Annotated in this window: 116 protein-coding genes, 4 tRNA genes, 4 rRNA genes and 1 riboswitch (1 of these 125 running past the window's edge); of the genes, 35 read left to right on the top strand and 89 right to left on the bottom strand. The window is 51.4% G+C overall.

Annotation, left to right across the window (positions count from 1 at the left end):
- The first annotated feature begins 24 nt into the window (after nt 1-24).
- The 3 genes from galU (at nt 25) to N8M53_RS01445 (ending at nt 5,521) form a co-directional block, all read left to right on the top strand.
- On the top strand, nt 25-888 hold the full coding sequence (gene galU, locus N8M53_RS01455; protein WP_269579217.1) for a UTP--glucose-1-phosphate uridylyltransferase GalU: 864 nt from the start codon (nt 25-27) through the stop codon (nt 886-888).
- Between the two features lie 137 nt (nt 889-1,025).
- Nucleotides 1,026-3,851: an excinuclease ABC subunit UvrA gene (gene uvrA, locus N8M53_RS01450; RefSeq protein ID WP_269579216.1), complete on the top strand. Its 2,826-nt coding sequence runs from the start codon at nt 1,026-1,028 to the stop codon at nt 3,849-3,851.
- Nucleotides 3,851-5,521, top strand: a complete 1,671-nt coding sequence (locus N8M53_RS01445; RefSeq protein ID WP_269579215.1) for a Wzy polymerase domain-containing protein — start codon at nt 3,851-3,853, stop codon at nt 5,519-5,521. Before uvrA ends, N8M53_RS01445 begins: the two co-directional genes overlap by 1 nt.
- Here N8M53_RS01445 and N8M53_RS01440 read toward each other — a convergent pair.
- A complete protein-coding gene (locus tag N8M53_RS01440; protein WP_269579214.1) occupies nt 5,518-6,651 on the bottom strand; it encodes a pyridoxal-phosphate-dependent aminotransferase family protein in 1,134 nt (377 codons plus the stop codon). The two genes, N8M53_RS01445 and N8M53_RS01440, sit on opposite strands and share 4 nt — an antisense overlap.
- A 264-nt stretch (nt 6,652-6,915) precedes the next feature.
- Nucleotides 6,916-7,103: riboswitch (Lysine riboswitch) on the top strand.
- Nucleotides 7,104-7,290: 187 nt separating this feature from the next.
- Between N8M53_RS01440 and lysC the strand changes: the two genes are divergently transcribed.
- Entirely contained in the window at nt 7,291-8,583 is a 1,293-nt protein-coding gene (lysC, locus tag N8M53_RS01435; RefSeq protein ID WP_269579958.1) for a lysine-sensitive aspartokinase 3, read from the top strand.
- Nucleotides 8,584-8,621: 38 nt separating this feature from the next.
- On the opposite strand, the gene metH is transcribed toward lysC, so the two are convergent.
- Nucleotides 8,622-12,281, bottom strand: a complete 3,660-nt coding sequence (gene metH, locus N8M53_RS01430) for a methionine synthase (RefSeq protein WP_269579213.1) — start codon at nt 12,279-12,281, stop codon at nt 8,622-8,624.
- A gap of 183 nt (nt 12,282-12,464) precedes the next feature.
- Here metH and N8M53_RS01425 point away from each other — a divergent pair, with 183 nt between their 5' ends.
- The gene (locus tag N8M53_RS01425) at nt 12,465-13,757 is read left to right on the top strand and encodes a cation:proton antiporter (RefSeq protein WP_269579212.1); all 1,293 of its coding nucleotides are present in this window, start codon (nt 12,465-12,467) and stop codon (nt 13,755-13,757) included.
- 44 nt (nt 13,758-13,801) lie between these two features.
- Here N8M53_RS01425 and metA read toward each other — a convergent pair whose 3' ends face one another.
- The 48 genes from metA to fkpA form a co-directional block, all read right to left on the bottom strand.
- Nucleotides 13,802-14,749: a homoserine O-acetyltransferase MetA gene (gene metA / locus N8M53_RS01420; RefSeq protein ID WP_269579211.1), complete on the bottom strand. Its 948-nt coding sequence runs from the start codon at nt 14,747-14,749 to the stop codon at nt 13,802-13,804.
- Between the two features lie 180 nt (nt 14,750-14,929).
- Nucleotides 14,930-15,045: ribosomal RNA gene (rrf, locus tag N8M53_RS01415) — 5S ribosomal RNA — on the bottom strand.
- Nucleotides 15,046-15,052: 7 nt separating this feature from the next.
- Nucleotides 15,053-15,128: transfer RNA gene (locus tag N8M53_RS01410), tRNA-Thr, on the bottom strand.
- 240 nt (nt 15,129-15,368) lie between these two features.
- Nucleotides 15,369-15,484 (bottom strand): 5S ribosomal RNA (gene rrf, locus N8M53_RS01405).
- A gap of 164 nt (nt 15,485-15,648) precedes the next feature.
- A 23S ribosomal RNA gene (locus N8M53_RS01400) occupies nt 15,649-18,535 on the bottom strand.
- A gap of 394 nt (nt 18,536-18,929) precedes the next feature.
- Nucleotides 18,930-19,005, bottom strand: a tRNA-Val gene (locus N8M53_RS01395).
- Nucleotides 19,006-19,014: 9 nt separating this feature from the next.
- A tRNA-Lys gene (locus tag N8M53_RS01390) sits at nt 19,015-19,090 on the bottom strand.
- 2 nt (nt 19,091-19,092) lie between these two features.
- Nucleotides 19,093-19,168: transfer RNA gene (locus N8M53_RS01385), tRNA-Glu, on the bottom strand.
- A gap of 81 nt (nt 19,169-19,249) precedes the next feature.
- Nucleotides 19,250-20,804: ribosomal RNA gene (locus N8M53_RS01380) — 16S ribosomal RNA — on the bottom strand.
- Together the 16S, 23S and 5S rRNA genes with 4 tRNA genes alongside form the textbook arrangement of a ribosomal RNA operon.
- A 698-nt stretch (nt 20,805-21,502) precedes the next feature.
- On the bottom strand, nt 21,503-21,889 hold the full coding sequence (rplQ, locus tag N8M53_RS01375; RefSeq protein ID WP_046074810.1) for a 50S ribosomal protein L17: 387 nt from the start codon (nt 21,887-21,889) through the stop codon (nt 21,503-21,505).
- Between the two features lie 35 nt (nt 21,890-21,924).
- The gene (locus N8M53_RS01370) at nt 21,925-22,914 is read right to left on the bottom strand and encodes a DNA-directed RNA polymerase subunit alpha (RefSeq protein WP_046074809.1); all 990 of its coding nucleotides are present in this window, start codon (nt 22,912-22,914) and stop codon (nt 21,925-21,927) included.
- Nucleotides 22,915-22,937: 23 nt separating this feature from the next.
- Nucleotides 22,938-23,558, bottom strand: a complete 621-nt coding sequence (gene rpsD, locus N8M53_RS01365) for a 30S ribosomal protein S4 (RefSeq protein ID WP_074213658.1) — start codon at nt 23,556-23,558, stop codon at nt 22,938-22,940.
- A 40-nt stretch (nt 23,559-23,598) separates the two neighbouring features.
- Nucleotides 23,599-23,988 carry a 30S ribosomal protein S11 gene (gene rpsK, locus N8M53_RS01360; RefSeq protein WP_021024486.1) on the bottom strand — a complete coding sequence of 130 codons (390 nt, stop codon included), beginning with the start codon at nt 23,986-23,988 and terminating at the stop codon, nt 23,599-23,601.
- 18 nt (nt 23,989-24,006) lie between these two features.
- Nucleotides 24,007-24,363 carry a 30S ribosomal protein S13 gene (gene rpsM / locus N8M53_RS01355; RefSeq protein WP_046074807.1) on the bottom strand — a complete coding sequence of 119 codons (357 nt, stop codon included), beginning with the start codon at nt 24,361-24,363 and terminating at the stop codon, nt 24,007-24,009.
- Between the two features lie 146 nt (nt 24,364-24,509).
- Complete coding sequence (rpmJ, locus tag N8M53_RS01350; RefSeq protein WP_021024484.1) at nt 24,510-24,623, bottom strand: 50S ribosomal protein L36; 114 nt, start codon at nt 24,621-24,623, stop codon at nt 24,510-24,512.
- A 27-nt stretch (nt 24,624-24,650) separates the two neighbouring features.
- Nucleotides 24,651-25,976 (bottom strand): preprotein translocase subunit SecY, encoded by a 1,326-nt coding sequence (secY, locus tag N8M53_RS01345; RefSeq protein ID WP_046074806.1) that lies wholly within the window; start codon nt 25,974-25,976, stop codon nt 24,651-24,653.
- 23 nt (nt 25,977-25,999) lie between these two features.
- Nucleotides 26,000-26,434: a 50S ribosomal protein L15 gene (rplO, locus tag N8M53_RS01340; RefSeq protein WP_077641631.1), complete on the bottom strand. Its 435-nt coding sequence runs from the start codon at nt 26,432-26,434 to the stop codon at nt 26,000-26,002.
- Nucleotides 26,435-26,438: 4 nt separating this feature from the next.
- Complete coding sequence (gene rpmD, locus N8M53_RS01335) at nt 26,439-26,618, bottom strand: 50S ribosomal protein L30 (RefSeq protein WP_046074804.1); 180 nt, start codon at nt 26,616-26,618, stop codon at nt 26,439-26,441.
- Nucleotides 26,619-26,624: 6 nt separating this feature from the next.
- Complete coding sequence (gene rpsE / locus N8M53_RS01330) at nt 26,625-27,122, bottom strand: 30S ribosomal protein S5 (RefSeq protein WP_046074803.1); 498 nt, start codon at nt 27,120-27,122, stop codon at nt 26,625-26,627.
- 12 nt (nt 27,123-27,134) lie between these two features.
- Complete coding sequence (rplR, locus tag N8M53_RS01325) at nt 27,135-27,488, bottom strand: 50S ribosomal protein L18 (RefSeq protein ID WP_021024479.1); 354 nt, start codon at nt 27,486-27,488, stop codon at nt 27,135-27,137.
- Between the two features lie 9 nt (nt 27,489-27,497).
- Nucleotides 27,498-28,031 (bottom strand): 50S ribosomal protein L6, encoded by a 534-nt coding sequence (gene rplF / locus N8M53_RS01320; RefSeq protein ID WP_046074801.1) that lies wholly within the window; start codon nt 28,029-28,031, stop codon nt 27,498-27,500.
- 13 nt (nt 28,032-28,044) lie between these two features.
- The gene (gene rpsH / locus N8M53_RS01315; RefSeq protein WP_046074800.1) at nt 28,045-28,437 is read right to left on the bottom strand and encodes a 30S ribosomal protein S8; all 393 of its coding nucleotides are present in this window, start codon (nt 28,435-28,437) and stop codon (nt 28,045-28,047) included.
- Between the two features lie 23 nt (nt 28,438-28,460).
- Nucleotides 28,461-28,766 carry a 30S ribosomal protein S14 gene (gene rpsN, locus N8M53_RS01310; RefSeq protein WP_046074799.1) on the bottom strand — a complete coding sequence of 102 codons (306 nt, stop codon included), beginning with the start codon at nt 28,764-28,766 and terminating at the stop codon, nt 28,461-28,463.
- A 17-nt stretch (nt 28,767-28,783) separates the two neighbouring features.
- The gene (gene rplE, locus N8M53_RS01305) at nt 28,784-29,323 is read right to left on the bottom strand and encodes a 50S ribosomal protein L5 (RefSeq protein WP_021024475.1); all 540 of its coding nucleotides are present in this window, start codon (nt 29,321-29,323) and stop codon (nt 28,784-28,786) included.
- Nucleotides 29,324-29,338: 15 nt separating this feature from the next.
- A complete protein-coding gene (gene rplX / locus N8M53_RS01300) occupies nt 29,339-29,653 on the bottom strand; it encodes a 50S ribosomal protein L24 (protein WP_021024474.1) in 315 nt (104 codons plus the stop codon).
- 11 nt (nt 29,654-29,664) lie between these two features.
- Nucleotides 29,665-30,036 carry a 50S ribosomal protein L14 gene (gene rplN, locus N8M53_RS01295; protein WP_046074798.1) on the bottom strand — a complete coding sequence of 124 codons (372 nt, stop codon included), beginning with the start codon at nt 30,034-30,036 and terminating at the stop codon, nt 29,665-29,667.
- A 160-nt stretch (nt 30,037-30,196) separates the two neighbouring features.
- A complete protein-coding gene (gene rpsQ, locus N8M53_RS01290; protein ID WP_046074797.1) occupies nt 30,197-30,451 on the bottom strand; it encodes a 30S ribosomal protein S17 in 255 nt (84 codons plus the stop codon).
- Nucleotides 30,451-30,642 carry a 50S ribosomal protein L29 gene (gene rpmC, locus N8M53_RS01285; RefSeq protein WP_046074796.1) on the bottom strand — a complete coding sequence of 64 codons (192 nt, stop codon included), beginning with the start codon at nt 30,640-30,642 and terminating at the stop codon, nt 30,451-30,453. The genes rpsQ and rpmC overlap by 1 nt, the downstream gene beginning before the upstream one ends.
- Nucleotides 30,642-31,052, bottom strand: a complete 411-nt coding sequence (gene rplP / locus N8M53_RS01280; protein ID WP_021024470.1) for a 50S ribosomal protein L16 — start codon at nt 31,050-31,052, stop codon at nt 30,642-30,644. Before rplP ends, rpmC begins: the two co-directional genes overlap by 1 nt.
- Nucleotides 31,053-31,063: 11 nt before the next feature.
- Complete coding sequence (rpsC, locus tag N8M53_RS01275; RefSeq protein ID WP_046074795.1) at nt 31,064-31,753, bottom strand: 30S ribosomal protein S3; 690 nt, start codon at nt 31,751-31,753, stop codon at nt 31,064-31,066.
- Between the two features lie 19 nt (nt 31,754-31,772).
- Nucleotides 31,773-32,105 carry a 50S ribosomal protein L22 gene (rplV, locus tag N8M53_RS01270; protein ID WP_046074794.1) on the bottom strand — a complete coding sequence of 111 codons (333 nt, stop codon included), beginning with the start codon at nt 32,103-32,105 and terminating at the stop codon, nt 31,773-31,775.
- 10 nt (nt 32,106-32,115) lie between these two features.
- Complete coding sequence (rpsS, locus tag N8M53_RS01265) at nt 32,116-32,394, bottom strand: 30S ribosomal protein S19 (protein ID WP_021024467.1); 279 nt, start codon at nt 32,392-32,394, stop codon at nt 32,116-32,118.
- 20 nt (nt 32,395-32,414) lie between these two features.
- Entirely contained in the window at nt 32,415-33,239 is an 825-nt protein-coding gene (gene rplB, locus N8M53_RS01260; protein WP_046074793.1) for a 50S ribosomal protein L2, read from the bottom strand.
- Nucleotides 33,240-33,258: 19 nt separating this feature from the next.
- Entirely contained in the window at nt 33,259-33,561 is a 303-nt protein-coding gene (gene rplW / locus N8M53_RS01255; protein ID WP_021024465.1) for a 50S ribosomal protein L23, read from the bottom strand.
- Nucleotides 33,558-34,160, bottom strand: coding sequence for a 50S ribosomal protein L4 (rplD, locus tag N8M53_RS01250; RefSeq protein ID WP_046074792.1), 603 nt, complete (start codon nt 34,158-34,160; stop codon nt 33,558-33,560). The genes rplW and rplD overlap by 4 nt, the downstream gene beginning before the upstream one ends.
- A 16-nt stretch (nt 34,161-34,176) precedes the next feature.
- Nucleotides 34,177-34,806 (bottom strand): 50S ribosomal protein L3, encoded by a 630-nt coding sequence (gene rplC, locus N8M53_RS01245; RefSeq protein WP_077578274.1) that lies wholly within the window; start codon nt 34,804-34,806, stop codon nt 34,177-34,179.
- Nucleotides 34,807-34,819: 13 nt separating this feature from the next.
- Complete coding sequence (gene rpsJ, locus N8M53_RS01240; protein ID WP_002541412.1) at nt 34,820-35,131, bottom strand: 30S ribosomal protein S10; 312 nt, start codon at nt 35,129-35,131, stop codon at nt 34,820-34,822.
- 354 nt (nt 35,132-35,485) lie between these two features.
- Nucleotides 35,486-35,974 (bottom strand): bacterioferritin, encoded by a 489-nt coding sequence (gene bfr, locus N8M53_RS01235; protein WP_269579210.1) that lies wholly within the window; start codon nt 35,972-35,974, stop codon nt 35,486-35,488.
- Between the two features lie 74 nt (nt 35,975-36,048).
- Nucleotides 36,049-36,240 carry a bacterioferritin-associated ferredoxin gene (gene bfd / locus N8M53_RS01230; protein WP_269579209.1) on the bottom strand — a complete coding sequence of 64 codons (192 nt, stop codon included), beginning with the start codon at nt 36,238-36,240 and terminating at the stop codon, nt 36,049-36,051.
- Nucleotides 36,241-36,426: 186 nt separating this feature from the next.
- Nucleotides 36,427-37,611, bottom strand: coding sequence for an elongation factor Tu (tuf, locus tag N8M53_RS01225; protein ID WP_269579208.1), 1,185 nt, complete (start codon nt 37,609-37,611; stop codon nt 36,427-36,429).
- A gap of 100 nt (nt 37,612-37,711) precedes the next feature.
- Nucleotides 37,712-39,808, bottom strand: a complete 2,097-nt coding sequence (gene fusA, locus N8M53_RS01220; protein WP_269579207.1) for an elongation factor G — start codon at nt 39,806-39,808, stop codon at nt 37,712-37,714.
- Nucleotides 39,809-39,883: 75 nt separating this feature from the next.
- The gene (gene rpsG, locus N8M53_RS01215; protein WP_025673237.1) at nt 39,884-40,354 is read right to left on the bottom strand and encodes a 30S ribosomal protein S7; all 471 of its coding nucleotides are present in this window, start codon (nt 40,352-40,354) and stop codon (nt 39,884-39,886) included.
- Nucleotides 40,355-40,451: 97 nt separating this feature from the next.
- The gene (rpsL, locus tag N8M53_RS01210) at nt 40,452-40,826 is read right to left on the bottom strand and encodes a 30S ribosomal protein S12 (RefSeq protein WP_025673238.1); all 375 of its coding nucleotides are present in this window, start codon (nt 40,824-40,826) and stop codon (nt 40,452-40,454) included.
- 177 nt (nt 40,827-41,003) lie between these two features.
- Entirely contained in the window at nt 41,004-41,294 is a 291-nt protein-coding gene (gene tusB / locus N8M53_RS01205; protein ID WP_269579206.1) for a sulfurtransferase complex subunit TusB, read from the bottom strand.
- 10 nt (nt 41,295-41,304) lie between these two features.
- On the bottom strand, nt 41,305-41,661 hold the full coding sequence (tusC, locus tag N8M53_RS01200; RefSeq protein ID WP_269579205.1) for a sulfurtransferase complex subunit TusC: 357 nt from the start codon (nt 41,659-41,661) through the stop codon (nt 41,305-41,307).
- A gap of 7 nt (nt 41,662-41,668) precedes the next feature.
- Nucleotides 41,669-42,061 carry a sulfurtransferase complex subunit TusD gene (gene tusD, locus N8M53_RS01195; RefSeq protein WP_269579204.1) on the bottom strand — a complete coding sequence of 131 codons (393 nt, stop codon included), beginning with the start codon at nt 42,059-42,061 and terminating at the stop codon, nt 41,669-41,671.
- Entirely contained in the window at nt 42,058-42,747 is a 690-nt protein-coding gene (locus tag N8M53_RS01190) for a helix-turn-helix transcriptional regulator (RefSeq protein ID WP_198532142.1), read from the bottom strand. Before N8M53_RS01190 ends, tusD begins: the two co-directional genes overlap by 4 nt.
- A 159-nt stretch (nt 42,748-42,906) precedes the next feature.
- The gene (gene fkpA / locus N8M53_RS01185) at nt 42,907-43,689 is read right to left on the bottom strand and encodes an FKBP-type peptidyl-prolyl cis-trans isomerase (RefSeq protein ID WP_077606864.1); all 783 of its coding nucleotides are present in this window, start codon (nt 43,687-43,689) and stop codon (nt 42,907-42,909) included.
- Between the two features lie 126 nt (nt 43,690-43,815).
- Between fkpA and N8M53_RS01180 the strand changes: the two genes are divergently transcribed.
- On the top strand, nt 43,816-44,799 hold the full coding sequence (locus N8M53_RS01180) for a WD40 repeat domain-containing protein (protein ID WP_420066601.1): 984 nt from the start codon (nt 43,816-43,818) through the stop codon (nt 44,797-44,799).
- A gap of 12 nt (nt 44,800-44,811) precedes the next feature.
- On the top strand, nt 44,812-45,033 hold the full coding sequence (locus tag N8M53_RS01175) for a SlyX family protein (RefSeq protein WP_077606863.1): 222 nt from the start codon (nt 44,812-44,814) through the stop codon (nt 45,031-45,033).
- Nucleotides 45,034-45,085: 52 nt separating this feature from the next.
- On the opposite strand, the gene slyD is transcribed toward N8M53_RS01175, so the two are convergent.
- Genes slyD through kefG form a run of 4 tightly spaced genes read right to left on the bottom strand, consistent with a single transcriptional unit; the run spans nt 45,086 to nt 48,214 of the window.
- The gene (slyD, locus tag N8M53_RS01170; RefSeq protein ID WP_077606862.1) at nt 45,086-45,577 is read right to left on the bottom strand and encodes a peptidylprolyl isomerase; all 492 of its coding nucleotides are present in this window, start codon (nt 45,575-45,577) and stop codon (nt 45,086-45,088) included.
- A gap of 50 nt (nt 45,578-45,627) precedes the next feature.
- Nucleotides 45,628-45,831, bottom strand: a complete 204-nt coding sequence (locus tag N8M53_RS01165) for a YheV family putative zinc ribbon protein (protein WP_046074780.1) — start codon at nt 45,829-45,831, stop codon at nt 45,628-45,630.
- Nucleotides 45,832-45,840: 9 nt separating this feature from the next.
- The gene (kefB, locus tag N8M53_RS01160) at nt 45,841-47,640 is read right to left on the bottom strand and encodes a glutathione-regulated potassium-efflux system protein KefB (protein ID WP_077606861.1); all 1,800 of its coding nucleotides are present in this window, start codon (nt 47,638-47,640) and stop codon (nt 45,841-45,843) included.
- Nucleotides 47,633-48,214 (bottom strand): glutathione-regulated potassium-efflux system ancillary protein KefG, encoded by a 582-nt coding sequence (kefG, locus tag N8M53_RS01155; RefSeq protein ID WP_269579202.1) that lies wholly within the window; start codon nt 48,212-48,214, stop codon nt 47,633-47,635. Before kefG ends, kefB begins: the two co-directional genes overlap by 8 nt.
- A 198-nt stretch (nt 48,215-48,412) precedes the next feature.
- On the opposite strand from kefG, the gene N8M53_RS01150 reads away from it, so the two are divergent.
- The 7 genes from N8M53_RS01150 (at nt 48,413) to N8M53_RS01120 (ending at nt 54,951) form a co-directional block, all read left to right on the top strand.
- Complete coding sequence (locus tag N8M53_RS01150) at nt 48,413-50,341, top strand: ABC transporter ATP-binding protein (protein ID WP_077606859.1); 1,929 nt, start codon at nt 48,413-48,415, stop codon at nt 50,339-50,341.
- An 8-nt stretch (nt 50,342-50,349) separates the two neighbouring features.
- Nucleotides 50,350-50,826 carry a TIGR02444 family protein gene (locus N8M53_RS01145; protein WP_108743725.1) on the top strand — a complete coding sequence of 159 codons (477 nt, stop codon included), beginning with the start codon at nt 50,350-50,352 and terminating at the stop codon, nt 50,824-50,826.
- On the top strand, nt 50,810-51,799 hold the full coding sequence (locus tag N8M53_RS01140) for a hydrolase (protein WP_077606857.1): 990 nt from the start codon (nt 50,810-50,812) through the stop codon (nt 51,797-51,799). The genes N8M53_RS01145 and N8M53_RS01140 overlap by 17 nt, the downstream gene beginning before the upstream one ends.
- Before the next feature lie 128 nt (nt 51,800-51,927).
- A complete protein-coding gene (locus N8M53_RS01135) occupies nt 51,928-52,146 on the top strand; it encodes a YheU family protein (RefSeq protein WP_077606856.1) in 219 nt (72 codons plus the stop codon).
- Nucleotides 52,147-52,202: 56 nt separating this feature from the next.
- Nucleotides 52,203-53,072 (top strand): phosphoribulokinase, encoded by an 870-nt coding sequence (locus N8M53_RS01130; protein ID WP_046074773.1) that lies wholly within the window; start codon nt 52,203-52,205, stop codon nt 53,070-53,072.
- Nucleotides 53,073-53,321: 249 nt separating this feature from the next.
- Complete coding sequence (gene crp, locus N8M53_RS01125) at nt 53,322-53,954, top strand: cAMP-activated global transcriptional regulator CRP (protein ID WP_002535199.1); 633 nt, start codon at nt 53,322-53,324, stop codon at nt 53,952-53,954.
- Nucleotides 53,955-54,084: 130 nt separating this feature from the next.
- Nucleotides 54,085-54,951: a hypothetical protein gene (locus N8M53_RS01120; RefSeq protein WP_269579201.1), complete on the top strand. Its 867-nt coding sequence runs from the start codon at nt 54,085-54,087 to the stop codon at nt 54,949-54,951.
- A gap of 73 nt (nt 54,952-55,024) precedes the next feature.
- Here N8M53_RS01120 and N8M53_RS01115 read toward each other — a convergent pair whose 3' ends face one another.
- The 9 genes from N8M53_RS01115 to rpe all read right to left on the bottom strand — a co-directional run bounded on the left by N8M53_RS01115 (nt 55,025) and on the right by rpe (nt 65,601).
- Nucleotides 55,025-55,816, bottom strand: a complete 792-nt coding sequence (locus N8M53_RS01115; protein ID WP_269579200.1) for a DUF1338 domain-containing protein — start codon at nt 55,814-55,816, stop codon at nt 55,025-55,027.
- 10 nt (nt 55,817-55,826) lie between these two features.
- Entirely contained in the window at nt 55,827-57,308 is a 1,482-nt protein-coding gene (gene astD / locus N8M53_RS01110; protein WP_269579199.1) for a succinylglutamate-semialdehyde dehydrogenase, read from the bottom strand.
- 1 nt (nt 57,309) lies between these two features.
- On the bottom strand, nt 57,310-58,332 hold the full coding sequence (astA, locus tag N8M53_RS01105; protein WP_046074770.1) for an arginine N-succinyltransferase: 1,023 nt from the start codon (nt 58,330-58,332) through the stop codon (nt 57,310-57,312).
- Between the two features lie 29 nt (nt 58,333-58,361).
- Nucleotides 58,362-59,579 (bottom strand): aspartate aminotransferase family protein, encoded by a 1,218-nt coding sequence (locus tag N8M53_RS01100; protein WP_269579198.1) that lies wholly within the window; start codon nt 59,577-59,579, stop codon nt 58,362-58,364.
- A gap of 369 nt (nt 59,580-59,948) precedes the next feature.
- Nucleotides 59,949-60,524, bottom strand: coding sequence for an anthranilate synthase component II (locus N8M53_RS01095; RefSeq protein WP_269579197.1), 576 nt, complete (start codon nt 60,522-60,524; stop codon nt 59,949-59,951).
- Nucleotides 60,525-60,618: 94 nt separating this feature from the next.
- Nucleotides 60,619-62,961 carry an ExeM/NucH family extracellular endonuclease gene (locus N8M53_RS01090; protein WP_269579196.1) on the bottom strand — a complete coding sequence of 781 codons (2,343 nt, stop codon included), beginning with the start codon at nt 62,959-62,961 and terminating at the stop codon, nt 60,619-60,621.
- Nucleotides 62,962-63,161: 200 nt separating this feature from the next.
- The gene (gene trpS, locus N8M53_RS01085; RefSeq protein ID WP_269579195.1) at nt 63,162-64,175 is read right to left on the bottom strand and encodes a tryptophan--tRNA ligase; all 1,014 of its coding nucleotides are present in this window, start codon (nt 64,173-64,175) and stop codon (nt 63,162-63,164) included.
- Nucleotides 64,176-64,236: 61 nt separating this feature from the next.
- Complete coding sequence (locus tag N8M53_RS01080) at nt 64,237-64,917, bottom strand: phosphoglycolate phosphatase (protein ID WP_269579194.1); 681 nt, start codon at nt 64,915-64,917, stop codon at nt 64,237-64,239.
- A 9-nt stretch (nt 64,918-64,926) separates the two neighbouring features.
- Nucleotides 64,927-65,601 carry a ribulose-phosphate 3-epimerase gene (rpe, locus tag N8M53_RS01075; RefSeq protein ID WP_269579193.1) on the bottom strand — a complete coding sequence of 225 codons (675 nt, stop codon included), beginning with the start codon at nt 65,599-65,601 and terminating at the stop codon, nt 64,927-64,929.
- Between the two features lie 150 nt (nt 65,602-65,751).
- Between rpe and N8M53_RS01070 the strand changes: the two genes are divergently transcribed.
- Nucleotides 65,752-65,940, top strand: a complete 189-nt coding sequence (locus N8M53_RS01070) for a DUF2970 domain-containing protein (RefSeq protein WP_269579192.1) — start codon at nt 65,752-65,754, stop codon at nt 65,938-65,940.
- A gap of 31 nt (nt 65,941-65,971) precedes the next feature.
- On the opposite strand, the gene dam is transcribed toward N8M53_RS01070, so the two are convergent.
- From dam to N8M53_RS01025, 9 genes are all read right to left on the bottom strand, one after another.
- Nucleotides 65,972-66,802, bottom strand: coding sequence for an adenine-specific DNA-methyltransferase (gene dam, locus N8M53_RS01065; protein ID WP_269579191.1), 831 nt, complete (start codon nt 66,800-66,802; stop codon nt 65,972-65,974).
- Between the two features lie 72 nt (nt 66,803-66,874).
- Complete coding sequence (locus N8M53_RS01060) at nt 66,875-68,479, bottom strand: AAA family ATPase (protein WP_269579190.1); 1,605 nt, start codon at nt 68,477-68,479, stop codon at nt 66,875-66,877.
- Nucleotides 68,480-68,490: 11 nt separating this feature from the next.
- On the bottom strand, nt 68,491-69,570 hold the full coding sequence (aroB, locus tag N8M53_RS01055) for a 3-dehydroquinate synthase (protein WP_269579189.1): 1,080 nt from the start codon (nt 69,568-69,570) through the stop codon (nt 68,491-68,493).
- A 19-nt stretch (nt 69,571-69,589) separates the two neighbouring features.
- Nucleotides 69,590-70,108, bottom strand: a complete 519-nt coding sequence (gene aroK / locus N8M53_RS01050; protein ID WP_025739049.1) for a shikimate kinase AroK — start codon at nt 70,106-70,108, stop codon at nt 69,590-69,592.
- Nucleotides 70,109-70,252: 144 nt separating this feature from the next.
- Entirely contained in the window at nt 70,253-71,998 is a 1,746-nt protein-coding gene (locus N8M53_RS01045) for a type IV pilus secretin PilQ (protein WP_420066593.1), read from the bottom strand.
- A 14-nt stretch (nt 71,999-72,012) separates the two neighbouring features.
- Nucleotides 72,013-72,522: a pilus assembly protein PilP gene (locus N8M53_RS01040; RefSeq protein WP_269579188.1), complete on the bottom strand. Its 510-nt coding sequence runs from the start codon at nt 72,520-72,522 to the stop codon at nt 72,013-72,015.
- A gap of 21 nt (nt 72,523-72,543) precedes the next feature.
- Complete coding sequence (locus tag N8M53_RS01035; RefSeq protein ID WP_269579187.1) at nt 72,544-73,125, bottom strand: type 4a pilus biogenesis protein PilO; 582 nt, start codon at nt 73,123-73,125, stop codon at nt 72,544-72,546.
- A complete protein-coding gene (locus tag N8M53_RS01030) occupies nt 73,122-73,703 on the bottom strand; it encodes a PilN domain-containing protein (RefSeq protein WP_269579186.1) in 582 nt (193 codons plus the stop codon). The genes N8M53_RS01035 and N8M53_RS01030 overlap by 4 nt, the downstream gene beginning before the upstream one ends.
- Nucleotides 73,700-74,596: a hypothetical protein gene (locus N8M53_RS01025; RefSeq protein WP_269579185.1), complete on the bottom strand. Its 897-nt coding sequence runs from the start codon at nt 74,594-74,596 to the stop codon at nt 73,700-73,702. The genes N8M53_RS01030 and N8M53_RS01025 overlap by 4 nt, the downstream gene beginning before the upstream one ends.
- Before the next feature lie 142 nt (nt 74,597-74,738).
- Here N8M53_RS01025 and N8M53_RS01020 point away from each other — a divergent pair, with 142 nt between their 5' ends.
- Nucleotides 74,739-77,231, top strand: a complete 2,493-nt coding sequence (locus N8M53_RS01020; protein ID WP_269579184.1) for a penicillin-binding protein 1A — start codon at nt 74,739-74,741, stop codon at nt 77,229-77,231.
- An 83-nt stretch (nt 77,232-77,314) separates the two neighbouring features.
- On the opposite strand, the gene oxyR is transcribed toward N8M53_RS01020, so the two are convergent.
- Complete coding sequence (gene oxyR / locus N8M53_RS01015; protein ID WP_269579183.1) at nt 77,315-78,223, bottom strand: DNA-binding transcriptional regulator OxyR; 909 nt, start codon at nt 78,221-78,223, stop codon at nt 77,315-77,317.
- Between the two features lie 140 nt (nt 78,224-78,363).
- Here oxyR and N8M53_RS01010 point away from each other — a divergent pair, with 140 nt between their 5' ends.
- From N8M53_RS01010 to N8M53_RS01000, 3 genes are all read left to right on the top strand, one after another.
- Nucleotides 78,364-79,095 carry a glutathione peroxidase gene (locus tag N8M53_RS01010; RefSeq protein ID WP_077667447.1) on the top strand — a complete coding sequence of 244 codons (732 nt, stop codon included), beginning with the start codon at nt 78,364-78,366 and terminating at the stop codon, nt 79,093-79,095.
- Between the two features lie 52 nt (nt 79,096-79,147).
- Nucleotides 79,148-80,599 carry a dihydrolipoyl dehydrogenase gene (locus N8M53_RS01005; protein ID WP_269579182.1) on the top strand — a complete coding sequence of 484 codons (1,452 nt, stop codon included), beginning with the start codon at nt 79,148-79,150 and terminating at the stop codon, nt 80,597-80,599.
- 161 nt (nt 80,600-80,760) lie between these two features.
- Nucleotides 80,761-81,033, top strand: coding sequence for a DUF3624 domain-containing protein (locus tag N8M53_RS01000; protein WP_077640964.1), 273 nt, complete (start codon nt 80,761-80,763; stop codon nt 81,031-81,033).
- On the opposite strand, the gene N8M53_RS00995 is transcribed toward N8M53_RS01000, so the two are convergent.
- From N8M53_RS00995 to argC, 5 genes are all read right to left on the bottom strand, one after another.
- Entirely contained in the window at nt 81,030-82,496 is a 1,467-nt protein-coding gene (locus tag N8M53_RS00995) for an alkaline phosphatase (protein WP_269579181.1), read from the bottom strand. The genes N8M53_RS01000 and N8M53_RS00995 overlap by 4 nt on opposite strands.
- Before the next feature lie 216 nt (nt 82,497-82,712).
- Nucleotides 82,713-84,593 (bottom strand): argininosuccinate lyase, encoded by a 1,881-nt coding sequence (gene argH, locus N8M53_RS00990; protein WP_269579180.1) that lies wholly within the window; start codon nt 84,591-84,593, stop codon nt 82,713-82,715.
- Nucleotides 84,594-84,628: 35 nt separating this feature from the next.
- Nucleotides 84,629-85,840, bottom strand: coding sequence for an argininosuccinate synthase (locus tag N8M53_RS00985; RefSeq protein WP_077522024.1), 1,212 nt, complete (start codon nt 85,838-85,840; stop codon nt 84,629-84,631).
- Between the two features lie 62 nt (nt 85,841-85,902).
- Nucleotides 85,903-86,682 carry an acetylglutamate kinase gene (gene argB, locus N8M53_RS00980; RefSeq protein WP_077771941.1) on the bottom strand — a complete coding sequence of 260 codons (780 nt, stop codon included), beginning with the start codon at nt 86,680-86,682 and terminating at the stop codon, nt 85,903-85,905.
- Between the two features lie 9 nt (nt 86,683-86,691).
- Complete coding sequence (gene argC / locus N8M53_RS00975; protein ID WP_269579179.1) at nt 86,692-87,702, bottom strand: N-acetyl-gamma-glutamyl-phosphate reductase; 1,011 nt, start codon at nt 87,700-87,702, stop codon at nt 86,692-86,694.
- A 529-nt stretch (nt 87,703-88,231) separates the two neighbouring features.
- On the opposite strand from argC, the gene ppc reads away from it, so the two are divergent.
- The 3 genes from ppc (at nt 88,232) to N8M53_RS00960 (ending at nt 92,940) form a co-directional block, all read left to right on the top strand.
- Nucleotides 88,232-90,865, top strand: coding sequence for a phosphoenolpyruvate carboxylase (ppc, locus tag N8M53_RS00970; protein WP_269579178.1), 2,634 nt, complete (start codon nt 88,232-88,234; stop codon nt 90,863-90,865).
- 183 nt (nt 90,866-91,048) lie between these two features.
- On the top strand, nt 91,049-92,326 hold the full coding sequence (locus N8M53_RS00965; protein WP_269579177.1) for an O-acetylhomoserine aminocarboxypropyltransferase/cysteine synthase family protein: 1,278 nt from the start codon (nt 91,049-91,051) through the stop codon (nt 92,324-92,326).
- 65 nt (nt 92,327-92,391) lie between these two features.
- The gene (locus tag N8M53_RS00960) at nt 92,392-92,940 is read left to right on the top strand and encodes a PadR family transcriptional regulator (protein ID WP_269579176.1); all 549 of its coding nucleotides are present in this window, start codon (nt 92,392-92,394) and stop codon (nt 92,938-92,940) included.
- Nucleotides 92,941-92,998: 58 nt separating this feature from the next.
- Here N8M53_RS00960 and metF read toward each other — a convergent pair whose 3' ends face one another.
- From metF to metB, 3 genes are all read right to left on the bottom strand, one after another.
- Nucleotides 92,999-93,898 (bottom strand): methylenetetrahydrofolate reductase, encoded by a 900-nt coding sequence (gene metF, locus N8M53_RS00955; protein ID WP_269579175.1) that lies wholly within the window; start codon nt 93,896-93,898, stop codon nt 92,999-93,001.
- A 259-nt stretch (nt 93,899-94,157) separates the two neighbouring features.
- Nucleotides 94,158-96,599, bottom strand: coding sequence for a bifunctional aspartate kinase/homoserine dehydrogenase II (locus tag N8M53_RS00950; RefSeq protein WP_269579174.1), 2,442 nt, complete (start codon nt 96,597-96,599; stop codon nt 94,158-94,160).
- Between the two features lie 61 nt (nt 96,600-96,660).
- Nucleotides 96,661-97,827 carry a cystathionine gamma-synthase gene (metB, locus tag N8M53_RS00945; protein ID WP_269579173.1) on the bottom strand — a complete coding sequence of 389 codons (1,167 nt, stop codon included), beginning with the start codon at nt 97,825-97,827 and terminating at the stop codon, nt 96,661-96,663.
- A gap of 186 nt (nt 97,828-98,013) precedes the next feature.
- Here metB and metJ point away from each other — a divergent pair, with 186 nt between their 5' ends.
- Nucleotides 98,014-98,331 (top strand): met regulon transcriptional regulator MetJ, encoded by a 318-nt coding sequence (gene metJ, locus N8M53_RS00940; protein ID WP_046074738.1) that lies wholly within the window; start codon nt 98,014-98,016, stop codon nt 98,329-98,331.
- A gap of 78 nt (nt 98,332-98,409) precedes the next feature.
- Here the strand turns inward: metJ and N8M53_RS00935 are convergent, their stop codons facing one another.
- Both N8M53_RS00935 and rpmE read right to left on the bottom strand, forming a co-directional pair.
- Entirely contained in the window at nt 98,410-99,654 is a 1,245-nt protein-coding gene (locus N8M53_RS00935) for a malic enzyme-like NAD(P)-binding protein (protein WP_269579172.1), read from the bottom strand.
- A gap of 255 nt (nt 99,655-99,909) precedes the next feature.
- Nucleotides 99,910-100,125 (bottom strand): 50S ribosomal protein L31, encoded by a 216-nt coding sequence (gene rpmE, locus N8M53_RS00930; RefSeq protein ID WP_046074736.1) that lies wholly within the window; start codon nt 100,123-100,125, stop codon nt 99,910-99,912.
- 216 nt (nt 100,126-100,341) lie between these two features.
- Here rpmE and priA point away from each other — a divergent pair, with 216 nt between their 5' ends.
- The 7 genes from priA (at nt 100,342) to rraA (ending at nt 108,082) form a co-directional block, all read left to right on the top strand.
- Complete coding sequence (priA, locus tag N8M53_RS00925; protein ID WP_269579171.1) at nt 100,342-102,543, top strand: primosomal protein N'; 2,202 nt, start codon at nt 100,342-100,344, stop codon at nt 102,541-102,543.
- Nucleotides 102,544-102,718: 175 nt separating this feature from the next.
- Entirely contained in the window at nt 102,719-103,723 is a 1,005-nt protein-coding gene (gene cytR / locus N8M53_RS00920; RefSeq protein WP_269579170.1) for a DNA-binding transcriptional regulator CytR, read from the top strand.
- Nucleotides 103,724-103,793: 70 nt separating this feature from the next.
- The gene (locus N8M53_RS00915; RefSeq protein ID WP_269579169.1) at nt 103,794-104,357 is read left to right on the top strand and encodes an SPOR domain-containing protein; all 564 of its coding nucleotides are present in this window, start codon (nt 103,794-103,796) and stop codon (nt 104,355-104,357) included.
- A 150-nt stretch (nt 104,358-104,507) separates the two neighbouring features.
- Nucleotides 104,508-105,044, top strand: a complete 537-nt coding sequence (gene hslV / locus N8M53_RS00910; protein WP_069361883.1) for an ATP-dependent protease subunit HslV — start codon at nt 104,508-104,510, stop codon at nt 105,042-105,044.
- A gap of 2 nt (nt 105,045-105,046) precedes the next feature.
- Entirely contained in the window at nt 105,047-106,378 is a 1,332-nt protein-coding gene (gene hslU, locus N8M53_RS00905; RefSeq protein ID WP_269579168.1) for an HslU--HslV peptidase ATPase subunit, read from the top strand.
- Nucleotides 106,379-106,538: 160 nt separating this feature from the next.
- Nucleotides 106,539-107,444 (top strand): 1,4-dihydroxy-2-naphthoate polyprenyltransferase, encoded by a 906-nt coding sequence (locus tag N8M53_RS00900; RefSeq protein ID WP_269579167.1) that lies wholly within the window; start codon nt 106,539-106,541, stop codon nt 107,442-107,444.
- Nucleotides 107,445-107,563: 119 nt separating this feature from the next.
- Complete coding sequence (gene rraA / locus N8M53_RS00895) at nt 107,564-108,082, top strand: ribonuclease E activity regulator RraA (RefSeq protein ID WP_269579166.1); 519 nt, start codon at nt 107,564-107,566, stop codon at nt 108,080-108,082.
- Between the two features lie 52 nt (nt 108,083-108,134).
- Here the strand turns inward: rraA and zapB are convergent, their stop codons facing one another.
- Complete coding sequence (gene zapB, locus N8M53_RS00890; RefSeq protein ID WP_077771924.1) at nt 108,135-108,377, bottom strand: cell division protein ZapB; 243 nt, start codon at nt 108,375-108,377, stop codon at nt 108,135-108,137.
- A 291-nt stretch (nt 108,378-108,668) separates the two neighbouring features.
- Here zapB and glpX point away from each other — a divergent pair, with 291 nt between their 5' ends.
- The 3 genes from glpX (at nt 108,669) to N8M53_RS00875 (ending at nt 111,169) form a co-directional block, all read left to right on the top strand.
- On the top strand, nt 108,669-109,676 hold the full coding sequence (gene glpX / locus N8M53_RS00885) for a class II fructose-bisphosphatase (protein WP_269579165.1): 1,008 nt from the start codon (nt 108,669-108,671) through the stop codon (nt 109,674-109,676).
- A 119-nt stretch (nt 109,677-109,795) separates the two neighbouring features.
- Nucleotides 109,796-110,416 (top strand): helix-turn-helix transcriptional regulator, encoded by a 621-nt coding sequence (locus N8M53_RS00880; RefSeq protein WP_269579164.1) that lies wholly within the window; start codon nt 109,796-109,798, stop codon nt 110,414-110,416.
- A 9-nt stretch (nt 110,417-110,425) separates the two neighbouring features.
- Nucleotides 110,426-111,169, top strand: coding sequence for a ferredoxin--NADP reductase (locus N8M53_RS00875; protein WP_269579163.1), 744 nt, complete (start codon nt 110,426-110,428; stop codon nt 111,167-111,169).
- Here N8M53_RS00875 and N8M53_RS00870 read toward each other — a convergent pair.
- Complete coding sequence (locus N8M53_RS00870) at nt 111,160-111,348, bottom strand: hypothetical protein (protein ID WP_269579162.1); 189 nt, start codon at nt 111,346-111,348, stop codon at nt 111,160-111,162. The genes N8M53_RS00875 and N8M53_RS00870 overlap by 10 nt on opposite strands.
- A 60-nt stretch (nt 111,349-111,408) precedes the next feature.
- Between N8M53_RS00870 and N8M53_RS00865 the strand changes: the two genes are divergently transcribed.
- The gene (locus N8M53_RS00865; RefSeq protein ID WP_269579161.1) at nt 111,409-111,762 is read left to right on the top strand and encodes a DUF3135 domain-containing protein; all 354 of its coding nucleotides are present in this window, start codon (nt 111,409-111,411) and stop codon (nt 111,760-111,762) included.
- Between the two features lie 2 nt (nt 111,763-111,764).
- On the opposite strand, the gene N8M53_RS00860 is transcribed toward N8M53_RS00865, so the two are convergent.
- Nucleotides 111,765-112,127: a 5-carboxymethyl-2-hydroxymuconate Delta-isomerase gene (locus tag N8M53_RS00860; RefSeq protein ID WP_269579160.1), complete on the bottom strand. Its 363-nt coding sequence runs from the start codon at nt 112,125-112,127 to the stop codon at nt 111,765-111,767.
- A gap of 264 nt (nt 112,128-112,391) precedes the next feature.
- On the opposite strand from N8M53_RS00860, the gene tpiA reads away from it, so the two are divergent.
- Complete coding sequence (tpiA, locus tag N8M53_RS00855; RefSeq protein WP_077638708.1) at nt 112,392-113,159, top strand: triose-phosphate isomerase; 768 nt, start codon at nt 112,392-112,394, stop codon at nt 113,157-113,159.
- A 50-nt stretch (nt 113,160-113,209) separates the two neighbouring features.
- Here the strand turns inward: tpiA and trmL are convergent, their stop codons facing one another.
- The 3 genes from trmL to N8M53_RS00840 form a co-directional block, all read right to left on the bottom strand.
- Complete coding sequence (gene trmL, locus N8M53_RS00850) at nt 113,210-113,674, bottom strand: tRNA (uridine(34)/cytosine(34)/5-carboxymethylaminomethyluridine(34)-2'-O)-methyltransferase TrmL (protein WP_269579159.1); 465 nt, start codon at nt 113,672-113,674, stop codon at nt 113,210-113,212.
- A 63-nt stretch (nt 113,675-113,737) separates the two neighbouring features.
- Nucleotides 113,738-115,138, bottom strand: a complete 1,401-nt coding sequence (gene cpxA / locus N8M53_RS00845; RefSeq protein ID WP_269579158.1) for an envelope stress sensor histidine kinase CpxA — start codon at nt 115,136-115,138, stop codon at nt 113,738-113,740.
- Nucleotides 115,126-115,343: the end of a response regulator gene (locus tag N8M53_RS00840; RefSeq protein ID WP_269579157.1), read on the bottom strand. It continues 478 nt past the right edge of the window; only the last 218 of its 696 coding nucleotides appear in the window; its start codon lies off the right edge, out of view; the stop codon is at nt 115,126-115,128. The genes cpxA and N8M53_RS00840 overlap by 13 nt, the downstream gene beginning before the upstream one ends.

Below are 115,343 nucleotides of genomic sequence, written 5' to 3'. Positions count from 1 at the left end.
CCAACAAAAACGAAAGGATCTGAGATGATAAAAAAATGTCTGTTCCCAGCGGCTGGCTATGGCACCCGCTTTTTACCGGCAACCAAGTCGATGCCCAAAGAGATGATGCCGGTGGTTAACAAGCCTTTAATTGAATACGGCGTGGACGAAGCCTTGGAAGCGGGTATCAATGGGATGTGCATTGTCACCGGACGTGGTAAGCATGCCATCATGGATCACTTTGATAAAAACTACGAGCTGGAACATCAGATCAGTGGCACCAACAAAGAAGTGCTATTGGATGATATCCGCAACACCATCGAAAAAGCCTCTTTCACATACATTCGCCAACATGAAATGCGCGGCCTGGGGCATGCTATTTTAACCGGGCGTGAGCTGGTCGGCGATGAAGCCTTTGCCGTTGTACTGGCGGATGATCTTTGCATTCATTCTGGTAATGGCGTGCTCAAACAAATGGTCGCGCTTTACAACCAATTCCGTTGCTCCATCGTGGCCGTGGAAGAAGTCCCCGAAGATGAGACTCACAAATACGGTGTGATTGCCGGCCAAGAGATCAAAGATGACCTTTTCCGCGTAGACAACATGGTGGAAAAACCCGATCCGGGCAATGCGCCAAGTAACCTCGCCATCATTGGTCGGTATATTCTTACGCCTGATATCTTTGATCTGCTGGAAAACACCCCGCCGGGTAAAAACGGCGAAGTGCAGATCACCGATGCACTGCTCAAACAGGCACAATCAGGCTGTGTACTGGCGTACAAATTTAAAGGCGAGCGCTTTGATTGTGGCAGCGTGGAAGGCTTTATTGAAGCCACCAATCACTGCTACAAGCACCACTACCTTGGCGGAAGCAACAAAGACGAAGCGACGGTGAAGAATCGTCGATAACGTAAACCGCGTCGGATCGCGTGTTTTTCCCCTTCGTGTAAAGGCTGTGTAAATATACAGCCTTTTTATTTGGTCATGGTCATGTCTGTGCCATACTAGGCGACCAACCAGTGAGCTGACTGAGTAGTAGGATAATAATGGACAATATCGACGTCAGAGGCGCGCGCACGCACAACCTCAAAAATATCAACCTCACCATCCCTCGCGACAAGCTGATCGTGATTACCGGCCTATCTGGCTCGGGAAAATCATCGCTGGCCTTCGACACCCTATACGCTGAAGGCCAGCGCCGTTACGTTGAATCCTTGTCAGCGTACGCACGTCAGTTTCTTTCCTTGATGGAAAAGCCGGATGTTGACCATATTGAGGGCCTGTCGCCTGCCATCTCGATAGAGCAAAAGTCCACGTCGCACAATCCACGCTCAACGGTCGGCACCATCACTGAAGTGTACGACTACTTACGCTTACTTTATGCGCGTGTCGGCGAGCCACGTTGTCCCACTCATGATGTGACCTTAGCGGCTCAGACCATCAGCCAGATGGTCGATAAAGTGCTTGCACTGCCGGAGGGCAGCAAGCTGATGTTGCTCGCACCGATCATCAAAAATCGGAAAGGGGAGCATGTTAAAACGCTTGAGAATTTAGCCGCTCAAGGGTTTATCCGTGCAAGGATCAATGGTGAAGTGTGCGATCTATCCGATCCGCCGACACTTGAACTGCAAAAAAAGCACACCATTGAAGTGGTGGTCGATCGCTTTAAAGTGCGCAGTGATCAACAGCAGCGTCTGGCCGAATCATTTGAAACCGCGCTCGAACTCACCGGCGGCAGCGCGGTGATCAGTTGGATGGACGGCGAAGGGGAAGAGATCATTTTTTCTGCCAACTTTGCCTGCCCACATTGCGGTTACAGCATGCAAGAGCTTGAGCCGCGCCTGTTCTCGTTCAATAACCCAGCCGGCGCCTGTGGCACCTGTGACGGCTTGGGAGTGCAACAATATTTTGACCCTAAACGCGTGATTCAAAACCCAGCGGTTAGCTTAGCGGGGGGCGCGATCCGAGGCTGGGATCGACGTAATTTTTATTACTTCCAAATGCTGCGATCGCTGTCTGAGCATTACGGGTTTGATTTGGAAGTGCCATGGCAAGATCTCTCCGGCACCATTCAGGATATCCTCTTGTATGGGTCAGGGCCAAAAGAGATCGAGTTCAAATACGTCAACGATCGGGGCGATATTCGTGTACGCAAACATCCGTTTGAGGGGATCCTCAACAATATGGAGCGTCGCTATCGCGACACTGAATCCAACGCCGTACGCGATGAACTGGCCAAATACATCGCCACTAAACCCTGTGCCAGCTGCGGTGGCTCACGCTTACGCCAAGAAGCCCGTCATGTGTTTATCGACGGCCACAATCTACCCGAGGTTTGTGAGCTGAGCATTCAACAGGCGCTGGATTTCTTTGAACAACTGACCTTAACCGGACAGCGCGCCAAAATTGCCGAAAAGGTGATGAAAGAGATCCACGACCGGCTGCGGTTTTTGGTCAATGTGGGGCTTAACTACCTGAATTTATCGCGCAGTGCCGATACCCTCTCTGGTGGTGAAGCACAGCGTATTCGACTAGCCAGCCAAATTGGCGCGGGCTTGGTCGGCGTGATGTACGTCCTGGATGAGCCTTCTATTGGCCTGCACCAGCGTGACAATGCCCGTTTGCTTGACACCTTGGAGCACCTGCGCGATTTAGGAAACACCGTGATGGTGGTCGAACATGATGAAGATGCCATACGTGCGGCCGACTACATCATTGATATTGGCCCGGGGGCCGGCGCACATGGTGGACAAATTGTTGCCGAAGGCAGTTTAAAGGACATACTCGCCAGTGAATCGTCACTGACAGGTCAGTATCTAAGTGGTAAACAAGCGATTGAGGTGCCTGCACAACGCATTGAGCGCGACCCGAGCAAAATGCTGACTCTAAAGGGGGCGACGGGCAACAACCTGAAAAACGTTGATCTCCACCTGCCTGTCGGGCTACTGACCTGCGTGACGGGCGTGTCGGGCTCAGGCAAATCAACGCTTATCAACGACACCTTCTTTAAAGTTGCCCACCAGCAATTAAACGGCGCGACCACCGCTGATCCAGCGCCTTACGAGTCGATTGATGGGTTGGGACATTTCGACAAGGTGATCGATATTGACCAAAGTCCTATTGGCCGTACCCCACGCTCAAACCCCGCCACTTATACGGGGATCTTTACCCCGATCCGTGAGCTTTTCGCCGGTACCCAAGAGGCGCGAGCACGCGGGTATAAAGTCGGCCGTTTTAGCTTTAACGTGCGCGGTGGACGCTGCGAAGCCTGCCAAGGTGATGGCGTGATCAAAGTGGAAATGCACTTTTTACCCGATGTGTATGTGCCTTGTGATGTGTGTAAAGGGAAGCGTTATAACCGTGAAACACTCGAAGTGCGCTATAAAGGTAAAACCATCGATGAAGTGCTGGAGATGACTGTCGAAGACGCGCGTGCGTTTTTTGACGCCGTGCCCGCTATCAAGCGTAAACTGCAAACATTGATGGATGTCGGCTTGAGCTATATTCGCCTTGGCCAAGCCGCCACCACCTTGTCAGGCGGCGAAGCGCAGCGTGTAAAACTGGCCCGTGAGCTGTCTAAGCGCGATACCGGTAAAACGCTCTACATCCTCGATGAACCAACCACGGGGCTTCATTTCCATGATATTCAACAACTGCTGAATGTCTTACATCGCTTGCGCGAACAGGGCAACACTATCGTGGTAATCGAGCATAATCTGGATGTGATAAAAACCGCGGATTGGATCATCGACTTAGGGCCAGAAGGCGGTAACGGCGGCGGTGAGATCATCGCCCAAGGCACGCCAGAAGACATCGTCAATGTGGTGGGTAGCCACACGGCTCACTTCCTGAAACCTATGTTGGAGCGATAATGACCTCAGCGCTGCCGCAGAGTCGTGTGATACGAAAGCCGCTAACAACCCCATTTCTGCTAGCGTTAGCGGCCTTGTGGTTAATCTGCTTACCACTCTACTCGGTATCTCTCCCGCTGGTGGGCATACGCCACCCTGCGGCAGCCTTATCACTACTGACCTTGGCGTTTACCTTAGGGTTTGCCTGCCTGGAAATCGTGCGTCAACATACCTGGCGTGCAAGCCGACTGACCTGGATGCTCGGTTTGGCAACAGGCCTGGCGATTGTTCCCTATTTCTATCCGCACGCTGAGGCACTCAATAGCGGTTATGCCATGGCCGCCTTGATACTTAGCCTCGGTTTCTTCTCCAGCCTTCAGCAGTTTGTGTTTAACCATTCGCAGCGGCAAAAGCTACTCGGGGTATTTTTGCTCGCCTCTTGGCTAGCGGTGCTGTCGGTGTTGGGTAATCAATCACCACCGGGCATGGGGCCTTTCATGTTTAACAACTGGGTGCCTCACTTGCCCCCAGCGGTCACGCATACCCTGCTGCTCACTGGCCTCACCTTAGCGGCGTATATTCTCGCTAGAGAGCCGAGTGGCCGCTACCGGCATCCCGTCAGCCAAAGCTTATTGGCCGTCACCCCCTTAATTTTTATTCCTGTATTAGCGATGCAAGGCCAGCCGCTGCTGCTGCTCTTTGCATTGTGTGCCATTGTGTTGCAACAAGCCTATTTGGGTCGCTTTGCCTCCAGGCGCCAGCACAAAGCGTGGCTTGTGGCAGTCTGTCTCGGCGCTATCCTGGCGATATTCTCCCTCAGTGGTCAAGATAGTTGGCAATGGCTGAGCGCCGGCGAGCAACGTGCGCTGCTATTAGCGTGGCAACAATGGCAGACAACGCCCTTTTTCGGGGTGGGCATGGGGAATGGCAAGCAGGCTTTGCTGTTGCTTTCTGCTTCACAACCCGGCCATCTTGGTCCAGTCAGCCTACCCAGTGCACTGCTGTTTTGGCTGTTGGAAGGAGGCTTATTGATTGGATTGGGCTACGTGTTGGTGATCATTGCTCTGGGCGTCAGGATCCTTCGTGCTCCCTCAGGGACACGGCGGATCTTGATTGCTTTGGTGCTCCCTCCGCTCACAGGGCTGATGATCTATCCGGTGAGCGGCACCCAGTGGTTCAATGGGATATTGTTACTCCTTTGGCTATACTGGCTTGACAACCTCACCAGTAAATATCGCCGCTATCCGGTACTCACCCATGATTACAGCCAGCGTGTGGCCAGTCGCACCATGATCACTGCCCTCGTCATCGCGACACTTGTGTGCCTGTCGTCCGTGTATTTGGCCAATCGTTATTTGCGCGACTCTTTACTCAGTTCGCAACGTTTTGCCTTATACCAGCAACATCCATGGTGGCAGCAAAAGCTGGCCCACGCACAACAAAGCCGTCAGTTTCAAGCTAATTTGGCACGTTTATCAGAGGCGGAGCGCCAGCAGCATCTCAACCAATTATTGCGCCAAGTCGCGCAAAGACCACGCTTTGCTGGCTACCAGCATGCTTATCAGGTGGCTTTACAAATCGGTGACCGTCAACGGGCTCGCGATATCCAGCAAGAAGCGCGTTACTTGTATCCAAACGCAGCGAAGGTATGGACAATCCGCCATACCCTCCCAGAAAATACAACGCCCTAGCGTAATGCTTCTTCAAGGGCTTTAAGGCACAGGGCGATGTTCTCATCCCTTGCGCCATAGCCCATTAAGCCGATCCGCCAAGCTTTACCCGCCAAATCACCGAGGCCGGCGCCAATTTCCAAGTTATAGGTGTTAAGTAAATGCTGGCGCACAGCGGCATCATCCACACCGTCAGGAATATAAACCGCATTTAACTGGGGTAAACGGTAAGGCTCATCGACCACAAAGCGGATGCCTAAACGCTCTAACCCTGCTTTTAAGCGTTGATGCATGGTTTGATGACGCTGCCAAGCGTTCTCAATTCCCTCTTGATATAACTTGAGCAATGATTCATGCAATGCATACAGACTATTAACCGGTGCAGTATGGTGATAACTGCGTTTGCCGTCGCCACTCCAATACCCCAGCACCAAACTTTGATCGAGAAACCAACTTTGCACTTTATGCGTCCTGGCCTGCATTTTCTCGACCGCACGCGAAGAGAAGGTAACAGGCGATAGGCCAGGTACACACGATAAGCACTTCTGACTGCCCGAGTAAACGGCATCTAACTGCCATTCATCGACTTTCAACGGCACACCACCGAGTGAGGTCACCGCATCCACAATAGTAAGGCAGCCGTGCTCTCGCGCCAGCGTCGCCAATACTTGTGCGTCTGAGCAAGCGCCTGTGGACGTCTCTGCGTGAACAAAGGCGACAATGCTGGCCTCTGGATGTGCTTTTAAGGCCGCTTCAACCTTTTCAGGATTAACCGGATCACCCCAAGCATCATCGACCATCACCGCGTGTGCGCCACAACGCTCCACGTTTTCTCGCATCCGGTCGCCAAACACGCCATTGCGACACACGATCACCGTATCGCCAGGTTCCACCAAATTGACAAAACAGGCTTCCATCCCTGCACTTCCGGGCGCAGAGACCGCTATGGTAAACGGGTTTTCGGTTTGAAAAGCGTACTGCAGTAGCTGCTTGACCTCATCCATCATGGCAATGAATAAGGGGTCAAGATGTCCTAATGTCGGCTTGCTCAATGATTGCAGCACCGACGGGTAAATGTCAGAGGGCCCTGGCCCCATCAATGTGCGAGCGACGGGTTGAAAAGACTGAATATCGGAAATTGCACGAGCCATCACGAATCCTTGTTGTTGGTACCGAGGCTCACCGTTATAGCATATTTTTTCGCCATTCCCCTAGCCTCTGGCACATGAACTGTGTGATCGCTAGCGGCGATTCGCTTTTCTTGTCAGTGTCGATAGGGCGCGATGGCCTCCTCTTGCCTAGGTGAGATGCAGGTGCTGGGCAGTGCTCCCCATCGGGCGCAAAAACACGGTTGACACCCTGCGACCGCACCCGTAATGTTAAAACTGTTCATGCGGTCACCGACCCATGACTGAACATGCAGAAGAGGTGCATTTCTCAGGCAGTTATCAGGCGGAGCCCCACTCCTAAGCGTGATAACCAGGGGAGACAATGCCGAGGTGGCGTACGATCGGGGTCGATACGCTGCCGGCCTTGAAGGCTGAATCCTTCAGGCTGTCACTTGTCATCCATATGGAAAGACAGGTGGAGCGCTTCTGGCAGACTACACCTGCCGTTTGCTCTTCCTATCCTTGTCGCGGTATTTATCGCGGTCACGATGTGACTTCTGATGTTCCCCATCATTTTTAATTTATTGACTCTGCTAGCCAGAGAGGGGAAAGGACGTGAGGCCATTACCATCAATTTCAGTCGCTAAGTTTGGCGGCACCAGTGTCGGAACGCTAGAGGCGATGCAGCAAAGCGCCACGGTTATCGAACAAAACCCGCAAACCCGTTTAATCGTGATCAGTGCGTGCGCCGGTGTGACCAACCACTTGGTCGCGCTGGCAAAAGGGATTAGCGACCCTGACGTGCGCCAAGCCAAGTTGGACGCCATTCATGCCATTCACCAAGCCATATTGCAGCAACTTCCTGATTGCCAAAACACGCAAGCAGCCGTCGAACACTGGCATCTCGCCATTGCCGAGTATGCCGAAAAAGCGGCCATCACCCCTGACATAGCGTTAACGGATGCGTTAGTTGCCTGCGGCGAGCTGATCTCGACCCATATTTTCACCCATTTGCTCAACAGCCGAGGTATAACCGCTTTGAGAAAAGATGCGCGTGAATTGCTGCGCACCGACAGCCAGTTTGGCTGTGCCCAGCCTGACCCACAGCACACGCGCACACAGTGCCACGACCAATTGCTCCCGCATTTGTCCACACATCGAGTGGTCACCCAAGGGTTTATCGGCGCCGATGCCCACGGACAAACCACCACCTTAGGTCGTGGTGGTAGTGACTACAGTGCCGCACTGTTCGCCGAAGCCGTGGACGCAGAGAGTTTGGCCATTTGGACCGATGTGCCCGGGATTTATACCACTGACCCGCGAATTGCCGACCAAGCACGCCCAATCAGTGAAATTAGTTTTAGCGAAGCCTCAGAAATGGCGACGTTTGGTGCCAAAATCCTCCACCCATCCACCTTATTACCCGCGGTACGACAACATATACCGGTGTTTGTCGGGGCCGCGAGCGCGCCTGAGCAAGGTGGCACCTGGATCCGTGAGCACGCACATTCGGCACCGCTGTTTCGTGCCGTCGCCTTACGAAGGAATCAAACCATGGTGACGCTGACCAGCTTGAATATGTTCCATGCTTATGGTTTTTTGGCCAAAGTGTTTGAGATTTTGGCACGATTTGAAATCTCGGTAGATTTAATCACCACCTCAGAAGTCAGTGTTTCTCTGACTTTAGATCAGACCAACACCCAAGGGGATGCGCCGCAGCTGCCGGAAGCAGCTATCGCCGAGCTGACCCAGTTATGTCATGTCGAGATCTGCGAGAACCTGGCGGTAGTGGCACTGATTGGCAACGAGATGAATCATACCGCTGGCGCAACCGCGCCTGTGTTCAGTGCCTTAACGCAATATAAACTGCGCATGATTTGCTACGGTGCCAGTAATCACAATATCTGTGTGGTGGTTGAAGATGACGATGCCACCCAGGTAGTGCAGCAGTTACACGCGGACTTATTTGAATAATAAAAAAGCCAGCACAGCCAATGTGCTGGCTTCTTTCGTTAGCCGTTTAAGTTCGGCCCGAGCCATTTTTCCGCTTCTTCGCTGCTCCATCCTTTGCGTTCTGCATAGCTGTCTCGCTGATCGTTTTGGATCTTCGCCACCGCAAAGTAACGTGACTCAGGGTGGGAAAAATACCAACCTGAGACCGACGCCCCCGGCCACATCGCGTAGCTTTCCGTGAGCGTCATCCCCGTATGCGCTTCTACCGACAGCAATTGCCAAATTTTGCCTTTCTCACTGTGTTCAGGACAGGCGGCATAACCCGGCGCTGGTCGGATCCCTTGGTATTGCTCACGGATCAGGGCGTCGTTATCTAGCGTCTCATCGGGTGCATAGCCCCACAATGTGATCCGAATTTGCTGATGGAGGTATTCTGCAAAGGCTTCTGCGAGTCGATCCGCCACCGCTTGGATCATGATCGCGTTATAATCATCCCCTTTCGCTTTGTACTCTTCCGCCAAGGCATATTCGCCAATACCGCCTGTCACTGCAAATGCGCCAATCCAATCCGGCTGGCCACTGCTTTTTGGCGCAATAAAGTCCGACAAGCAATAGTTGGCACCACGTGGCTTTTTCGTTTGCTGGCGCAAGTGATTCAATATCGTGCTCACCGCTTGCCGTGACGAGTCGGTATACACTTCAATGTCATCATCCACGCTGTTGGCAGGAAAGAGGCCACACACCCCTTTTGCCGCCACTAATCCTTCCGCCTCGAAGCGATCGAGCCAAGCATTGGCGTCTTGATACAAGCGACGGGCTTCTTCCCCCACCAGTTCGTGATCCAAAATCGCGGGGAATTTGCCACTGAGTGACCACGTCATAAAGAAGGGTGTCCAGTCGATATACTGACGTAAGGTCGCTATCGAAACATCATCGTAAACTTGGACGCCCGGCTTCAATGGCTGCGGAGGCGCATAATTTGCCCAGTCCGTTTGCCACTTATTGTCGCGCGCCTGTTCAAGGGTGACGGGGGCAGTTCGAGGCGTTTTGCGTTGATGTTGCTCGCGCACCGCCGCATAGTCTTTGGCTAAACGCGCCACAAAATCGGGTCGCTGCGTCTCGGATAATAACGATGAGCATACCCCAACCGCACGCGACGCGTTGGGCACATAGACCACAGGCGCATGGTAATGCTGCTCAATTTTCACTGCGGTATGGGCTTTGGACGTGGTCGCACCGCCAATCAGCAGAGGAATATCAAACCCTTGACGTTCCATCTCTTTCGCCACGTTCACCATCTCATCTAACGATGGGGTGATCAGACCCGATAAACCAATAATGTCGACGTTTTCTTCTCGAGCCACCGACAGGATTTTATCGGTCGGCACCATCACACCGAGATCAATAATCTCAAAGTTATTGCACTGCAGCACCACGCCAACAATGTTTTTGCCAATGTCATGCACATCCCCTTTGACCGTGGCGAGTAAGATCTTGCCATTGGTCTGCCCTTGCTGCTTTTCAGCGTTGATGTAAGGCTCAAGGTAGGCCACCGCCTGCTTCATCACCCGTGCCGACTTCACCACTTGTGGCAGGAACATCTTGCCTTCACCAAACAAGTCCCCGACCACGTTCATGCCTGCCATCAACGGGCCTTCAATGACTTCCAGGGGTTTACTCGCCGCCGCGCGGGCCAGCTCGGTATCTTCAACAATAAATTCTGTAATGCCTTTAACCAATGCATGTTCCAGCCGCTTTTCCACTGGCCAGCTGCGCCACTCCGCGGTTTCCGTGACCTCGTTCTCTCCGCTATCGCGATAGCTGTCGGCGATCTCTAATAAACGCTCCGTGGCGCCATCATCTTTGTTGAGCACCACATCTTCTACTGCCAAGCGCAGCGATTCAGGCAAATCATCATAGATGGCTAACTGACCGGCGTTGACAATCCCCATGTCCATGCCATTTTTAATGCAGTGATACAAAAACACTGCATGAATGGCCTCACGGACTGGGTTGTTTCCTCGAAACGAAAACGACACATTTGAGACGCCGCCCGAGATCATGGCATGCGGTAAAGTTTGCTTGATATCAGCCACGGCGTTGATAAAGTCGACCGCGTAGTTATTGTGCTCATCAATGCCGGTGGCAACCGCAAAAATATTAGGGTCGAAAATAATGTCTTCCGGCGGAAAACCGACGTGATCGACCAAAAGATGATAGGCGCGCGTACAGATTTCCACTTTCCGCGCTTGGGTATCGGCCTGGCCCTGCTCATCAAACGCCATCACAATCACCGCTGCACCATAGCGACGGACTAAACGTGCTTGGTGAAGAAAGGCTTCTTCTCCTTCTTTGAGCGAAATAGAGTTGACGATGCCTTTCCCTTGAATGCACTTAAGGCCGGCTTCAATCACCTCCCATTTGGAGGAGTCAATCATCACAGGCACACGGGCGATATCCGGCTCGGCCGCGCAAAGATTGAGAAATCGCACCATGGCCTTTTCGGCATCCAACATACCCTCATCCATATTGATATCGATGATTTGGGCGCCGTTTTCCACTTGCTGTAATGCCACTTCAAGCGCTTCGTCATATTGCTCTTCAACGATTAAGCGTTTAAAGCGTGCTGAGCCGGTCACATTGGTGCGCTCACCCACATTAACGAACAAGCTATCGGCATCAATCGTCAGTGGCTCTAACCCAGACAAGCGACTTGCCACAGAGTGATCAGGAAGAGAGCGAGGCGCATGTTGCGTCACCGCTTCGCTAATCGCTTGAATATGTTCAGGCGTAGTGCCACAACAGCCACCGACCAAGTTGATAAAGCCAGATGCCGCCCACTCATCAATGTGTGTCGCCATCTCTTCAGGAGAGAGGTCATATTCGCCAAAGGCGTTGGGTAACCCCGCGTTAGGGTGGACAGAGACAAAGCCCTCGCAAATGTCGCTCAGCTCTTTGACGTACTGGCGCAGTTCAGCCGGCCCGAGCGCACAGTTCAAGCCAAAAGACAGTGGCTCAACATGACGCAACGAGTGATAAAAAGCGGCGGTGGTTTGCCCTGATAAGGTGCGTCCTGACGCATCAGTGATGGTGCCGGAGATCATAATGGGTAGGCGAAAACCGCGGGCATCAAAGACCTTCTCAACCGCAAACGCACAGGCTTTGGCATTCAAAGTATCAAAGATGGTCTCCAACATGATGATATCAGCACCGCCCTCAATGAGCGCTTCAGTGGACTCGGCATACACGTCGACTAACTGGTCAAAGCTGACATTGCGAAAGCCTGGGTCATTCACGTCCGGTGAGATCGAACACGTTCGGTTAGTGGGCCCTAACACACCCGCGACAAAGCGGGGTTTGTCCGGCGTTTTCGCCGTCCACGCATCAGCAACCTCACGCGCAAGCCGAGCGGCCACTAAGTTGATTTCCGCACTCAGCGCCTGCATGTCGTAATCGGCCATCGCGATTTGGGTGGCGTTAAAGGTATTGGTTTCAATAATATCCGCGCCCGCAGCCAGATAATCACTATGTAACGCAGCGATTTTATCGGGCTGAGTCAGCACCAAAAGGTCATTGTTACCCTTTACATCACAGTGCCAATCTTTAAAACGTGCGCCACGATAGTCGGCCTCATTGAGCCCTAGTCCCTGAATCATGGTGCCCATGCCACCATCGATTACCAAAATACGTTCGCGCAGTTGCTGTGTCAGTCGGTCCATACTTTTACGCTTATCATCTTCCTCGTTGCAGTCATTTCATCCTACCACAGCGAAAATGGAAATCTAGACGTCTATAAATAACAATTTCTTTTGATCTATTTCAATTTAGCTGTTCGTTTTGAAAGCGATTTCCATTAATATTTCGACACAATTTTTCATTCCCTCGTTGCACTAGGAAGCGGCATGTCAACCTACGCAATCCTCAGCTTTATGGCTGCTGCAGCCATCTTTATCGCTTTTATTAATAGTAAAATCAGTCGAGTACAAACCACTATCGCCATCACCGCCAGCTCGCTCCTGCTGTCTCTGCTGATAGTGATCGCCGGTCAATACCAAGCCATTCCACTAAAAGCCATGGCCGAGCAAATACTAACAGATGTCCACTTTGATACTTTTTTACTAAAAGGCGTCCTTGGCTTTTTGCTTTTCGCGGGGGGAATTGGCGTCAAGCTTCCCTCTTTCTCCGACCAAAAGTGGGAGATCACAACCCTGGTGATCGGCGGGCTATTGATCTCTGTGTTGTTAATCGGCACCGGCATCTGGGGCGTGTTTCAACTGATTGGCATCCCCTTTGATTATCTCTACTGCCTGCTATTTGGCGCGCTGATCTCGCCGACCGATCCCATTGCTGTTCTCGCCATTGTGAAAAAACTGCAAGCACCGATGCGGATCACTACACAAATAGAGGGAGAATCGCTATTTAATGATGGCGTGGGTATCGTGATCTTTGTGACTCTTTTTACCCTGGCCTTTGGCGACAACAACCCGACGGTGGGCGGTACCATTGCCTTGTTTTTACAAGAAGCCGTTGGCGGGATTTTATATGGCCTGGTGCTTGGCTATCTTTTCCATCGCTTGATTTGTGCCACCAACGACCACTCGATGGAATTGCTATTAACGCTGGCCATACCCAGCGCTGGCTATGTGCTGGCCGATATGCTGCATGTCTCTGGCCCGCTGGCAATGGTCGTCTCCGGGATCATGATTGGCAACTGGACCCGCTTTATTGGTTTTTCCAAAGAAAGTGAAGATCACCTCGACCACTTCTGGGAGTTGGTCGATGAATTCCTTAACAGCCTACTCTTTCTCCTCATCGGGGTGAGTTTGTTGCAAATCAGCTTCCACAAAGAAGACTGGATCATTATGGCGGCCGTGATTCCTATTGTACTTCTGGCTCGTTTTATTAGCGTGAAAATGTGCTACCTCGGTTTTAACCGTTTTCGCACTTATAACCCTTGGGCCGTGCGTATATTAAGCTGGGGAGGATTACGCGGTGGCCTAGCACTGGCGATGGCGATGGCTGTCCCTTCTGGCATCATGGTGGTGCCAGAAAAAAATATTGATGTGCGCGAGCTCATCCTCATCATGACCTACGCGGTGGTGGTGTTTTCCATTTTAGTGCAAGGCTCAACCATGACAGGCATGGTTGATAAAGCAAATACGGCACAAGACGAAATGGATAAACATCAAACCTAAACCCACACAACTCCCTAATCAAAAGGCGCCCGCGAGCGCCTTTTTTATTCATCAAGGGTAAAGTTAGACGCTGAGAACGCATCCAAGTCAAAGGGCGTTTGCTGGTAGACACAATAGTTTAGCCAGTTGGCAAACAATAAATGGCCATGGCTACGCCAACTGACATACGGCGGCTGCGAGGGGTCATCATCCGGGTAATAGTTAAGGGGGACCGCTGGCTCCATCCCTTCTTCTAAATCCCGATGATATTCATGGTGCAAGGTATGAGAGTCATACTCTGGGTGACCGGTGACAAACACATTGCGCTTATTTTTCGTCGCCGCCAGATAGGTACCCGCCTCATGGGACGTGGCTAAGATATCGAGATCGGTATGCTCTGCAAGGTAGTTAGGAGAAAAATCCGCATAGCGCGAGTGGGGGGCTAAGAAACTATCATCAAAGCCGCGTAATAGCGGATGTTTGCATAAGTCAGCATTAATGTGGTGACGGTAAACCCCGGATAGCTTCTCTTTGCGGGTTTTCTTGGGTAAATCATACAGCAGCTTTAACCCTGCTTGCGCGGCCCAACAAATATATAAGGTTGAGGTGACGTGCTTATGCGCCCAATTCATCACATCTTGAAGGTGTTCCCAATATATCACGTCCTCAAACTGTACCAGTCCTAACGGTGCCCCGGTTACGATCAAACCATCAAAGTTACGTGTTCGTACCGTCTCAAATTGGCGATAGAAGGTATCAAGATGCTCGGTCGGTGTGTTCTTGCTTGGTCGGTTATCTATCCGTAGAAGCTCAACATCCACTTGCAAAGGACTGTTAGAGAGTAGACGCATAAATTGCGTTTCTGTCTCAATTTTTTTTGGCATCAGGTTGAGCAGCAGTACCTTCAGCGGGCGGATGTTTTGACTCACCGCACGGGTTTCTGTCATCACAAAGATATTTTCACGCCGCAGAATATTGGTCGCGGGGAGTTGATCCGGGATTTTAATCGGCATCACTGCCTCCTAGGGATGTTTAGACGTCCAGATATCTACTAACATAACCCAGTCACTGATTGAGCTCAAGCAGTAATCACTCTTAGGCCAACGTTGCTTTAAGCATAGGAGAAGACAATATTGATAAGAAAGACAGAAACGAAAAAAGCCCCCCGCGAATGCGGAGGGCTTCGAAAAAGCTCTTGGCAGTGACCTACTCTCACATGGGGAGACCCCACACTACCATCGGCGCAGCAACGTTTCACTTCTGAGTTCGGCATGGGTTCAGGTGGTGCCGTTACGCTATGGCCGCCAAGAAAATGCTGGTGCTGATAGGCAGATTTGAACTGCCGACCTCACCCTTACCAAGGGTGCGCTCTACCAACTGAGCTATATCAGCGAAAACGCGTTATCAAAGTCTTACTTCAATCTGCTTTGATAATTAAATTTCTACTAATTAAAGTCTTACACTTCGCTGCTTTAATTAGGTTATCTTATTTGATGCGATGAGGATGTTGAATCGAGACGCGCAGTGTATGCCAATACATGAGCATCGCAGATATCAACAGCATCGAGCTATCAATAAGATGAGCCGTTTTTGCCTTCAGATTTTTCAAAAAATCTGAAAACAAGAAAGCAAGCCTGGCGATGTCCTACTCTCACATGGGGAGACCCCACACTACCATCGGCGCTGCTTCGTTTCACTACTGAGTTCGGCATGGGGTCAGGTGGGTCCAAAGCGCTATGGTCGCCAAGCAAAATTTTGTCTGGAACAAAATTTAACGCACTTTAGTGCGGCCCGTCAGGGTCAAATACAAGGATGTATTTGATAAATTCGTTCCTAAATCTAGAAAGCTGTTCGTTCTCGCCACAATCAACTGGCTTATTTTAAGTCCAACCCAAAACCTCTTGGGTGTTGTATGGTTAAGCCTCACGGGCAATTAGTACAGGTTAGCTCAACGCCTCACAGCGCTTACACACCCTGCCTATCAACGTCGTCGTCTACGACAACCCTTTAGAGAGCTCGAAGCTCTAGGGATGACTCATCTCGGGGCCAGCTTCGCGCTTAGATGCTTTCAGCGCTTATCTGTGCCGAACTTAGCTACCGGGCAATGCGTCTGGCGACACAACCCGAACACCAGCGGTTCGTCCACTCCGGTCCTCTCGTACTAGGAGCAGCTCCCCTCAATCATCCAACGCCCACGGCAGATAGGGACCGAACTGTCTCACGACGTTCTAAACCCAGCTCGCGTACCACTTTAAATGGCGAACAGCCATACCCTTGGGACCGACTTCAGCCCCAGGATGTGATGAGCCGACATCGAGGTGCCAAACACCGCCGTCGATATGAACTCTTGGGCGGTATCAGCCTGTTATCCCCGGAGTACCTTTTATCCGTTGAGCGATGGCCCTTCCATTCAGAACCACCGGATCACTATGACCTACTTTCGTACCTGCTCGAGCCGTCACTCTCGCAGTTAAGCGGGCTTATGCCATTGCACTAACCTCACGATGTCCGACCGTGATTAGCCCACCTTCGTGCTCCTCCGTTACGCTTTGGGAGGAGACCGCCCCAGTCAAACTACCCACCAGGCACTGTCCTCACCCCAGATAATGGGGCTAAGTTAGAACATCAAACATACAAGGGTGGTATTTCAAGGATGGCTCCACAGCAACTGGCGTCGCCGCTTCAAAGCCTCCCACCTATCCTACACATGTAGGCTCAATGTTCAGTGCCAAGCTGTAGTAAAGGTTCACGGGGTCTTTCCGTCTAGCCGCGGGTACACAGCATCTTCACTGCGATTTCAATTTCACTGAGTCTCGGGTGGAGACAGCGTGGCCATCATTACGCCATTCGTGCAGGTCGGAACTTACCCGACAAGGAATTTCGCTACCTTAGGACCGTTATAGTTACGGCCGCCGTTTACCGGGGCTTCAATCAATGGCTTCTCTTGCGATAACCACATCAATTAACCTTCCGGCACCGGGCAGGCGTCACACCGTATACGTCATCTTTCGATTTTGCACAGTGCTGTGTTTTTAATAAACAGTTGCAGCCACCTGGTATCTGCGACTGCCCATAGCTCCATCCGCAAGGGACTTCACCGCGGGCAGCGTACCTTCTCCCGAAGTTACGGTACCATTTTGCCTAGTTCCTTCACCCGAGTTCTCTCAAGCGCCTTGGTATTCTCTACCCGACCACCTGTGTCGGTTTGGAGTACGGTTCCTACTTACCTGAAGCTTAGAGGCTTTTCCCGGAAGCATGGCATCAATGACTTCACCACCTTGGTGGCTCGACATCGTGTCTCGGCCTTGATTTCCCGGATTTGCCTAAGAAATCAGCCTACGCACTTGAACCTGGACAACCATCGCCAGGCCCACCTAGCCTTCTCCGTCCCCCCATCGCAGTAAGCAGCAGTACGGGAATATTAACCCGTTTCCCATCGACTACGCCTTTCGGCCTCGCCTTAGGGGCCGACTTACCCTGCCCCGATTAACGTTGGACAGGAACCCTTGGTCTTCCGGCGAGGAGGTTTTTCACCCCCTTTATCGTTACTCATGTCAGCATTCGCACTTGTGATACCTCCAGCATGCCTCTCAGCACACCTTCAACAGCTTACACAACGCTCCCCTACCCAATATCCATAAGGACATTGCCGCAGCTTCGGTGTATCGCTTAGCCCCGTTACATCTTCCGCGCAGGCCGACTCGACCAGTGAGCTATTACGCTTTCTTTAAATGATGGCTGCTTCTAAGCCAACATCCTGGCTGTCTGAGCCTTCCCACATCGTTTCCCACTTAGCGATAACTTTGGGACCTTAGCTGGCGGTCTGGGTTGTTTCCCTCTCCACGACGGACGTTAGCACCCGCCGTGTGTCTCCCGGATAGTACTTACTGGTATTCGGAGTTTGCAAAGGGTTGGTAAGTCGGGATGACCCCCTAGCCTTAACAGTGCTCTACCCCCAGTAGTATTCGTCCGAGGCGCTACCTAAATAGCTTTCGGGGAGAACCAGCTATCTCCGAGTTTGATTGGCCTTTCACCCCTAGCCACAGGTCATCTCCTAACTTTTCAACGTTAGTGAGTTCGGTCCTCCAGTTGATGTTACTCAACCTTCAACCTGCCCATGGCTAGATCACTCGGTTTCGGGTCTAATGCAAGCAACTCGACGCCCAGTTAAGACTCGGTTTCCCTACGGCTCCCCTATGCGGTTAACCTTGCTACTTACATTAAGTCGCTGACCCATTATACAAAAGGTACGCGGTCACCCCACTAGGAGGCTCCCACTGCTTGTACGTAGACGGTTTCAGGTTCTATTTCACTCCCCTCACAGGGGTTCTTTTCGCCTTTCCCTCACGGTACTGGTTCACTATCGGTCAGTCAGGAGTATTTAGCCTTGGAGGATGGTCCCCCCATGTTCAGACAAGATATCACGTGTCCCGTCCTACTCGTTTTCACGTCTAAGGCGCCGTCGGTTACGGGGCTATCACCCTTTATTGCCAGGTTTTCCAACCTGTTCACCTAACGCCTAAGCCGCTTAAGGGCTGCTCCGGGTTCGCTCGCCGCTACTGCCGGAATCTCAATTGATTTCTTTTCCTTCGGGTACTTAGATGTTTCAGTTCCCCGAGTTCGCCTCTTAGCGCTATGTATTCACGCTAAGATACCTGCTTATGCAGGTGGGTTTCCCCATTCGGACATCGATGGCTCAAATGCTTCTTACCAGCTCACCATCGCTTTTCGCAGGTTAGTACGTCCTTCATCGCCTCTGACTGCCAAGGCATCCACCGTCTACGCTTAATCACTTAACCATACAACCCCAAGAGGTCTTTTTGCTCGATCTTTCTCTTTTATACGTCCTCTTGCTCACCGTTTGCTTGGTCACGTAACACGTTACGCTCCCAGCGACAAACGCCTCGCGCGAGATTGTCTAAAAAAGAAATCTACGTCGCAAAACCAATGAGTGTTGAATCATCAACTAATTAAGGTTTTGTTTTTGCCGGACTCAAAATAGAGACTTTGCTTATCACTAAGACAAAGCCCAAGCACACTTGATTGTCTGAGTGACATTACATGTCACTGATTGAGAACTTTACTGTCATTCTTTAAGAATGACTTGTCAGCTTTCCAGATTGTTAAAGAGCATGTCGTTTATTGCTAAATAAACCACGTTCTAAAGATTCTTAAGTAAAAACCTTTAAAGCGTGGTGGGCGATACCGGGCTCGAACCAGTGACCCCCTCCTTGTAAGGGAGGTGCTCTCCCAACTGAGCTAATCGCCCACAATAGTGTGGTGGGTTGTACAGGATTCGAACCTGTGACCAATTGATTAAAAGTCAACTGCTCTACCAACTGAGCTAACAACCCAATGGCGTCCCATAGGGGAGTCGAACCCCTGTTACCGCCGTGAAAGGGCGGTGTCCTAGGCCTCTAGACGAATGGGACACACTGATATGTTTGGGAACATATCCTCTTTAATACTTCAACCTATACAATCTGTGTGAACACTCGCAAAAATAGCGTCAGTAAGGAGGTGATCCAGCCCCAGGTTCCCCTAGGGCTACCTTGTTACGACTTCACCCCAGTCATGAACCACACCGTGGTAAACGCCCTCCCGAAGGTTAAGCTATCTACTTCTGGTGCAGCCCACTCCCATGGTGTGACGGGCGGTGTGTACAAGGCCCGGGAACGTATTCACCGTGGCATTCTGATCCACGATTACTAGCGATTCCGACTTCATGGAGTCGAGTTGCAGACTCCAATCCGGACTACGACAGACTTTAAGGGATTCGCTCCACTTCGCAGCTTCGCTGCCCTCTGTATCTGCCATTGTAGCACGTGTGTAGCCCTACTCGTAAGGGCCATGATGACTTGACGTCGTCCCCACCTTCCTCCGGTTTATCACCGGCAGTCTCCCTGGAGTTCCCACCATTATGTGCTGGCAAACAAGGATAAGGGTTGCGCTCGTTGCGGGACTTAACCCAACATTTCACAACACGAGCTGACGACAGCCATGCAGCACCTGTCTCAGCGCTCCCGAAGGCACTCCTCTATCTCTAAAGGATTCGCTGGATGTCAAGAGTAGGTAAGGTTCTTCGCGTTGCATCGAATTAAACCACATGCTCCACCGCTTGTGCGGGCCCCCGTCAATTCATTTGAGTTTTAACCTTGCGGCCGTACTCCCCAGGCGGTCTACTTAATACGTTAGCGCCGAAAGCCAAAGTCTTAAACCTCAACCTCCAAGTAGACAGCGTTTACGGCGTGGACTACCAGGGTATCTAATCCTGTTTGCTACCCACGCTTTCGCATCTGAGCGTCAGTCTTTGTCCAGGGGGCCGCCTTCGCCACTGGTATTCCTTCAGATCTCTACGCATTTCACCGCTACACCTGAAATTCTACCCCCCTCTACAAGACTCTAGCCTGCCAGTTTCAAATGCGGTTCCGAGGTTGAGCCCCGGGCTTTCACATCTGACTTAACAAACCGCCTGCATGCGCTTTACGCCCAGTAATTCCGATTAACGCTCGCACCCTCCGTATTACCGCGGCTGCTGGCACGGAGTTAGCCGGTGCTTCTTCTGCAGCTAACGTCAAGCAATGCACGTATTAAGTACATTACCTTCCTCACTGCTGAAAGTGCTTTACAACCCGAAGGCCTTCTTCACACACGCGGCATGGCTGCATCAGGATCTCCCCCATTGTGCAATATTCCCCACTGCTGCCTCCCGTAGGAGTCTGGGCCGTGTCTCAGTCCCAGTGTGGCTGATCATCCTCTCAAACCAGCTAAGGATCGTTGCCTTGGTAAGCCATTACCTTACCAACTAGCTAATCCTAACTGGGCCCATCCCAACGCGATAGCTTACATGTAGAGGCCACCTTTGGTCCGAAGACATTATGCGGTATTAGCCGTCGTTTCCAACGGTTATCCCCCTCGTCAGGGCAGGTTCCCAGCCGTTACTCACCCGTCCGCCGCTCGACGTCCAGCAAATCCACCGAAGCTTCAATGCTGCCGTTTCCGCTCGACTTGCATGTGTTAGGCCTGCCGCCAGCGTTCAATCTGAGCCATGATCAAACTCTTCAATTTAAGTTTTGGTGTTTGCTTTCCTATAAAGGAAAGACAAACGGCTCGATAAATACTGTTTTGTTCGTCTCTTACGAGACAAACGAATTGACTGTGCTCCTGTTGGCATCCACTTTTAAAAAAGTGAAATCAAAACAGCTCAAGGCTGGACCAACATGAATTGGTCACTCAGTTCATCGAATAAATCTTTTGTCTATTCTCAACGAGTGCCCACACAGATTGCATAGGTCAAATTGTTAAAGAGCGTTGACTGTGCGAAGCTGCGCTTCGCTCGGTCAGGGCTGCGTATCTTACGCGCCTTGCCGTTAAAGTCAAGAAGAAAATTTATCTTTTCTTTTCAACCCAATCGGGTGAAACAAAACCTCTTTTTGACTCCCCTAACGCGCTATCTGCGTTAAGTAGGGCGGCATTCTAAAGCGTTTGTGACATCCGTCAATCATTAAATTGTTTCTTTTTTCCTAAACGGTCTATTTTTATCCAACATCGCCCTTTTTAGCCAACTAAAGCTCTATTTGCTTCCTAAGCATTAAAAACTGTCATTTATGCTGCCAATTTTGTTACCTGTATCCGAGCTCTTGCGTGAAAAGATACAAACATCGAAAACCTATCAGGCATTTTGGTCTACACAAGACAACGCTGGATAAAGAAAAAGCCAGGCGAGTTGCCTGGCTTTTCTGGGTGCTACTTATAAGTAATTAAACTTATTCTGCAGCTTGCTCAGCGTCTTGTTCTGGGCGATCAACAAGCTCGATGTAAGCCATTGGGGCTTTATCACCAGAGCGAACACCGCATTTCAGAATGCGAGTGTAACCGCCGGCACGTGAAGCAAAACGTGGGCCGAGTTCATTAAACAGTTTCGCTACGACTTCGTCGTTACGAGTACGAGCGAATGCTACACGACGGTTAGCAACACTGTCGTTTTTAGCTAAGGTAATCAACGGTTCAATAACGCGACGCAGCTCTTTTGCCTTTGGCAAAGTTGTTTTGATAACTTCGTGAGTTACCAGCGAGCTAGCCATGTTGCTGAACATCGCTTTACGATGGCTGCTGTTGCGATTGAGTTGACGACCACTCTTACGATGGCGCATGACCTAATCCTTCTAACTAAATAATCAGTCTCTGATTAATCTTCAGCAATGGATGCTGGCGGCCAGTTTTCTAGGCGCATACCTAGAGACAGACCACGTGATGCCAGCACGTCTTTAATTTCAGTCAAAGACTTCTTACCAAGGTTTGGCGTTTTCAGAAGCTCAACCTCGGTACGCTGTACCAGATCACCGATATAGTGAATCGCTTCTGCTTTCAAACAGTTAGCAGAGCGAACAGTTAGTTCAAGATCGTCTACAGGACGCAGTAGGATCGGATCGAACTCTGGCTTCTCTTCTTTCTCCTCAGGGACACGTACATCGCGCAGGTCAACAAACGCATCTAGCTGTTCTGCTAGGATGGTTGCCGCACGGCGAATCGCTTCCTCAGGATCCAGTGTACCGTTAGTTTCCATATCGATGACCAGCTTGTCGAGGTCAGTACGCTGTTCGACACGCGCTGCTTCCACTTTGTAAGCAATGCGATCTACTGGGCTGAACGTTGCGTCAACAAGTAGGCGACCGATTGGACGCTCGTCGTCTTCGCTATCGATACGCGCAGACGCTGGTACATAGCCACGACCACGTTCTACCTTGATACGCATGCTAATTTCAGCGCTTGCATCAGTCAGGTGGCAGATAACGTGTTCTGGGTTCGCAATCTCAACACCACCATCATGGGTGATGTCGCCTGCAACAACAGGGCCTGCACCAGACTTGGTCAGAGTAAGGATAACTTCATCTTTACCCTCAACCTTAACGGCTAGGCCTTTAAGGTTAAGTAGGATTTCCAGGATATCTTCCTGAACCCCTTCTTTGGTGCTGTACTCGTGCAATACGCCGTCAATTTCAACTTCCGTCACCGCACAGCCTGGCATAGATGAAAGTAGGATACGACGTAGCGCATTCCCCAGAGTATGGCCAAAACCACGCTCTAGGGGTTCAAGAGTTACTTTTGCGTGCGTCGAGCTAACTTGTTCAATATCAACTAGACGCGGCTTAAGAAATTCTGTTACAGAACCCTGCATTATGTCCTCTCTTTAGTTCAGCTTTACTTAGAGTAAAGCTCGACGATCAGGTGTTCGTTGATGTCAGCAGACAAATCAGAACGCTCTGGTAGGCGCTTGAATGTGCCTTCCATCTTCTTGCTGTCTACTTCGATCCAAGTTGGCAGTTCGCGTTGAGCGGCAACTTCTAGAGCTGCTTTGATACGCGCCTGGTTCTTAGCTTTCTCGCGAATGCTAATCACGTCGTTTGCCGAAACCTTGAAAGAAGGTACGTTAACTACTTTGCCGTTAACTAGGATCGCTTTGTGGCTTACCAGCTGACGTGATTCAGCGCGAGTTGCGCCAAAGCCCATGCGGTAAACTACGTTGTCTAGGCGACCTTCAAGAAGCTGAAGCAGGTTTTCACCTGTATTACCCTTGATACGGGCAGCGTCTTTGTAGTAGTTACGGAACTGCTTTTCCATTACGCCATAAATACGACGTACTTTTTGCTTCTCGCGAAGCTGAACGCCATAGTCAGACAGACGGCCGCGACGCTGACCGTGAACGCCTGGGACGTTATCGATTTTACACTTGGTATCAATCGCGCGTACGCCTGACTTAAGGAATAAGTCAGTGCCTTCGCGACGGCTAAGCTTCAGCTTAGGACCCAAATATCTTGCCATGATCTTTCTCCAATATTCTAAGAAACAGCGCTAGTGCGTATTAAACGCGGCGTTTCTTAGGTGGACGACAACCGTTATGCGGGATTGGCGTCGCATCAACAATGTTAGTGATGCGGAAGCCCGCTGCGTTCAAGGCACGAATAGTAGACTCGCGACCTGGACCTGGACCTTTAACCATCACTTCGAGGTTTTTCAGGCCGTACTCTTTTGCCATTTCACCACAACGCTCTGCAGCAACCTGCGCAGCGTATGGAGTTGACTTACGAGAGCCACGGAAACCTGAACCACCGGCGGTCGCCCATGCTAGAGCGTTGCCTTGACGGTCAGAAATCGTCACGATTGTGTTATTGAAAGACGCATGAATGTGCGCGACGCCATCAGCGACTTGCTTGCGTACGCGTTTGCGTGCACGAGTTGCTTGTTTAGCCATAGTACTTATCTACCCCGATTATTTCTTGATCGGCTTGCGCGGACCCTTACGGGTACGAGCATTGGTCTTCGTACGCTGACCACGTAGTGGCAAGCTGCGACGATGACGAATACCGCGGTTACAACCAAGGTCCATAAGACGCTTGATGTTCATGGAAATTTCACGACGTAGATCGCCTTCTACGGTGTACTTAGCGACACCGTCACGCAATTGGTCGATCTGTTCTTCTGATAGTTCACTGATCTTAGTGCTTTCAGCAATACCTGCATCAGCTAAAATAGCTTGAGAGGTTGTTTTGCCGACGCCGTAAATCGCAGTCAATGCGATAACAGCATGCTTTTGATCAGGAATGTTAATGCCTGCTATACGGGCCACTATTCACTCCTAGTACTTTTCAAGTAGAACCGCTGCAGAGCCCGTCGAGGATACGCAGCGGCATAACCACTTCTTTTGCACATACAAAAGGTGGGCTGGCTAATGTAGCCAGCCTGACCTCATTTTGCAAGAAAAATATTCTGCTATTAGCCTTGGCGCTGCTTGTGCTTTGGCTCACTGCAGATCACACGAACGGTACCGTTACGCTTGATCACTTTACAGTTACGGCAGATTTTCTTAACGGAAGCACGAACTTTCATTGCTAAACTCCGTAAATAGACAACCTATTAGCGGCCGTAGCCTTTGAGGTTGGCTTTTTTCAACACGGACTCATATTGTTGAGACATCAAATGAGTCTGAACTTGAGCCATAAAGTCCATGATTACGACTACTACGATAAGTAGTGATGTACCACCAAAGTAGAAGTGGACATCCCACGCAATCATCATGAACTCGGGGATCAGACAGATAAAGGTAATATACATGGCACCTGCGAGGGTTAACCGAGTCATTACTTTATCAATGTATTTAGCAGTCTGCTCACCCGGGCGAATACCAGGTACGAACGCTCCTGACTTCTTCAAATTATCTGCTGTTTCTCGCGGGTTAAACACCAACGCTGTATAGAAAAAGCAGAAGAAGATAATCGCTGCCGCATAAAGTATTACGTACGCTGGTTGCCCCGGACTCAGTGCCAATGACACATCGGTTAGCCAGCTTGTTTGATCACCCTTACCAAACCAGTTAGCAAGCGTGCCAGGGAACAAAATAATACTTGATGCAAAAATCGCAGGGATAACGCCTGCCATGTTGATCTTAAGTGGCAGGTGCGTACTTTGCGCTGCAAAGACACGGCGACCTTGTTGCCGCTTAGCGTAGTTAACGACGATACGGCGTTGACCACGTTCCATAAAGACCACAAAGTAGACGACCGCCAATACGATCACTGCGATACCTAGCAAGAGAAGCGGAGACATGTCGCCTTGACGCGCTTGCTCTATTGTCTGTCCAATTGCGGGTGGCAGACCCGCGACAATCCCAGTGAAAATAATCAGCGAGATACCGTTACCTATACCACGTTCCGTAATTTGCTCACCTAACCACATTAAGAACATGGTACCTGTGACCAAACTGACGACCGCAGTAAAGTAAAATGCAGGACCTGGGTTAATCACCAGACCTGGCATCATACTCGGTAAACCAGTCGCGATTCCAATTGCTTGGAAAGTTGCCAACACCAGCGTGCCGTAGCGGGTATACTGACTTATCTTACGACGGCCAGATTCGCCCTCTTTTTTCAACTCCGCTAACGCGGGATGAACCACTGACAATAACTGAACAATAATCGACGCCGAAATATACGGCATAATGCCCAGTGCCAGTATCGAAGCACGCTCAAGGGCACCACCAGAGAACATGTTAACCAAGTCAATGATGGTCCCTTGTTGCTGTTCGAACAGATCGGCAAGTACAGCAGCGTCAATACCAGGAATTGGCACAAAAGAGCCGGCACGGAATACCAATAATGCCATTGCTACAAAAAGTAAGCGGCTTTTCAGCTCCGCGACTCCGCCTTTTGCACTACTGAAGTTTTGTCCTGGTTGTTTTGCCATCTGTACCTCGTCCTCGAGCTAAATTATTCCTCGATTTTACCGCCTGCAGCTTCGATTGCCGCTTTAGCGCCTTTAGTGACACGAACACCTTTAACAGTCACAGCGCGAGCGATTTCACCAGACAGTACGATTTTCGCCGTACGAGTGTCTTGTGCAACAACGTTCGCTGCTTTTAATGTTTCAAGGCTTACTACGTCACCTTCAACTTTTGCCAGCTCGCCGAGACGAACTTCAGCAGAAGTTAGGCCTTTACGCGAAGTAAAACCGAATTTTGGCAGACGCTGTTTCAAAGGCATTTGACCGCCTTCGAAACCTGGGCGTACTGAACCACCTGAACGTGATTTCTGACCTTTGTGACCACGGCCACCGGTTTTACCCAGGCCTGAACCAATACCACGGCCTACACGCTTCGCAGAAGGCTTTGAGCCTGCAGCCGGAGATAGAGTATTCAAACGCATGTGATTACTCCTCCACTTTAACCATGTAGTTGACTTTGTTGATCATACCGCGCACGCACGGTGTATCTTCAAGTTCAACAGTGTGGTTGATGCGACGTAGGCCCAAGCCACGCAGGGTCGCTTTGTGCTTCGGCAAGCGGCCGATAGCGCTACGAGTCTGAGTTACTTTAATTGTCTTAGCCATGTCGTATTACCCCAGAATTTCGTTGACAGGCATGCCACGTTTCGCAGCTACCATCTCTGGAGACTTCGTACCACCCAGACCATCGATCGTTGCACGAACGATGTTGATTGGGTTGGTCGAACCGTATGCTTTCGCCAGAACGTCTTGAACGCCTGCTACTTCAAGCACGGCACGCATCGCACCACCGGCGATGATACCTGTACCTTCTGATGCTGGCTGCATGTACACTTTTGAACCAGTGTGGCGGCCTTTAACAGCGTGGTGCAGAGTACCGTCTTTCAGCGCGATAGTAATCATGTTACGACGCGCCTTTTCCATTGATTTCTGGATCGCAGCAGGTACTTCACGGGCTTTACCGTAACCGAAACCTACGCGACCGTTACCATCACCTACCACAGTCAGGGCAGTGAAGGTAAAGATGCGACCACCTTTAACCGTTTTAGATACACGGTTTACAGCGATCAGCTTCTCATGCAAATCACTTTGTTGTTTATCGTTAGCCATCTTCCACCTACCTTAGAATTTCAGACCAGCTTCACGGGCAGCATCTGCCAGTGCAGCCACACGGCCGTGGTATTGGAAACCGGAACGGTCAAAAGCAACGGCTTCGATGCCTTTTTCCTTCGCTCGCTCAGCAATGATCTTACCCACGGCTGCAGCGGCGTCTTTGTTACCGGTGCTCTTCACTTGCTCACGGATCGCTTTTTCTACGGTAGAAGCGGCTGCGATAACTTCCGCGCCGTTACCAGCGATAACCTGTGCGTACACATGACGTGGAGTACGGTGTACCACCAGGCGAGTCGCACCCATTTCCGCGATCTTGCGTCGTGCTTTGGTCGCACGACGGATACGAGATGCTTTCTTATCCATAGTGTTACCTTACTTCTTCTTAGCTTCTTTGGTACGCACAGCTTCGTCAGAGTAACGAACGCCTTTGCCTTTATAAGGCTCTGGCTTGCGGTATGCGCGGATATCGGCAGCCACCTGGCCAACTGCTTGCTTATCAGCACCGCTGATAACAATTTCAGTTTGGCTAGGGCATTCTGCCTTAACACCCTCTGGCAGAGCGTGCTCAACCGGGTGAGAGAAACCAAGTGTCAGGTTAAGTTTATTACCTGCAACATTTGCACGGTAACCAACACCTTTCAGGACCAGTTTCTTGGTAAAGCCTTCTGTAACACCAACAACCATGCTGTTGACCAGTGCACGCGCTGTACCAGCATGAGCCCATGCTTTAGCGTGTTCCACACTTGGTGCGAAGGTAATGGTGTTCTCTTCTTGGTTTACTGCCACCATATCGTGAAGCGTGCGGCTTAGTTCGCCTTTGCTTCCTTTTACAGTGATTTCCTGACCGTTAAGTTTCACCTCTACGCCGGCAGGAACTACGACAGGTGCTTTTGCAACACGAGACATTTCCTACTCCTTATTAAGCTACGTAGCAGATGATTTCACCGCCCAGACCCGCTTTGCGAGCTGCGCGATCGGTCATCAAACCTTTCGAAGTTGATACAACAGCAATACCAAGGCCACCCATCACTGAAGGCAACTCATCTTTCTTTTTGTAGATGCGCAGGCCTGGACGGCTAACACGTTGGATTTGCTCGATAACTGGTTTAGATTCGAAGTATTTCAACGTCACTTCCAGTTCAGGCTTCGCGTCGCTGTTTACTGCGACGTCAGCCACGTAACCTTCTGCTTTTAGTAGCTCAGCAATTGCCACTTTTAGCTTTGACGAAGGCATTTTAACAGCAACTTTCTTTGCTGCCTGACCGTTGCGTAGGCGGGTCAGCATATCCGAGATCGGATCTTGCATGCTCATAAGTCTTTACTCCCGTGATTCAATTACCAGCTTGCCTTACGCAGACCCGGAATCTCGCCTTTCATGCAAGCTTCACGAACCTTGATTCGGCTTAGGCCGAATTTGCGTAGGTAGCCATGTGGACGACCAGTCTGGTTACAGCGGTTACGCTGACGAGACTTCGCAGAATCACGTGGTAGCGACTGAAGCTTCAGGACGGCGTCCCAACGCTCTTCGTCTGACGTGTTGACATTCTTAATGGTCGCACGCAGGTTGTCACGCTTCTCAGCATAACGGGCTGCGAGCTTCGCACGTTTTACGTCACGTGCTTTCATCGATTTTTTAGCCATAACAGTAACCCTTCACCTTACTTACGGAATGGGAAGTTAAAGGCAGCCAGCAGAGCTCGACCTTCCTCATCTGTACCTGCGGTGGTAGTGATAGTAATATCAAGACCACGGATACGATCGACTTTGTCGTAGTCAATCTCAGGGAAGATGATTTGCTCGCGAACGCCCATGCTGTAGTTACCGCGACCGTCGAACGCTTTCGGGTTCAGACCACGGAAGTCACGGATACGAGGAACTGCGATAGCGATCAAACGCTCAAAGAAGTCCCACATACGCTCGCCACGTAGGGTTACTTTACAACCAATTGGGTAGCCCTCACGGATCTTGAAGCCTGCGACTGATTTACGTGCTTTAGTGATCAGCGGCTTTTGACCAGAAATCGCGGTCATGTCAGCAGCTGCATTTTCAAGCAGTTTTTTGTCGTTCAGAGCTTCGCCCACACCCATGTTAAGGGTGATCTTTTCGATCCCTGGGACTTGCATGATGCTTTTGTAACCAAATTGCTTAGATAGCTCAGCTACAACTGTCTCTTTGTAGTAATCATGCAGTTTCGCCATTGTACTACTCCAGAATTACTTAATAGTTTCGCCATTCGACTTGAAGAAACGCACTTTTTTGCCGTCTTCAAATCGGAAGCCTACACGGTCACCTTTACCAGCAGCTGCGTTAAAGATAGCCACGTTTGAAACGTCAATAGCGGCTTCTTGTTCAACGATGCCACCTTGAGTGCCCAGAGCCGGAACCGGCTTCTGGTGTTTCTTAACGAGGTTAATACCTTCAACGATAACTTTACCGGTCGGTAGAACCTTAGATACTTTACCTTTCTTGCCTTTGTCTTTACCGGCAAGAACGATAACTTCGTCGTTACGACGGATTTTAGCTGCCATGAGATCGCTCCTTACAGAACTTCAGGCGCCAGAGACACAATTTTCATGAACTTCTCAGTACGAAGTTCGCGTGTCACAGGGCCAAAGATACGTGTGCCGACTAGTTGCTCGTTCGTGTTGTTCAACAACACGCAAGCATTGCGGTCGAAGCGAATGACAGAGCCGTCTGGACGACGTACGCCTTTACGGGTGCGAACTACCACCGCCTTAAGCACATCACCTTTTTTCACTTTACCGCGTGGGATTGAATCCTTAACGGTAACTTTGATGATGTCGCCAACGTGGGCGTAACGACGGTGAGAGCCACCCAGAACCTTAATACACATTACACTGCGAGCGCCGGAGTTGTCGGCTGCGTCCAGCATACTTTGCATTTGGATCATTGTTAGTGCTCCGCTGTTATTACATCTAGACCCATCTCGGGTCGGGCTGCCTTTTTACAAGGGCGGCGAATAATAACACTATTTTGACCAGATGGGTAGATAAAAAATAAACGGCCCCCCAAATGAGAGCCGTTTGACTTATTATTGTATGAAAAATCGCTTAGATGCGTGATTTTTCAACAACGCGAACCAATGTCCAAGACTTTTGCTTAGAGATTGGACGACACTCACGAACCTCGACAGTGTCACCTTGGTTACACTGGTTTGATTCATCGTGTACATGTAGCTTACTCGTGCGCTTAATGTACTTACCGTAGATTGGGTGTTTCACAAAACGCTCGATAGCAACGACGATAGTTTTATCGCCTTTGTCGCTGATAACGCGACCTTGCTGAGTGCGGATGTTCTCGCTCATTATGCGTTAGCCTTCTCAGTCAGTACGGTTTTTACACGTGCGATATCGCGACGAACAGCTTTAAGAGTGTGAGTTTGCTGAAGTTGGCCAGTAGCCGCTTGCATGCGCAGATTAAACTGCTCACGTAGCAGACCCATTAGCTCTTCGTTCAGCTGCTCAGCAGTCTTTTCACGTAGTTCTTGTGCTTTCATCACATCACCGCCTTAGTTACGAAAGTGGTTTTGATCGGTAGCTTACGTGAAGCTAATTCAAACGCTTCGCGAGCCAGTGATTCAGGAACACCATCCATTTCGTACAGGACCTTGCCTGGTTGGATTTGGGCAACCCAGTAATCTACTGAACCTTTACCCTTACCCATACGAACTTCCAACGGCTTACCAGTAATTGGTTTGTCAGGGAAGACACGAATCCAGATTTGGCCTTGACGTTTAATGTGACGAGTCATCGCACGACGAGCCGCCTCAATTTGACGCGCAGTGATACGACCGCGACCAACAGCTTTCAGGCCATAGGTACCGAAGCTTACGTCAGTACCGTGCGCCAGACCGCGGTTACGACCTTTAAAAGTCTTGCGGAACTTAGTACGTTTTGGTTGAAGCATCGATAGACTCCTTACTTACGGCCTTTACGCTGCTTCTTCGGCTTGTCAGCCTTTTGCTCAACTTCAGCCATTCCACCTAGGATTTCACCTTTGAAGATCCAGGTTTTAATGCCGATTACACCGTACTGGGTGTGAGCAGAAGAAGTTGCGTAATCAATGTCAGCACGAAGGGTGTGCAGTGGCACACGGCCTTCACGGTACCACTCGGTACGAGCGATTTCAGCGCCGCCAAGACGGCCGCTTACTTCTACTTTGATACCTTTGGCACCTAGGCGCATAGCGTTTTGTACCGCGCGCTTCATCGCACGACGGAACATAACACGGCGCTCTAGCTGTGATGCGATGCTGTCGCCAACAAGTTGCGCATCTAGCTCAGGCTTACGTACTTCAGCGATGTTGATTTGCGCTGGTACACCGGCTAGTTTTGCAACGTGAGCGCGCAGCTTCTCAACATCTTCACCTTTCTTACCGATAACCACACCAGGACGTGCAGTGTGAATAGTCACACGAACACTCTTAGCAGGACGCTCGATAACGATGCGAGAGACTGACGCTTTTTTCAGTTCATTGTTCAAGAACTGACGTACCTTAAAGTCGCCGTCTAGGTTGTCAGCGAAATCTTGGTTATTAGCAAACCAAGTGGAATTCCAAGGCTTAACAATGCCAAGACGAATACCATTAGGATGTACTTTTTGACCCATTGCTTTATCTCCTCGTCTCTTAGCGGTCTGCTACAACAACAGTGATGTGGCTAGAACGCTTCAAGATGCGATCGGCACGGCCTTTTGCACGAGGCATAATACGCTTCATGATTGGGCCTTCATCAACGAAGACTTTGGCGACGCTTAGATCGTCGATATCCGCACCTTCGTTATGCTCGGCGTTTGCAATAGCAGATTCCAACACTTTCTTAACCAGGTCAGCAGCTTTTTTGTTGCTGAAAGTCAGTAGTTCCAGTGCTTGTGCTACGTCTTTACCGCGCACTTGATCCGCAACCAAACGTGCTTTTTGAGGCGAGATACGAGCAAAGCGATGTTTAGCAATAGCTTCCATTTCTTACCCCTTAACGCTTCTTAGCTTTCTTATCAGCAGCATGGCCGCGATAAGTACGTGTTGGTGCAAACTCGCCCAGCTTGTGACCGATCATTTCTTCAGAAACGAAAACGGGTACGTGCTGACGACCATTATGGACAGCGATGGTCAATCCGATCATCTGTGGGATGATCATTGAACGACGGGACCAAGTCTTTAAAGGCTTCTTGTCACCGCTTTCCACCGCTTTCTCTACCTTCTTCAGCAAGTGCAGGTCAATAAAAGGACCTTTCTTGAGAGAACGTGGCATGGCTTATCCTCTGATAATAATTACTTGTTACGACGACGTACGATGTACTTGTCGGTACGTTTGTTCTTACGGGTCTTGAAGCCTTTAGTTGGCATACCCCAAGGTGATACTGGATGACGACCACCTGAGGTACGGCCTTCACCACCACCGTGTGGGTGGTCAATCGGGTTCATTGCAACACCACGTACGCTTGGACGTGCGCCTTTCCAGCGCGCGGCACCGGCTTTACCCAGTTCGCGTAGCATGTGCTCAGAGTTACCCACTTCACCAAGAGTCGCACGACCTTCAGCAAGAACCTTACGCATTTCACCGCTGCGCAGGCGGAGTGTGACGTACGCGCCGTCACGAGCTACGATTTGCGCATAGGCACCCGCAGAACGAGCTAACTGACCACCTTTACCAGGCTTAAGCTCGATATTGTGGATAGTAGAACCCACTGGGATGTTGCGCATTGGCAGGGTGTTACCTACCTTGATAGCTGAATCTGCACCAGATTGGATCTGATCACCGGCTTTTAGGCCTTTTGGTGCGATGATGTAACGACGTTCACCGTCCGTATACAGTACAAGCGCGATGTTTGCACTACGGTTCGGATCGTACTCGAGACGCTCAACTTTCGCTGGGATACCGTCTTTAGTACGTTTGAAGTCAATTACACGGTAATGATGCTTGTGACCACCACCGATGTGACGCACTGTGATTCGACCGTTGTTATTGCGACCACCAGACTTAGAGTTTTTCTCTAGCAGTGGTGCATATGGTTTACCTTTGTACAGATCATGGTTAACCACTTTAACAAGGTGACGACGACCCGGTGAAGTCGGCTTACATTTGATAATAGCCATTTGCTTTTACTCCTCCGTCTTACTCAGCGCCGCCAACGAAGTCGATGTCCTGACCTTCTTTCAAGGCAACATACGCTTTTTTCCAGTCGCTACGACGGCCTTCACGCATACCTTGACGTTTGGTCTTACCCTTAACGAGAAGAGTACGAACAGACTTCACTTCAACTTCGAACAGTTTTTCAACTGCCGCTTTGATCTCTTTTTTAGTTGCTTCTTTGGCTACTTTGAACACAACAGTGTTGTTGTTTTCAGCGGCCATCGTCGCTTTTTCAGAGATGTGCGGAGCACGCAGAACTTTTAGGATACGCTCTTCAGTGATCATGCCAGCATCTCCTCAACTTGTTTAACTGCATCAGCAGTCATCACGACTTTGTCGAAAGCGATCAAGCTAACTGGGTCGATGGTATCTGTATCGCGTACGTCAACCTTATAAAGGTTACGTGCGGCAAGGAACAGGTTCTCATCAACTTCGGCAGTGACGATCAGAGCATCGTTCAGCTCAAGCTCTTTCAGCTTAGCGACAAGCTCTTTAGTTTTTGGTGCTTCAACAGAGAAGTTATCAACAACGATCAAACGCTCTTGACGAACCAGCTCTGACAGGATGCTCTTCAGAGCACCACGGTACATCTTTTTGTTTACTTTCTGAGCATGATCCTGAGGACGTGCTGCGAAAGTGACACCACCGCTGCGCCAGATTGGGCTGCGGATTGTACCTGCACGGGCGCGACCAGTACCCTTCTGACGCCATGGCTTAGCACCGCCACCAGACACGTCTGAACGAGTTTTCTGAGCGCGAGTACCTTGACGGGCACCAGCTGCGTATGCAACGACTACCTGGTGAACCAGGGACTCGTTGAATTCACGCCCGAAGGTAGTTTCGGAAACAGTTAGCGCGTCGGCGCCTTTGACTACCAATTCCATTACTATCTCCTCGACGTTACGCTTTAACGGCTGGTTTAACGATCACGTTGCCACCTGTAGCACCTGGGACTGCACCTTTGATAAGAAGCAGATTGCGCTCAGCGTCAACACGTACGATCTCTAGGTTTTGAGTCGTTACACGCTCAGCACCCATGTGACCTGCCATTTTTTTGCCTTTGAATACGCGACCTGGGCTCTGACATTGACCGATAGAACCAGGTGCACGGTGAGACAAAGAGTTACCGTGGCTCATGTCTTGAGTACGGAAGTTCCAACGCTTAACACCGCCTTGGAAACCCTTACCTTTTGACGTGCCAGTAACGTCTACTTTTTTGATTTCAGAGAAAAGATCGACGTTTAGCTCAGCGCCAACTTCGAACTCTTCACCATTTTCCAGACGGAATTCCCACAAACCGCGGCCTGCTTCAACACCTGCTTTCGCAAAGTGACCAGCTTGTGCCTTGTTAACACGGCTTGCTTTCTTCTCGCCTGTAGTGATTTGAATTGCGGCATAACCGTCAACTTCAGGCTTACGTACCTGAGCAACACGGTTAGCTTCAACTTCAACTACGGTTACCGGGATAGAAACGCCATCTTCGTTGAAGATACGAGTCATACCGACTTTACGACCGACTAGACCAATCATTATCTACTCCCCCTTAACCCAGGCTGATTTGAACATCAACGCCCGCAGCAAGGTCAAGACGCATCAGAGCGTCAACAGTTTTATCTGTTGGCTCAACGATGTCGATCAGACGTTTGTGAGTACGAATTTCGTACTGGTCACGTGCGTCTTTGTTTACGTGCGGAGAAATAAGAACGGTGAAGCGCTCTTTACGAGTAGGTAGAGGGATTGGTCCCTTAACCTGTGCGCCAGTGCGCTTAGCGGTTTCAACGATTTCCGCGGTAGACTGATCGATCAAACGATGATCGAACGCCTTAAGGCGGATACGGATACGTTGGTTCTGCATGAGACAGAGCTCCAAATTCTAAAATATTTACACAAACAATATCGCCATTCCACCTCATTAAGACGAGGGAATGCCGATTAATTTATGTGAAACCGTAGTGCCAAAATTAGGCACATTGTCAGCCATTATTCTATGACTGCGAACATAAGCGGAGTATACATTAAACGAACAGTTTACTGTTCCATTCCTCGATGCTCATTGGTTCACAACTGCGTCGGAAGTCGCAATGACTTAAGCAGTGCCGGGCATTATACCGATGCGCGATAGCTTTGCAAGCCTTGGTTAAAAAATAAGCCCAAACAAAAACGCACCCGACTGGGTGCGTTCATCTACCGCAATACGTTAAGCGTCGTCTTAGCCTTTATCGCTGGCATCTTCGATTATCTGCGCTTGGTTGTAGTTGGCGATACCCACTTTATCAATCAGCCCCAACTGGGTTTCGAGCCAATCAATATGCTCTTCTTCATCATCGAGAATATACTGAAACAAATCTCGCGACACGAAATCGCGGATGCTTTCGGTGTAGGCAATCGCTTCTTTCAGGTCTTCGTGCGCTTGCATCTCTAGCGCCAAGTCACACTCGAAGATTTCTTGTGTATCTTCACCAATGCGTAACTTGCCTAAATCTTGCAAATTGGGCGTCCCTTCTAAAAACAAGATACGCTCAATGAGCTTGTCCGCATGCTTCATCTCATCAATGGACTCTTCATATTCTTTGTCCGCGATGACTTTTAAGCCCCAGTCTTTAAGCATGCGCGCATGCAGAAAGTACTGATTAATCGCAATCAGTTCGTTGCCGAGTACCGTGTTGAGAAACGCTATCGATTTTGGATCGCCTTTCATGGCAAAAGCCTCCTTATGGGTTCTACCTAACAAATGTAGAACCCATAAGGAGGCTGTCAAATATTGACTGCAGGTTAACTGGCTTTTTGTAGCGTAATAAGTTGGCTCTCGTCGTATATCACCTCTTTGGCGTGACGTACACATTTACCACATTGCGACCCCAGAGGGGTCAGTTGGCGCAATTCACGGATACTTGTGACGCCTTGCTGGCGCACCCAATGCTTAATGGTTTTATCCGACACGCTGTGGCAAATACAAACTAACATCTTAGCGATCTCATAACTTGAACTATAACGAGAATAGTTTGCATTGCGGTTGAGGTAAAGGTTTTTTATATAACGCTTGGTTATTGATGACTGACTCATTTGAATCAAGGGATGGCGAAAGATAGGAGAAACAAAAAGGGAGCGCAGTGCGCTCCCTTTGATTGATAAGACAAGGCGTCTATCAAATTAAGCGATGATGTTAGCAACAACACCCGCGCCTACAGTACGGCCACCTTCACGGATAGCGAAGCGTAGGCCTTCGTCCATCGCGATAGGTGCGATCAGCTCAACAACCATCTTGATGTTGTCACCAGGCATTACCATCTCAACGCCTTCTGGCAGCTCGATAGTACCGGTTACGTCAGTTGTACGGAAGTAGAACTGTGGACGATAGCCTTTGAAGAACGGAGTATGACGGCCGCCTTCGTCTTTGCCCAGTACGTATACTTCTGACTCGAACTTGGTGTGCGGAGTGATTGAACCAGGCTTAGCCAGTACTTGACCACGCTCTACTTCGTCACGCTTAGTACCACGCAGAAGAACACCAACGTTCTCACCGGCACGGCCTTCGTCTAGAAGCTTACGGAACATCTCAACACCGGTACAAGTGGTCTTGGTGGTGTCTTTCATGCCCACGATTTCAACGTCGTCACCAACAGTGATGATGCCTTGCTCAACACGACCGGTTACTACGGTACCACGGCCTTGGATTGAGAATACGTCTTCGATTGGCAGGATGAACGGCTTGTCGATCGCACGCTCTGGCTCTGGGATGTAAGAATCCAGTGCTTCAGATAGCTCAACGATCTTCTGCTCCCACTGCTCTTCACCGTTCAGGGCACCTAGCGCTGAACCTTGGATTACTGGGCAGTCGTCACCTGGGAAGTCGTACTCTGAAAGTAGTTCACGTACTTCCATTTCAACCAGCTCAAGCAGCTCTTCGTCATCAACCATGTCACATTTGTTCATGAACACGATGATGTTTGGAATACCAACCTGACGGCCTAGTAGGATGTGCTCACGCGTCTGTGGCATTGGGCCATCAGTTGCAGCAACAACCAGGATACCACCGTCCATCTGTGCAGCACCGGTGATCATGTTTTTCACATAGTCAGCGTGTCCTGGGCAGTCAACGTGTGCGTAGTGACGGTTTGGCGTATCGTACTCAACGTGAGACGTTGCGATGGTGATACCACGATCACGCTCTTCTGGTGCGTTATCGATTGACGCGAAGTCACGAGCAGCACCGCCGTGTACTTTTGCAAGTACAGTACAGATAGCTGCGGTCAGCGTAGTTTTACCATGGTCAACGTGGCCGATAGTACCAACGTTAACGTGCGTTTTCGTACGTTCAAATTTTTCTTTAGACACGATCGTCTTCCTTCCTAGTTGTGAGTTAAAGGGCTTGGCCTAGTAACTCAGAAGTCAGTGTTTGATGCCGACCATGATGTCGGCATCTGGACCAAAATAATTAGCTACGCTCTGCGATCAGGGCGTCAGCGATGTTCTTAGGCACTTCACCGTACTCGCTGAATTCCATCGAGTAAGATGCACGGCCTTGTGTTGCACTACGTAGGTCAGTAGCGTAACCGAACATTTCAGACAGTGGAACCTGGGCACGTACGATCTTCAGACCCGCTGGGCCTTCATCCATACCACCAATCAGGCCACGACGACGGTTCAAGTCACCAACAACGTCACCCATCCACTCTTCTGGTGTGGTTACTTCAACCTTCATCATTGGCTCAAGCATAACAGGTTGCGCGTCGTGAGCACCTTTCTTGAATGCCATTGATGCGGCGATCTTAAACGCCATTTCGTTAGAGTCAACATCGTGGTAAGAACCATCGAACAAGGTTGCTTTAACGTCAAGTACCGGATAGCCAGCGAGTACACCGTTAGCCATCTGCTCTTCGATACCTTTAGAAACCGAGCTGATGTATTCACGTGGAACCACACCACCAACGATTTCGTCAACAAAGACAAAGCCTTCGTTTGGCTCTGATGGTTCGATTTTCAGCCATACGTGACCGTACTGACCACGACCACCAGACTGCTTAACGAACTTACCTTCAACTTTGGTGCTACCACGGATGGTTTCGCGATACGCTACCTGAGGCTTACCAACGTTACACTCAACGTTAAATTCGCGACGCATACGGTCAACGATGATGTCTAGGTGAAGCTCACCCATACCAGAAATCAGGGTCTGGCCAGACTCTTCGTCAGACTCAACACGGAAAGATGGATCTTCTGCCGCCAGTTTACCTAGCGCGATACCCATTTTCTCTTGGTCAGCTTTAGACTTAGGCTCAACCGCGATTTGGATAACTGGATCTGGGAACTCCATGCGCTCTAGGATTACTTTTGAATCCATTGCACATAGGGTGTCACCCGTGGTCACGTCTTTCAGACCTACCGCTGCAGCGATGTCACCGGCACGGATTTCTTTGATCTCTTCACGCTTGTTCGAGTGCATCTGTACGATACGGCCCAAACGCTCACGCTTTTGCTTCACTGAGTTATAGACAGTGTCGCCAGAGTTAACCACGCCTGAGTAAACACGCATAAAGGTCAACGTGCCCACGAATGGGTCAGTTGCAATCTTAAATGCTAGTGAGGCAAACGGTTCTTTATCGTCTGCATGACGCTCGATTGGGTTACCGTCTTCGTCTTCACCTTTGATTGACTTAACGTCAATCGGTGATGGCAAGTATTCGATAACCGCATCCAGTACTGCCTGAACGCCTTTGTTCTTAAACGCAGAACCACAGGTTGCCAGTACGATTTCGTTATCAAGCGTACGCTGACGCAGTGCTGCCTTGATTTCTTCTTCAGACAGCTCACCTTCTTCAAGGTACTTGTCCATCAGCTCTTCAGAGGCTTCAGCAGCAGACTCAACCAGGAAGTTGTGCCATTCTTCTGCTTGCTCTTTCAGATCGTCTGGAATTTCTTCATAGGTATAAGTCATACCCATGTCTTCTTCGTTCCAGTTGATCGCTTTCATTTTGATCAGGTCAATCACGCCTTTGAACTGGTCTTCTGCACCAATGTTCAAGTGAATTGGCACAGGGTGTGCGCCAAGGCGGTTTTTGATTTGATCAACAACGCGCAGGTAATCAGCACCCGCACGGTCCATCTTGTTTACGAATACCATACGCGGTACTTCGTACTTGTCAGCCTGACGCCATACGGTTTCAGACTGAGGCTCAACACCTGATGAACCACAGAATACAACTACCGCACCATCAAGCACACGCAAAGAACGCTCAACTTCGATAGTGAAGTCAACGTGTCCAGGGGTGTCGATGATGTTTACGCGGTGCTGTTTGAACTGCTGATCAGAACCGGCCCAGAAAGTCGTGGTCGCGGCTGAGGTGATGGTGATACCACGCTCCTGCTCTTGCGACATCCAGTCCATGGTAGCGGCGCCGTCGTGTACCTCACCGATTTTGTGTGACAGACCTGTGTAGAACAGGATCCGCTCGGTAGTCGTGGTTTTACCGGCGTCTACGTGAGCACAAATACCGATGTTACGGTAGCGCTCGATAGGGGTTTTACGAGCCACAATAGTATCCTCTTGCTAAGGTTAACCTTAGAAAATGGGTTTGGCGTGCCCCGAACGGGACACGCCATGAAGGCATTACCAGCGGTAATGTGCGAACGCTTTGTTCGCGTCTGCCATACGGTGAACGTCTTCACGTTTCTTAACAGCAGTACCTTTGTTTTCTGACGCGTCTAGCATCTCGCTTGCTAGGCGCTGAGCCATAGATTTTTCACCACGCTTACGAGCGGCTTCAACCAACCAACGCATAGCCAGTGCGTTACGACGTACAGGACGTACTTCTACTGGCACTTGGTAAGTTGAACCACCTACACGGCGAGATTTAACCTCGACCGCTGGGCGTACGTTTTCAAGAGCTTGTTCGAATACAGCCAAGTGCTCTTTACCAGAACGTTCAGCCATGATGTCTAGTGCACCATAAACGATTTTTTCAGCAGTTGACTTCTTACCGTCAACCATCAGGATGTTTACAAATTTTGCCAGCAATTCTGATCCGAACTTAGGATCTGGAAGAATTTTACGCTGACCAATTACGCGACGACGTGGCATGGATTATCTCCGTTGTCTTCTTCAGGTTTTATCCAAAACTTTTCAGTTTTTTCAAAATTCAATTGTTTGAGTGTTTGGCCTTACTTAACGGAATCCATTAAGACTTAGGACGCTTCACACCGTACTTAGAACGACCTTGTTTACGGCCGTTAACGCCTGCACAGTCAAGTGCGCCACGAACAGTGTGGTAACGCACACCCGGCAAGTCTTTAACACGACCGCCGCGGATAAGCACAACACTGTGCTCTTGCAGGTTGTGGCCTTCACCACCAATGTAAGAGGTGACTTCAAAGCCATTGGTCAAACGTACACGGCATACTTTACGCAGTGCAGAGTTTGGTTTCTTTGGAGTAGTGGTGTAAACACGAGTACATACACCACGTTTTTGTGGACACGCTTCCAACGCAGGCACGTTGCTTTTCGCAACTTGCTTCAAGCGTGGCTTGCGAACCAGCTGGTTAATAGTTGCCATTAAATAGCTCCTGATATTACTTAACGTATAAGTGTGAAAAATCTAGCCCCAATACAACAGGGACGCGAAATTTTAGGCGTCGGGGTATGGGGTGTCAAGATTTATACAGAGATCTTTGCATTGTTTGTTTTTCGAGCAGCACACGGGGGATTTTCACACACGACAAAGACTAGCCGATTACCATGTCATTTGCGTGACATGGTCAGCGCTTAAATCGACCAATTGACGCATATCAATCAACTCAGCACTGGGATGGAGTTTATCGCCAAGTCCCCGAGCAATCACATCGTCGCTGAGCAAATAAACAGCATGAGTCTCGGTAAACAATCGATTTGCCCACTCGCTACCTGCCACCCCAGCGACGACGGCATCGCTAAGCAAGACAATGGTGCTGTTCGGCTGAGCGTAGTCTAAGCACTGTGCTAAGGCTTGACGGCTGTATGGGGAATGTTTGACCAAGTGCAGCACGGCCTTCTCCTTAAAAATGTAGAATGCGATCGCAGCCTGACAACTGCGTTTTTACTTGCTCGACCGATAACGCTTGAGTCGGCAGTACCGTAGTTGCCTGCTCAAGTCCTCGTGCGGTCAACGAGGCCTGACAAACATAGACCTCTTCCACATCACACAGAGGCAGCATTTTGAAGCTGGCAATATAGTCGCGGCTTAAAATTTGGCTCGGTTGCTGTCCACCCAGCAATTGAAAGACACCGTCACCGATAAAAAACACCACCAAGTTGTCACAAAAGGCGGACGCGGCAAGCAATGCATCCAGGCCTTCTCGGCCACTCGCGCTGCCATGGGGTGCTGAAGAAAAAACAAACCCTATTTTCATCACTGCCTTCTTAAAATTGCATCACACGATCGGCGGTTAACAACGCCTCTGCCAACGCCCCGAGTCCCGCTTGCGAAAATTCCGCGGCCAAGGTGCTATGTGGCAACGCATGTTGTGCCGCCTCCTGATCACTGACAATGCCACGACGTAGCGCTGCGGCCACACATGTTTCCAATTGCACACCGTGGTCTTGTGCAAGGGTTTGCCATGCCGTGACAATATCAAACTCATCGTTGGCAGGCACTGTGGTTGCCGTGCCGTTTAACACACCGTCTTGATAAAAAAATACTTTGCTGACTGTATGCCCTGCCTCAATGGCAGCGGCTGCAAACTGGTACGCAGTGCGCGCCATTTGTGAGCCATAGGCAGGCTCAGTCACCACTAACACGTAGTGCAAACTCATGACTCTGTCTCTTCGGTTTTGCGCTGTCTGACATAGAGATAAACAGTGTGTTTGGAAATATTTAGCCGGGCGGCAACCCGGTTAATGGCGTCTTTAATATCAAAAATCCCTTTATCATAGAGCGCCATGACAATTTGGCGATTTTTGGTATTGTTAGACACTGTCTTATCCGCGTTCACCTCTTCAACGGTTCGCTCGACCGTTTTATCCACCAGCTCTTCCACATCACTGGCAAAGTTAACGGATGAGGCCGCCTGCTTGGCCTGATCATCTGGGATAAAGGCTTGTAGTACCTGAGAAAAAGGGGCATCTAAATTGATGTTGATACATAACAGCCCAATGATGCGGTTATCTCCGTTCCGGATAGCCACCGTGATCGACTTCATTAGGGTGCCACTTTTGGCGCGGGTAAAATACGCGCGGGAAAAGTTACGCTCTGATCCCTCAATATCACGTAGCATACGCAACGCTAAGTCAGTGATGGGCGAGCCTACCTGGCGCCCGGTATTTTCGCCGTTGGCAATTTTTATCGCCGATTTATTTAGATCGTCCAATGCATGCAGCACGATTTCACAATGCTCACCAATCAAGGCTGCTAGCCCATCGACCACAGCCGAGTAGGACTGCAATATAATGCTGTCTTGTTGGTTGAGTGGATTGGGCTCGATGAGCTCACTTTCCGTCATAATGTTCGCGCCAAAACCCTCTGTCGGTACCACGTACGCCTATCCTTATTCGACCGTTTATCTTTATTGCTCTACGCTCAGTTTAACAGAATTCCTATCTAGAAATGCAAAAAGCCCCGGCAAGGCCGGGGCTGGTATCACGGCTAAAGACACTGCGTTTTAGCCTTCGCTCGCGCTGCCTTTTTTCGCATCATCTTTAATTTCAAGTAGCTCAACATCAAACACCAAGGTTGAGTTGGCAGGGATTGATGCGGTGTCTTGGTCACCATAAGCTAACTCTGGCGGCACAACAAAGGTAAACTTAGAGCCCACAGGCATCAATTGCACCCCTTCAGTCCAGCCTGGGATCACACGGTTAAGTGGGAAAGTGGCCGGCTCACCACGCTCGTACGAGCTGTCAAATTGCGTGCCATCAGTCAGGGTACCTTTGTAATGGACCACAACGGTATCTTCTGCTGATGGCTTCTCGCCTTCACCCATGCTGTCAACTTTGTACAACAGCCCAGAATCCGTTTCTTTCACGCCCTCTTTTTGGGCAAACTCGGAGCGGTATTTTTCACCATCGGCGATTGCCGCTTCTGCTTTTTCTTTTGCTTGTTGTTGCGCAAGCTTGGTCACACGCTGATCAAGCGATTGCAGCGCCGCTTGTGCTTGCTCGTCCGTCAATTTTGACTCACCTTTAAAGACGTCTTGCACCCCTTGCAGTACCACCTCTTTGTCCAGCTCTAGGCCGATTTCAGCCTGCTGTTCAAGGTTGGCATTAAGATACTGTGCCAAAGAAGCGCCAATCGCGTAGGCTGCTTTGTCGTCTTCGTTCGCAAACGCCGCTTCGGCTTGTTCAGCCGCTTGGTTGGTTTGCTCTACTTTTGCGTCTTCTTGCTGACAGCCGACGGCAAAGGCAACGGTTGCCGCGAGTAGCGACATCTTCATTACTGATTTCATTGGGTACTCCGTTGATGGTAAGGATTAATCCTCGTATTGTACTTACTGACGCATCAACCATGCGAAAGCCTGTTTCTATCCATATACTCGTGGTTATATGGCTGCACACTCTGGAACTCAAGTATGATGCCCAAAATCCGCCACATTGTTGGCATTTTTATTGTTTTAAGCGCACTTTTTGGCTGTTGGCAGTCTGGCAAAGAAGCCCAGCGCTGGTCAATCCACCCTGAAGGCGCCACCAGCTTTAGCCTTAGCCGCGATGGCCGGTTTGCCTTACTCGCCTCGGACGAAACCGATATCGTGCTGTGGGATCTTGTCACCAATCAGCAATTAGCGGAGCTGGGGCCGCAAGACCCCAATGCGAACCCTGTGGTGGTCAGCCATATTTCCGATAATAAACGCTATGCCATTACTGCCACGGCACAAAACTTTGCCGTGTGGGATCTGGCTTGGAGCCAGTCTCAAGGGCTTTGGTCCATTTCTGACGGCATCATTCGTGATGCCGCGATCAGTAACAATGGTGAAAAATTGGTGCTGGCTATGTCTAACGGCAAAGCATTATTCATCGACTTAGGCACGGGAAGGCGCTTAGAGTTCCTGGCGCATCGCGATAAAGTCAATGCCGTGGCGATTTCGCCCAATGGTGCGTACGTACTCTCCGGTGGCAATGACCATCATGCCTACTTTTGGGAAACCGACTCGGGGCAGATTATTAACGACTTTGCGTACGACCAAAGGGTTAAGCAAGTCGCGCTACATCGAGAAGGGCAATACGCGTTCGTCTCTGATGGCGGCAACCGCGCGGTAATTTGGGCTCTGCCGAGCGGAGATAAGGTGAGTGAATTGGATATTTTTGCTCGCCAAGCGATTTACGCCAGTGCCCGCTTTTCCGATGACGGCCGTCAACTGGCCACTGGTACCCCCTCACAGCGGGTCGAGTTATGGGACGTACAAAGCGGTGAAAACATCGGCCGCTGGCAAGCCTTGGCGCAACCAGACACTCGCCCACCGAGCGCAGTCGTGTATGATGTGGCTATCGACCCCACGGGGCGCGTGATTTCCGGGACATCCGCCGGTATCGCCCAAGCTTGGTTAACCGACGCGCAATAGCGAGAGAGCAGTATGAGTGAGATTGATAAGTTACAGCAACAAATCGACGACCTGGAATATAAGGTCGCTTTTCAAGAAGACACCCTCGAGCAGCTCAACAGCGCGTTAACCCAGCAGCAGGGGGACATTGAGCGTATGACGGTACAGATTCAATACTTAGTCAGTAAATTAAAAAACATAGAGCCGGAAAACATTGCCAGCCAAGCAGAAGAAACGCCGCCACCGCACTACTGATACGAAAAAGGCGCCATTCGGCGCCTTTCATTCACCACAGACGGAGACCGTCTTAGTGGTCGTGACCACAGCTTTCACCCTCTTGGTGAATATGACCGTGAGACACTTCCTCTTCTGTCGCTTCGCGAACGTCAACCACTTCCACAGAGAAAGACAGGGTTTGACCGGCTAGCATGTGGTTAGCGTCAACTACCACTTCTTCACCATCAACTTCAGTCACTTCGACCGGGATTTGGCCTTGGTCCGTTTCTGCCATAAAGCGCATGCCCACTTCTACTTGGTCTACGCCTTGGAATACGTTAGCCGGTACGCGTTGTACCATGGCTTCTTGGTAATCGCCATAGGCTTCGTCTGGGCCTACAGTCACGTCAAAGCTCTCACCTTTTTCGCGGCCTTCCAGCGCGTTCTCAAGACCTACAATCAGGTTACGATGACCGTGCAGGTATTGGAGAGGCTCTTGTGCTGTTGATTCGTCAACAAGTGCACCATCTTCATTTTTTACTTGGTAAGCCAGGCTGACTACCACATCTTTTGCAATTTTCATGCTCGCTCCGAGACCGGAAGGTAAATGGACTGCCGATGATAACGGATCCCCTACTCCGGTTTAAAGATCCCAATGACATTCTCTGCTGACTCGGCACCAGAGTGTGACTGCTGTGCCGAATCAGGCAACCGACTATCATGATAATCGCAGCTGACACATTCTACTTTGTCAATATTATTTTCGCGCCATACTCGTAACGTATCGAGTTGTTGACACGCTGGGCATGCTGCCCCAGCAATGAAACGTTTTTTCACTTCAACACCTTACTCATCTCGGTTCCAACTTTGGTGCCGCTCACTGTCACCACGCATTTCTCGGTCAAAAATTTCTTCCAACTCTTTGCGTGCTTCTTTCACTCGGGAGGCCGTCGCCAAGTCTTCGCTGTGTTGCGGCAATAGATCTTGCAATACCCGCATATCCAACTTACGGAATAAAATTTCGGCTCGCTTGGCTTTATACGGATGCATACCCAGTGACTCTAGCGTCTGCCGCCCCAGTTCAAGTGCGCCCAAAAAGGTTTCACGCGAGAACTGGTCAACGCCCTGCGCCATCAATTGATAAGCCTCTACACGGCTCCGCGCCCGTGCCATTACCTTTAAGTTAGGGAAATGGCGCGCACAAAGATCAACAATCTCCATCACCTCGTCAGGCGAATCGGTACAAATCACAATCGCTTCTGCGGTATGCGCACCGGCCGCCCGTAATAAGTCGAGCTGGGTTGCGTCGCCATAATACACTTCATAGCCAAAGCGACGTAGCAGCTTAATTTGTGTCGGATCACGTTCCAATATGGTTACGCCAATTTTGTTAGCGAACATCAAACGCCCTACCACCTGACCAAAGCGACCAAAACCGGCAATGATCACGCGCGCATCAGCTTGCTCAAACTGTCCTTGGGGCGGCGCTTCCTCTGGCTCGTTGAACGTGCGGGCAAACCAGCGCTGTTGAAGCGTCAGCATTAAAGGCGTCGTCATCATTGATAAGCTCACCACCACCAACAAAAATGCATTCAATGGCTGGTCGAGTAACCCTTGGCTGCGCGCGGCAGTAAAAATAACAAACGCAAACTCCCCGCCTTGGCTAAGCAACACCGCCATTTGACTACGTGCCTTTGGCGCCACGCCAAACAGACGCGCCAACCCGTAAAGCAATATGGTTTTTGCAAAAATTAACGCTGCCACCGTGCCTAAAATTGCGAGGGGATAATCGAGCAATAAGCCGAGATCAACGGTCATCCCCACCGCAATAAAGAACAGCCCGAGCAACAAACCTTTGAAAGGCTCAATCGCGGTTTCTAGCTCATGACGGTATTCACTTTCAGCAAGCAATACGCCCGCAAGAAACGCCCCGAGCGCCATCGATAAGCCCAATGCTTGCATGGCCAGGGCAATACCAATCACCAAGGCCAACGAGGTCACGGTAAATAGCTCGGTGACACCGCTCATGGCCACTAAACGAAACAGCGGGCGCAGCAGGAAATGACCGCCTACCAGCAAAATACCGATACCGACAAACATCCATAATACGTCGAGCCAGCTACCGGCACTGCCACCGGCAAGCGCAGGGATCATCGCGAGCATCGGGATTACCGCAATGTCTTGGAAGAGCAAGACCGCAAAGCCTGACTGTCCGGTTTCGCTGCGCATTAGGCGTTGATCTTCGATAATTTTCATCGCAATCGCGGTAGAAGAAAGCGCCAGGCCAACTCCAATCACTAATGATTGGGAAAGGGTTAAGCCTGTCATCATACATACCACACCAATGGCGAACGCGGTGAGTACCACCTGACTGCCCCCAAGCCCGATAATCGGTCGGCGCATTTGCAGCAACTTTTTCGGGTTCAGCTCCAGACCAATCAAAAACAGCAGCAGCACCACGCCAAATTCCGCAAAATGGAGAATCGCATCCACATCACGGACCAGACCCAGCCCCCAAGGCCCGATCACTATGCCTGCCAGCAAATAACCGAGGACAGAGCCCATGCCCAAGCGCTGTGCCAACGGAACCGCAATCACCGCGGCCAATAAAAAGACAAAAGCCACCGATAAGAGGTTGTTATCCATCCTCTCCTCCTTGTTGCGCCAATGGATCGGCGAGCCAATCGGCGTAAATCTCGGCAAACGCATCGCGATCGGCATCGCCAACGCGACGTGCCCAGTGCAACACCAACGGCGGGATCCAATACATCCGACATAATGAGGCGGTTAACTCAAAGGGTTGCAATAACTCGGCCATCGAATATTTATTGTAACCTTGCTGGCTAAACGCTTCGGCCGCACCGCCAGTGGTCACCACAAAACGACAGGTTTTACCGGCCAACGCATCCCCGCCTTGTCCATGAGCAAACCCTTTCCCTAACACCACATCTATCCACTCTTTTAACAATGCCGGACAGGAATACATTTGCAGTGGATGCTGAAAGACCAACACATCGGCGTCAGTGACCAACGCACGCTCATGATGCACGTCCACCACAAAATCAGGGTATGCGGCGTAAATATCATGGACTGTGACATGGGACAACGGCGTAATGGCCTCAATTAAGCGACGATTGGCAACAGATTCATCGGGGTCGGGGTGAGCAAAAATCACCAGTACCTTGGGAAGAGAGGGGCTTTCAGCCTTATCTCGGGGCATAGGCTTCCTTGTCGTTATGATTATTGTAAGAACGCAATCTGTTCATTTGTTCCATGTTTTTAACTTTAACACACAAATATGCCCCGTCTGTGTCTGACCAGTGGGATGACGCGGTAGAATTTGGCAATCCCCGTATCAAGCTGGTATAACGACCGCGCAACCATGCGCATCCATCAACCCGAGACAGACTGAGAAATCATGATTCGCTTCTCCGACATTCAACTGCTTCGTGGTGGTAAGCCCCTGCTTGACCACACTTCTGCCACTATTTCGCCAGGCGACAAAGTCGGTTTGGTGGGAAAAAATGGCTGTGGCAAATCTAGCCTGTTTGCATTGCTGCGCCATCAATTATCGTTGGATGCCGGCAATTGTGACTATCCGAGTCAGTGGCAGGTAGCATGGGTGGCGCAAGAAACCCCGGCACTCGACAAAAGCGCACTTGAATACGTCATTGATGGCGATAGCGAATACCGCGAGCTACAGCAAGCCTTACGCGACGCCGAAACCCGTGATGATGGTAATGCGGTAGCGATGTTGCACGACAAATTGGATGCCATTGGTGGTTATACCATTGAAGCACGCGCTGCGAGTCTGCTTGATGGTTTGGGCTTTAGCCAACCACAAATCCACTGGTCACTCACCCAATTCTCAGGTGGCTGGCGAATGCGGCTGAACTTAGCACAAGCGCTATTATGCCGCTCTGATCTGCTGTTGCTGGATGAACCCACCAACCACCTAGATCTCGATGCGGTGATGTGGCTGGAAAAATGGCTACAGCAATATCCAGGGACCTTGGTGTTGATCTCTCACGACCGGGACTTTTTGGATCCTGTCGTCAACCGTATTATTCATATTGAGCACCAACAGCTTAATGAATATACGGGTAATTATTCCGACTTTGAACAAATGCGCGCGCAAAAATTGGCTCAACAACAGGCGCAGTACGAAAAGCAACAAAAGCAAATTAACCACATGCAATCGTATATTGATCGCTTTCGCTACAAAGCGACCAAAGCCCGTCAAGCGCAAAGTCGGATTAAAGCCCTTGAGCGGATGGAGAAGGTATTGCCCGCGCAATACGATAACCCATTTAGTTTTACCTTCTTCACCCCGGATGCCTTACCCACACCGATTTTGATGATGGACAAGGTGGCGGCTGGTTATGATAAGACCCCCATTATTGAAAACATTCGCCTTAACCTGGTGCCGGGGGCGCGCATTGGCTTACTAGGGCGCAATGGTGCGGGTAAATCAACCCTGATTAAACTGCTCGCGGGTAGCCTACCCGCCATGGCCGGTGAATTAACCTATTCACAAGGGGTGAAAATTGGCTATTTTGCCCAACACCAACTTGATACGTTGCGGATCGACGATACGCCACTTCAGCACCTAAACCGGTTAGCCCCTACCACTGCTGAGCAAACCTTGCGTGATTTTCTCGGCCGGTTTGGCTTTCAAGGCGACAAGGCGCTCGAGCCCATCGGCCCCTTTTCTGGAGGCGAAAAAGCCCGCTTGGTGCTCGCTTTGCTGGTGTGGCAAAAACCGAACCTACTGCTACTCGATGAGCCCACTAACCACCTTGACCTGGATATGCGCCAAGCATTAACGCTGGCTTTACAGTCCTACGAGGGCGCGATGGTGATTGTCAGTCACGATCGCTTTTTGCTGCGCGCCACTACCGATGACTTGTACTTGGTCGACAATGGCGCAGTGCTACCCTTTGATGGAGACTTGAACGATTATCATCGCTGGCTGACCGATCAACAGCGTGCTGATCGCGCTGAGAGCAAAAAACAAGCGGCCGCGGAGAAAACAGCACCGCAACAAACCCAAGTGGATCGCAAAGCGCAAAAACGCCGCGATGCCGAATTACGCAAGCAAACGGCGCCTTTGCGGAAAAAAATTGACAATCTCGACACACAGATAGAACAACTCTCTGCCATTATCAGTGACGCGGAAAGCCAGTTGGCGGATCCTGAGATTTATCACAGTGATAACAAAGCGCGACTCACGGCGCAATTGCAACGTCAAGCGGATGCCAAATCGACGCTCGAAGAGGTGGAACAAGAATGGATGGAGCGACAAGAAGAGCTGGAAGCCCTGGAGGCGACATTCACTCAAAGCTAACCCCTGGGATGGCGAACCCCGCCGACCTGTGGCAGTTTTGTTTACATCATTATGGCAAGCCAGAGGTGAAACAAGCCTGCCTCAAGCTCCAAGACGAGCACCAAGGTAACGTCAACCTTGCCTTGTTGCTCGCCTGGATTGAGCAACATGGCTACGGCCTTGCCCCCGAGAGCCTGAGCCAACTCAAACACGCGTTGAGCCGATCGGAGCATTTGCTTATTGCCTATCGTCACCTGCGGCGAGATTTGAAGCCGCGGGTCGGCAGTGGACAGTACAAAAAAATGCTTAACTTTGAGCTCAGCTTAGAAAAATTCCAACAGCAGGATTTAGTCGAGGCCCTAAATCGTCAAACCTGGCTCACGGATACCGCCTCTCCTCTCGCCTACTATTGCCGTCAGCTGTCACCATCAGCACGCAACCTATATACATCACTGAGGGTGACGCCCGCCGAGGAAGAGGGAAGTAACCATGATGACACCGTTTAGACCCATTCCCAGTGCACGGAATGCGCACCTACAAACCTTGTTGCCTCGCTTTCTGCGTCGTGCCCCGCTTTTCACCCCTCGCTGGCAGCAATTTGATCTGCCCGATGGCGATTTTGTTGATTTGGCCTGGACACATCAACCGCAACCTGGGCAGCCGATTGTTGTTTTATTCCATGGCTTAGCCGGCAGTTTCGACAGCCCGTATGCCAACGGCTTGCTCGCCGCGTTCCAACGTCAAGGTTGGTGCGGCGTAGTGATGCACTTTCGCAGCTGCAGTGGCCGCCTTAATCGTGCCGCGCGGACCTATCACTCTGGAGAAACCCAAGACGCACGTGCCTTCTTAACCTATTTGCGTGAGACCTATCCAGAGAGTCAAATTGGCGCGGTCGGGGTTTCCTTAGGGGGAAACATGCTGGTACGTTATCTGGCGGACTATCACGATGATCCCATCGTGACCTGTGGTTGCGCAGTGTCACCCCCACTTGACCTAGCCGCGTGCTCGATGCGTATCCAGAAAGGGTTTTCCCGTGTTTATCAAGCCTATTTGTTGCGCTCGATGCGACAAACCCTTGCTGAAAAGCTGACCCGTCATCAGCAAGTCGGCCGGTGGCATGCGGGAGAACGCCCAACGATCAATACGTTGTTTGAGTTCGACCAAACTGTCACTGCCCCGCTTCATGGCTTTGACGATGCACACCATTATTACCGTGCCTGCAGCGGCCTTTCCGTGCTTAATGCCATTAAGACACCGCTGGCCATCATTCATGCCAAAGACGACCCGTTTATGACCGACGCGGTGATCCCAACGTCCCCCTTACCCGCCAATATCGACTACCAACTCACAGAGCATGGCGGCCATGTTGGTTTTGTCACGGGAAGCTGGCGCCAACCTCAGTTGTGGCTTGAGCAAGCGGTGCCCGGCTGGTTAGCGTCTTATTTGCCGCATGAGTCACTGAGCAAGACGGCACGTTAGTGCCATCAAAGGAATCAAAGAGAACCACTGCATTTACTGGTATGATCGGGTAAAATGCGAGCCAATTCACAACATTCGCATCACGCACCCTCGCGTGCCATCCTGAGATAAATAAAAGGTGATGTAGTATGATGGTTCCATGGCAGTCGATTCCCGACGAAACACTGACAGCGTTAATTGAGCACTTTGTATTACGGGAAGGAACCGATTATGGTGAGCAAGAAGTCAGCTTTGCACAAAAAGTTGATGATGTTCGCCAACAATTACAATCCGGAGACGCCGTGATTGTGTATTCCGAGTTGCACGAGACAGTGGATATTCGTCGTAAAGCAGCACTCGGCTCTTAGCATCGCAGTACACGCCGTATCGCGATACAAATTCAGACTGAATGACAGGGCGCGTCATGTCGGCTAAACATCCAATTATTGCGGTTACCGGCTCGTCAGGAGCCGGTACCACCACTACCTCGGAGGCCTTCCGTAAGATGTTCCAGATGATGAACATCAAAGCGGCCTGGCTAGAAGGGGACAGCTTTCACCGTTTTACTCGTCCCGAAATGGACGTGGAGATCCGTAAAGCGCGTGAACAAGGCAAGCATATCAGCTACTTTGGCCCCACCGCCAACGACTTCCCTCGACTAGAGCAGTTTTTTCGTGAGTATGGCGACCAAGGCACGGGAAAATACCGTCGCTATTTACATACCTTTGATGAAGCGGTGCCCTATAACCAAATGCCTGGTACCTTCACACCATGGCAAGACTTGGCCGACAATACCAATGTATTGTTTTACGAGGGATTGCACGGTGGGGTGGTCGACGGTGACGTCAATGTTGCGCAACACGTCGACCTCTTGATAGGTATGGTGCCCATCGTCAACTTAGAGTGGATTCAAAAATTTGTCCGCGATACGCGCGATAGAGGTCACTCTCGTGAAGCGGTGACCGACTCAATTGTGCGCTCAATGGATGATTACTTGCACTATATCACTCCGCAATTTTCTCGCACCCATATCAATTTTCAACGCGTTCCCACGGTAGATACCTCAAACCCATTAAATGCCAAAGGGATCCCGTCTTTGGACGAGAGCTTTGTGGTGATCCGCTTTCGTGGGATGAAAAATGTCGACTTCCCCTACCTGTTGCAGATGATCACTGGGTCGTTTATGTCACGGCATAACACCTTAGTGGTGCCTGGGGGAAAAATGGGCTTTGCGATGGAATTGATTATCCGTCCATTGATCCAACAATTGATAGAAAAAGGCAAGATTGGCTAAGGCGTAGCGCATCCATGATGTATTACTTCTCAAGCCGTGATCTTAGCCACGTTTTTGCCAGATTTTTAGGCGGTTGGCCTAGATCAAAATCAAGAAATCACCAACAAAAAAAGATACACTCTTGTTAACATACAGTGAGCTTGTAGCCCGCGTTCAGACTTCGTATTCTGTGCAATGATCTGATGGGTTACCCCTCAGACAAAGATAGGACGTTGTTGCCGGGCAACACATGCAGAGGAAATAAGTTATATGGTTCCAGGAAAACCTCAAACAGACCCTACACTCGAGTGGTTCCTTTCACATTGTCATATTCATAAGTATCCGTCTAAAAGCACGCTTATCCATGCAGGTGAGAAGGCGGAGACCTTGTATTACATCGTGAAAGGGTCTGTGGCCGTACTGATCAAAGATGAAGAAGGCAAGGAAATGATCCTGTCTTACCTTAACCAAGGTGACTTCATCGGTGAGCTCGGGCTTTTCGAAGAAGACCAAGAGCGCACTGCTTGGGTTCGCGCTAAATCACCGTGTGAAGTGGCAGAAATTTCATTTAAGAAGTTCCGCCAGCTCATCCAAGTTAACCCTGACATCTTAATGCGCCTGTCTTCACAAATGGCGCGTCGTTTGCAGGTAACTAGCCAAAAGGTAGGGGATCTCGCCTTCCTGGACGTCACAGGGCGCATTGCGCAAACCTTGTTGAACTTGGCGAAGCAGCCAGATGCCATGACACACCCTGACGGTATGCAAATTAAGATCACCCGTCAGGAAATTGGCCAAATTGTCGGCTGTTCGCGTGAAACCGTGGGACGTATTCTAAAAATGCTGGAAGAGCAAAACCTCATTTCCGCACACGGTAAAACCATCGTGGTATACGGCACACGCTAATTGCGCCGCTCTCTGTATCACCAACCGACGCCCTGGCGTCGGTTTTTTTATCTCCACTTTCTGGCAAGCACGCGGATAGCTTCTAAACTCAAAACGATGTTGTTAACACTAAATTAACAAGGTATCGTTTATGAAAAAAGTGATAACTGCCCTCACCGCCCTCGCGCTCTCTGTGTTTTCAGTCCATGCCGCATCCAATACCACGATTGTACACCCCGAGCCACGCGCTGGCTCAGCGCTTGACCTCTATGCCATTGAGCTGATTGAATTTCTTGCTGAAAAATCGGGAGAATCTGTCACCTTACAAGCCTTTGACGGCCAAATTGGCTCTCAGTCTCGTAAAGTGGAGATGCTCAAGCAAGGCAAGCTCACTGTCGACTGGCTTGGTGCCGACCGTACACTGGAATCGGAACTGATCCCCATTCGCTATCCCGTGTTTCGTGGTTTACTCGGCCATCGCCTGTTTATTACCAACCAAGCCACTGAGCCCCAACTCGCTCAGATAAATAGCGCGGGTGATTTGCAGTCTCTTACGATGACTCAGGGACAAGGCTGGGCCGACGTCAAAGTGCTTAACTCTGCGGGATTTCGCGTACGTGAAATATCGAGCTTTGAAAACATTTTTAAAGTGGTTGATACGGGTCGTGCCGATCTCTTCCCTCGTGCCTTGATTGAGCCTTTTAGTGAATTAGCCGAGCGGCCGCAATACGGTAATCTGTTAGTTGACCCACACCTGATGCTGATCTATCGCTTCCCGATGTTCCTGTTTGTGTCTCCGCAACATGCTGACGTCGCCGAGATGTTAAATCGCGCTTTTGAAGCGGCGTATCAAGACGGATCATTTATCGAGTTTTTCAATAATGCGCCTTTAGTTAAGGAAACCTTTGAAAAGGCAAACATTAGTGAACGCACCGTAATCCGAGTTGATAACCCACATTTAAGCAACGAAACACAAGCGATTCCAGACACGTTTTGGCTCGACATCGAGGCCCAATAGACGATAAAAAAGGGAGCGTATCACACGCTCCCTTTCATATGACGTCGACCCGTATTCGGGCAAGGACGAATAACTAGTGGGTGCTTTCAAAGATTTTATCTGCCGAGGCAGCCACAAAACCTTGGTAGAGCTCACCATTGGGCAGGACATAACGCTTAGCAAACTCATAAAATCCACCCGGGATGGTTTGCGTGTCATCAGAAAAAGCAACCGGTACGCGATCCGCCATGGTGGAGGATTGCTCCAAATACACTGATGCATCCCCTTTGACTTCTCCACCTGACTCGTTAATCGCAAAGCCATTGTCGCGCAATCGGTTGTTCACCGAGAGGCAATCATCATGCGCATTCAGCTGATTCACGCTCACGGTAAAATGGTTCGCACCATAACCGTGTGCCGCCACCCAAGACGCATATTCACTCTCTTCGGCAAGGGTTTGATAGGTCGCCCAATCAACATCCCATAGACGCCCCTGATGGAGAAAATCACTGCCTGTTAGTGACGATTCATCGACCTGCGCCACCAGCTTCTCGACAATCGCCTGAAGCGTTGGCGAGCATTGCTCGACCATCAACTCACTGATAAAAACTTTTGGCATCAAAGGATCGGGATGCTCAAAATGGCAGGCGTTGAGCTTTTTCGCTTCAAAGGTATAGTCACCTTTTTGCTGATACCCCAAGGCGAGAAATGGACGCGCAAGTACCTTTAGCCCAACCTTAGGTAAACCAAATGTCCGTAAGGCAATATGATCATTGATCAAAGGTTGCCCTTCCTCTAATAAGGCATGCACCTTATGTGCCGAAGGGCACAGACGGTTGATGTAGTCCTGCCACAGTTTGTCGAATAACGCTTGGCCACTGTCCATGTTGCTCTCCTTAGTCCTGTTGATTCGGAATGCCGGGGGCGAACGTTTCGGGCAGTACCACCTGCTCCCCTTCCATTGACGCCATCGGATAAGCGCAATAATCCGCTGCATAGTAAGCGCTGGGGCGTAAGTTCCCCGAGGCACCCGGCCCACCAAATGGCGCGTCACCGCTAGCGCCCGTCAATTGGCGATTGCGGTTAACAATCCCTGCACGAATATGGTCAAGGAAGTACTGCCATTCACCATCGTCTTCACTGATAAGTCCGGCAGACAACCCATAGCGGGTGTCATTGGCTTTGGTGACCGCATCGGCCATATCCTGGTAACGCTGCACTTGCAGAAGCGGACCAAAATACTCTTCATCCGGTAAGTCTTGAATACCACTGACATCCAAGATCCCTGGCGAGATCACCGCGTCATGCTGATGTTCACACTCAATCACTGGCTTCGCGCCCAGATCAACAAGCTTTTGCTGTGTGGCCAGAATACCCTCTGCTGCCGCCACTGAGATCTGTGCGCCCATAAACGGCGCCGGATCATCAAACTGGCCGCCAACTCGCACGGTTTTTGTCCATTGTGCTAGGCGCGTCAAGATCTTGTCACCCACTTCTCCTTCAGGCAGCAGCAGGCGGCGTGCACAGGTGCAACGTTGACCGGCGCTAAGATACGCTGACTGAATGATGGTATAGACGGTGGCTTCTAAATCACCAAACTGATCACTGACCACCAAGGGATTATTTCCCCCCATTTCCAGTGCCAGCATCTTATCGGGCTGACCCGCGAATTGGCGGTGGAGGATATGGCCGGTATTGGCGCTACCGGTAAACAATAAGCCATCAATGCCTCGGGCTTGTGCTAAAGCCTCGCCGGTATTACGGCCACCTTGTACCAGATTGATAAGGCCATGCGGCAGCCCTGCCTCTAACCAATACCCCAGTGTTTTTTCCGCCACTTTTGGCGTCAATTCTGACGGCTTGAACACCACACTGTTACCGGCCAGTAGCGCGGGGACAATGTGGCCATTGGGCAGGTGACCCGGGAAGTTGTACGGGCCAAAGACCGCCATCACACCTAACGGACGGTGACGCAACACAGCTTGCGTGCCATTGACATCTTTTTCGCGTGAGCCCGTTCTCTCGTGGTAAGCGCGTAATGAGATCGCCACTTTTCCCACCATGGCACCGACTTCGGTTTTGGTTTCCCAGAATGGTTTGCCCGTCTCTTCAGCAATGGTGCGCGCTAAATCGTCCGTATTCGCTTTCACTATCTCGGCAAAGCGCTCAACCAGCGCTTGGCGCTCGGCAAATTCAGTATTACGCCAACGAAGAAAGGCTTCACGTGCGGCGCTAACCGCTTGTTCAACCTGGGGGCGCGTCGCTTCTTCACCTTGCCAAATACACTGACTATCAAAGGGATTTTGCGAGGTCATCACCTCGCCCTCGCCTTTCACCCACTCTCCGTTAATCAGATGGCCTGCTGATTGCTTTGTCATCTTATCCCTCCATGGCAATCAAACGCAGCTGATCGCCTTCTTTTACATTCAATGCGTCTGCTACCGCGGGGCTGATCACCACCTGATTGGTTTCATGATCCACCGCCGCTTTCGCCGCTGTCGCGCGGAAACCGGCAAAGTCCGTGTTCGATATCAAATAGTCCTGCGCGCTGCTGTGCTCTCTTACGCTTGCCGAGGCGTTGAAAGAATGACGCACGGATTCAATATTGTGACGTAAGCATTCCACCGTGGGGCCGGCATCAAAGATGTCGACATAGCCACGGCACGAAAAGCCTTCTTTTTCCAACAAGCGCAACGCTGGGCGAGTATTGGGATGCACTTGCCCGATCACCGCTCGCGCTTCCTCACTGAGCAGGCTCACGTAAATCGGTAATTTTGGCATCAGATCAGCGATGAAGCCTTTCGCCCCAATCCCGGTGAGGTAGTCAGCCAACGTGAAGTCAATGTTAAAGAAGTTATCCTTCAACCATTGCCAAAACGGCGAGTTCCCCTCGTCATCAGACACACCACGCATTTCAGCAAAGACCACGTCTGCGAAACGCTCGGGAAATTGTGCCAACATCAAAAACCGACACTTAGACAAAAGCTTGCCATTTAGGCCGCCACGAAACTCAGGGCGCATAAACAAGGTGCAGATCTCTGTGGTGCCGGTGTAGTTGTTGCCAAACGTCAGCACTTCCACGATGTTATGCACATTCAGTTTGCGCGACGAGTGCACCACCTTCGTCAGGTGGTAACTATAAAATGGATTGTCGAGGCCAATAGCCGCTTCAATCCCAGTCGTCCCGGCAATCTCACCGGTTTCTACATCTTCAGCGACCATCAAGTACCCTTCCGGGCCAGGCTCTGTCACCTTTTTGGCAAAACTTTCTAGCGAATTATCAATTCGCCCTTGGAGCAAATCGGCATCCACCGGCAACGAGGTAAACCCGTGGCCGGACGCTTCCGCACACAACATCAGTGCATCAAAATCTGATGCACGGATAGGCCGAATAACTAACATCTCAAATCCCTCCGAGTGTATGAGGTCGCTTATCCTGCAACAACCTTCGCAATCGCGCGCTCCAGGCGTGCCATCCCTTCTTTAATATCGGCTTTGGTAATCACCAATGACGGAGTAAACCTCACCACATTTGGGCCGGCGACTAATACCAACAGGCCTTCTTCACCCGCGGCAACCAGAATATCGCGTGCACGGCCTTCCCAGTCTTGGTTCAGTGCCGCACCGAGTAGCAAGCCTTTGCCACGGACTTCACTGAAGATGCCGTATTTATCGTTAATCGCCTCTAAACCGTCACGGAACCATTGCTCGCGCTCAATGACACCCTCTAGCACTTCGGGCTTGGTCACTTCATTGACCACGGCTTCTGCGACCGCACACGCCAATGGATTACCGCCATAGGTGGAGCCATGAACGCCCGGTTTCATGTGTGCTGCGAGACGTTCGGTGGTAAGCATGGCACCAATGGGGATCCCGCCACCCAGTGATTTGGCTGTCGCCAGAATGTCCGGTTCAACCCCTGATTCTTGATAGGCATAAAAGGTGCCCGTACGGCCATTGCCGGTTTGGACTTCGTCGAAAATCAACAGGGCGTTGTGTTTGTCACATAACTCGCGCACGGCCTGCAAAAAGCCTGCTTCCGGTGGCACGATGCCGCCCTCGCCTTGCAATGGCTCCATCATCACCGCACAGGTACGATCTGAGATATGGTCGGCCAATGCGGCGATGTCGTTGTAAGGAAGATGGGTGACATCGCCAGGTTTAGGGCCAAAGCCGTCTGAATAAGCGGGCTGTCCCCCTACCGTCACGGTAAAGAAGGTGCGACCGTGGAAACCTTTGGTGAAAGCGATGATTTCACTTTTGTGCTCGCCGTGCTCTTCTTTTGCCCAGCGACGCGCCAGTTTCAGTGCGGCTTCGTTCGCCTCGGCGCCTGAGTTAGCGTAAAACACGCGGTCGGCGAAGGACAGTTCGGTGAGGCGTTTTGCGAGGCGCAACGCCGGGGCGTTGGTCATCACATTGCTCAAGTGCCACAGCTTCTGCGCTTGTTCGGTCAGTGCATCCACCATTACCGGATGACAATGACCTAAACAGCTCACCGCGATACCACCGGCAAAATCGATATACTCTCGACCTTCCTGATCCCAGATACGCGACCCTTTACCATGATCTGGGATCATCGGCATTGGGTTGTAACATGGCACCATGACTTCGTCGAAGAGTTTACGTTCTACTTTGTGCTCCATTGTCATCACTCAATCCTTCTGTGTTTAATCTATGATGCATAGTATTTACATTATTTTAACCGCAGCAATAGCAGATTATGTTTTGTTTTCAGCAGGGTAACCGAACTCATGCAGTTTACCGAGATAGTTATGCATAAACTGTGAGCAGAGAGAAGCGCAGAGCAAGCAAGGCTATGATGCCAAACAGGCAAGACTGAGGGGAGATAACAGCTAGGCTGCATAAGGTTGCAGCCATTGATAAGGCAGTCAAAAATCGCGAAATGTAAAATTGGTGATAAAGATCGCCATTTGGTGCAAGCGTGTGTAATGGAGAGCGCGGCTGGGATGCCCCGAGGTAACGGCGCTTAACACTGTCGCGCCTTTATCCTGTCGACGTTATTGCTGGAGAAAGTTGGCCAGTAAAGCATGTCCCTCTTGGGTGAGAATACTTTCTGGGTGAAATTGTACCCCTTCCACCGCGAGCTCACGGTGCTTTAACCCCATGATAATTTCACGCCCATCTGCCTCCATGGTGGTTGCTGTTACCATCAAACAGGCGGGTAAGCTGTGTGGATCCACCACTAAGGAGTGATATCGCGTGACGGTAAGCGGGCTGGGCAAATGAGCAAAGACACCTTGCCCTGCGTGATCGACGGGCGATGTTTTACCATGCATCACTGCCTTTGCGCGTACCACCTTAGCACCAAATACTTGCGCAAGGGCTTGATAGCCCAGACAGACACCTAAAAGGGGAACCTTTCCCGCAAAGTGCTCAATCACCGCCAGCGAGATCCCAGCTTCGTCTGGGGTACAAGGGCCTGGTGAAACCACGATATGGGTGGGCGCCATCGCCTCTATCTCCGCCAAGCTAATCGCATCATTGCGTTTGACGCAAACAGATGCGCCCAATTCACAGAAGTATTGATACAGGTTGTAGGTAAAAGAGTCGTAGTTGTCGATGATAAGAAGCACTGTGCTCGGCCATGCGATTGAAAACCGGCATGATGCTAACACAGTGCTTATAGAGCGTCATCCTAGCGTGAGCCTGGGACGAGCGACATCGAGGTTAGCGGTTTAACTGACAGCGAAAGCCAGTGTATGTCACTGTCATCGGCGTATCAGCGGGCGCACTACCACAATAAACTGGGAACAGCCCCAAGGCTTTCACCGACACCGCGATACGATCATCACGCTTGAGATCCAAAGATTGGACCAAGGGAGAGCGTTGATCAAATTCGCGCACCGAACGCCATTTCATCCACGCATGAACCGGACTTTTCTGTCCGTTAAGCTGCGGTACAATGGGTAAAATGCTGCGATTGTTCACGGTCACAGAGACAGGAACCACAGGTGCTGGGTAGTCAAGCGAGATCAAGACAGGATCGTGATCAGAGGATGAGAACGCATTGTCCGATTTCACCAAATCTCCGGTGTATTTGCGGCTATATTCGAACAAAGTGCTTTCTACCGAGTTAATGTGCCACTCTTCCACGCCAACCACTTTGCTGGCCAAGCTGGCATTCGCAAGAGCATGATCCAATGCACCTAGCTCACCAGAGAACGAATACGAATAGGCTTTGTCCCCTAACCAGTCAGTGGCCAAATTGGTATACCCCAATCCGTGCTCCACGGGTTGGCCGGTCGCATGCATAGGCACACCACGAATTTCCGTTCCCGCAGCAGTGAGAATGTCGCGTTGCCCCTCGGTACGCTGATAGTCCGTCAGCACTCGAACAGGATCTTCTTGCGCATACGCGTTCAAGTCTCCCAAGATCAATACATCACCATCCACGGTGTTTAATCGGTCACGCAATGCCACAGCCGCCGAAACGCGGAACTCATTGCAACGCCCTTGCAGATCAGCCGTTTCGCTATCAAACTCACCCGCAACCCAATCTTCATAGCAGCCCGAGCCTTTTGATTTGAAGTGATTCACCACCACACTCAGAGGTTGATCATTAACCATAAAGCGTTGGATCAAGCTATCACGCTGGTATTTGTCGAGAGCCTTGGTTTCTCCGTCTGGGCTTTCGCCACTGATATGCTGCTCGGGCATTGGGATAGCCTGGGCATCGCCTGCTAATGCCACTGTCGCAGGACGATAAATCATGCCTACCATGATGGCATCAGAGCCAAAGTAAGCGCCTTGATGTTTCTCCGCCTCACTCGGTTCAACAAATTGATAGTGATCACGAGGGTCAGCAAACTGGGCGTTGAGTTGAGTCACCAGATCATCAATAGCACTGCCCGCTGCAAAGCCGTTGTTTTCAATCTCCATCAAGCCAACGATATCAGCATCCATGGCCGTCAATGCGTTAACGATTTTCGAGCGTTGCAGTTCAAACTCAGCCGCGGTTTTTGCGCCACGATTACAGCCGCGGCTCGCATCGGCATCGGCTTGATCGTCACAGGTCACATTGAGTGGACCACCGACCGCACTGGCGCTAGTAAAGTAGTTAAGCACATTAAAGCTCGCGACCTTAATATCTGTGCCTGGTACCGTCTTTGGCGCCGCTTGACGGTCATTGCGATGCACGATATCCCCAGCGGTGATGGTATTGGTCGCCACCAAACGATACTGGTTGTAGCTATAACCCAACACACCACTTAAGCGCTCGATACGATCGCCAATCCGCAAATAGCCTTGCTCAGCATCAAGGCCAGGGAAATACGGGATCTCCCCATCTTTCGCTTTCTGGTCGGTTTCAATATAAAGCTGGTTTTGGGCATTTTTCTCTGCCAGCGCCTCAGCACCTGGTGTTAGTGCAGGATGCAATTGTGTCGGTTTATACAAAGGCGCCTGATGTGATAACACCATGTTGTTGCGAAATGCATCGTAATCAAAACCAAAGTTGCGGGTGATCACTAGTTCACTGTCAGCGTCCATGGTCACCTTCATGCCTTCATAGCGCTCCAGTGCCTGATCAAGGCTCTCCTCTGCCCCCACACGGATAGCAGTGGGTAGCACATCACCTTGGTAAGCCCCCTTTGCTACCTGTCCGTCCGTGACACCCAGCTGGGTATGGCCGTAGTACTCTTTAATTTTCCCGCTAGCACAAAGCGTATCGCCGGGCGCCAACGCTAAGTCTTGCGCGTCACGCAAATAGACAAACAACCCGTCGGACGTTGCTGGGTTGCCATCTCCTTGCGGATCTTGAATCCAGACCCCTTTGTAGAGGCCTTGGGTGACAGCCGTCACCACGCCTTTTACGGCATAGGTTTTGTCAGAACTGTATTTGCCATCAGGGACGAGCGGGCTCCGCGCGCCATCACCTTGAATGTCATAAATGGGGGTCGGGGTCGTCACCCCACATTGGTAGCTCTCGGTCAGTGGCGCTGTCGCCGCCGCGGGCAGTGCAATCCCCGCCATTACCAGCGCAAGCGGTGACCACATCATTGGCTTTTTCATACCTGTTCCTTCACGTAATTGAGTGTTTACTCGAAAATCGAGTGTATTATTCATGATAGGTACAGGATATGACGTGATATGAATCGCACCGGAATCAGCGATTATTGATGAAGTAATTAGAAGTGAGAAGCTGGTTCAGTTATGTTAAAAAAAAAGCAGCGAGCTTTCACCCGCTGCTTTTGTCATCTTTTAGTGACCCGCTACACGCGTGGAACAAAGCCTACCGCGTCATAGACTTTGCGCAATGTCTCTTGCGCCCGTGCTGAAGCGTGCTCGGCGCCTTTTTTCATCACGCTATCAAGCAATGCGCGATCAGCACGGTACTCGTGATAACGCGCTTGCAACGGCTCAAGCATAGCGACCACCGCATCGGCTGTATCTTTTTTCAAATGCCCGTACATCTTGCCCTCGTAGGCTTGCTCGAGCGCGTCAATCGACTTGCCCGTGGCGCCCGACAATAACCCAAGCAAATTAGACACCCCTGGCTTTTGCGCAATATCGAAACGTACACGGGGTGGCTCTTCAGAGTCAGTCACCGCACGTTTAATTTTTTTCGCGATCGCTTTAGGGTCTTCCAGCAAACCAATCACATTGTTGCGATTATCGTCCGATTTAGACATTTTCTTGGTCGGATCTTGCAGGCTCATTACCCGGGCATTCACGTCGGGTGTATACGGCTCTGGGAGCACAAATACATCGCCATAACGGTTATTAAAGCGGGTCGCCACATCACGCGCCAATTCCAGGTGTTGTTTTTGGTCATGACCAACCGGAACCTGATTGGTTTGATACAACAAGATGTCCGCCGCCATTAACACCGGATAGCCAAACAATCCCGCATTAATGTTCTCAGCATGACGTTGCGACTTGTCTTTAAATTGGGTCATCCGGTTTAACTCACCCATTTGGGTGTAGCAGTTAAGTACCCAGCTCAACTGCGCGTGCTCAGGCACGTGTGATTGCACAAACAGGTTACTTTTTTCTGGGCTCACCCCCACCGCCAAGCAAAGTGCTAAGGCATCAAGCGTGGCTTCGCGTAACGCGTCTGCATCCTGGTGGACGGTGATCGCATGTAAATCCACCACGCAATATTGGCAGTCATAATCATCTTGCATCTGTTCCCACTGACGCAACGCGCCCAGATAGTTACCAATACTTAGCTCGCCAGAGGGTTGCACACCACTCAATACAATGGGTTTTGAAGATTGACTCATGATGATTTGATTCCTTTACATATTGCCCGTGGGGGCGGTCTTAATTTGCTTATTAAACGCGTTACTCTGGGTGGTTAGCAACCACAGAGACTAATTCACTAAAGTGATCCAATATATAGGTAGGGCAGCTGTCACTGATAGGCTCACCATAGTTGTAGCCATAAGTTAGGCCGACGGAGGCGATTCCGGCATTCTGGGCTGCCAGAATGTCATTTTTTGAATCACCGACCATCAACATCTGGGCATTGGTGAGTCCGTGTTTATCGCGCAGTAGATGTAAGCCTTCGGGATCGGGCTTACTGGTCGACAAACTGTCGCCGCCAATCACATCGGTAAATAATTCGGCTAGGCCTAAATCGGCTAAAATCGCTGGCACAAAGGCGTAAGGCTTATTGGTGACCACACCCAGTTGATAGCCTTGCTGGTGCAAGTGGTTCAAGGTGTCTTTGACCCCCGCATACAATACTGTCTTTTCGTGCCCATTGTTTTCGTAATGGAAATTGAAGCGCTCTCTGGCTTGTGCCACCAGCGAGGGATCTAAATCGGGGTCGTGCGCGTGAGCGCGCGACAAGGCACGACGGATCATGATATCGGCCCCGTTGCCAATCCAGCCGGTCACTTCGGCCACACTCACTGTGGGCCTGTCCAAGTCTGCCAGCATCATCTGTAGGGCTTGGGTCAAATCTGGCACGCTATCTACCAAGGTACCATCTAAATCAAATGCAATATAACGCAGGCTCATACTACTTCACTACCTTTCTACTTTTGCCAGTTCGGCACGCATTTCATCAATGGCCACTTTGTAATCAGGCTGACCAAAAATGGCTGATCCCGCGACAAACATATCTGCGCCGGCCGACGCCACGTCAGCAATATTGTTTGCTTTCACTCCACCGTCGATTTCAAGGCGAATATCTCGACCACTGGCATCAATACGCTCACGCACTGCCCGCAGTTTATCGAGCGTGGTAGGGATAAATGACTGACCACCGAAACCTGGGTTGACCGACATCAGCAAGATCATATCCAACTTATCCATCACATAATCAAGATGGTGTAATGGGGTCGCTGGGTTAAACACCAGGCCCGCCTTCATGTCATGCTCTTTGATCAGTTGTAACGTGCGATCAATGTGCTCGCTGGCCTCGGCATGAAACGTCACCATACTCGCACCAGCTTTGGCAAAATCAGGAATAATCCGATCAACTGGCTTAACCATGAGGTGCACGTCAATCGGGGCGGTAATACCATAGTCTCGCAACGCCTGACAAACAGGCGCACCAAAGGTTAAGTTAGGCACATAGTGATTGTCCATCACGTCGAAGTGAACCACATCCGCACCCGCGGCGAGCACGTTTTCCACTTCTTCACCTAGTCGCGCAAAATCGGCAGATAAAATCGATGGCGCAATCAAAAAATCCTTCATAGTGCGGTCGCCTCAATTACCAAAAAGTTGCCGCAATTCTACCCGATCTTAGCCATGAAGTCTTACCCGTTCGCGGTTTTATCATCGCTAACACTGACAAGTCTTGGGGGCTTGACTAGAGTAAATAAAGGCGCCAAAAAAGGAGGCAGCATGGGCAGCAAACCTAGACTTTTTGACGTAATGAAGAGCGTCATCGCAGCATTATTTGGCGTCCAATCGCAACAAAATCGCGAAAGAGACTTTGGTCATGACTCACCTGCAGCATATATTATCACTGGTGTGGTCATGATCGGGGTATTTATCGCCGTCTTGCTAGCACTAGTCAGCCTCGTGACTTAATACCGACAAGTGGCAACCCCCGCCAGAGAGCTTATGGGGTCGAGGGTTGCGGTGCGAACAATGCCAGTAATTCGTCCACTTTATTGCGGCCTTGGCCATTGCGACTAATGGTACGTTTCACTTTCACCACATTAAACGACGCGCCACGATATAAGCGGCGGGTGTACGGTGTGTCATGATTGGAAATAAGGACAGGGATCCCCTGACTCACGGAGGCTTGCTCGGCATGTTCAGCCAGCAGGGCTTGATCATCAAGCGTGAAGCCATTTGTGGCATAGGTAGTAAAGTTTGCCGTCGCGGTGAGCGGTGCATAAGGTGGATCACAGTAAATCACGTCGCCTTTGCTGGCTCGAGCAAAGCTTTCCGCGTATCCCTCACAAACAAACTCTGCCCGTTGCGCTTTTTCGGCAAAAACTGCCAGTTCTTTTTCCGGAAAGTAAGGTTTTTTGTAGGAGCCAAAGGGCACATTAAAGCCACCCTTTTTATTATAGCGACACAAGCCATTGAAGCCGTGACGATTCATATAGAGGAAAAACAACGAACGTAAGTAAGGATCCGTGGTGAGATTAAACTCACGGCGCACATCCAAATAACGCTCTTTTTGGTTGAACTCTTGGCAAAAAAACGCGCGCGCATCCGTCACAAACCGTGATGGCGTTTGTTTTATAATGTTGTAGAGATTGATCAGATCGGGATTGATGTCCGCTAAGATATAGTGATCATAATCGGTATTAAGAAACACCGATCCGGCACCGACAAAAGGCTCTATCAGTGTGTTCCCCTCGGGAAGATGACGGCGAATATCATCGACCAGTGAGTATTTACCACCTGCCCACTTTAGAAACGCACGATGCTTTCTCATTGCCCCTAGTCTTTCTCTGCGGTCTGAAAAGGGGCGGATTGTACCCTATTTTGATTCATCAATCAGCGGATTTTACTGGCCATTCGCTCGGTTAATTTCGCGATGGATCTGACTAAATGATTTCACAAAAGGCTGCAACGCACGGACATTATCCGCTAAGTTGAGCTCAGCACGACGTGCCTCGGTCACACTGGCATAGTCTCCCAGCAAGACCATGTACCAGGTCGCGTTGTTTCGCTGTGTTTGATACACCTGAACGCGGTCAGCCAATTGATAGTTTTCAATGAGCGCCACCGCATCGGCGCGTGACTGTAACGCGGCCAATTGCAGCGCATAGCGTTGTGCAGAGACATTGAGCAGTGCTTGTGGTACCAGCGGCAGTGCTCCTGGTTCACGGGCGTCTTGCGCACGGTTAGCCGATGTGGATGCCTGGTCCTCACTCGCTGTTTGTTCGTCTTGAGCAGTATCGCTCGTTGAGGCTTGTGGGGCGGCTGGTGCTGGCACCGCCTCACTGATTTCGCTAGCTAAGGGCTCATCCACCGCGTCGGTACCGTCTCCCCCAGCATCTTGTTCATCAATAATGGCATCGACCACGTCATCCGGTACCACAACTCGCTGACCTTCATCGCTGCGCCCGACAGTTAGTCCTTCACCATTGATATCTTCTGGCAGGGTCGCCTGATCTTCAGTTACCGCACCATTATCCATTGACGGCGAGGCAATCGTATCGGTTCCCGCGCCCGCGTTAGTCGCACTCGGTTGTGCGCCTGTTTGGGTCGCTGTTTGCGGATCAGTGATCGTTTGCTCCTCTTGTTCATTGAGCAAATCGTCTAAGTTCTTGAGCCCTTCAGGAAGCACCATCTCTGACGCAGAGTCATCTTGTTGACTGGGGAACACCCACCAAATCGCGCCGGCCCCTAGGATCATCAGCACCACCGCCAATATCAGCATTAAGAAGGGTTTGTTGTTCTTAGCGGGCTTTTTCTTATCTTTACTCACAGCGCCTGTCTCCTGATTTTCCTTTCCCATAATGGTGCCGGGGTAAACGGTTTGATTGGCAAGTTTGGCTAACCACTGTTTCTTTTTCTCGCCACCGATGCGCTGGGTTACCGCCAACACATCAATGAACATCTCAGCTTCTCCCTCATTGAGGGGAGAGACTTCGAGCTCCAGGGGTTTTTGCTCGTGTCCGTAAGACACCTGGCCTAGCCACTTGTTCAACTTTCCAGGTAGCGCGAAAAGCACCACATTGATACGCCAATTGGCTTGGTGCTGTGCATGTTGCACCAAGGCCCACAACTCTGACAACAAGCCTGGAGTCAAACGGTGCGCATCATCAATCACCAATAAGGCATCGCACCCTCCACCATCGAGCATCATGGTAAGGCTATCGATAAGCGGGTCAGCCTCGTTAAACACGCCATCTTTAACAATTTGTCGCAGCAAGATCGCGCGGCGCTGTGCATCGCTCTGAGCGGTGTGACACGCCAATAAGGCGTGAACATGAGCATCTGCCCACTGCTCCATATAGCGCTCACTGAGCCACGTTTTTCCGGCCCCTTCAGGCCCAGTGACTTGGATCAGGTTAGCGCTAAATCGAGTAATAAATTGCAGTCGAGAAAGAAGCTGGGTTTGGCTTTCCAGATCCAGCGCTAAGGTATCAAAAGTGTCTGTCATGCATTCAATGGTTAACCGGCATCAATCACATCAGCAATACACTGATGTGGAACATCTGCAACCACTTGAGCCTGGCCTATCGCTGTTGGTAAAACCAGGCGCAACTGTCCTGAAAGCACTTTTTTATCACGCATCATGTGCTTAATAAAAGCATCGTAGTTCATCTCACTGGGTGCTTGTACGGGAAGTTCGGCACTTTCCAATAAAGCAGTGATACGTGACACACTTTTTTGCTCAATCAGGCCATGTCGCAGTGCCGTTTTAGCAGCCAATACCGTGCCTGCGGCGACGGCTTCACCATGAAGCCAGTTGCCATACCCCATTTCAGCTTCAATGGCATGACCAAAGGTGTGACCCAGATTAAGGAGCGCGCGTACGCCGGTCTCCGTTTCGTCTTGTGCGACCACATCAGCTTTTATCTGGCAACAGCGGCGAATGGCATAACTTAGCGCATCCGGAGAGAGAGCTGTGAGTGCCGTCATTTCGCTGTCTAGCCAATCAAAGAAAGACGCATCGGCAATAATGCCGTATTTGATCACTTCGGCCATGCCAGCGGCAAACTCACGACTCGGTAAAGAGCTAAGCACTTGCGTATCAATCACCACCGCTTGGGGTTGATAGAAAGCCCCAATCATGTTTTTGCCCAGTGGATGATTAATCGCTGTTTTGCCACCAACCGATGAATCCACCTGCGCCAATAACGTGGTGGGCACTTGGATAAAGTCCACCCCGCGCTGATAACAGGCGCTGGCAAAGCCAACGATGTCACCAATGACACCGCCGCCAAGGGCGACGAGTACCACATCACGGTTGTAATTGTTCTCGAGTAGGAAGGTGTTAATGGTGTTAAACGTCTCTAAAGACTTGTAAGCCTCACCATCGGGCAGGCTCAAGCGAGCGACATCCGCCGCGCCTGCCTGTTTTAAGGTTGAGACCAGCGCGTCGCCGTATAGCGGCATCACTGTCTCGTTGCTGATGACAGCAACCCGACGCGAATGGACGCTCCCAAATAGGCTAGCATCAGCTAACAGCCCTTCACCGATCGAGATAGGGTAGCTACGTGCCCCTAGGTTAACGTCTATCCGTTCCATGGTCGGGTCCTGTGTTTGGTTATTGCTGCTCTAACAGAGCCATGATTTGATTAGCCACCACTTTGGCACTTTGATCGTCAGTCCGTACAACATAATCAGCAATTTCTTGATAAAGAGGATTACGCTCTTCCGCTAACGACTCAAGCACTTCACGTGGTTGGTCAGTTTGTAATAATGGTCGTTTCTTATCGCGTTGGGTGCGTGCCAGCTGCTTCTCGATGGTGGTTTCTAAATACACCACAACACCACGAGCAGAGAGACGATTGCGGCTTTCTTTGCTCATGATCGAGCCACCGCCAGTCGCGAGAACGATACCTTGCTCTTCAGTGAGGTCGTTTATCACGTTTTCTTCGCGTTTACGGAAACCTTCTTCACCCTCAACGTCAAATACCCATGCAATGTCTGCTCCAGTACGATCTTCAATCACTGAATCAGAATCATAGAATTCCATATGAAGTTGCTGAGCGAGATGACGACCAATTGTGCTTTTACCAGCCCCCATAGGGCCTACCAAAAAGATGTTTCGTTTTTCAGCCATTTTAAGCAATTTTACGCGCGGTTAAATAAGACAACACCGCCCGCAGGCTTAATGAAAAAAGCCCGAGGCGCCAATTCCTCACAGATATTTCGTGATCAGATTAAAAATTATCTCAGGACAGTGACCCCTTTGGCAACACCTAACCTAGTCTGTGACGATTTTAGGGGTCACAAAGATCAGAAGTTCGCGTTTTGCATGGTCTTTTAACTGGTGCTTAAACAGGTTACCAACCAACGGAATATCCCCCAGCAGCGGCACTTGGGTCTCTTTGTTGATCATGGTTTGCTGAAAGATGCCCCCTAAGACTACGGTTTCACCATTTTCCGCCAGTACTTGGGTATTAATGCGTTTGGTACTGATCGACATCGCTTCGCCTTTTCCGGCCACCACAGCTTTTTCGGGCATATCTTGGGTTAACTTTAAATCCAAGACCAGCGTATTATTGGGCGTGATTTGTGGGGTCACCGATAAACTCAACACCGCTTTTTTAAAAGACACTGCCACCGCACCGCTTGAAGAAGCCTCGAGATAAGGCAGTTCTGTCCCTTGTTCAATGTAGGCCGCTTTTTTATTGGTGGTGATAAGTCGAGGGCTCGATACCACTTCTGCTTTCCTTTCGCTTTCAAGCGCAGACAGCTCCAAGTCGAGCAGAAGATCATTGCCGAGCTTCGCCACTTGTAAGGCCATACTCGAGGCGGAGGGGTTAGCAGCTGCCAGGTTCACACTGAGGAAGTCACCAATATTGGCGCCGTCTGTCGCCGCATCGTTTAAGCTTTCAGGGCCTCGCCCGGTGACATTGCTATCCCACATCAAGTTACCTTCCACAGACGGACCAACCGTGGTTGAGCCATTTCGATTCAACAGCCCCCAACGTACACCTAATTCGTCTACTGAGCCTTGCTCGACCGTCACAATACGTGCCTCAATCTCCACTTGCTTAACGGGCACATCTAAGTGACTCACCAAGGTGCGGATACGCTCGATGTTCTTCTCAATATCACGAACGATGATCGCATTAGTGCGCGAATCGAGTGAGACAGCGCCACGAGCAGACAGTAAGCTCACTCCCTGACCCTGGCCTCGGATTAATGCCGCAACGTCACCGGCTTTGGCGTAGTTAACGGTGATCACATCAGAAGACAAAGGCAACAGTGCGTCTGCTTGTTGCGCCATCTCGAGATCTTGCTTTTCTTGCGCCATGAGCTCTCTACGAGGCGCAACTAACATCACATCCCCACGTTGACGCTTGTCTAGCCCCTTGACCCTGAGGATCACATCCAACACATCTTGCCATGGCACCCCGTCGATACGCATGGTGATATTGCCCTGCACACTGTCAGTGGTCACCAAATTGAATTGATTTTGCTCGGCAATAAGTTGTAGCACTGCCCGCACAGGAATATCTTGGAAATTGATGGAAATCGGCGCCTCGGGGGCCGGGGCTTGAGCGGTCACCGGATCAGAATCGCGCAAGGTGATAATTAATTGCTGATGCTGTTGCTGGTAATCAAACGTCATCGCTTGCTCGGCGTGAATCTCTATCTTGGTATAGCCTGCTTCCTGAGTGATGTGAACGGCGTTCACAGGCAGACCCGTCTCTTGCCCTTTCATCCGCCCGAGCAAATCTGGCGTGACGACCACCTGAGGTAGCCTAATCATTAGCTGCTGAGGGCTCGTCTGGCGAAAATCCGCCATCACCGCGGCACTGTCAAAACGCAAGCGGAGCTGCGTTTCTTGTTGAGTAGAAGACGTGAGTTGCGCCTGTACCAAGGTCACCGCCTCAGCGGCCCCCACTACAGCACTCCATACCATCCCACAAGCGAAAACAGTGATAATTGCGGCTTGCGCCAGTCCTGATCCGAATGTGCTCCTTACCCTGCTTGCTTTCATTCACGCTATCCTTTTTACGACACGCTGGGGTGGGTTGACAAAGTCATAAAACGCGGCTGCCAGCAACCCAACCCATCTGGCAACAGCTGTTTAATTCTCACTTGATTAGGTGCAACCTGGATCACACGACCATGATGCGGTCCCAGCCGGTCACCCCGCTTCACTTTGCGCACCAACCCGCTGGGTAGCGTAATAAGCGCTTGCCTCTGCTCACCCTTGGTTAAACTGCCTGTCATCTTAAGCTGATCGAGTGGCACCGCCGTCAGTGGAGATGTCTGTCGACCTGACGCGGGTTGCCAACAATCCTCCATTGCTGTGAGGTGTGGTCGACTATCAGGCTCAAGAAAAAAGGGGTCGCGACCGCGCGAAGCAAACGGAAGCGGCTGATAAGTTGGCGCGGGAGGGATCCGGGTGGCGCTCACCTCGGCCTGCGATTTTGCCTGTCTCATAAACTGTTCAATGTCGGTATTATCGTCATGACAGCCACTGAGAAGCGCAAGTAAGATATACACGTAGTGTCTCATCCTGCTTCCTTACTACAATGATCAACGACGCCCATCAGGGCCAGTGTAACGGTAGGTGGTGGCTGACACAGACAGCCGTAAGGCATCGGCTGGTGACGCTTGATCACGCGTCAGGATAAAGTTTTGCAATGACACCAAGCGCGTCATTGCCGCGATATCAGCGCTGAATGCGCCAATATCTCGATACTGACCGTGTAAGACAATATCGATGGGAATCGCGTCCAACCATGGCCCCTGCTGACGAGGCTGCCACGCTAAGGTGTCGAAGTTGAGTTGATGGCGCCCACCGACATCGCTAATGCCCGCCAATAACTCAGCTAGCTCTTCTTCCTCCGGTAACTGCGCGATCAGCTGGTTATACTGTTGATTCAACGCGTTGAGTTGCGCTTCGACATCCGGTAACCCAGCCACTTCATGCGCAAGCTTTCGATACTGAGCTTTCAATGGCTGCTCTTGCATACTCGCTCGCCGCCATTGAACATGCTGAGGTTCAATCACCACAACCCACATGAGGCCTAAGATCATCCCGCCCAATATTGTCCATACACTCAGTTTGACCCACAGCGGTGCAAAAGGGAGGTGTCGCCAGTCTAATTCGATCACGATGCATCCTCCTCGCCACTTGGCCGCTCGGGGGCCACATACTGGGTAAAGGAAAAGCTGAGCGTGAAACGTTTATTGGGTCCAACCGCCTTGCCATTGGTGACGACTGTCTCTATATCAAGCTCGTCTACGGCTTGGTCCGCTTCCAGTGACGCCAGTAAACGCGCAAGCTCCGCGTTAGAGTGAACCCAGCCTTCCAGACTAATACGCTCCGCTTGTTGCGCGATGCGGGTAAGGTACGCCCCAGGAGGCATCACACGAGGAATAAAATTGAGCACGGCAGTCACATTATTACGCTGTTGCTGCAATTGGTTAACTAACCCCAATCGCGACTGCAACGCACGACGCTGCGTATCTTGTTGCTCAAACTGAGCCAAGGTTTTTTTAAACTGCTTGATACCTTGTTCAAGCTGTTGGTTACGTCCTTGCTGGCTCTCTATCCTATGCTGCTGCACTGTTGTGACCGTCCAGCCAAGCAGGAGTGTTACCACCACGACCATGAGCGTGGTAATGGCGAAAGCACGCTGTTGGCGACGCTGTGCTTGTGCCCGCCACGGTAATAAGTTGATGGCCATCATTGAGCACCTCGCAGAGCCAGTCCAAGCGCCACACAGGCAGGGGCGTTCAAATTTTCACAACCAAACGGCGCACCGGGGTTGATTAAGTGGCACGCTATCTGGGCGGGAGAGCGCAGACTCTCCGGCCAATCACCACTTAACCAAACGCTGGCCTCTGAGTGACGACCAGCTTGAGTCAGGTAGGCCTGATAAGCATGTTCAATGTGTTGGCATAGCACTTGGTGGGACAGATCACCGGCGTCTGTCTGTCTCGGTGAGGTCAGCGATAATCGTTGCTGATAATCCTCCCCATCGCTGCGTTTTCCGGTTACCGTCAGTGCCTCCGCACATAAATGTAACCAAAGTGGCCAAACACTGGGTTGATGATAGGCTACTAACGCCTTATACAAGGCTTGAAGACCATGCTGTTGTCGGTCCACCACACGCACGTTTAGTTTGGCTTGGCGACAGGCAGCGAGGATGGGCGCTAACGCGGATTGGCGACACGCGATCACCTGATAATGTGCGTCTCCTGGCTGCGCCCCGACGTCTTTTTTAGAGAAGTCGAACAGGAGATCACTGATGTCCATATTGAGTGCTTGGCTTAGTGCCTGCCCGACCGTCGTTTCTTGCTCTAACGGATCATCAACATCCGCCGCCGTCAATGTTTTGCTGATCACCGTGTCATCTTCGACACCAATCACCACAGTCGCCATCCAGCGCTGGTACCAAGGTAGCGGGTCGAGCATGGTTGCTTTCAATGTTTTGATCGACTCAACCAAGCTGTCATCGTGACAGGCTGTTAGTGTGTGAAAGCTTAATACCTGCTGAGTCGCGGATGATGGCTTAATGGCCACCGCATAACTGGTCTGTTGCCCCAAAGCGAGACCTAAAACTGCCGAACTTCGCATCATTTCGTGTTAGGCTCCCAACGTCAGCGTGAAGTCAGTATTTACAAAACTGGCCTCATCACGGGTTATTTTTAATGCTGGTGCCTTTATACTACTCACGTATGATTATTGAACGGCTCAACGGCAACAAAACGGGAAATCTCAGGTGAAGTTCATAAAGCGTTTGCTTATCTTTGCACTGGTTTGCACAGTGCTTGGAGTCACTACAATCTTTGGGTTTTACCTGTATGTAAAACCTGACCTCCCCGATGTGGCGACACTAAAAAATGTCGAGCTGCAGACTCCGATGCAGGTCTATAGCACCGATGGTGAGTTGATCTCCCAGTTCGGTGAAAAGCGTCGCATCCCCGTCATGCTCGAGGACATCCCTCAACCGATGATTGATGCATTGATTGCCACAGAAGACAGTCGCTTTTACCAACATCCAGGGATTGACCCAATCGGTATTGTGCGCGCCGCGGTGGTGGTGGCCATGTCTGGTACGGCCAAGCAAGGGGCCAGTACCATTACACAGCAGCTGGCACGTAACTTCTTCCTCTCTAACGAAAAGCGGATTATGCGCAAGATAAAAGAAATTTTTATCGCCGTGCATATCGAGCAGCTACTGAACAAAGAAGAGATCCTTGAGCTTTATTTCAACAAAGTCTTCTTAGGCTATCGTGCTTACGGGGTCGGCGCGGCCGCACAGGTTTATTTTGGTAAAACCCTCGATCAACTGACCTTGAGCGAAATGGCAGTGATTGTCGGATTACCCAAAGCGCCCTCCACCATGAACCCGTTATATTCTCTGTCACGGGCGACAGAGCGACGCAACGTTGTACTCGGACGGATGCTCAAAGAGGGTTACATTTCCAACGCAGAATATCAGCAAGCCAAAAATGAACCTATCGTGGCGAGCTATCATGGCGCTGAAATCGAGCTTTCCGCACCTTATGTTGCCGAGATGGCACGTGCATGGGCAGTCGAACAGTTCGGCGACGACGCCTACACCTCCGGTGTGCGTATCTTCACCAGTGTCGATGCTGACAAGCAACGGGCTGCTAACGAGGCGGCAGTGGAAAACATTCTCGCCTACGATCGCCGCCATGGGTTCCGTGGTCCAGTTGCGACCTTATGGCAAGCGCCTAGCCAACGCTGGCAGCACCAGCGCATTGTTGACCATCTTGCCAATCAACCCAGCTACGGCCCCTTAGAGCCCGCCGTCGTGATTGATGTTCAAGCTAAATCGGCACAGGTTGTCGGACCCAATGGCCGTGAAATCGAACTGCCCTGGGAGGGACTAGACTGGGCGCGGCCTTATATTACTGACAGTCGCCAAGGCCCAGCGCCCAAGCGTGCTGATGAGTTCCTCGCCAGTGGTCAGCAAGTGTTTATTCGCCAAGTCGATGACAGCTGGCATTTGGCCCAAGTCCCTACCACCAACACTGCACTGGTCTCTATGTCACCCTCAACGGGGGCAATCAAAGCCTTGGTGGGCGGCTTTAACTTTGTCCATAGCAAGTTCAACCGTGCCACACAGTCAGTGCGCCAGGTGGGCTCGAGTATCAAACCATTTATTTATTCCGCCGCCGTGCACGAAGGCATGACACTCGCCACCTTGATTAATGATGCGCCGATTAACCGCTGGGATCGCAGCCAGGGTGTGGCCTGGCGGCCGAAAAATTCACCACCACGTTATGAAGGACCACTGCGGGCTCGCCTTGGACTGGCGCAATCGAAAAACGTGATGGCCGTGCGGGTGCTGCGTCGCGTGGGATTGGATGACGCACTCGACTACCTCACCCGCTTTGGCTTTAAGCGTGATGACTTGCCGCGCGCAGAAGCCATTGCACTTGGTGCAGGCAGCTTGACACCGGTTGAAATGGCACAGGGCTTTAGCGTGTTTGCCAATGGTGGCTATTTTATGGAGCCCTTTATCATTGATCGGGTCGAAACCCCATTCGGTGAAGAGATTTATCGCGCTAACCCACCGGTGATTTGTGATAATTGCGAGCAGCAAACGGAAGAGGCCAATCCGTTTAATGAGCAGAACTTGCTCGCGCAAGATGACACCACTACCCAGCGCCATGCCAAGCAAGTGATTGATGAGCAGAATGCGTTTTTGGTACGTGAAATGATGCAAAGCAATATCTGGGGCGGCGGCGATTGGCGCTATGGGACAGGCTGGAATGGCACCGGCTGGCGCGCGCAAGCGCTCAAACGGCGTGATATTGGTGGTAAAACCGGTACCACCAATGACTCCAAGGATACGTGGTACACGGGCTACGGCCCAGGCATTGTGACCACGGTATGGGTGGGCTTTGATGATCACTCTCGCAAGCTTGGCCGCACCACTCGCAATGCCAATTTGGGCGACGACCGTCAGCCTATTCGCGGGGCAGAGTCAGGGGCAAAAACCGCCGAGCCCGCGTGGATTGATTTTATGCAGCATGCACTCGCGGACGTCCCTGAGCAGAATAAAACCGTCCCACCTGGCATTGTTAAAGTGCGTATTGACCGCGAAACAGGGCTGTTGACTCGAAAAACCGATCATACTTCGATGTTCGAGTACTTTGTAAAAGGGACCGAGCCGACTGAATATGTCTCATCGCAATCTGATGGCAATATTTATGAGTCAGAAACAGAATCCCTGTTCTAACTCTGTTGCATCGTCAATAGCAACGTAACATCAAGGCGCCCGCATCATGCGGGCGCCTTTTTATATACACATAACGCGACAAGTTAGCGGCAACCCCGATCATGCATCACGGCGGTCATTTGTTCATGGATAGCATCAGCCAGCTGCTCATAACGTCCTCGTAGCGGCGAGCCAGGACGGTAGTCGAGAGTAATTTGACGAGATGGTGTTGGTGAGGTGGTGGGTATATACACCACACCATCTCGCTTATCGGCAGGCACCGATAGCTGCGGCAATAGGGTGATCCCACTCCCTGCCGCAACCATATTCCGCAAGGTTTCTAAACTGGTGGCGCGAAAGCGCTGATCTTCACGCGCCCCCACTTTAAAGCAAAAGCCCATCGCCTGATCGCGCAAACAATGCCCATCGCCCAGCATTAACAAGGTCTCTCCTTGCAGCACATCCAAAGCTACTTCTGCACAATCGGCGAGACGGTGTTTTTCGTTCACGGCAAGCAGCATCGGCTCATCATAAAGTGGCAGCTCTTTTAAATGCTGGGTTTCTTCTACAGAGGCCAAAATGATGCAATCGAGTTTGCCCTCTTCCAATTGCTGCACTAACTGCTGCGTCTGACCTTCGTGAATAAACAGCTCCAGATCAGGAAAACGGTCGCGCAGCATAGGAATGATCTTTGGCAGTAAATAAGGCCCCACAGTAGGAATTAAGCCGATATGCAAAGGGCCTGTCATGCTTTCCCCTTGCTCACTAGCCAATTCGGTCAAAATTGTGACTTCCCGCAAGACGTTACGTGCCTGTTGTACTAACCTCATACCGGCATCGGTGAACAACACACGGCGACTGGTTCGCTCTAACAAACTCACACCCAATTCATCTTCCAGCTTTCGGATTTGACCACTCAAGGTCGGCTGGCTGACAAAGCACGCTTCTGCCGCTTTACGAAAATGTCGGTGTTCGGCCAAAGCGACCAAGTACTCCAAGTCACGAATGTTCATCTTTGTCTCTTCTATAGAGGATAACTATCAAAACCATAGCATTAAGCGATTAGAGCTATCAATTGCAATCGGTAATACTACTCCCATCAAAACGCGGCGACACATTCGCCCACAAACTTAAATCAAGAAAGGACATCACCATGACAGCAACAAAAGAAGGTCAGCCAGTACCACAAGTAACATTCCGCACTCGCGAAGGCGACCAGTGGAAAGACGTTACCACCGATGACATTTTTGCCAATAAAACCGTGATTGTATTCAGCCTGCCAGGTGCGTTCACCCCCACGTGTTCGTCATCACACCTGCCACGCTATAACGAGCTATATCCGGTGTTCCAACAATACGGCGTTGATGACATTGTCTGTGTGTCCGTCAACGATACCTTTGTGATGAACGCCTGGAAAGCCGACCAAGATGCTGACAACATTCATGTCCTGCCTGACGGTAACGGCGAGTTCACCGATGGCATGGACATGCTGGTCGACAAAAACGATCTTGGCTTTGGCAAACGCTCATGGCGTTACAGCATGCTAGTGAAAAACGGCGTGGTCGAGAAAATGTTTATCGAACCCAACGAGCCAGGCGACCCGTTCAAAGTCTCTGATGCCGACACCATGCTGGGCTACATCGCCCCTGAGCACAAACTACAAGACTCAATCACCGTGTTTAGCAAACCAGGCTGCCCATTCTGTGCCAAGGCCAAACAAGCCCTGATCGACGCAGGTCTTCAGTTTGAGGAAATTATTCTTGGCAAAGACGCTACCACGGTTTCTTTGCGTGCAGTGAGCGGTCGCGCCACCGTGCCACAAGTATTTATCGGTGGCCGTCATATCGGTGGCAGTGAAGAACTCGACACCTATCTAAATCAGTAATCCGCTGTTTGGGCGGCTTCCTTGCCGCCCTTTATTTTCCCAGGAGAAAGCAATGAAAACATTAACGGTTGATGTGGCTGTGATTGGTGGCGGAACCGCCGGGCTAGGTGCTTATCGCGCAGCCAAAGCGCATACGGATAACGTGGTGATGATTGAAGGCGGCCCCTATGGCACCACGTGCGCGCGGGTTGGCTGCATGCCTTCCAAACTGTTAATTGCGGCGGCTGAAGCGGCGCATCATATCGACAAAGCGCCCGGCTTCGGTGTGTATCCCGGCGGCACCACGGAAATTAATGGCCGTGAGGTGATGGATCGGGTGAAACGCGAGCGTGACCGTTTTGTCGGCTTTGTACTGGAAAGTGTCGATGACATTCCCGCTCAAGACAAAATCGACGGCTATGCGCGCTTTGTGGATGATCACACCTTAATGGTTGATGATCACACCACCATCCATGCTGATCGCATCGTGATCGCGACAGGCTCGCGTCCAAGCTGGCCGTCCGCTTGGGATCACCTTGGCGATCGTTTAGTGGTCAATGATGATATTTTTGAATGGGACGATCTACCTGACTCGGTTGCGGTATTTGGCCCGGGTGTAATTGGCCTAGAGCTAGGACAAGCGCTGCATCGCCTCGGGGTCGAGATGACCATGTTTGGCGTCGGTGGCCAAGTGGGCCCGCTGACCGATCCGGACATCATGGCGTATGCCAATCGCACCTTCAGTGAGGAGTTTTATCTCGACGCCGATGCCAAGGTGGAAGAGATGGTGCGTGAAGGCGATAAGGTGCAAATCCGTTATCGTGATAAAGAGGGCGAAAGCCAACTGCGCTGGGTCGACTATGTGGTTGCCGCCACCGGTCGTCGTCCAAACGTCGACAAGCTAAACCTTGACGCGACCAGCATCAAAGTGGATGCCCGCGGCGTGCCAGTTGCCGATAGTTACACCCTGCAGACCACGGCACCGCACATTTTTATTGCCGGTGATGCCAGTAACCAAATTCCGTTGCTGCACGAAGCGGCTGACCAAGCGCGCATTGCCGGTGACAACGCCGGACGCGGCAAAGATATCCGTGCCGGATTGCGCCGCAGCAAACTCTCTGCGGTCTTTTCTGACCCGCAAATTGCGATGGTGGGCGAAAGCTACAAAGCAATTACCGACCGCCTCGGCCCCTGCGGCTGCTTTGAAACCGGCGTGGTGTCGTTTGAAAACCAAGGCCGCTCACGAGTAATGCTGCGCAACAAAGGCTTGTTACACGTTTATGCCGAGCAAGGCACTGGCCGCTTCCTTGGCGCTGAAATGATTGGTCCGAACGCCGAGCACTTGGCCCACTTGTTGGCATGGGCACATCAAAATCAAATGACCATTTCGCAAATGTTGGATATGCCCTTCTATCACCCAGTGATTGAAGAAGGGGTACGTACCGCGCTGCGGGATGTGAATGCCAAGCTCAAACTCGGCCCTGAAATGATCAAACACTGCATGGACTGTGGCCCAGGCTGCTAATCCACTGCCCTTTTCGCCGATTTTCGGCGCTTTACAGGCACTGCCTGTTGCTTCCCCAAGCACTTGCTTACCTTTTTGCCCTCCTGATTGGAGGGCTTTTTTGTATCCGGCGGCCCACTGCGCCACAATAAGCTATCGCCATTACCGACCAAGAGAAACGCATGGCTTGCAAATACTGTCAGTCCGCGATTTGGCAACAAAAACTGGGACGCTGTACCCGTTGTATGAAGCAACTGGCCGCCATGTGCGCGCTACTTTGGCCACTTTGGTGGTGGGGCTATGCCGACACGCCACGGCAAGTGGAGTCGATTGCCTTGTTATTCGCCGCCGGCAGTGCCAGTGTGCTACTCACGCTGCATGTGGTTATTTATCCGTTTCGGCGCAATAAAAAACCCGCGCCAGAGCGCGGGTCGTCAGACATACCAGACGATTAATCGGCCAGATCCGTGGCTTCGTTAATCACATGGAAAATGTAGTTTTGCTCCACGGCACCTTGGAATAACCACGCCATCGGCCCACGAGCCATGATGGCCACATCTTCACCGGAGTGGGTTTCCGAACCGAGCTTAATCAAGGATTGCTGTTTGTAATCCAGCTCACGCACCTGCCTTTCTTGCAGGTTTTCACGCGCACCTTTCACCGCACCCGGGCCGTTGCCATAGGTGATGGTGGTATAGGTTTTACCAAAATCATCCTGATTCAAGCGCCCTTTTTGACGTGACAAACCGAGAATAGGGTTGCCCCGCTCCGCATAGCCGTTCATCACCATGGTGTGGGCATGGTCGGCGGTGACAATGATCAGGGTATTTTCTGGGTTGGTTTTCTCTAAGGCCACTTTAATGGCATCGTCATAAGCCAACGTATCTTCTAACGCTCGCGCGGCGTTGCCCGCATGGTGAGCATGGTCGATACGTCCAGCTTCTACCATCATCACATAGCCGTCTTTGTTGCGGCTGAGCATATCGATCGCCTTGCTGGTCATGTCCGCCAATGACGGCTCATCCTGGCTTTCACGGCGATCCGCTTCGTATTTCATGTGGCTGCTTTCAAACAAGCCAAACACGCGTGAGGTGGTCGCCGGATCGATGGCATCAAACCCGGATTTATCGAAAATGTATTGACCATCAGGGTGACGGGTTTGCCATGCCTCAATCAGGTTGCGTCCATCTTTACGCTTGCCCTTTTTGCCCTCAGGATCGACGCTATCGGCAGGAATAAATTCACGCCGCCCGCCACCGAAAGCCACCTGAAATCCCTCACCAGCATCAAAGTCGACAAATTGGCTGGCGATATCGGTACAGCCTTGGTTTTTGGCAATGTTGGGTAACTTGCTATCGTTTTCCCAATTGCGATCCGCACTGTGCGCGTAGGTGGTAGCTGGGGTGGCATGGGTTAAACGAGCGGTTGAGATCAAGCCCAGCGCCTTGCCCTTCTCGCCCGCCATTTCAAATAAGGTTTTCGCTTCGTTACCCTTGGCGGTACTGCAAAAACCACGCTGAACGTTATCGTCAACACTGATGATCCCCGCTTTGGTTTTCACCCCGGTGACCATAGCGGTGGCGGTCCCGGCCGAGTCAGGCGTTTGCATGTCAGTGTTATAGGTTTTGGCTAGCGCAACGTGCGGCAGGCTTTCCATGCCAAGGCGGTTTTCCTCACCGGTTTGTCCTTGCTGCTGGCCCTGATAAATCCGCGCCGCTGTGATTGTCCCCACACTCATGCCATCACCGACAAAGAGGATCACGTTTTTGGCTTTGCCCGTAATAGGTGGGTTCGCTTTAGCGGCCGCCAGGGCGGCTTGCGCGTCTTGGTACCACGCGTCGTTTTGCTGAGGCACTGCCGCGTGTGCGGTTGCCGCTACTAAGGCTGAGGCCACCGCGGCCGTAAGGATTGTCTTCACCACAAAATCTCCATTATTAACGAGAAAACGCGGGCATGATGGTCATTGCGCGTGACGCTTCTGTGACAAACCGTACAATGTAACAATTTGTAAGCCACTCTATTTGATGAAGTTTTTATGACAGAGGCAGGTAAAAAGGCTGCGGTTTAATCCACTCGCAGCCTTAGGGAGACGCAATAACGACACGGACGCCGTCACGCGATAGACAGTGTCACCCTACTCCAATGCAGAGAAGGTTGAGATTGTCGCCGGCCCAGCAATGTTATAGGTCAGAGCCACTTCGTCACAGGCGTGAAAGCGCGGACAGATTTCACAATCTTTCATCACTTTCTCAGGCAACTGCGACTTTGACGTCGGGGTGAAGCCTAATTGGGTGAAAAACTCGGGCACCCGGGTAAGAACAAAGACTTGCTCGATCGCCATTTGCTTGGCTTTTTTAATCAAGTGCATCATCAACGCCGTGCCGTGACCTTGGCGCTGCCAGCCTGCTTCAACCCCCAAAGAGCGAATTTCTGCCAGCCCTGAGTCGTAAATATACAGCGAGCCGCAACCGGTCAAATCGCCTTGATGCTCGGAGACCGCAAACAGGCCAATATTGCGCACCAATTCATGGCGGTCTCGAGGTAAGTTTTCCCCCAACTTCGCCCAATACACCACCATGCCTTCGATGGTATCGAGGTCGGTGAGCCTTGCCGAGCGCACCGTGACTTTAGGGGTAAAGCGCTTATCCAAACGCTTTTGCGCTTCTTGAATGGCAAAGCTGACCTGCTCGGGCGCGACCCCACCGAGCGCACGACGTTGGGCCAAGCAGGATTCAATCGTGAGCATGGCATACACATCGTCTTCAATCACCGGTGAGAATTGTTGCAAGGTGGCAAGCGGTAAATCTTCGAGTCCACAGCCTTGCTCAATGGCAGACACCACCGCCACGCCCACAATATGGTGCGCTTCACGGAACGGGATCCCTTTACTCACCAAGTAATCCGCGAGCTCGGTGGCATTGGCATGACCTTGCTGCGCCGCTTGCAAGGTTTTGTCTTTGTGAATGGTGATACCTTCAAAACACAACGCGGCCATATCCAAGCAATCATGCCACGTGTCCATCGCATCGAAGAGCCCTTCCTTGTCTTCTTGCATATCCTTGTTATAGGCCAGTGGCAAGGCTTTGACCGTCATCATCATCGCCGACAAGGTGCCATACACGCGGCCGGTTTTGCCGCGGATAAGCTCTAGCGCATCGGGGTTTTTCTTTTGTGGCATCAGCGAGGAGCCTGATGTCACCGTATCGGCCAGCTCGATAAACCCAGACTCGCCCGAGTTATAGAAGATCATATCTTCGGCCATCCGCGATAAATGCAGCATCGAAACCGACGCCGCAGACAGCATTTCCATCACATGATCACGGTCCGAGACTGAATCAAGGCTATTACGGGTGGCCCGCTCAAACCCCAGTTGTTGTGCCAAAGCATCGCGGTCAATCGGGTACGCCGTGCCTGCTAGCGCGCCGGATCCTAACGGGCAGGTATCCAGACGATTAAGCGCATCTTGTAAGCGGGTGGTGTCGCGCTCAAACATCTCCAGATAGGCCAAACACCAATGGGCAAAGGTCACTGGCTGAGCACGCTGCAAGTGGGTGTAGCCGGGCAGCACGGTATCATGGTGCTGGCTGGCCACATCCACCAGCTGCTGCTGAAGCTTGTCGAGAGACAGCAAGATTTGCTGGCCTTGCTGGCGACACCAGAGTTTGAGATCCGTGGCAACCTGATCGTTGCGTGAGCGTCCGGTGTGAAGCTTTTTGCCCAAATCCCCGACTTTATCGATCAGTTGCTGCTCAACCCAGCTGTGAATATCCTCGGCCTCTGAGCTTAAGATTTGCTTCGGGTTTTCCATCACCGACAACTTGAGCTCATTGAGCGCGAGCTCCAATTGCTGTTGCTCGTCATCACTCAGCACGCCCACTGAACGCAAGGCTTTGGACCAAGCAATGGAGCCCACAATGTCTTGCTCTGCTAGGCGATAGTCAAAGCGCAGTGAATCATTAAACGCTTGAAACCGTTTGTCTGCTGCTTGACTAAAGCGTCCGCCCCATAATGCCATGCTGTCTCTCCTTACTGCTCACGATGCTTTTTTAATTAGGATTGTTTTTGTTTGTTCAGCGTCCGAATCCGGCTCGACAGCGAATACAAACGGATAAAGCCTTCGGCATGGCTGTGATCGTAGACATCGTCATCACCAAAGGTGGCAAAGTCTTCCGAGTACAAACTATTGGTCGAGCGCTTTTGGACCACAGTCGCTTGGCCTTTATAGAGTTTGATCACCACCTCGCCCGTTACCGGCGCGGCAAGAGAATTGGCCGCGGCAACAATCGACTGACAAAGCGGGGTAAACCAACGCCCATCATAAATCAGGTGAGATGCTTTTAAACCGAGCTCCTCACGGAACTGATAACTCTCTTTATCCAGCACCAATTGCTCAACACCGCGCAGCGCTTCCATAATGATGGTGCCCCCCGGGGTTTCATAGCAGCCGCGGGACTTCATCCCCACCAAACGGTTCTCAACAATATCAATCCGTCCTACCCCGTGGGCAGCACCTTTGTCGTTCAGCAGCGTCAACACGTCATAAGGCGACATGGACTCACCATCGACTGAGACCACTTCCCCGCTTTGCACCCCTAAGGTAACAAACTCGGGCGTATTGGGTGCCTCTTCCGGCGCCACTGTCCATACCCAGCAATCTTGGTTAGCCGCTGTCCAAGTGTCTTCCAGTACACCGCCTTCGGTTGAGACGTGCCAAGCATTGGCATCACGTGAATAAATTTTCTCAAGGCTCGCCGTGCAGGGAATATCACGGGCGGCCAAGTAATCGAGCAAGGCTTCACGACTGGTGAGATCCCACTCGCGCCACGGCGCAATCACTTTCAGTTGCGGCGCCAGCGCGGAGAAGGTGCTCTCAAAACGAACCTGATCGTTCCCCTTGCCGGTACAGCCGTGGCAAAGTGCATCCGCTCCAACCTCTAGGGCGCACTCGACCTGCGCTTTGGCAATGATCGGACGCGCCATCGAGGTACCTAGAAGGTATTTGCCTTCATACACCGCACCGGTTTTCAGGCTGGGGTAAATATACTCCGCTACCATTTCGTGTTTCAGATCGGCGATAAAACACTGTGATGCCCCAGAGGCGAGCGCTTTTTGCTCAATGCCTTCGAGCTCTTGTTCGCCTTGACCGACGTCGGCAACAAAGGCCACCACCTCACAGTCATAATTTTCTTTTAGCCATGGAATGATGGCCGAGGTATCCAATCCACCCGAATAGGCCAGTACAACTTTATTTACCTTGCTCATCTTGCTCTCCTTAAATCCTGATGTGACGGGTCGACGGTTTCGTCGCGTCGTTATACGTCTTATTAACTGGCGCTAAACCGAGTGCCGATTTGCTGGCCATCGAATAATTGAGTGAGTTTTTCTGGGTAACGCCAGGTGGCAATCTCCACCGGTTTACCCAGTTCGCGGGCGGCGGCAAACGCCGCGTTGACCTTGACCACCATGCCATCGGTGATCACGCCTTTTTCCATCAAGTGCTGCGCATCTAATTCGGTCAGGCAAGGTAGCAAGTGCCCTTTGCCGTCTAGCACGCCGCTGACATCCGACAGCAACACCAGCTCCGCCCCGAGAGTGGTTGCCACCGCTACCGCTGCTTGGTCGGCATTGACGTTCATCAGCTCACCTTGGTCACTGATGCCAATCGAGCTAATAATGGGGACACAATCCGCGGCCAATACCGCCTGCAACAGGCTAGGATCACCGGCGCTGGCTTCCCCCACTGCACCTAGCTCAGGGTCCAGCTGGCTGACCTGACACAAGCCGCCATCGGCCAAGCTCAAGCCACAGCTTTTAATCTTCGCCTTACGCGCTTCGGCAAGTAGTAGCTTATTGGCCGTCCCGGCTAAGGCACCGGTGACATAATCAATCTGGTCGACTGGCGTGACCCGTAAGCCTTGTTTTTTCACACTGGTGAGGGCGAGTTTTTTCAGCAGTTCATCAACCAAATAGCCGCCACCGTGCACCAGCACTAGCGGACGCTCAGCCTCACTGCGATAGGTGTTCATCGCGCCGAAAACCTTGGCGAGGGTCTCGCTGCAGCTCAGTGCCGCGCCGCCTAACTTAATCACTAATGGCGTTTTCATCCGTTTCTCCTAGACAATCGCTGTGGTTTCGGCAAAGCCAAACTTAAGGTTTAAACACTGCACGGCTTGGCTGGCCGCGCCTTTAAGTAAATTATCAATCGCACTGGTGAGGATCAGATGCCCATACGCGGCCTGATAGCCTATGTCGCAAAAGCCGGTGTATTGCACCGCTTGTAGCTTGGCCACCTCGCCGGCTGGGAGCACCCGTACCAGCGGCGCCTCTTGGTAAGCCTGGGTCAGTGCCTGCCCCACCTCCGACTCACTAACACCTGGCGCTAATTTGGCGGTAATGGTGGCAAGAATGCCGCGTTTGTAGCTGCCAAGGTGCGGGGTGAAAATCACCGGCGTATCTAGGTGTGCGGCAATCTCTGGCTGATGACGGTGAGAAAACACCCCGTAGGCATGCAAGCTCACTTCGCAAAAGCTGTTGGTCAGACTCGCTTTGCGCCCCGCGCCCGTCACGCCGCTGGTGGCATTGATCACCGGCCACATTTGTTTATCCAACAAGCCTGCATCCAGCACCGGTTTGAGCGCTAACTGGCTGGCGGTGGGATAACATCCCGGCACGGCGACCAGCTGCGCTGCAGATAATGCTTCCTGTTGCCACTCCGCCAAGCCATACACGGCTTGCGCCAGCCATGTCGGTGACTGATGCGAAAAGCCGTAATTGGCAGGGTAAAAATCGGCTTGATTGACCCGATACGCCCCCGACAAATCAAACACCACGCAACCTTGAGCCAGAAAAACCGGCGCCAATTCATGACTGACCGCATGCGCGGTGGCTAAAAACACCACATCGGCTTGCTTGGCGACATCCTGTGGCGAGGACAGCGGCATCAGTGGCATATCCACCACGCCACGCAGTTGACCGTGCAACGCGCTCACAGGACGATTAGCGTCTTCACTGCCTGCCGAGACATATAAACCGGCCAAGTGCAACTGCGGATGGCGATGGACAAGGGCGACAAGCTCGGCTCCTGTGTAGCCACTGGCACCGACAATAATGGTGTTAAGTGTCATGGGTGTCTCTCTTTATAGGTGTTTAAGGCGTGCTGCGGGGCAGCAGAGTATCGAGGGCGTAGCCGATAGCCACGCAAAGCAGGCTAGCGTCGTCGAGCAGAAAGGGCGTTGTGTTTGGCAGCGAGTGGCATCATGGTCAACTCTCAAAAAATATTTTTATTCATAAATAGTGAATGGTTATTTTTTATCGCATTCCCGTTTGGTCGTCAACCCCAAAAAGCGTAAAAAATCACTTTTAATGTCTATTCATTCATATTAGAGCAATAATTCCATCTAACCATGCAAATAACACTACTGCTATTCACGAGAAAGTCGCGATACGGCGAGCGCGGAGAAGCCCTCAGAAAGCTGGCAAACCTGAAAGCTGAAACTTTTTTTCAGCTTTTGGGGTAGCTCTATGATAAGCATCAAATCCGGTGGCCAGTTTTCGCGCTAATTTGCGGTTAAGTTGACCCGATCGCGCAATATTCGCTAGATTGGTTCTTTACAGTCACAGTAGGATGTAACTTTGTTACAGAATGGATACGCTATGAACGAAAAGTACTCTGCCTTAAAAAGCAATGTCAGTATGCTTGGCCGTCTGCTGGGTAACACCATCCAAGATGCCCATGGTCCAGCACTCCTAGAAAAAGTTGAGGAAATTCGTCAGCTCTCAAAATCGGCTGCCGCTGGCAATCAGGATGATCATGCTAAGCTGAAAACCGTGCTGCAAAACTTGCCGGCTGACCAACTGCTTCCGGTCGCCCGCGCCTTTAGCCAATTTTTGAATCTGACTAATATCGCCGAGCAATATCACACCGTCTCGCGTCAATGCGACGCGCTGGAGTGCAGCCCGGATGCTATCGACGATTTACTCCGCCGTGTCAGCCAAGGTGAAATTAATGCCAATGACGCGCAACAAGCGATCGCCGATTTAAAAATTGAGTTAGTCCTGACCGCTCACCCAACCGAAATCGCACGCCGTACCACCATTCATAACTTGGTGCAGATTAATAAGTGCTTATCGAAGTTAGAGCTCAGTGAACATTTGGGGGCGGCAGAGCGTGCCAAAACGGAGAAACGTCTTGAGCAGTTGATTGCACAAGCATGGCACACCGATGTGATTCGCCAAGAGCGACCAACCCCGCTTGACGAAGCCAAGTGGGGCTTTGCGGTGATTGAAAATTCACTGTGGCAAGCGGTGCCCGCGTTTTTACGCCAGTTTGATCAGCAGCTTGAAAGCCACCTCGATATCAACTTGCCCATTGATGCCAAACCGGTACAAATTTCCTCGTGGATGGGCGGCGACCGCGACGGTAACCCCTATGTTACCAGCGAGGTCACCCGTGAAGTGATGCTGTTATCACGCTGGAAAGCGGCGGATTTGTACTTGCGCGATGTGCAAGATTTGATCAGTGAACTGTCAATGACCCAGTGTGATGACACTGTGCGTGAAATGGCCGGCGAGGCGCACGAACCGTATCGCGCTATCCTCAAAACCATGCGCAGTCAGCTAACCCACACTTTGAGCTATTTGGACGCCAAACTGAAAGGCGAACGCGCCTCCTCACAAGGGATCCTGACCGACACCCAGCAATTGTGGCAGCCTTTACTGGCGTGTTACCAGTCGCTCCATCAATGTGGCATGGGCATTATTGCCGACGGCAAATTGCTTGACTTGCTCCGCTGCGTGCAATGCTTTGGCGTGCACTTGATCAAACTCGATATTCGCCAAGAAAGTACCCGCCATGCCGATGTGCTCTCAGAAGTGACCCGTTATTTGGGGATGGGCGATTACGCCCAATGGAGCGAGCAAGACAAGCAAGCCTTCTTAACCCGCGAGCTGGCGTCTAAACGTCCGTTGTTGCCACGTGATTGGTCACCGTCGCCTGACGTCCAAGAGGTGATCGACACCTGTCGAGTGATTGCCGAGCAGCCGCGTGAAGCCTTGGGTGCCTACGTGATTTCGATGGCACGCACCGCCTCCGACGTGCTGGCTGTCCACCTATTGCTGCAAGAAGCCGGTTGTCCATTCCGCATGGACGTGTGTCCGCTATTCGAAACCTTGGACGATTTGAACAATGCCGAGGCAGTGATTGGTGAACTACTGGCCATTGATTGGTACCGAGGCTTTACCCAGAACTTCCAAATGGTGATGATCGGTTACTCGGACTCGGCCAAAGACGCTGGGGTGATGGCCGCCGGTTGGGCGCAATATCGCGCCATGGAAGCGCTGGTCAATTTATGTGATGAGCAAGGGGTTAATCTCACCCTTTTCCACGGTCGTGGCGGCACCGTAGGTCGCGGTGGTGCACCCGCGCATGCGGCTTTGCTCTCACAACCTCCGCGCAGCTTAAAAGGCGGTTTGCGGGTGACCGAACAAGGCGAGATGATCCGCTTTAAGTTGGGTTTGCCTGGGGTCGCGGTCAACAGCTTAAACCTTTACACCAGCGCCATTTTGGAAGCGAACTTGCTGCCACCACCGGAGCCTAAGCAAGAATGGCGTCAGCTGATGGACACCTTAAGTGACATCTCATGCCAAGCCTACCGTGATGTGGTACGCGGCCATGAGCAATTTGTGCCTTACTTCCGCTCTACCACTCCGGAGCTTGAGTTAGGCAAGCTACCACTGGGATCGCGCCCTTCCAAGCGCAACCCTAACGGTGGTGTAGAAAGCTTGCGGGCGATTCCTTGGATTTTCGCCTGGAGTCAAAACCGATTATTGCTGCCAGCTTGGCTGGGTGCTGGACAGGCTATCGATCACGCCATTGCAAAAGGCCATAAAGCCCAGCTGGAAGAAATGTGCCGCGAATGGCCATTTTTCTCCACCCGCCTTGGCATGCTAGAAATGGTGTTTACCAAAACCAACCTAGACATTGCCAAGTACTATGATCAGCGCTTGGTCGATGAGAGCCTTTGGCCGTTAGGTGAATCCTTGCGAGAGCAATTGCGCCAAGATATTCAGGTTGTGCTGGCAGTGGAAAATAGCGACAACCTGATGGAGCAAAACCCATGGGGCGCTGAAGCGATTCGCTTACGTAATATTTATGTTGAGCCGCTCAATATGCTGCAAGCCGAGCTCTTGTATCGGACGCGTCAACAAGCGGATCCCGACCAATCGCTCGACGATGCCTTGATGATTTCCATCGCGGGGATTGCCGCGGGGCTGCGCAATACCGGCTAACCCTTGATAGTAGAGCCGTACCCTTGGGTGCGGCTTTTTTGTTTTTGCGCGCAGATGACGCAGAGGAAAGACTGGCCACAGACTTTTTTATGCAAAGCCGCAGCTAATGCTTGCTGTTGCATTGATAATATTATTACTATTGAAGGTCGCACTGACGCGACCCAACAACGCAAAGGAATTGCCATGAAAGACGAAACCCTCTCGATTCATCACGGCTACCAGACCGACCCCACCACCAAATCGGTGGCAACGCCCATCTATCAAACCGTCGCTTACGAGTTTGACAATGCGCAACATGGTGCTGACCTGTTTAATCTTGATGTGCCGGGCAATATCTACTCACGGATAATGAACCCGACCAACGACGTGTTGGAGCAACGGGTGGCGGCATTAGAAGGCGGTATTGCGGGACTGTGTGTCAGTGCCGGTGCGGCGGCCATCACCTATGCGATTCAAACCCTCGCCAAAGCCGGTGATAACATCGTCGCCACACCACAGCTTTACGGTGGCACCTATACCTTGTTTGCCCACATGCTCCCCGAGCAAGGCATCGAGGTGCGTTTTGCCGCGAGTGACGACGCCAGTGCGATTGAGGCGCTGATTGATGACAACACCAAAGCGGTATATTGCGAGTCGATTGGTAACCCGGCCGGCAATATCGCCGACATTGAAGGCTTAGCCAAGGTTGCCCATGCGCATGGGGTTCCGTTGGTGGTCGACAATACCGTGGCCACACCGGTTTTGTGTAAACCGATTGAGCATGGTGCCGATATCGTGGTGCACTCACTCACCAAGTACATTGGCGGTCATGGCACCACCCTTGGCGGTATGATTGTCGATGGCGGCACCTTTGACTGGGTAGCACATCAAGCCCGATTCCCGCAATTCTCACAACCGGAGCCTGCCTATCACGGCGTGGTTTATAGTGAGACGTTTGGCCCAGCCGCATTTATTGCCCGCGCACGTACGGTGCCGCTACGTAACAGTGGCGCGGCACTCTCGCCGATGAACGCTTTTATGTTGATGCAAGGGTTAGAGACCTTGAGCCTGCGTATGGAGCGCCATTGCGAGAACGCCAAAGCCGTGGCCGATTATCTGGCCAATCACCCGGCTGTCGCGTGGGTCAACTATGCCGGTCAATCCAATCATCCTCATTACCAACGTGCTAAGTCGCTTATCCGCGGTGGACTGCCGGCCTCATTGCTGTCATTCGGCTTAAAAGGCGGCTTTGACGAGGGGGTGACGTTTTATGATGCGCTAAATCTTTTCAAGCGTTTGGTGAATATTGGTGACGCGAAATCGCTGGCATGCCATCCCGCCTCGACCACGCACCGCCAACTGAACGAACAAGAGCAAGCGAAAGCCGGGGTGACCCCAGAGATGATCCGTCTTTGTATCGGCATTGAGCATATTGATGACATCATTGCCGATTTAGAACAAGCGCTGGAGGCATTGAAATAGCCCAAAGAAGGCTAATCGCCCGACGCTAAACAACCGTTGTACAAATAAAACTGTGGATATAAGAGATGTCACTCCCCCATGTAATACTGACAGTGCTGAGCAACTGCGAAGCTACCGGTTACGATATTACCAAGGCCTTTTCCACCACCATCAGTAATGTGTGGAAAGCCAGCCATCAGCAGGTATATCGTGAACTCAATAAGCTCGCAGACCGAGGAGCTGTCACCTACCGGCTTGAACCGCAAGTCGGGAAACCAGATAGAAAGGTATACGCCATCACACCTGTTGGTACCGAAATGCTAGAAGCGTGGTTTATTCAAGCGCCTAAGTTAGCGCCGCCACGAGACGAGTACGTGGCAAGATTACTCAGTTGTGATGTGCTCGACCCAGCTCCCATGCTGGATCATGTGAATAATTTGATTATTGAGTCTCAGCAGCTCCTTAATCACTATACTCAGCTTGAGCAACGTGAGTACGGACAAGTCGGTTTGCTTACCTTGCAACAGCGTTTGATGCGCCTTGCGCTGCGACGCAGCATCCACCAACGCCGCGCCTGGATGGCCTGGGCGCAAGAAGTGCGCGACGAGCTCACTATGCTCGCGGCCAGCGCCTAATCTATACAACAAACACAACACGCAACCCAATACGCCCCGACACACCGGGGCGTATTTTTTAAGGCGCGACCGCGAGCGGGCGAACCCCTAAGGTATGACACAAGGCATAGGTTAGTTCCGCACGGTTGAGGGTATAAAAGTGAAAATCTTTCACGCCTTCACGGCTTAACACTCGCACCATATCGAGCGCAATCGAAGCCCCCACCATCTGGCGCGTCACGGGATCATCTTCCAAACCTTGAAACTGTTTGTGCATCCACTGCGGCACACGCACATTGGTCATCTTGGCAAAACGTGACGCTTGCTTGAAGTTAGACACTGGCAAAATCCCTGGCACAATCTCCACATCAATACCCGCTGCCACACAGCGGTCACGAAAGCGCAGGTAGCTTTCCACATCAAAGAAAAACTGGGTAATCGCCCGACTGGCCCCCGCATCCACTTTGCGTTTGAGGTTAATTAAGTCCGCTTGTGCGCTTTTCGCTTCTGGATGTACCTCAGGGTAAGCGGCGACCGAAATATCAAAGTCATGCTCTTCTTTAAGCAAACGCACCAAGTCCACCGCGTACATATCGGGCTTCTTCTCTGGCGAGGGTAAATCCCCGCGTAGCGCCACAATGTCACGGATGCCATTTTGCCAATAATCGCGGGCAATGTGGCGAAGCTCATCTTCAGTGGCATCGATGCAGGTCAAATGTGGCGCCGCGGCGATACCGGTTTGATCATGAATACTTTTCACGATGTCGTGAGTGCGGTCACGCTCGCCTGAGTTGGCGCCATAGGTCACCGACATGAACTTAGGTTTAAGCGCTTTTAAGCGATGTACTGAGTTCCAAAGGGTTTCTTCCATGCTTGGAGTGCTGGGAGGAAAAAACTCGAATGAGACATTAATATCGCCATCTAAGTCAGCAATATTCTGATTAAGTGCATCAATGTGGCCTGCGTGCGTGTAGCTCATATCCTCTCCCTGACACCGAACGACGCTGTTCAGTATGCCTGTGTCTGCTCTACTTTGATTTATACGTTTAGACGTCCATATGTCTAAAGACTGTCGCGATTCGGCTAAAATGTCAACGATACAAGCCATGAAAAAAACTCATGGTGTTATGAAGATAGACTAAGCAGCCATCAATGCGCACATGACAACGCGGCTAACGATACAAAAAAGCTGCCTACGCAGCGCGCAGACAGCTTGAGCACGGTTATCCATAGGTGGGTTAGTGAAGGCGACTTATCAAGCGATTTAAATCGGATTGAATGGCGCCCGCTGTGACATCGCGTCCCGCACCTGGTCCACGAATCACCAAGGGATTCTCGCGATACCATTGGCTCTCAATCGCAAACACATTGTCACATGGCAACAAGTGAGCGAGTGGGTGCTCGCTGGGTAGGGTTTCTAGGCTCACATGGGCGTTGCCGTTAACCTCCAAGCGCGCGACATAACGTAGCACTGACCGGTTTTTATGCGCTTTGACTAATCGCTCCTGAAGCCGTTCATCCATTTGGTGTGCATTGTCAAGAAACGCATCCAAAGACAGATTAGCCAGTGATTTAGGCACTAAGGATTCAACCTTAACCTGCTCTGGCTCGAGCGCCATGCCCGCTTCGCGTGCCAAAATCACCAATTTACGCACCACGTCGGCACCGGAGAGATCATCACGCGGGTCAGGCTCGGTTAGGCCTTGCTGCCAAGCTTGCTCAAGCAGGACACTAAAGGGAACCTCGCCACTGAATTGCAAAAACAGCCACGACAAGGTCCCAGAAAAGATCCCAGACAACGCCAAAATCGTGTCACCACTTTCACGTAGATCTTGTACCGCGTAGTTAATCGGCAACCCCGCTCCCACGGTCGCATTGTAAAGCCAATGGCGGCCGGTTTTGCTAAATGCTTGCTGAATCGCGTGATACTGCTCGGCGGGTGCGGCGCCCGCCTCTTTGTTGGCAGAGATTAAGTGAAAGCCATGCTCGGCAAGTCGCGGGTATAAATACGCCAATGACGCACTGGCGGTGACATCCAACACAATCACATCATCATACGGGTGGTTAAGTAGACGGGTGAGCCACTCATCATCAAAATAAGGCTCGCAACGCTCATCAAACCCATCCAGCACCCGCGAGGCATCAATGCCGGCAAAATCAAGCCATTGGTTGCGACTGTCCACCACTGAAATCAGTGACACTTCCTTGCCATGACGCTTTTCCAAGTGTGATTTTTGCTCGGCAAAGAGGCTTAGCCAGCGGGTACCAATATTGCCTTTCCCCACCAACACCAAGCCGATACGGCGTTGAGCTTGAAACAAGGCATCATGCAAGCTGGCGACGAGGGCTTGAGTGTGTACTTGGCGAAGGATAGCAACCATGCTGAGCCCAGACGCTGACTCACTGATAAACTCCACCGGTTGGGATTTGAGTTGTTGATAAAAGCCATGGCAATGAACGGGGTTGTTCACCACGCCTGCCCCCACGGCCGCTACCATGGTAAAGCCTTCACGTAGTTTGAGCTCAGCGGAGAGGCCAGCGTCTTGGATTTGCGCCATCACCAGAGCAACCACTTCCGTAGTAAATGCCAACAAAATTCGATATTGATCATCTTGGTAATCGGTTGCTAATGGCTGTACTTTTAGCTGTGACAAAATCCGGCTGAGCTCTTGCTTTATCGCCTGAAAATCCTGGCCTCGGGCCACATCGAACTGCAGCAAACTCACATCATCCAACGCCGTAATGATCTTGGCGCCACGACCGGTCGCTAATACACGCTCAATGCGTGTTGAGCCACTATCCGGCGCATGCGTACAACGTAAGGTCAGGTCGGTGGCACTTTGCGCCACCGGCTGTAAGGTTCGGCTATGCAGTACGGGGGCGGCAAGACGCGCCAGCTCACCCGCCTCATCAAGACGAATTAAAGGCAACAAACACGCATTATCAACATGACGTGGATCCGCGCTATACACCCCGGCAACATCACTCCAAATGGTCACACGGCTCACTCCGGCCAACGCACCCAGCACAGTGGCCGAATAATCAGAACCATTGCGACCAAGCAGTACGGTTTCTCCCGCTTGGTTTTGCGCCATAAAGCCGGTGATCACCACATGAGTGTGGCTGTGTTGCGAAAGCTGATTTTGCAGCAAAGGCCAAGACGCACCGCGATCCACTTCTGGCTGAGCGGCACGCTCGGCGCGCAAACACTGGCGTGAATCTAACATCACCGCTGCGCGCTGATGCTGAGTGAGTAGTTGAGCCAATAGACGCGCCGACCATACCTCACCAAAACCTTGTACATACGCTTTGTCACTTTCACTCAGGCCGTTATCGCCCAGCGAAGCGATGGTGGCGATATCAGCGTAAAGTGCATCCACCAGTTGTTGTTTTGATTCTCCATCCACCAAGTTTTCAATCAAGTCTTGCTGAAAGGCTCGCACAGTTTGCAACGTCTCGTGCGCCACTCGGCCATCCTTGTCTAACTGTGCCAACCACATAATCAGCTGGTTAGTCGTTTTTCCTGCCGCGGATACCACGATTAAGTCTTGCTGGCTCGCATGCGCGGTCAATACATCGACCACACGGCGATAGCAATCAGGGCTCGCGAGGCTACTGCCACCAAACTTGTGCAATTGGCGTGGTGACTCTGGGGACGTTTCCGTCGGTTGCGCATGCATGGCAAAGTCTCTCTTAATGTCTATCAGTCTCGGTAAAGTGACGCGCACTGATGCGCAGCCTCTATGGGGTGTTACCCTCTAAACGGGCAAAGGCGTTCGCCAAATCGGCAACCAAATCTTGCGCATCTTCTAGCCCGATGGAAAAACGTAACAAGGTCGGGGCGATGCCCGCCTCCGCTTGCGCGGCATCACTCATGGCTCTGTGTGTCATCGAGCCAGGATGCGTGACTAAACTTTCTACCCCCCCGAGTGACTCGGCGAGGGCAAATAACGAAAGGCCGTCAATAAATCGCGCCACACCGGCTTGATCGGTATCCAATTCTAGGCTCAGCATGCTACCAAACCCCGCTTGCTGGCGCGCAGCAATTTGGTGACCAGGGTGAGAGGCCAACCCGGGGTAGTAGATTTTCCGCACCGCTGACACCGTTTGTAGGTAGCTAAGTACCGCTTCAGTATTTTGCTGGTGTTGTTTAACCCGAGCGCCCAATGTGCGCAACCCTCTCAGTGTCATATAACTGTCAAACGCGTTGCCCGTCGCCCCTAAGCAGTTACCCCACCAAGCCAAAGTGGCTGCCAATTTATCCGTACGCGCAACCACCACGCCACCAACAATATCGGAGTGACCATTAATAAACTTGGTGGTGGAATGGACCACCATATCCGCGCCCAGTGCAAAAGGTTTTTGCAAGGCTGGCGATAAAAACGTGTTATCCACTACCACCCAAGCCCCTACTTGATGGGCTTTTTGGCATATATCTGCAATATCAACCACACGCAAAAGTGGATTGGACGGGGTTTCCACCAGCACCAGTTTGGGGTGCTTAGCCAGTGCCTGATCCAACGCATCATGGTCCGACTGATCGACAAAACTCACCTGCCAAATACCTTGTTTGGCGCGTGATTCGAGCAAGCGATAGGTGCCACCATAACAATCGTGCGGGGCGACGATGTGATCGCCTGCCTCCAACAGAGATAGCACCAAGTTTATCGCTGACATCCCGCAGTTGGTCACCACTGCCCCCGCGCCCCCTTCTAAGTCAGTCAACGCTTGTTCGAGCTGCGCACGCGTTGGGTTACCACCTCGCGCGTAGTCGTAGGTAGGCACATCACCCAGTGCCGGGAAACGGTAATTGGTCGATAAGTACAGGGGAGGCACCACCGCATGGTGCTGGGTATCAGTGCCAATTCCGGTCCGAACGGCGATAGTGTCGGTTTTTTTCTCTGTCATGATCTGTCCTTGCTAGTCTGGTTTGCGCATGGTGAGCGTGATCCAGGTGTCATACTGCCACCTTACCCTGTGCTTTTTGGGACGTCAACACTTCTAGACGTCTATACTCCTTTGCATGTGGCGGTTAATATAGCTAAAATCTCCGCAGCATCATTCTGGGTATTCCATAATCAAGATAGGTGAGACATGGCGCAGTGGAACGGCGACTACATTAATCCGTATGCCGAACATGGTAAAAAGAAAGAGCAGGTAAAGAAGATCACCGTCTCTATCCCATTAAAAGTACTAAAAATTCTGACTGATGAACGCACTCGTCGTCAGGTGCAAAACCTACGTCACGCGACCAACAGCGAGTTGTTGTGTGAGGCATTTCTTCATGCCTACACCGGTCAACCACTGCCAACCGATGACGATATCCGTAAGGATAAACCCGACAGCATTCCTGCCGAAGCACGTCGGATCATGGAAGAGCTTGGTATCGAATTCGACGATAGCGAATACTAAAAAAACCCGCCAACCGGCGGGTTTTTCATTATTTCCAGCATCGTGCTCTCTGTCACTCGTGTGTGACAACAGGCCTCGCTATAGCATATAGTTTTCTGGCATCTCGATACGGGCAACACCGGTTTCGACGGCCGCCAGCGCCACCGCACGTGCCACTTTCGGCAATAAACGCGCATCCATGGGCTTAGGAATGATGTAATCTGGGCCAAAGCTTAGCGAAGACAAACCGGCGGCGTCTAATACCGTTTGCGGGACAGGCTCTTTGGCTAGGCTGCGGATGGCCTCCACTGCTGCCAACTTCATCGCATCATTGATTTCACTGGCACGCACATCTAGTGCGCCACGGAAAATAAACGGGAAACAGAGCACGTTATTGACCTGATTCGGGTAATCCGAACGCCCGGTTCCCATGATCAGATCATCGCGCACTTGGTGTGCTACGTCCGGATGGATTTCAGGATCCGGGTTCGAGCAAGCAAATACCACGGGCTTGTCTGCCATTAGCTTCAAGGCTTCTGGTGAGAGTAAGTCTGGGCCGGATACGCCAACGAACATGTCCGCGCCCTCAATCACATCTTCGAGGGTACGTTTATCTGTGTTATTGGCAAACAACTGCTTGTATTTGTTGATATCGTCACGGCGCGTATGGATCACGCCTTTACGATCCAACATATAGATTTTTTCACGTTGTGCGCCACATTTTATTAATAGCTCCATACAGGCAACCGCGGCCGCGCCTGCGCCCATGCACACCACCGTCGCCTCGCGGATATCTTTGCCTTGTAGCTCGAGCGCGTTAAGCATGCCAGCAGCGGTTACGATGGCAGTACCGTGTTGATCATCGTGGAATACAGGCACTTCGCAACGTGCAATCAATTGTTTTTCAATCTCAAAACAATCCGGTGCTTTGATGTCTTCGAGATTGATACCGCCAAAGGTGTCAGCAATATTGGCTACGGTATCAACGAACTCATCGATAGTGCGATGTTTCACTTCAATATCAATCGAGTCCAAACCTGCGAAACGCTTGAACAATAACGCTTTGCCTTCCATAACGGGCTTAGAAGCCATGGGGCCTAAATTTCCTAGCCCCAAAATCGCGGTGCCGTTTGAGATCACCGCCACCATATTACCTTTACCGGTATAGCGGTAAACCGCATCCGCGTCTTGTGCTATCTCACGCACTGGCTCAGCAACGCCTGGGCTATACGCCAACGCGAGATCCGCGGCCGAGTCAGCAGGCTTGCTCAATTCAACAGAGATTTTTCCGGGAGTAGGGTATGCATGATAATCCAGCGCTTGCTGGCGTTTATCGTCCGACATCTAGTGTTCCTAATTATTATCGTGAAGGGGTAACTAATATCGCCAGGGAAGCGTGAACGATATTAGCCAGACACTCTACAAACCACACAGGGAAGGTTTGTATCATTAAAAAGATGGTAACGCAGGGAGCAAACGTCCACCAGTACTAACACCGTATTCGCGATGATGCTCGGACCTGTTGCCCAAATACGAGGACGATACGATCAAAAAAAGGGACGCTGATGCGTCCCTTCTCTATATTCGGTCAATAGCAGCTTATTTTTTGCTGCTAAGGGCACCAAAACGCTTCTTAAAGCGGTCAACACGGCCACCGGTATCAAGGATACGCTGCTTACCAGTGTAGAATGGGTGACACTTGTCACACACGTCTAGGTAAATGTCTTTGCCTAGCGTTGTGCTGAACGCGAATTCGTTACCGCAAGAGCATTTTGCTGTGACGGCTTTGTACTCTGGATGGATACCAGCTTTCATAGGGATAACCTCATCTTAAAGGCCGTGTCGCTCTCCCGATCCTAAGCCGGGCACCACACGTCGTTAACAAACATTTTCTAAGGCGCGCAATTCTAATCAAGCGCCCTCTTTTTCGCAACTTTTTTGTGCAATCAGCGTGTCTCTTCCGGTGCAACAAGGCTTTGCCAACGTGTGGCTAACCGTTACACTGACATTCCTTCTGGCCAATAAGATGTTGTGATGGAACAGTTTGCTCAGGTGGCTTTGCCTGTCCCTTTGCCGAAAACCTTTGATTACCGTATTGCTGACGATCAGCATCCGATCATCGGAGGGCGCGTCAAGGTGCCGTTTGGACGCCAGCATAAAGTCGGCATCGTTACTGGCTTGTCACCAACGGCCAGTGTGGAAGCCAGCCAACTCAAAGCGATTGATACCGTACTGGATACGCAACCGGTTTGGACCCCCGCCGTATACAACCTCCTGCAATGGGCTAGCCGTTTTTACCATCATCCACTCGGAGATGCGATGGGGGCGGTGATGCCAACTTCGCTGCGTAAGGGACGCCCTGCGACATTGCAGCAACAAAAGTGGTGGCAAATCACCGAGTCAGGACAAAACCAACCTCTCTCAGGCCTGAGCCGCGCGCCCAAACAAGCCCGAGTGTTGCAGCTTCTCACTCACGGTCCTGCCCCCCAAGCCGACTTAATCGAACAAGACATCGGCGCGCCGGTGCTAAAAACGGTGGCAGAAAAAGGCTGGATCGCGCCCTACTCACCCCCTTCTCAGGCAAATGCTTGGGTTAAAAGCGTTGCGGTGACCGAAGAAAAGCCGACATTAAATCATGAACAAGCCATGGCGGTCGCCACTATCAATGCCAGCGATGGGTTTGCCTGCGCATTATTAGAGGGGATCACTGGCTCAGGCAAAACCGAGGTGTACCTCAATGTGCTTGAACCGGTGCTCGCACGTGGCCAACAGGCGTTAATATTGGTGCCAGAAATTGGCCTGACACCACAAACCATTCGCCGTTTTGAGCGCCGCTTTGCCGTTCCTGTGACCGTGATGCATTCGGGGCTCAGCGATACCGACCGTCTCAACGCCTGGTTGGCCGCACGAGAGAATCAAGCCGCGATAGTGATCGGCACCCGATCGGCGCTTTTTACCCCCATGGCAAAGCTTGGCATCATCATTATTGATGAGGAGCACGACCCTTCCTATAAGCAGCAAGATAGCTTTCGCTATCACGCCCGCGATCTGGCTGTCATGCGAGGACATGAAGAGCAAGTCCCTGTGATCTTAGGCTCAGCCACGCCGTCGCTAGAGAGCCTACACAACGCAAAGACCGGTAAATACCAGTACCTTAAGCTCACGCAACGTCCCGGTAATGCTGTGACCGCGCGTCAGGGGATACTCGATATCAAAGGCCATCACCTCGAAGCTGGCTTATCCGCGCCGCTCATTGCCGAAATGCGCCAGCACCTTCAGCAAGGCAATCAGGTGATGTTGTTCTTAAATCGCCGCGGCTATGCGCCCGCGATGATGTGCCACGAGTGTGGCTGGTTAGCAAACTGCCAACGCTGTGATGCCTACTATACCCTTCATCAACAACACCAGGAGTTGCGTTGTCATCACTGTGGCCACCAAAAACGTGTTCCCCCCCAATGTGGCGACTGTGGCTCTACCCAACTTATTAGCGTCGGTGTCGGCACCGAGCAACTCGAATCCCAACTTGGCGAGTTGTTTCCCGAATACAATGCCGTTCGCATTGATCGTGATAACACCCGACGAAAAGGGAGCCTCGAAGGTTACTTGGCAGACATTGAAAACGGTGAGTATCAAATTCTATTAGGTACACAAATGCTCGCCAAAGGCCATCACTTTCCTAACGTGACCTTGGTAGCGCTCGTGGATGTGGACGGGGCATTATTCAGTAATGATTTTCGTGCGCCTGAACGTTTAGCCCAATTGATGGTGCAAGTCGCCGGGCGAGCTGGCCGCGCCAGCAAACCAGGTACGGTGTTATTACAGACCCACCACCCTGAGCATAACCTGATCCAATCTTTGGTGCATAAAGGCTATCAAGCCTTTGCAGAGTCTGCGTTAAGTGAACGGCGTCAGGCGTGGCTCCCCCCTTATACGTTTCTTAGCCTCTTTCGCGCCGACGGCCATGAAGAAAACAGCGTCCAGCAGTTTTTACAGCAAGTGCGTCAAACACTGGCTGCCTCACCGATTCAACAGGATGAATGCCATATTATGGGGCCCATGCCAGCCGCGATGGCCAAACGCGCGGGTCGCTATCGGTGGCAACTCCTCATTCAGGCGCCCAGCCGAAAAATCATGCAGCAATGGCTCCAGGTGGCGCTCCCAGCCATCCAACAACTCCCCCTGTCGCGTAAAGTGAGGTGGTCATTAGATGTCGAGCCGCAAGACCTTTCTTAACATTCCCTTGCAGTAAAGCGACAGCAATCACACTTTCATTGCAATAACTGTTAGCTTGTCCGTGTTTAAATCGGACAAGGCTAGGTAGAATAAGGCCGCAATTGGCTAAGAGAACAGGTCAGACAAGCTAATAACTGTCTGATCTCACAATACAGATAACAAGAGGACTGTCATTATGGCGACAATGAAGGACGTTGCCCACATTGCCGGTGTATCCACAGCAACCGTATCTCGCGCGCTGATGAACCCTGAAAAGGTCTCGGCCTCAACCCGTAAAAAGGTTGAACAAGCGGTCGTAGAAGCTGGCTACTCCCCTAACTCACTCGCACGTAACCTACGCCGCAACGAGTCCAAAACTATCGTCGCTATTGTCCCGGACATCTGCGATCCTTACTTCAGTGAGATCATTCGCGGGATCGAAGAAGCGGCGATGGAGCACGGTTACTTGGTTTTGCTCGGGGATAGTGCCCAACAGCATCATCGCGAAAACTCATTCGTGAACTTGGTATTTACCAAACAGGCAGATGGCATGCTCCTGCTGGGCTCAGATGTGCCCTTTGATGTCAGTAAGCCCGAGCAGAAAAACCTTCCTCCGTTGGTAATGGCGTGTGAGTATGCCCCGGATCTTGAGCTACCCACGGTGCATATCGACAACCTGACTGCCGCTTTTGAGGCGGTCAATTACCTCACCCAAGTCGGCCACACCCGTATCGCCAATATTACTGGGGTACCAGAAACGGCGCTCACCCAGTTCCGTTCACAAGGTTACCAGCAAGCGTTGCAACGCGCAGGCATTACCGTCAATCCTGCTTACAGCGTGGTAGGCGATTTCAGTTTTGCCTCTGGCGCGCGGGCGATGACCAACCTACTCTCATTGCCCGAGCCACCGACCGCCGTATTCTGTCATTGCGATGTGATGGCCGTGGGCGCGATGCAGCAGGCAAAACGCTTAGGCATGCGCGTGCCACAAGATATTTCCATCGTTGGATTTGATGACATCCAATTTGCGGAATATTGCGATCCTCCCCTGACCACTGTCTCACAGCCTCGCTATGACATTGGTCGTCAGGCGATGTTGATGCTGCTTAACACCTTGCAGGGACGAGAAGTGAACGCTGGGTCACGGCTTTTAGATGCCAAGTTAGTGATCCGTGAGAGCGTGGCCCCACCGTCTCGGTAGTAAGACTAGTCAGCACGGGTCTAAGCCAGTAACATGAGCGCTTTACTGGCTTTGAATTTGATTATTTGCTGTGGCAACTCGTGATTATGTCAAACGTGGTAAAGCACCGCGTAAAAAAAATACCCGCCGCCAACCGCCCAAAGCGCGTGCTCGATTCCCATTAAAGTGGGCGTTGCTTGCGGTCTGCTTGGTTGGTGCGTTTGGTTATGGCCTATACCTATTAAGCAATACCGACGCGCCCGCGCCTAAACCGGCAACAAACGCACAGCCTCAACCTCAGCCTTCCACGCAGAGCGATAAGGCACATCTGCCTAAAAAGCCTGAAGAAAAATGGAGTTACATCGAAGAGCTAGAGAGTAAAGAGGTGGAAGTGAAGGCCAAAGCATTGCCGCAATCCACGCGTCCTTACCTGATGCAATGCGGCGCGTACCGCAGTCAAGAGCAGGCGAATGAGCGTAAAGCGATCATTGCCTTTCAAGGGCTAGAAAGCCAAATCAAGATAAGCCAAGGGGAAAAAGGCACTTGGTACCGCGTGGTATTGGGTCCTTACCCACGTAAGCGTCAAGCAGAACGCGACCGTAATATGCTCCGGCGCGCCGGGGTTGAACCTTGCGCAATTTGGTACTGGGAATAACGCCGCCGCGTCTTATCGGCTGGGCCAAGTCTATTCTTTGCCCAGCCTTAATTGAAATCCTTCCCTCTCCCCTTGAAAAGTAAGCGGTAAAACCCAACCTCTTACATTAATCACCCATCTGGTGTACCAGACACAAAGAAAGAGGTTCCCGTGACTACAATCGTTTCCGTTCGTCGCGAAGGTAAAGTGGTTATTGCTGGCGATGGCCAAGTGTCGCTTGGCAATACTGTGATGAAAGGCAATGCCCGAAAAGTCCGTCGTTTGTATAACGGCCAAGTTCTCGCCGGATTTGCGGGTGGCACTGCTGACGCCTTCACCTTATTTGAGCGCTTCGAGCGCAAGCTTGAACTGCACCAAGGGCACCTAACCAAAGCAGCGGTTGAGCTTGCTAAAGAATGGCGAACTGATCGCGCACTGCGTCGATTAGAGGCCCTACTGGCGGTCGCCGATGAAACCGCCTCATTGATCATTACCGGTAACGGCGATGTGGTTGAACCAGAGCGCGACTTGATCGCCATTGGCTCTGGCGGCAACTATGCCCAAGCCGCCGCCGTTGCTATGCTTGAAAACACGGCGTTAGATGCCCGCGAGATCGCCGAGAAAGCGCTAACCATCGCCGGTGATATATGTGTGTTTACTAACCAGCAGCACACCGTTGAAGAACTCGAGAGTAAGAAACAGGATTAGTGATGTCTGAAATGACTCCACGCGAAATCGTGCATGAGCTTGACCGTCACATTATCGGCCAAGACAATGCCAAACGTGCGGTGGCGATCGCACTGCGAAACCGCTGGCGCCGAATGCAGCTTGCCGAAGAGCTGCGTGCGGAAGTCACCCCGAAAAACATCTTGATGATTGGTCCAACCGGTGTGGGTAAAACCGAGATCGCTCGCCGCTTGGCACGGCTCGCTAACGCGCCTTTTATCAAGGTGGAAGCCACTAAGTTCACCGAAGTGGGTTATGTGGGGAAAGAAGTAGAAACCATTATCCGCGATCTCGCGGATGTGGCGATGAACATGACCCAGCAGCAAGCGATGGAAAAAGTAAAATTCCGCGCAGAAGAACAAGCAGAAGATCGTATCCTCGATATCTTGCTGCCACCAGCACGCGACGCATGGGGCCAAAACGAGGCCAACCAAGAGGACTCTTCAACGCGGCAAAGCTTCCGGAAAAAATTACGCGAAGGTCAGCTTGATGATAAAGAAGTGGAAGTCGATGTCGCCGCCCCACAAATGGGCGTGGAAATCATGTCACCACCAGGCATGGAAGAGATGACCAACCAGCTGCAAAGCATGTTCCAAAACCTCGGTGGAAACAGCACCAAAAAGCGTAAGATGAAAATCAAAGACGCCATGAAAGCGCTGACCGAGGAAGAAGCCGCCAAGCTGGTTAACCAAGAAGAAATCAAAGAACAAGCCATCCACATGGTGGAGAACAACGGCATCGTGTTCGTGGATGAAATCGATAAGATCTGTAAATCAGGCAACACCAGCGGTGGCGATGTGTCTCGCGAAGGGGTGCAACGCGATCTCTTGCCACTCGTGGAAGGGAGCACGGTGTCAACCAAGCACGGCATGATCAAAACCGATCATATCCTGTTTATCGCCTCGGGGGCGTTCCAAGTATCACGTCCGTCTGATCTTATCCCGGAGTTGCAAGGTCGCTTGCCAATCCGTGTTGAGCTTGAGGCGCTATCCACCCATGACTTTAAGCGGATCCTCACCGAGCCAAATGCCTCGCTTACTCAGCAATATACCGCACTGCTAAAAACCGAAGACATTGATCTGACGTTTGAGGAAAGTGGTATTGATGAGCTGGCCTCTGCCGCATGGCGTGTGAACGAGAAAACCGAAAACATCGGTGCTCGTCGTCTGCATACCTTGATGGAACGCTTGATGGAAGAGGTTTCATACGACGCCAGCGAGCGCGCCGGCCAAAGTGTCACCGTCGATGCTGATTATGTGCGCCGCCACCTCGAAGAGTTGGTTGACGACGAAGACTTGAGTCGCTTCATCCTTTAAACGCGTCTCAGATCGCAATGTTAGGGCAGCAAACGCTGCCCTTTTTTGCATTAAAATTTGAGCTAGCGCAATAGCAAGTCGGATTTCAGCCGACAATGGGTTACTCCTCCCCCCGCTTGCGCAATAATAGTGGCATCGTTTTTTCGTCTTGAGGATCGCTATGCGGCCTTCTACTCTTGCGATATGGCTGGATGCGGCGCGACCTAAAACCTTGCCGCTGGCCGTTACCTCGATTTTATCCGGCAGTGCTGTCGCTGCCTCACAAGGGATCCTGTCATGGTCAATCAGCCTGATGGCGCTGGTTACAGCCTTATTGCTGCAGATCCTTTCTAACCTCGCGAACGACTATGGTGATGCCATAAAAGGCACGGATAACGCGACGCGTATCGGCCCCATGCGCGCGATCCAATCCGGCAACGTCAGCCTAACCACAATGCGCCGCGCGCTCATGCTCAATATTGGTTTGACCCTATTCAGTGGTGGCTCACTGATTGCGATAGCCTGCCAACAACCGACCGACATTATCAGTTTCTTGCTGCTTGGTGTGATGGCGATTGTTGCAGCCATCACCTACACCGTGGGCAATAAACCATATGGCTATCGCGGGCTGGGCGATTTATCGGTACTGATGTTTTTTGGCTGGCTCGGGGTAGCCGGCACCTATTATTTGCAGGTCGGTCATATTGATTCTTTAGTCATACTTCCTGCCACCGCTTGCGGCTTACTGGCGGTGGGCGTGCTGAACATCAACAATCTGCGAGATATTGATAACGATCGTGCTTGTGGTAAACAAACCTTAGCGGTGCGTTTAGGGCCGGAACGCGGACGCCAATATCATGTGATTTTGCTGGCTGGCGCTATCGTTTGTTATTCTTTGTTTGCCGCCCTAACCTTGCAAGCCTGGTTGGGCTGGTTGTTCCTCGCCGGTGTACCATTACTGGTGCGCCATGGTCGTGATGTCTATCAAGCCACCAATGCCAGCGCCCTGCGCCCCATGATGGGAACCATGGTACGTTGTGCACTGCTCACCAATGGCCTGTTTATGACCGGTATGCTGTTGGTCTAATTAAGCCACAGATTGGCCGCTTTAACATTGCAAACCCTTATGGGCTCGTTATACTTGGACTTGCCATGTTGGCAACGCTAGCTTGCCAGCCTTTTTCTGCCTCAACAAGAAGTTAGACTATGGAATATAATACCTCGGAACTATGCGACATGTATCCCGAACACGTGGATGTCGTGGAGCCAATGTTTAGCTCTTATGGGGGCCGCAGCTCGTTTGGTGGCCAAATTACCACAGTAAAATGCTTTGAGGACAATGGGTTAATTCGTGAAATGGCCGAGCAAGACGGCGAGCAGCGAATTATGCTGATTGACGGCGGCGGTTCGCTACGTCGCGCCCTTATTGACGGCGAGATTGCGCAGCTTGCCGCTGATAACGACTGGGCTGGCATGATTGTTTACGGTTGTGTCCGTGATGTCGATACCATCGATGAGATTGATATCGGCATTCAAGCGTTGGCCTCAATACCTGTCGGAGCGGATGAGCAAGGCACGGGCGAAACCGATGTACCGGTCAACTTTGGCGGCGTTACCTTCTTGCCTGATGACCATGTCTATGCCGACACTACCGGCGTGATCCTCTCACCGGATGCGCTAACCATGGCAGACGAATACATCGACGATGCGGAAGACGACGACTGATTCGTCGCCTGATACCGAATAGCAAAACAGAGCCAATTGGCTCTGTTTTTGTTTATTCAACGTTCTCAATCTTACCTAACAAGCTCCGGATACGATCTTGCCACGCTTGCTGCTCTTCGCGAAGCTTGGCATTTTCCTGCTCGAGCTGTTCACGGCGCTCTTTCTCCGCGCCTGCATCTTGCTCCAGTGATCCGTTTTTTTCTTTCAGTTCTTCGATTTCCATTTGTAGCAGCGAAATGGTATCCACCGCCATTTGTACTTTAGCTTCGAGTTGTTCTAATACTTCCAATGACATCAAGGCCACCTTATTTCTGACGATTGATCCCGTTACTGCCTCATGCGCAGCAACCCGTGCAACGGAACGTGCACCCCGGCTTTATTGTACTCAGGTGATACCAGACTGCCACTGTTCTCGCTACCTGCCCGTGTACAACTGCGCAAAAATGCAGCGTCTTTTGTCATCACCGTTTCAGATTAGGCAAAAACACCCTACCTGGTCCGACGCAAACGTTTTCTCTTTCTGGTAGACTTGCGCGCAAATTGGGCTAAGGCCTGTCTGAATGTGGCTGACATTTCCGGAGTACTGATGAAACGTGATCTCGCATTGGCATTCTCGCGCGTGACCGAAGGCGCAGCATTAGCTGGGTATAAATGGCTGGGGCGAGGAGACAAAAACGCAGCAGATGGTGCGGCTGTTGAAGTGATGCGTACCCTGCTTAACCTCACCGACATCGACGGTGAAATTGTGATAGGGGAAGGCGAAATCGATGATGCGCCGATGCTCTACATTGGTGAAAAGGTCGGTTTAGGCGCTGATGCCGTCGATATCGCTGTAGACCCCATTGAAGGCACCCGGATGACGGCCATGGGACAAGCCAACGCATTGGCAGTCCTCGCCGCTGGTGAGAAAGGGAGTTTTTTAAAAGCCCCTGACATGTACATGGAAAAGCTGGTGGTCGGTCCCGGCGCCAAAGGGGCGATCGATCTTAACAAGCCTTTGCTCGACAACCTCGAAAACGTTGCGGCAGCGTTGGGTAAATCACTCGACACCTTGGTTGTAGCCACCTTGGCCAAACCACGCCATGACGAAATCATTGCTGCCATGCAGGCGCAAGGAATACGTGTCTTTGCCTTCCCCGATGGGGATGTGGCGGCATCTATTCTCACCTGTATGCCCGAAAGTGAAGTCGATGTCATGGTCGGCATTGGTGGCGCGCCAGAAGGCGTCGTCTCTGCTGCCGTTATCCGTGCACTGGGCGGCGATATGCAAGGCCGACTACTGCCTCGCCATCAGGTTAAAGGAGACACCCCAGACAATCGCTTACTCGGTGAACAAGAGATCGCACGTTGTGCGCAAATGGGCATTGCCGCTAATCAAGTGCTGTCGTTATCGGCGATGGCCAGTAGCGATAATGTGGTGTTTGCCGCCACCGGGATCACCAAAGGCGACTTGCTCGACGGCATTACCCGGCAAGGTGACTTGGCGACGACTGAAACCTTGGTCGTGCGCGGTCAATGCCGCACCATTCGCCGGATCCGCTCTACGCACTACTTAAGCCGCAAAGACGCAGCGATCACGCCGCACATCCTATAACGTCAGGGGCCGTGAATACGGCCCCTGACTAGTCAAGTCCATCGATTTCGATTACCCTTTTATAAATACTTTACTTTATTTATTTACGACGACGCGATTGGGGTAATCGAGATCGAACCATGAAGTCCACTGACCGCATTCTACATACCATCAAACGCGAAGGAAGCGTAAGTGCGAAAGCCCTAGCAGAGCAGCTCAGCATGACGACCATGGGAGTGCGTCAGCATTTGCAAAGCTTAGAGCATGATGGCTTGGTCGACTTTGAAGATATTCGCGCCAAAGTAGGTAGGCCGTCACGCCATTGGTCTCTGACTGCCCGCGGCCATCGCCGGTTTGCCGACAGCCATAATGACTTATCGGTTGTGCTTATTGACTCGGTGCAAGACGTGTTTGGCGAACAAGGGGTGGCAAAAGTGATCGCGCAACGCGAAGCGGCTACCTTTGCGCAATATCAAGACGCGCTCAAAGATTGCGATAATTTAGAGGCTAAATTGCAAACCTTGACGTATCTTAGAGAGAGCGAGGGATATATGGCCGAGCTTCACCGAGACGGCGTTGACTATATACTGATTGAACATCACTGCCCTATCTGTCACGCAGCGAAATCCTGTCCGGCGTTATGCCGATCGGAGATCCAGTTATTCCGTCACCTACTCGGTGAGGCGTATCGCGTTGAGCGCGAAGAGCATATCGTCTCAGGACAGCGCCGCTGCACATACCGTATTGGAGAAAAGACGTGAGGAGGTAATATGGCCACTTGGATCAAGGCTGAGGTAGTGGAGAACCAACATTGGACAAAGGATCTCTTCAGCCTGGTGTTATCCGCCCCTGTCGAGCCGTTTAAGGCAGGCCAATTCACAAAACTCGGCATGGAGATCGATGGCAAGTTGATCCAGCGTGCCTACTCGTTCGTGAATCCTCCACACAGTAAATACTTAGAAGTTTATGCTACTCGCGTTGCAGACGGTTTAATGTCGCCCCGCCTCCACGCACTGGAGCCGGGAGAAAATGTGATGATCACTCAAGACCCGGCTGGCTATTTCACCCTTGATGAGGTACCGCAAGGCCAACACCTTTGGATGTTTGCTACTGGGACGGCAATTGGCCCTTATATTTCTTTGATGGAGCAAGGGGACGTATGGTCGCGTTTTCGGAAAATCATACTGGTGCATGCCGTGCGTTTTGCGGCGGATTTAACCTACCAAGCGCGCATTAACGCGCTGCAAGAACAATACCCCGATCAATTGGTGGTTCAGCCCTTTGTCAGTCGTGAGCCGACCGCTGGTGCGCTCTCTGGACGCGTGACTCACGCACTCGAAGACGGGCTGCTTGAACGGGTAGTGGGTCTTCCCCTTACCCCTGAACAAAGCCAAGTGATGCTGTGTGGCAACCCAGCCATGGTCAAAGAAGTGAAAACACTACTGGAAGGCAAAGGGCTAAGCAAAAACCTACGCCGTAAGCCTGGCAACGTCACCACCGAGCATTACTGGTAAGCCATTCCCCCTGCTTTGCTGACACGCATACGGTAAAGCAGGGATTTTTTATCGACAAGAATTAACTGCAAAAACCAATTCGGATTCAGTCGATTGCCCTCGCCCCCGTCTGCATCTCCATTCAGGCCGTCAATATAGCCAGACACGCCTAATTTGATCCCCACCAGCCCTCGGCTCATAGTTAAATTAACGCTTTGGTAACACGATTCAGATGATCGGCTGCGTGTAAGGAGTAAGCGATGAAAACCCTCCCCTCTTTCGATGAGTTAGCGGCACTGGCTGAGTCTGACCCTCGTGCACTAGAAGAGCTGAGACTTAGAATGAGTGAAGATGTCATCGCCAATGCATCTTACGCCACTCAACCTCAGCTACATGCGATGTTAAGCCATATCAACCGAATGATTGACCATGGCAAGAACCCATTACACGTCAACGTGATGTTATTTCAGGCTCTCACCCGCCAATACTCGCGTTTTGCCACCGCCTTCACGGCACCCGAAGAGCTGCGCAGTCATCAAGCGGACATTATGGACTTTCGCGTCGGCCAAGCCGCCAGAAAAGCGACCGCCAATGCGCCCGAGCGTCCAAGTTAGGTTTACATTGCTTGCTTGTCACCCACCCACTTACGGTAGCTGTTGGTGTCCATATCACGGACTTCTACCGTTAAACTGCTCACGTGACCGGCGTGCTCGCGTAGCGGTGCGGTGAGTGCGTCACTAATCGCTGCTTTTTGCGTGTCACTGCGTCCGGCAAGCAAACGAAACTCTACGTGGACAAATTCACTGCGGTCTGACTGGGCACCAACCCGCCACACACCACAAGGAACAGCGCGCGACTTTAAGGCCTCAGGGTCAAAGCAGCCGGTAGCAATCGCGGCACGGTGCAAGTCATCCACCAATTGATCGATATTGACGCGCTCGGCCAGTGCGTCTGTGTATTCCATCACCAGATGGGGCATAAAACGTCCCTCCATAAAAAACGCCAACTCGCATAGTGCCGAAAGTCTTGCCTTACCACGAGCGCGACCGTCACACTTTTGTCGATGCCAGCCTGTCATTCTGATGAAAATTTACTACCTTAAGGTTCCCTTTTCGTCCTAAAACGGGTAAAAACGAAAGCATTCTCGCCATTCTATGATTTTAAACAGAGAAGGCCGCGCTACAATAGACTACCTTCTTTACATCTTTTGACTTCAAATCAACTAAACCGCGGAGGAATTCCTATGCGCCGTCCATTGGTAATGGGTAACTGGAAACTCAATGGCAGCAAAGCCATGGTCACTGAACTGCTTAACGGCCTAAACGCTGAACTTAAAGGTGTTGAAGGCGTAGACGTTGCCGTCGCGCCACCAGTCATGTATTTGGCCCAAGCCGAGCAACTGCTGGCTGATAGCGCCATCAAACTCGGTGCGCAAAACGTCGACACACACAACAGCGGCGCATTCACCGGTGATATCTCTGCAGAGATGCTGAAAGACTTTGGTGCGACCCATATCATTATCGGCCACTCAGAGCGTCGTGAATATCATCAAGAGTCTGACGAGTTTGTCGCGCAGAAGTTTGCTTTCTTAAAAGAAAACGGCCTAACGCCTGTGCTTTGTATCGGTGAGTCTGAAGCACAAAACGAAGCCGGCGAAACCCTCGCGGTATGCGCACGTCAGCTTGACGCTGTGATCCAATCACAAGGGGTTGAAGCCTTGAACGATGCCGTGATCGCCTACGAGCCAATCTGGGCTATCGGCACCGGTAAAGCGGCTACCGCACAGCAAGCACAAGATATCCATGCTGCGATTCGCAAGCACATTGCATCTTACAGTGAAGACGTGGCGAGCAAAGTGGTTATTCAATACGGCGGCTCGGTAAAAGCTGGCAACGCGGCGGAGCTGTTTGCAATGCCAGACATCGACGGTGCCTTGGTTGGCGGTGCCGCGCTTGACGCAGCGGGCTTTGCGGCCATCGCGAAAGCAGCGGCTGACGCGAAAAAAGCGTAAGCGACTGACACTAAACGCCTAAAAAAACGTCCCCTGACTGGGGACGTTTTTTATTGTGCGCCGGCAAACCCTAATTGACGCCAAACTTCATAGCCAATGATAGCCACAGCATTGGATAGGTTAAGACTACGAGCGTCCGCCTGCATGGGGATCCGCAATCGCTGATCTTCTGATAGCGACTGGATCAGCGTATTGGGTAATCCCCGCGTTTCCGGACCAAACAGCAATACATCGCCGGTTTGGAATGAGGCTTGGGTGTGAAACTGGGTTGCTTTGGTGGTACACGCAAAAATACGACGCCCCGCCATCGCTTTTGCAAAGGCTGCGTAATCTTTATGCCGTGTTACGCGCGCAAGGTCGTGATAATCCAATCCCGCGCGACGGACTTTCTTCTCGTCAAGATCAAACCCTAGCGGCTCAATCAGATGTAAGTGCGCGCCGCAATTGGCACACAGGCGAATAATATTGCCCGTATTCGGTGCAATTTCAGGCTCATAGAGCGCGATATCAAACATAGCAGTGACCCGCAAAATCCAGCAAAGGCGGTATTGTCGCAACCGCTTGTGGATTGCGCAATATTAACCACATGGCCAATATAAACACACCGCCAGCCCACCTTGAGGGCGATTGGCCGCGTTAACCCGCCCACCGTGCTGTTGAATCGCTTGTGCGGTAATCGCCAGTCCAAGCCCTGAGCCTCCACTTTGGCGATCACGCGCGGCCGATACTCGGTAAAACGGGCGGAAAATGTCTTTTAACATCGTCTCTGGTACCCCAGGTCCATCATCTTCGACCACAATGCACAACTGTGCCTCCTCTCGTTCCACCGTGATGTTAATCTGTTGGTCTGCATAGTGAATGGCGTTGCGTAATACATTGTCTAGGGCACTACGTGCTAGGCGCACATTGGCGGTCAGCATGGCATCGGGGATCCCATTGCTGGTGACTTGCTTACCTTGTTGACTGGCTTCAAACTGGGCATCTTCTATCACTGTTTGCCACAAGGTCTCGGCACTGATCCTTTCTCGTTCGAGATGGCCTTGGGATTGTAAGCGTGACAAGGTCAGTAACTCGCTGATCAGCGCCTCGAGTTGGCTTGCTTCGCGTTCAATTCTCGCTAACGCCTCGCTATCGCCCAGCTCACGCGCAGCGAGAGCCCGCGCCATTTGCAAACGCGTGAGCGGCGAGCGTAATTCATGAGAAATATCTGATACCAGTTGTTGTTGTCCCGTCACCATCTGATTAAGCGCAGTGACCATTTGGTTAAAACCTCGCCCTGCATCACGAAACTCCCTCGGACCTTGCTCAAGCTGAGGATCGGTCACTAATTCACCGTGCGCCACCCGTCGGCTGGCCGCCTGAAAACGCCTGGCCGGGCGCGTTAAAGTATACGCTAGCCACAACAGCAAAGGGGTGCTCACCAGCATGGTTACTACCAACAAATGTTCCGGTTTTTCCAGTATTTTGAGGACAAAGGGTAGCCGAGGCTGCCAACGTCTAGCGTGATAAAAGCGCCCTGCGCCTTCAGGCGTCACAACCGGAAACGGCCCAGCGAGCATGGTTCCTCGATAAAGACGCTGCATGGGGGTAGCGGAGTCTGAGGTGCGTGACATAAAGTGACGTAACTCTCGAGGCAACATATCGAGCGTCGCGCTGTCAGGCACCCAGTAGAGTTTGAATGGTGCGCGGCGATGGCCGTGATGTTGGTTTTGCCGCGCCGCCAACACAGACAAAGGGAGGCCTCGGCGCTGCGACACAGAAACCATTTGTTCAATCTGAGCCGCAATACGCGCTTTTTCCGCGGATGGGATCGCATGCAGGCTACGCGGGTCACCACGTTGGGCCCACATCACTGCCGCGAGCACCACCAGTAAGGTGAGCCAAAAAATGATAAAAACCCGACCATAGAGGCTGCCAAGAAACGGTATTTGCCCCCAACGCTCACCGAGACGATGCCGCAGCGCTGTTAATCGACCCATAAGTAACCTTTCCCGCGCAATGTTTTTATCCTTGGCTTACCATCAAGGCGCTCTGGCAACTTCTTGCGTAAGTTGGAGATATGCACATCTACCGCTCTATCAAACGGCATTAAGCGCTTGCCCAGTACTTGTTCGCTGAGCAAGGCTTTACTCACCACTTCTCCAGGGTGCTGCAGTAAGCACACCAACATTTCCGTTTCCATTC

The sequence above is a fragment of the Salinivibrio kushneri genome (assembly GCF_027286325.1).
Lineage (GTDB): Bacteria > Pseudomonadota > Gammaproteobacteria > Enterobacterales > Vibrionaceae > Salinivibrio > Salinivibrio kushneri_A.
The sequence above is the reverse complement of the archived record's forward strand: the minus strand, read 5'-3'. Positions and strand labels throughout refer to the sequence as shown.

Coding starts and splice junctions, on each gene's coding strand:
- rplP (WP_021024470.1), bottom strand. CDS start 31,052: ATGCTTCAACCAAAACGTACTAAGTTCCGCAAGACTTTTAAAGGTCGT.
- argH (WP_269579180.1), bottom strand. CDS start 84,593: ATGGCATTATGGGGCGGACGCTTTAGTCAAGCAGCAGACAAACGGTTT.
- rplN (WP_046074798.1), bottom strand. CDS start 30,036: ATGATCCAAATGCAAAGTATGCTGGACGCAGCCGACAACTCCGGCGCT.
- N8M53_RS01080 (WP_269579194.1), bottom strand. CDS start 64,917: ATGAGCCTGCGTTATATTGCATTTGATTTAGATGGTACCTTGGTAGAT.
- N8M53_RS01070 (WP_269579192.1), top strand. CDS start 65,752: ATGGGCAGCAAACCTAGACTTTTTGACGTAATGAAGAGCGTCATCGCA.
- N8M53_RS01425 (WP_269579212.1), top strand. CDS start 12,465: ATGTCAACCTACGCAATCCTCAGCTTTATGGCTGCTGCAGCCATCTTT.
- N8M53_RS00985 (WP_077522024.1), bottom strand. CDS start 85,840: ATGAGCAAGGTAAATAAAGTTGTACTGGCCTATTCGGGTGGATTGGAT.
- N8M53_RS00880 (WP_269579164.1), top strand. CDS start 109,796: ATGAAGTCCACTGACCGCATTCTACATACCATCAAACGCGAAGGAAGC.
- rpe (WP_269579193.1), bottom strand. CDS start 65,601: ATGAAGGATTTTTTGATTGCGCCATCGATTTTATCTGCCGATTTTGCG.
- rplW (WP_021024465.1), bottom strand. CDS start 33,561: ATGATCACTGAAGAGCGTATCCTAAAAGTTCTGCGTGCTCCGCACATC.
- N8M53_RS01030 (WP_269579186.1), bottom strand. CDS start 73,703: ATGATGGCCATCAACTTATTACCGTGGCGGGCACAAGCACAGCGTCGC.
- tpiA (WP_077638708.1), top strand. CDS start 112,392: ATGCGCCGTCCATTGGTAATGGGTAACTGGAAACTCAATGGCAGCAAA.
- N8M53_RS01045 (WP_420066593.1), bottom strand. CDS start 71,998: ATGAAAGCAAGCAGGGTAAGGAGCACATTCGGATCAGGACTGGCGCAA.
- N8M53_RS00965 (WP_269579177.1), top strand. CDS start 91,049: ATGAAAGACGAAACCCTCTCGATTCATCACGGCTACCAGACCGACCCC.
- rplO (WP_077641631.1), bottom strand. CDS start 26,434: ATGCGTTTGAATACTCTATCTCCGGCTGCAGGCTCAAAGCCTTCTGCG.
- N8M53_RS01040 (WP_269579188.1), bottom strand. CDS start 72,522: ATGAGACACTACGTGTATATCTTACTTGCGCTTCTCAGTGGCTGTCAT.
- N8M53_RS01100 (WP_269579198.1), bottom strand. CDS start 59,579: ATGACAATGGAGCACAAAGTAGAACGTAAACTCTTCGACGAAGTCATG.
- slyD (WP_077606862.1), bottom strand. CDS start 45,577: ATGAAAATTGCAAAAGATGTGGTAGTCAGCCTGGCTTACCAAGTAAAA.
- N8M53_RS01135 (WP_077606856.1), top strand. CDS start 51,928: ATGATGGTTCCATGGCAGTCGATTCCCGACGAAACACTGACAGCGTTA.
- fkpA (WP_077606864.1), bottom strand. CDS start 43,689: ATGAAATCAGTAATGAAGATGTCGCTACTCGCGGCAACCGTTGCCTTT.
- N8M53_RS01025 (WP_269579185.1), bottom strand. CDS start 74,596: ATGATGCGAAGTTCGGCAGTTTTAGGTCTCGCTTTGGGGCAACAGACC.
- astA (WP_046074770.1), bottom strand. CDS start 58,332: ATGTTAGTTATTCGGCCTATCCGTGCATCAGATTTTGATGCACTGATG.
- trpS (WP_269579195.1), bottom strand. CDS start 64,175: ATGAGTCAATCTTCAAAACCCATTGTATTGAGTGGTGTGCAACCCTCT.
- rplX (WP_021024474.1), bottom strand. CDS start 29,653: ATGGCAGCTAAAATCCGTCGTAACGACGAAGTTATCGTTCTTGCCGGT.
- argC (WP_269579179.1), bottom strand. CDS start 87,702: ATGACACTTAACACCATTATTGTCGGTGCCAGTGGCTACACAGGAGCC.
- N8M53_RS01130 (WP_046074773.1), top strand. CDS start 52,203: ATGTCGGCTAAACATCCAATTATTGCGGTTACCGGCTCGTCAGGAGCC.
- N8M53_RS00935 (WP_269579172.1), bottom strand. CDS start 99,654: ATGTCGGACGATAAACGCCAGCAAGCGCTGGATTATCATGCATACCCT.
- ppc (WP_269579178.1), top strand. CDS start 88,232: ATGAACGAAAAGTACTCTGCCTTAAAAAGCAATGTCAGTATGCTTGGC.
- rplB (WP_046074793.1), bottom strand. CDS start 33,239: ATGGCTATTATCAAATGTAAGCCGACTTCACCGGGTCGTCGTCACCTT.
- aroK (WP_025739049.1), bottom strand. CDS start 70,108: ATGGCTGAAAAACGAAACATCTTTTTGGTAGGCCCTATGGGGGCTGGT.
- metJ (WP_046074738.1), top strand. CDS start 98,014: ATGGCGCAGTGGAACGGCGACTACATTAATCCGTATGCCGAACATGGT.
- N8M53_RS01120 (WP_269579201.1), top strand. CDS start 54,085: ATGAAAAAAGTGATAACTGCCCTCACCGCCCTCGCGCTCTCTGTGTTT.
- rpsL (WP_025673238.1), bottom strand. CDS start 40,826: ATGGCAACTATTAACCAGCTGGTTCGCAAGCCACGCTTGAAGCAAGTT.
- hslU (WP_269579168.1), top strand. CDS start 105,047: ATGTCTGAAATGACTCCACGCGAAATCGTGCATGAGCTTGACCGTCAC.
- rpsN (WP_046074799.1), bottom strand. CDS start 28,766: ATGGCTAAAAAATCGATGAAAGCACGTGACGTAAAACGTGCGAAGCTC.
- metA (WP_269579211.1), bottom strand. CDS start 14,749: ATGCCGATTAAAATCCCGGATCAACTCCCCGCGACCAATATTCTGCGG.
- oxyR (WP_269579183.1), bottom strand. CDS start 78,223: ATGAACATTCGTGACTTGGAGTACTTGGTCGCTTTGGCCGAACACCGA.
- rplE (WP_021024475.1), bottom strand. CDS start 29,323: ATGGCGAAACTGCATGATTACTACAAAGAGACAGTTGTAGCTGAGCTA.
- rplC (WP_077578274.1), bottom strand. CDS start 34,806: ATGATTGGTCTAGTCGGTCGTAAAGTCGGTATGACTCGTATCTTCAAC.
- rplR (WP_021024479.1), bottom strand. CDS start 27,488: ATGGATAAGAAAGCATCTCGTATCCGTCGTGCGACCAAAGCACGACGC.
- metB (WP_269579173.1), bottom strand. CDS start 97,827: ATGACAGAGAAAAAAACCGACACTATCGCCGTTCGGACCGGAATTGGC.
- rpsH (WP_046074800.1), bottom strand. CDS start 28,437: ATGAGCATGCAAGATCCGATCTCGGATATGCTGACCCGCCTACGCAAC.
- kefG (WP_269579202.1), bottom strand. CDS start 48,214: ATGCCCCGAGATAAGGCTGAAAGCCCCTCTCTTCCCAAGGTACTGGTG.
- zapB (WP_077771924.1), bottom strand. CDS start 108,377: ATGTCATTGGAAGTATTAGAACAACTCGAAGCTAAAGTACAAATGGCG.
- uvrA (WP_269579216.1), top strand. CDS start 1,026: ATGGACAATATCGACGTCAGAGGCGCGCGCACGCACAACCTCAAAAAT.
- rpsE (WP_046074803.1), bottom strand. CDS start 27,122: ATGGCTAACGATAAACAACAAAGTGATTTGCATGAGAAGCTGATCGCT.
- rpsQ (WP_046074797.1), bottom strand. CDS start 30,451: ATGAGCGAGAACATCCGCACTCAGCAAGGTCGCGTTATCAGCGACAAA.
- rpsJ (WP_002541412.1), bottom strand. CDS start 35,131: ATGCAGAACCAACGTATCCGTATCCGCCTTAAGGCGTTCGATCATCGT.
- rpsD (WP_074213658.1), bottom strand. CDS start 23,558: ATGGCAAGATATTTGGGTCCTAAGCTGAAGCTTAGCCGTCGCGAAGGC.
- rraA (WP_269579166.1), top strand. CDS start 107,564: ATGGAATATAATACCTCGGAACTATGCGACATGTATCCCGAACACGTG.
- rplQ (WP_046074810.1), bottom strand. CDS start 21,889: ATGCGCCATCGTAAGAGTGGTCGTCAACTCAATCGCAACAGCAGCCAT.
- rplD (WP_046074792.1), bottom strand. CDS start 34,160: ATGGAATTGGTAGTCAAAGGCGCCGACGCGCTAACTGTTTCCGAAACT.
- metH (WP_269579213.1), bottom strand. CDS start 12,281: ATGGACCGACTGACACAGCAACTGCGCGAACGTATTTTGGTAATCGAT.
- N8M53_RS01060 (WP_269579190.1), bottom strand. CDS start 68,479: ATGACAGACACTTTTGATACCTTAGCGCTGGATCTGGAAAGCCAAACC.
- astD (WP_269579199.1), bottom strand. CDS start 57,308: ATGACAAAGCAATCAGCAGGCCATCTGATTAACGGAGAGTGGGTGAAA.
- kefB (WP_077606861.1), bottom strand. CDS start 47,640: ATGGATAACAACCTCTTATCGGTGGCTTTTGTCTTTTTATTGGCCGCG.
- aroB (WP_269579189.1), bottom strand. CDS start 69,570: ATGGAACGGATAGACGTTAACCTAGGGGCACGTAGCTACCCTATCTCG.
- N8M53_RS01010 (WP_077667447.1), top strand. CDS start 78,364: ATGACAGCAACAAAAGAAGGTCAGCCAGTACCACAAGTAACATTCCGC.
- N8M53_RS01150 (WP_077606859.1), top strand. CDS start 48,413: ATGATTCGCTTCTCCGACATTCAACTGCTTCGTGGTGGTAAGCCCCTG.
- glpX (WP_269579165.1), top strand. CDS start 108,669: ATGAAACGTGATCTCGCATTGGCATTCTCGCGCGTGACCGAAGGCGCA.
- rplV (WP_046074794.1), bottom strand. CDS start 32,105: ATGGAAGCTATTGCTAAACATCGCTTTGCTCGTATCTCGCCTCAAAAA.
- trmL (WP_269579159.1), bottom strand. CDS start 113,674: ATGTTTGATATCGCGCTCTATGAGCCTGAAATTGCACCGAATACGGGC.
- bfr (WP_269579210.1), bottom strand. CDS start 35,974: ATGAAAGGCGATCCAAAATCGATAGCGTTTCTCAACACGGTACTCGGC.
- dam (WP_269579191.1), bottom strand. CDS start 66,802: ATGAGAAAGCATCGTGCGTTTCTAAAGTGGGCAGGTGGTAAATACTCA.
- rpsC (WP_046074795.1), bottom strand. CDS start 31,753: ATGGGTCAAAAAGTACATCCTAATGGTATTCGTCTTGGCATTGTTAAG.
- rplF (WP_046074801.1), bottom strand. CDS start 28,031: ATGTCTCGTGTTGCAAAAGCACCTGTCGTAGTTCCTGCCGGCGTAGAG.
- cytR (WP_269579170.1), top strand. CDS start 102,719: ATGGCGACAATGAAGGACGTTGCCCACATTGCCGGTGTATCCACAGCA.
- N8M53_RS01145 (WP_108743725.1), top strand. CDS start 50,350: ATGGCGAACCCCGCCGACCTGTGGCAGTTTTGTTTACATCATTATGGC.
- crp (WP_002535199.1), top strand. CDS start 53,322: ATGGTTCCAGGAAAACCTCAAACAGACCCTACACTCGAGTGGTTCCTT.
- lysC (WP_269579958.1), top strand. CDS start 7,291: ATGCAGCAAAGCGCCACGGTTATCGAACAAAACCCGCAAACCCGTTTA.
- N8M53_RS00950 (WP_269579174.1), bottom strand. CDS start 96,599: ATGCATGCGCAACCGACGGAAACGTCCCCAGAGTCACCACGCCAATTG.
- argB (WP_077771941.1), bottom strand. CDS start 86,682: ATGAAAACGCCATTAGTGATTAAGTTAGGCGGCGCGGCACTGAGCTGC.
- N8M53_RS00860 (WP_269579160.1), bottom strand. CDS start 112,127: ATGCCCCATCTGGTGATGGAATACACAGACGCACTGGCCGAGCGCGTC.
- metF (WP_269579175.1), bottom strand. CDS start 93,898: ATGAGCTACACGCACGCAGGCCACATTGATGCACTTAATCAGAATATT.
- N8M53_RS01440 (WP_269579214.1), bottom strand. CDS start 6,651: ATGGCTCGTGCAATTTCCGATATTCAGTCTTTTCAACCCGTCGCTCGC.
- N8M53_RS01370 (WP_046074809.1), bottom strand. CDS start 22,914: ATGCAGGGTTCTGTAACAGAATTTCTTAAGCCGCGTCTAGTTGATATT.
- N8M53_RS01180 (WP_420066601.1), top strand. CDS start 43,816: ATGCCCAAAATCCGCCACATTGTTGGCATTTTTATTGTTTTAAGCGCA.
- rpmD (WP_046074804.1), bottom strand. CDS start 26,618: ATGGCTAAGACAATTAAAGTAACTCAGACTCGTAGCGCTATCGGCCGC.
- N8M53_RS01175 (WP_077606863.1), top strand. CDS start 44,812: ATGAGTGAGATTGATAAGTTACAGCAACAAATCGACGACCTGGAATAT.
- N8M53_RS00875 (WP_269579163.1), top strand. CDS start 110,426: ATGGCCACTTGGATCAAGGCTGAGGTAGTGGAGAACCAACATTGGACA.
- rpmJ (WP_021024484.1), bottom strand. CDS start 24,623: ATGAAAGTTCGTGCTTCCGTTAAGAAAATCTGCCGTAACTGTAAAGTG.
- N8M53_RS01090 (WP_269579196.1), bottom strand. CDS start 62,961: ATGAAAAAGCCAATGATGTGGTCACCGCTTGCGCTGGTAATGGCGGGG.
- rpsG (WP_025673237.1), bottom strand. CDS start 40,354: ATGCCACGTCGTCGCGTAATTGGTCAGCGTAAAATTCTTCCAGATCCT.
- N8M53_RS01000 (WP_077640964.1), top strand. CDS start 80,761: ATGGCTTGCAAATACTGTCAGTCCGCGATTTGGCAACAAAAACTGGGA.
- rpsS (WP_021024467.1), bottom strand. CDS start 32,394: ATGCCACGTTCTCTCAAGAAAGGTCCTTTTATTGACCTGCACTTGCTG.
- N8M53_RS00900 (WP_269579167.1), top strand. CDS start 106,539: ATGCGGCCTTCTACTCTTGCGATATGGCTGGATGCGGCGCGACCTAAA.
- rpmE (WP_046074736.1), bottom strand. CDS start 100,125: ATGAAAGCTGGTATCCATCCAGAGTACAAAGCCGTCACAGCAAAATGC.
- N8M53_RS01115 (WP_269579200.1), bottom strand. CDS start 55,816: ATGGACAGTGGCCAAGCGTTATTCGACAAACTGTGGCAGGACTACATC.
- N8M53_RS01140 (WP_077606857.1), top strand. CDS start 50,810: ATGATGACACCGTTTAGACCCATTCCCAGTGCACGGAATGCGCACCTA.
- galU (WP_269579217.1), top strand. CDS start 25: ATGATAAAAAAATGTCTGTTCCCAGCGGCTGGCTATGGCACCCGCTTT.
- cpxA (WP_269579158.1), bottom strand. CDS start 115,138: ATGGGTCGATTAACAGCGCTGCGGCATCGTCTCGGTGAGCGTTGGGGG.
- secY (WP_046074806.1), bottom strand. CDS start 25,976: ATGGCAAAACAACCAGGACAAAACTTCAGTAGTGCAAAAGGCGGAGTC.
- N8M53_RS00870 (WP_269579162.1), bottom strand. CDS start 111,348: ATGAGCCGAGGGCTGGTGGGGATCAAATTAGGCGTGTCTGGCTATATT.
- tusD (WP_269579204.1), bottom strand. CDS start 42,061: ATGAGTTTGCACTACGTGTTAGTGGTGACTGAGCCTGCCTATGGCTCA.
- N8M53_RS00865 (WP_269579161.1), top strand. CDS start 111,409: ATGAAAACCCTCCCCTCTTTCGATGAGTTAGCGGCACTGGCTGAGTCT.
- N8M53_RS01445 (WP_269579215.1), top strand. CDS start 3,851: ATGACCTCAGCGCTGCCGCAGAGTCGTGTGATACGAAAGCCGCTAACA.
- N8M53_RS01005 (WP_269579182.1), top strand. CDS start 79,148: ATGAAAACATTAACGGTTGATGTGGCTGTGATTGGTGGCGGAACCGCC.
- rpsK (WP_021024486.1), bottom strand. CDS start 23,988: ATGGCTAAACAAGCAACTCGTGCACGCAAACGCGTACGCAAGCAAGTC.
- N8M53_RS01190 (WP_198532142.1), bottom strand. CDS start 42,747: ATGACGGAAAGTGAGCTCATCGAGCCCAATCCACTCAACCAACAAGAC.
- rpmC (WP_046074796.1), bottom strand. CDS start 30,642: ATGAAAGCACAAGAACTACGTGAAAAGACTGCTGAGCAGCTGAACGAA.
- bfd (WP_269579209.1), bottom strand. CDS start 36,240: ATGTTAGTTTGTATTTGCCACAGCGTGTCGGATAAAACCATTAAGCAT.
- N8M53_RS00960 (WP_269579176.1), top strand. CDS start 92,392: ATGTCACTCCCCCATGTAATACTGACAGTGCTGAGCAACTGCGAAGCT.